This window comes from Phreatobacter sp., from assembly GCF_027532945.1.
Lineage (GTDB): Bacteria > Pseudomonadota > Alphaproteobacteria > Rhizobiales > Phreatobacteraceae > Phreatobacter.
The window spans coordinates 1-82,729 of record NZ_JAPZTZ010000023.1; the positions used below are offsets into that span (position 1 = coordinate 1).

At 69.3% G+C, this 82,729-nt stretch carries 82 protein-coding genes and 3 tRNA genes; 56 read left to right on the top strand and 29 right to left on the bottom strand.

Annotated features, from left to right (window positions below):
• Window positions 1-49: 49 nt before the first annotated feature.
• A complete protein-coding gene (locus O9344_RS16650) occupies window positions 50-295 on the top strand; it encodes a hypothetical protein (protein WP_298479852.1) in 246 nt (81 codons plus the stop codon).
• A 131-nt stretch (window positions 296-426) separates the two neighbouring features.
• Here O9344_RS16650 and O9344_RS16655 read toward each other — a convergent pair.
• The 4 genes from O9344_RS16655 to O9344_RS16670 all read right to left on the bottom strand — a co-directional run bounded on the left by O9344_RS16655 (window position 427) and on the right by O9344_RS16670 (window position 2,736).
• Window positions 427-503 (bottom strand) — tRNA-His (locus tag O9344_RS16655).
• A gap of 243 nt (window positions 504-746) precedes the next feature.
• Window positions 747-1,289: a phasin gene (locus O9344_RS16660; protein WP_298479855.1), complete on the bottom strand. Its 543-nt coding sequence runs from the start codon at window positions 1,287-1,289 to the stop codon at window positions 747-749.
• 160 nt (window positions 1,290-1,449) lie between these two features.
• A complete protein-coding gene (locus tag O9344_RS16665; protein ID WP_298479858.1) occupies window positions 1,450-1,830 on the bottom strand; it encodes a phasin in 381 nt (126 codons plus the stop codon).
• A gap of 84 nt (window positions 1,831-1,914) precedes the next feature.
• Window positions 1,915-2,736, bottom strand: a complete 822-nt coding sequence (locus O9344_RS16670; protein WP_363321948.1) for an ion transporter — start codon at window positions 2,734-2,736, stop codon at window positions 1,915-1,917.
• 271 nt (window positions 2,737-3,007) lie between these two features.
• Here O9344_RS16670 and O9344_RS16675 point away from each other — a divergent pair, with 271 nt between their 5' ends.
• Window positions 3,008-6,823, top strand: coding sequence for an ATP-binding protein (locus O9344_RS16675; protein WP_298479861.1), 3,816 nt, complete (start codon window positions 3,008-3,010; stop codon window positions 6,821-6,823).
• Window position 6,824: 1 nt separating this feature from the next.
• Here O9344_RS16675 and O9344_RS16680 read toward each other — a convergent pair whose 3' ends face one another.
• Together O9344_RS16680 and O9344_RS16685 are read right to left on the bottom strand one after the other, a co-directional pair.
• Window positions 6,825-7,226: a type II toxin-antitoxin system VapC family toxin gene (locus O9344_RS16680; protein ID WP_298479864.1), complete on the bottom strand. Its 402-nt coding sequence runs from the start codon at window positions 7,224-7,226 to the stop codon at window positions 6,825-6,827.
• Entirely contained in the window at window positions 7,223-7,471 is a 249-nt protein-coding gene (locus tag O9344_RS16685; protein WP_298479867.1) for an AbrB/MazE/SpoVT family DNA-binding domain-containing protein, read from the bottom strand. The genes O9344_RS16680 and O9344_RS16685 overlap by 4 nt, the downstream gene beginning before the upstream one ends.
• A gap of 173 nt (window positions 7,472-7,644) precedes the next feature.
• Here O9344_RS16685 and trpS point away from each other — a divergent pair, with 173 nt between their 5' ends.
• From trpS to O9344_RS16750, 13 genes are all read left to right on the top strand, one after another.
• Window positions 7,645-8,682 (top strand): tryptophan--tRNA ligase, encoded by a 1,038-nt coding sequence (gene trpS, locus O9344_RS16690; RefSeq protein WP_298479870.1) that lies wholly within the window; start codon window positions 7,645-7,647, stop codon window positions 8,680-8,682.
• A 125-nt stretch (window positions 8,683-8,807) separates the two neighbouring features.
• A complete protein-coding gene (locus O9344_RS16695) occupies window positions 8,808-9,845 on the top strand; it encodes an amino acid ABC transporter substrate-binding protein (protein ID WP_298479873.1) in 1,038 nt (345 codons plus the stop codon).
• Between the two features lie 91 nt (window positions 9,846-9,936).
• On the top strand, window positions 9,937-11,091 hold the full coding sequence (locus O9344_RS16700; RefSeq protein WP_298479876.1) for an ABC transporter permease subunit: 1,155 nt from the start codon (window positions 9,937-9,939) through the stop codon (window positions 11,089-11,091).
• Window positions 11,088-12,158, top strand: coding sequence for an amino acid ABC transporter permease (locus O9344_RS16705; protein ID WP_298479879.1), 1,071 nt, complete (start codon window positions 11,088-11,090; stop codon window positions 12,156-12,158). The genes O9344_RS16700 and O9344_RS16705 overlap by 4 nt, the downstream gene beginning before the upstream one ends.
• 97 nt (window positions 12,159-12,255) lie before the next feature.
• Window positions 12,256-13,473 (top strand): CoA transferase, encoded by a 1,218-nt coding sequence (locus O9344_RS16710; protein ID WP_298479882.1) that lies wholly within the window; start codon window positions 12,256-12,258, stop codon window positions 13,471-13,473.
• 68 nt (window positions 13,474-13,541) lie between these two features.
• A complete protein-coding gene (locus O9344_RS16715; RefSeq protein ID WP_298479885.1) occupies window positions 13,542-14,021 on the top strand; it encodes a nucleoside deaminase in 480 nt (159 codons plus the stop codon).
• The gene (locus tag O9344_RS16720) at window positions 14,021-15,526 is read left to right on the top strand and encodes an ABC transporter ATP-binding protein (RefSeq protein WP_298479888.1); all 1,506 of its coding nucleotides are present in this window, start codon (window positions 14,021-14,023) and stop codon (window positions 15,524-15,526) included. The genes O9344_RS16715 and O9344_RS16720 overlap by 1 nt, the downstream gene beginning before the upstream one ends.
• The gene (locus O9344_RS16725; protein WP_298479891.1) at window positions 15,523-16,599 is read left to right on the top strand and encodes an ABC transporter permease; all 1,077 of its coding nucleotides are present in this window, start codon (window positions 15,523-15,525) and stop codon (window positions 16,597-16,599) included. The genes O9344_RS16720 and O9344_RS16725 overlap by 4 nt, the downstream gene beginning before the upstream one ends.
• On the top strand, window positions 16,599-17,516 hold the full coding sequence (locus O9344_RS16730) for an ABC transporter permease (protein ID WP_298479893.1): 918 nt from the start codon (window positions 16,599-16,601) through the stop codon (window positions 17,514-17,516). Before O9344_RS16725 ends, O9344_RS16730 begins: the two co-directional genes overlap by 1 nt.
• A 225-nt stretch (window positions 17,517-17,741) precedes the next feature.
• Complete coding sequence (raiA, locus tag O9344_RS16735; RefSeq protein WP_298479896.1) at window positions 17,742-18,329, top strand: ribosome-associated translation inhibitor RaiA; 588 nt, start codon at window positions 17,742-17,744, stop codon at window positions 18,327-18,329.
• A gap of 91 nt (window positions 18,330-18,420) precedes the next feature.
• On the top strand, window positions 18,421-18,885 hold the full coding sequence (locus O9344_RS16740; protein ID WP_298479899.1) for a PTS sugar transporter subunit IIA: 465 nt from the start codon (window positions 18,421-18,423) through the stop codon (window positions 18,883-18,885).
• 114 nt (window positions 18,886-18,999) lie between these two features.
• Window positions 19,000-19,557, top strand: a complete 558-nt coding sequence (locus O9344_RS16745; RefSeq protein WP_298479901.1) for a hypothetical protein — start codon at window positions 19,000-19,002, stop codon at window positions 19,555-19,557.
• 65 nt (window positions 19,558-19,622) lie between these two features.
• Window positions 19,623-20,414: a hypothetical protein gene (locus tag O9344_RS16750; protein WP_298479903.1), complete on the top strand. Its 792-nt coding sequence runs from the start codon at window positions 19,623-19,625 to the stop codon at window positions 20,412-20,414.
• Here the strand turns inward: O9344_RS16750 and mutS are convergent.
• Together mutS and O9344_RS16760 are read right to left on the bottom strand one after the other, a co-directional pair.
• A complete protein-coding gene (gene mutS / locus O9344_RS16755; RefSeq protein WP_298479906.1) occupies window positions 20,383-23,106 on the bottom strand; it encodes a DNA mismatch repair protein MutS in 2,724 nt (907 codons plus the stop codon). The two genes, O9344_RS16750 and mutS, sit on opposite strands and share 32 nt — an antisense overlap.
• A gap of 73 nt (window positions 23,107-23,179) precedes the next feature.
• Window positions 23,180-23,914 (bottom strand): IclR family transcriptional regulator C-terminal domain-containing protein, encoded by a 735-nt coding sequence (locus O9344_RS16760; RefSeq protein WP_298479911.1) that lies wholly within the window; start codon window positions 23,912-23,914, stop codon window positions 23,180-23,182.
• Between the two features lie 169 nt (window positions 23,915-24,083).
• Here O9344_RS16760 and O9344_RS16765 point away from each other — a divergent pair, with 169 nt between their 5' ends.
• Together O9344_RS16765 and O9344_RS16770 are read left to right on the top strand one after the other, a co-directional pair.
• Entirely contained in the window at window positions 24,084-24,947 is an 864-nt protein-coding gene (locus O9344_RS16765) for a type 1 glutamine amidotransferase (RefSeq protein WP_298479913.1), read from the top strand.
• A 21-nt stretch (window positions 24,948-24,968) separates the two neighbouring features.
• Complete coding sequence (locus O9344_RS16770; RefSeq protein WP_298479916.1) at window positions 24,969-26,045, top strand: class I SAM-dependent methyltransferase; 1,077 nt, start codon at window positions 24,969-24,971, stop codon at window positions 26,043-26,045.
• A gap of 31 nt (window positions 26,046-26,076) precedes the next feature.
• Here O9344_RS16770 and lepA read toward each other — a convergent pair whose 3' ends face one another.
• Window positions 26,077-27,882: a translation elongation factor 4 gene (gene lepA, locus O9344_RS16775; protein ID WP_298479919.1), complete on the bottom strand. Its 1,806-nt coding sequence runs from the start codon at window positions 27,880-27,882 to the stop codon at window positions 26,077-26,079.
• 163 nt (window positions 27,883-28,045) lie between these two features.
• On the opposite strand from lepA, the gene O9344_RS16780 reads away from it, so the two are divergent.
• Entirely contained in the window at window positions 28,046-28,543 is a 498-nt protein-coding gene (locus tag O9344_RS16780; protein ID WP_298479922.1) for a universal stress protein, read from the top strand.
• Between the two features lie 6 nt (window positions 28,544-28,549).
• Here O9344_RS16780 and O9344_RS16785 read toward each other — a convergent pair whose 3' ends face one another.
• Complete coding sequence (locus O9344_RS16785) at window positions 28,550-29,893, bottom strand: hydrolase (protein ID WP_298479925.1); 1,344 nt, start codon at window positions 29,891-29,893, stop codon at window positions 28,550-28,552.
• A gap of 172 nt (window positions 29,894-30,065) precedes the next feature.
• Between O9344_RS16785 and O9344_RS16790 the strand changes: the two genes are divergently transcribed.
• The 9 genes from O9344_RS16790 (at window position 30,066) to O9344_RS16830 (ending at window position 38,352) form a co-directional block, all read left to right on the top strand.
• On the top strand, window positions 30,066-30,626 hold the full coding sequence (locus O9344_RS16790) for a NifU family protein (protein WP_298479928.1): 561 nt from the start codon (window positions 30,066-30,068) through the stop codon (window positions 30,624-30,626).
• 62 nt (window positions 30,627-30,688) lie between these two features.
• Entirely contained in the window at window positions 30,689-31,369 is a 681-nt protein-coding gene (gene tsaB, locus O9344_RS16795; protein WP_298479931.1) for a tRNA (adenosine(37)-N6)-threonylcarbamoyltransferase complex dimerization subunit type 1 TsaB, read from the top strand.
• Window positions 31,366-31,869, top strand: coding sequence for a GNAT family N-acetyltransferase (locus tag O9344_RS16800; protein ID WP_298479934.1), 504 nt, complete (start codon window positions 31,366-31,368; stop codon window positions 31,867-31,869). Before tsaB ends, O9344_RS16800 begins: the two co-directional genes overlap by 4 nt.
• 167 nt (window positions 31,870-32,036) lie before the next feature.
• A complete protein-coding gene (locus tag O9344_RS16805; RefSeq protein WP_298479937.1) occupies window positions 32,037-34,565 on the top strand; it encodes a PAS domain-containing sensor histidine kinase in 2,529 nt (842 codons plus the stop codon).
• A complete protein-coding gene (tsaE, locus tag O9344_RS16810; RefSeq protein ID WP_298479940.1) occupies window positions 34,562-36,070 on the top strand; it encodes a tRNA (adenosine(37)-N6)-threonylcarbamoyltransferase complex ATPase subunit type 1 TsaE in 1,509 nt (502 codons plus the stop codon). Before O9344_RS16805 ends, tsaE begins: the two co-directional genes overlap by 4 nt.
• Window positions 36,067-36,780, top strand: a complete 714-nt coding sequence (locus O9344_RS16815) for a nucleotidyltransferase family protein (RefSeq protein ID WP_363321949.1) — start codon at window positions 36,067-36,069, stop codon at window positions 36,778-36,780. The genes tsaE and O9344_RS16815 overlap by 4 nt, the downstream gene beginning before the upstream one ends.
• Before the next feature lie 85 nt (window positions 36,781-36,865).
• Window positions 36,866-37,276 carry a 30S ribosome-binding factor RbfA gene (rbfA, locus tag O9344_RS16820; protein ID WP_298479943.1) on the top strand — a complete coding sequence of 137 codons (411 nt, stop codon included), beginning with the start codon at window positions 36,866-36,868 and terminating at the stop codon, window positions 37,274-37,276.
• A complete protein-coding gene (truB, locus tag O9344_RS16825) occupies window positions 37,273-38,196 on the top strand; it encodes a tRNA pseudouridine(55) synthase TruB (protein ID WP_298479946.1) in 924 nt (307 codons plus the stop codon). The genes rbfA and truB overlap by 4 nt, the downstream gene beginning before the upstream one ends.
• A 71-nt stretch (window positions 38,197-38,267) precedes the next feature.
• Window positions 38,268-38,352: transfer RNA gene (locus O9344_RS16830), tRNA-Leu, on the top strand.
• 191 nt (window positions 38,353-38,543) lie between these two features.
• On the opposite strand, the gene O9344_RS16835 is transcribed toward O9344_RS16830, so the two are convergent.
• Window positions 38,544-38,846 (bottom strand): PilZ domain-containing protein, encoded by a 303-nt coding sequence (locus O9344_RS16835; protein ID WP_298479949.1) that lies wholly within the window; start codon window positions 38,844-38,846, stop codon window positions 38,544-38,546.
• A 217-nt stretch (window positions 38,847-39,063) separates the two neighbouring features.
• On the opposite strand from O9344_RS16835, the gene O9344_RS16840 reads away from it, so the two are divergent.
• The 5 genes from O9344_RS16840 to O9344_RS16860 all read left to right on the top strand — a co-directional run bounded on the left by O9344_RS16840 (window position 39,064) and on the right by O9344_RS16860 (window position 43,326).
• The gene (locus O9344_RS16840) at window positions 39,064-39,786 is read left to right on the top strand and encodes a Tim44/TimA family putative adaptor protein (protein ID WP_298479952.1); all 723 of its coding nucleotides are present in this window, start codon (window positions 39,064-39,066) and stop codon (window positions 39,784-39,786) included.
• Window positions 39,787-39,809: 23 nt separating this feature from the next.
• Window positions 39,810-41,279, top strand: a complete 1,470-nt coding sequence (locus O9344_RS16845) for an MltA domain-containing protein (protein ID WP_298479955.1) — start codon at window positions 39,810-39,812, stop codon at window positions 41,277-41,279.
• Window positions 41,276-41,854 (top strand): Smr/MutS family protein, encoded by a 579-nt coding sequence (locus O9344_RS16850; protein ID WP_298479958.1) that lies wholly within the window; start codon window positions 41,276-41,278, stop codon window positions 41,852-41,854. The genes O9344_RS16845 and O9344_RS16850 overlap by 4 nt, the downstream gene beginning before the upstream one ends.
• Window positions 41,855-41,960: 106 nt before the next feature.
• Window positions 41,961-42,500 carry a hypothetical protein gene (locus O9344_RS16855; protein WP_298479960.1) on the top strand — a complete coding sequence of 180 codons (540 nt, stop codon included), beginning with the start codon at window positions 41,961-41,963 and terminating at the stop codon, window positions 42,498-42,500.
• Between the two features lie 142 nt (window positions 42,501-42,642).
• Window positions 42,643-43,326: a ribonuclease T2 gene (locus tag O9344_RS16860; protein ID WP_298479963.1), complete on the top strand. Its 684-nt coding sequence runs from the start codon at window positions 42,643-42,645 to the stop codon at window positions 43,324-43,326.
• Between the two features lie 487 nt (window positions 43,327-43,813).
• On the opposite strand, the gene O9344_RS16865 is transcribed toward O9344_RS16860, so the two are convergent.
• Entirely contained in the window at window positions 43,814-46,249 is a 2,436-nt protein-coding gene (locus O9344_RS16865; protein WP_298479966.1) for a transketolase, read from the bottom strand.
• Window positions 46,250-46,350: 101 nt separating this feature from the next.
• On the opposite strand from O9344_RS16865, the gene O9344_RS16870 reads away from it, so the two are divergent.
• Window positions 46,351-46,812: an Lrp/AsnC family transcriptional regulator gene (locus tag O9344_RS16870; protein ID WP_298479969.1), complete on the top strand. Its 462-nt coding sequence runs from the start codon at window positions 46,351-46,353 to the stop codon at window positions 46,810-46,812.
• 20 nt (window positions 46,813-46,832) lie between these two features.
• Here O9344_RS16870 and O9344_RS16875 read toward each other — a convergent pair whose 3' ends face one another.
• Entirely contained in the window at window positions 46,833-47,261 is a 429-nt protein-coding gene (locus O9344_RS16875) for a hypothetical protein (protein ID WP_298479973.1), read from the bottom strand.
• A gap of 268 nt (window positions 47,262-47,529) precedes the next feature.
• On the opposite strand from O9344_RS16875, the gene O9344_RS16880 reads away from it, so the two are divergent.
• The 4 genes from O9344_RS16880 to O9344_RS16895 all read left to right on the top strand — a co-directional run bounded on the left by O9344_RS16880 (window position 47,530) and on the right by O9344_RS16895 (window position 52,163).
• Window positions 47,530-49,419 (top strand): extracellular solute-binding protein, encoded by a 1,890-nt coding sequence (locus O9344_RS16880; RefSeq protein WP_298479976.1) that lies wholly within the window; start codon window positions 47,530-47,532, stop codon window positions 49,417-49,419.
• Between the two features lie 63 nt (window positions 49,420-49,482).
• Window positions 49,483-49,737 carry a hypothetical protein gene (locus O9344_RS16885; RefSeq protein WP_298479978.1) on the top strand — a complete coding sequence of 85 codons (255 nt, stop codon included), beginning with the start codon at window positions 49,483-49,485 and terminating at the stop codon, window positions 49,735-49,737.
• 186 nt (window positions 49,738-49,923) lie between these two features.
• Entirely contained in the window at window positions 49,924-50,943 is a 1,020-nt protein-coding gene (locus O9344_RS16890; RefSeq protein WP_298479983.1) for a glycosyltransferase, read from the top strand.
• Window positions 50,940-52,163, top strand: coding sequence for a glycosyltransferase (locus O9344_RS16895; RefSeq protein ID WP_298479986.1), 1,224 nt, complete (start codon window positions 50,940-50,942; stop codon window positions 52,161-52,163). Before O9344_RS16890 ends, O9344_RS16895 begins: the two co-directional genes overlap by 4 nt.
• A 4-nt stretch (window positions 52,164-52,167) precedes the next feature.
• Here the strand turns inward: O9344_RS16895 and nhaA are convergent, their stop codons facing one another.
• Window positions 52,168-53,364, bottom strand: a complete 1,197-nt coding sequence (gene nhaA / locus O9344_RS16900) for a Na+/H+ antiporter NhaA (RefSeq protein WP_298479989.1) — start codon at window positions 53,362-53,364, stop codon at window positions 52,168-52,170.
• A gap of 1,200 nt (window positions 53,365-54,564) precedes the next feature.
• Between nhaA and O9344_RS16905 the strand changes: the two genes are divergently transcribed.
• From O9344_RS16905 to O9344_RS16915, 3 genes are read left to right on the top strand one after another with little or no spacing between them, the layout of a single operon-like run.
• Window positions 54,565-56,067, top strand: coding sequence for an NAD(P)/FAD-dependent oxidoreductase (locus O9344_RS16905; RefSeq protein ID WP_298479992.1), 1,503 nt, complete (start codon window positions 54,565-54,567; stop codon window positions 56,065-56,067).
• Window positions 55,997-56,506: a GtrA family protein gene (locus O9344_RS16910; protein WP_298479995.1), complete on the top strand. Its 510-nt coding sequence runs from the start codon at window positions 55,997-55,999 to the stop codon at window positions 56,504-56,506. Before O9344_RS16905 ends, O9344_RS16910 begins: the two co-directional genes overlap by 71 nt.
• Entirely contained in the window at window positions 56,503-57,939 is a 1,437-nt protein-coding gene (locus O9344_RS16915) for a hypothetical protein (RefSeq protein ID WP_298479998.1), read from the top strand. The genes O9344_RS16910 and O9344_RS16915 overlap by 4 nt, the downstream gene beginning before the upstream one ends.
• A gap of 37 nt (window positions 57,940-57,976) precedes the next feature.
• Here O9344_RS16915 and O9344_RS16920 read toward each other — a convergent pair.
• Window positions 57,977-58,051 (bottom strand) — tRNA-Thr (locus O9344_RS16920).
• A 161-nt stretch (window positions 58,052-58,212) separates the two neighbouring features.
• Between O9344_RS16920 and O9344_RS16925 the strand changes: the two genes are divergently transcribed.
• Together O9344_RS16925 and murA are read left to right on the top strand one after the other, a co-directional pair.
• The gene (locus tag O9344_RS16925; protein WP_298480001.1) at window positions 58,213-58,380 is read left to right on the top strand and encodes a hypothetical protein; all 168 of its coding nucleotides are present in this window, start codon (window positions 58,213-58,215) and stop codon (window positions 58,378-58,380) included.
• 183 nt (window positions 58,381-58,563) lie between these two features.
• Window positions 58,564-59,856 carry a UDP-N-acetylglucosamine 1-carboxyvinyltransferase gene (gene murA / locus O9344_RS16930; protein WP_298480004.1) on the top strand — a complete coding sequence of 431 codons (1,293 nt, stop codon included), beginning with the start codon at window positions 58,564-58,566 and terminating at the stop codon, window positions 59,854-59,856.
• An 81-nt stretch (window positions 59,857-59,937) separates the two neighbouring features.
• Here murA and O9344_RS16935 read toward each other — a convergent pair whose 3' ends face one another.
• From O9344_RS16935 to O9344_RS16945, 3 genes are all read right to left on the bottom strand, one after another.
• Window positions 59,938-60,813: an ABC transporter permease gene (locus O9344_RS16935; RefSeq protein WP_298480095.1), complete on the bottom strand. Its 876-nt coding sequence runs from the start codon at window positions 60,811-60,813 to the stop codon at window positions 59,938-59,940.
• Between the two features lie 2 nt (window positions 60,814-60,815).
• On the bottom strand, window positions 60,816-61,757 hold the full coding sequence (locus tag O9344_RS16940; RefSeq protein ID WP_298480007.1) for an ABC transporter permease: 942 nt from the start codon (window positions 61,755-61,757) through the stop codon (window positions 60,816-60,818).
• An 82-nt stretch (window positions 61,758-61,839) separates the two neighbouring features.
• Complete coding sequence (locus tag O9344_RS16945; protein WP_298480009.1) at window positions 61,840-63,441, bottom strand: ABC transporter substrate-binding protein; 1,602 nt, start codon at window positions 63,439-63,441, stop codon at window positions 61,840-61,842.
• 448 nt (window positions 63,442-63,889) lie between these two features.
• On the opposite strand from O9344_RS16945, the gene O9344_RS16950 reads away from it, so the two are divergent.
• From O9344_RS16950 to pcaG, 5 genes are all read left to right on the top strand, one after another.
• On the top strand, window positions 63,890-64,741 hold the full coding sequence (locus O9344_RS16950) for a CoA-transferase (RefSeq protein WP_298480012.1): 852 nt from the start codon (window positions 63,890-63,892) through the stop codon (window positions 64,739-64,741).
• A 14-nt stretch (window positions 64,742-64,755) separates the two neighbouring features.
• Entirely contained in the window at window positions 64,756-65,523 is a 768-nt protein-coding gene (locus O9344_RS16955) for a CoA-transferase subunit beta (RefSeq protein ID WP_298480015.1), read from the top strand.
• A gap of 54 nt (window positions 65,524-65,577) precedes the next feature.
• Window positions 65,578-66,783, top strand: a complete 1,206-nt coding sequence (gene pcaF, locus O9344_RS16960) for a 3-oxoadipyl-CoA thiolase (protein WP_298480018.1) — start codon at window positions 65,578-65,580, stop codon at window positions 66,781-66,783.
• Between the two features lie 123 nt (window positions 66,784-66,906).
• Window positions 66,907-67,617, top strand: coding sequence for a protocatechuate 3,4-dioxygenase subunit beta (gene pcaH, locus O9344_RS16965; protein ID WP_298480021.1), 711 nt, complete (start codon window positions 66,907-66,909; stop codon window positions 67,615-67,617).
• Window positions 67,607-68,209 carry a protocatechuate 3,4-dioxygenase subunit alpha gene (gene pcaG, locus O9344_RS16970; RefSeq protein WP_298480023.1) on the top strand — a complete coding sequence of 201 codons (603 nt, stop codon included), beginning with the start codon at window positions 67,607-67,609 and terminating at the stop codon, window positions 68,207-68,209. Before pcaH ends, pcaG begins: the two co-directional genes overlap by 11 nt.
• Window positions 68,210-68,237: 28 nt before the next feature.
• Here pcaG and O9344_RS16975 read toward each other — a convergent pair whose 3' ends face one another.
• From O9344_RS16975 to mutY, 3 genes are read right to left on the bottom strand one after another with little or no spacing between them, the layout of a single operon-like run.
• Complete coding sequence (locus O9344_RS16975; protein ID WP_298480026.1) at window positions 68,238-68,852, bottom strand: LysE family translocator; 615 nt, start codon at window positions 68,850-68,852, stop codon at window positions 68,238-68,240.
• 11 nt (window positions 68,853-68,863) lie between these two features.
• Window positions 68,864-69,526 carry a hemolysin III family protein gene (locus O9344_RS16980; RefSeq protein WP_298480029.1) on the bottom strand — a complete coding sequence of 221 codons (663 nt, stop codon included), beginning with the start codon at window positions 69,524-69,526 and terminating at the stop codon, window positions 68,864-68,866.
• A 49-nt stretch (window positions 69,527-69,575) separates the two neighbouring features.
• Window positions 69,576-70,652: an A/G-specific adenine glycosylase gene (gene mutY / locus O9344_RS16985; RefSeq protein ID WP_298480031.1), complete on the bottom strand. Its 1,077-nt coding sequence runs from the start codon at window positions 70,650-70,652 to the stop codon at window positions 69,576-69,578.
• Here mutY and O9344_RS16990 point away from each other — a divergent pair.
• Both O9344_RS16990 and O9344_RS16995 read left to right on the top strand, forming a co-directional pair.
• Window positions 70,651-71,139 (top strand): DciA family protein, encoded by a 489-nt coding sequence (locus tag O9344_RS16990; RefSeq protein ID WP_298480034.1) that lies wholly within the window; start codon window positions 70,651-70,653, stop codon window positions 71,137-71,139. The two genes, mutY and O9344_RS16990, sit on opposite strands and share 2 nt — an antisense overlap.
• Window positions 71,140-71,252: 113 nt before the next feature.
• On the top strand, window positions 71,253-71,531 hold the full coding sequence (locus O9344_RS16995; protein ID WP_298480037.1) for a hypothetical protein: 279 nt from the start codon (window positions 71,253-71,255) through the stop codon (window positions 71,529-71,531).
• A gap of 6 nt (window positions 71,532-71,537) precedes the next feature.
• Here the strand turns inward: O9344_RS16995 and O9344_RS17000 are convergent, their stop codons facing one another.
• Window positions 71,538-72,122: a histidine phosphatase family protein gene (locus tag O9344_RS17000; RefSeq protein ID WP_298480040.1), complete on the bottom strand. Its 585-nt coding sequence runs from the start codon at window positions 72,120-72,122 to the stop codon at window positions 71,538-71,540.
• A 127-nt stretch (window positions 72,123-72,249) separates the two neighbouring features.
• Here O9344_RS17000 and lspA point away from each other — a divergent pair, with 127 nt between their 5' ends.
• From lspA to O9344_RS17015, 3 genes are all read left to right on the top strand, one after another.
• Window positions 72,250-72,759 carry a signal peptidase II gene (gene lspA, locus O9344_RS17005; RefSeq protein WP_298480043.1) on the top strand — a complete coding sequence of 170 codons (510 nt, stop codon included), beginning with the start codon at window positions 72,250-72,252 and terminating at the stop codon, window positions 72,757-72,759.
• Between the two features lie 104 nt (window positions 72,760-72,863).
• Entirely contained in the window at window positions 72,864-73,541 is a 678-nt protein-coding gene (locus O9344_RS17010; protein WP_298480046.1) for a hypothetical protein, read from the top strand.
• A gap of 13 nt (window positions 73,542-73,554) precedes the next feature.
• Entirely contained in the window at window positions 73,555-73,800 is a 246-nt protein-coding gene (locus O9344_RS17015) for a DUF2093 domain-containing protein (RefSeq protein ID WP_298480049.1), read from the top strand.
• Window positions 73,801-73,844: 44 nt separating this feature from the next.
• Here O9344_RS17015 and O9344_RS17020 read toward each other — a convergent pair whose 3' ends face one another.
• Entirely contained in the window at window positions 73,845-74,255 is a 411-nt protein-coding gene (locus tag O9344_RS17020) for a rhodanese-like domain-containing protein (RefSeq protein WP_298480052.1), read from the bottom strand.
• 76 nt (window positions 74,256-74,331) lie between these two features.
• Here O9344_RS17020 and ftrA point away from each other — a divergent pair, with 76 nt between their 5' ends.
• Window positions 74,332-75,348: a transcriptional regulator FtrA gene (ftrA, locus tag O9344_RS17025; RefSeq protein WP_298480055.1), complete on the top strand. Its 1,017-nt coding sequence runs from the start codon at window positions 74,332-74,334 to the stop codon at window positions 75,346-75,348.
• On the opposite strand, the gene lpxK is transcribed toward ftrA, so the two are convergent.
• The 6 genes from lpxK to O9344_RS17055 are packed head-to-tail and all read right to left on the bottom strand — an operon-like array spanning window position 75,345 to window position 80,881.
• Window positions 75,345-76,325 (bottom strand): tetraacyldisaccharide 4'-kinase, encoded by a 981-nt coding sequence (lpxK, locus tag O9344_RS17030; protein ID WP_298480058.1) that lies wholly within the window; start codon window positions 76,323-76,325, stop codon window positions 75,345-75,347. The two genes, ftrA and lpxK, sit on opposite strands and share 4 nt — an antisense overlap.
• A 10-nt stretch (window positions 76,326-76,335) precedes the next feature.
• A complete protein-coding gene (locus O9344_RS17035; RefSeq protein WP_298480061.1) occupies window positions 76,336-77,640 on the bottom strand; it encodes a glycosyltransferase N-terminal domain-containing protein in 1,305 nt (434 codons plus the stop codon).
• Window positions 77,633-78,475, bottom strand: a complete 843-nt coding sequence (locus O9344_RS17040; RefSeq protein WP_363321950.1) for a lysophospholipid acyltransferase family protein — start codon at window positions 78,473-78,475, stop codon at window positions 77,633-77,635. Before O9344_RS17040 ends, O9344_RS17035 begins: the two co-directional genes overlap by 8 nt.
• Window positions 78,476-78,491: 16 nt before the next feature.
• Window positions 78,492-78,728 carry a DUF4170 domain-containing protein gene (locus tag O9344_RS17045; RefSeq protein ID WP_298480065.1) on the bottom strand — a complete coding sequence of 79 codons (237 nt, stop codon included), beginning with the start codon at window positions 78,726-78,728 and terminating at the stop codon, window positions 78,492-78,494.
• Between the two features lie 16 nt (window positions 78,729-78,744).
• Window positions 78,745-79,545, bottom strand: a complete 801-nt coding sequence (locus O9344_RS17050) for a 3'(2'),5'-bisphosphate nucleotidase CysQ (RefSeq protein ID WP_298480068.1) — start codon at window positions 79,543-79,545, stop codon at window positions 78,745-78,747.
• Window positions 79,532-80,881 (bottom strand): TldD/PmbA family protein, encoded by a 1,350-nt coding sequence (locus O9344_RS17055; RefSeq protein ID WP_298480071.1) that lies wholly within the window; start codon window positions 80,879-80,881, stop codon window positions 79,532-79,534. Before O9344_RS17055 ends, O9344_RS17050 begins: the two co-directional genes overlap by 14 nt.
• Here O9344_RS17055 and O9344_RS17060 point away from each other — a divergent pair.
• The 3 genes from O9344_RS17060 (at window position 80,880) to O9344_RS17070 (ending at window position 82,589) form a co-directional block, all read left to right on the top strand.
• Window positions 80,880-81,074, top strand: a complete 195-nt coding sequence (locus tag O9344_RS17060; protein WP_298480074.1) for a hypothetical protein — start codon at window positions 80,880-80,882, stop codon at window positions 81,072-81,074. The two genes, O9344_RS17055 and O9344_RS17060, sit on opposite strands and share 2 nt — an antisense overlap.
• A gap of 116 nt (window positions 81,075-81,190) precedes the next feature.
• Window positions 81,191-81,766, top strand: a complete 576-nt coding sequence (locus O9344_RS17065) for a DUF6101 family protein (protein ID WP_298480079.1) — start codon at window positions 81,191-81,193, stop codon at window positions 81,764-81,766.
• A 139-nt stretch (window positions 81,767-81,905) separates the two neighbouring features.
• A complete protein-coding gene (locus O9344_RS17070; protein ID WP_298480084.1) occupies window positions 81,906-82,589 on the top strand; it encodes a DsbA family protein in 684 nt (227 codons plus the stop codon).
• Window positions 82,590-82,729 lie beyond the last annotated feature (140 nt).

Below are 82,729 nucleotides of genomic sequence, written 5' to 3' on the forward strand. Positions count from 1 at the left end.
GACGCGTGTCCCGATATGCCGCCCGCGATCAACCGATCAGGAGATCATCATGAACTTCCGCACCCTGGCTCTCGCCACCCTCGCCATCGCTCCCCTCGCCACCGGCGCCCTCGCCGAGGACGTCTCCTCGTCCTTCGTCGGTACCCCGGAGCGCGACATCGTCAACACCGCCTCCCCCCGCGAGTTTACCGCCCCCCGCGTGACCTATCGCTCCGCCCAGCGCGCCCAGAACGACGCGGCTCGCGCCTATGACCGCAACGCCGTTCCCGACTCCGCCGGCTCCCTGGGCCAGTAATCGGCCGACACTCACAAGGCATGGAAAAGCCGGGGCTCGCGCCCCGGCTTTTTCGTGAGCCTGACGCAACGCCGCGCGGCGGCCGGTGATGATCGGCGCCGTGAGGCGGGGCGGAAGGAGAAGGGGAAGAATGGTACAGCCGCCCCGGATCGAACGGGGGACCTCCAGAGCCACAATCTGGCGCTCTAACCAACTGAGCTACGGCTGCACGGCCCGGAGGGTCAAGCCCTGCGAGCGGCGCGCAACCTAGTCCGAAGGGTTCGGCAATGCAAGGCGCGCGCGACGCATTTTCGGAAGGCCTTTGGAAATTCGCAAAGCCTTGAACGGCCACGCGGATTCAGCACCCACCAAGAAAAGGCCCGGGCCGAAGCCCGGGCTCAAGGTTCTGGCCGCGGCTGCAAGGACGCGGCCCGGGAGAAAGCGCCTCCTCGCGAGCGAGGAGGGGAATGGCTCAGGCGGTGGCGGTCTTGAGGACCTTGCCGACCTTCTCCTTGACCGGCTCGATGGTCTCGGTGGCGGTCTTCTGGGCGAGGGCGGTGAGATCCTTGCCCTGGGCCTGCATGGTCTCGAAGGCCTTGCGGACGAAGGCGGTCTGCAGCTCGATCACCTCGGCGACCGACTTGGCGCCCATCAGGTCGCGAGCATGGTCGAAGCTCGCGTTCATGTTGGTGCGGGCGGCCTCGATGCTCTTCAGGTGGAAGTCCTTCATGCCGGCGGAGGCGGTGACGTAGGTGTCCTCGACGAGGTCCGTGGTCTCCTCGGCAGCGGCCTTCATCTTGGCGTAGCCGTCCTTCATCTGTGCGACCGCCTTGTCGGCGGCCTCACGCATGGCGGCCGGGACCTCCATCTTGGAGAGGTCGAAGGCGGCGCCGTCGAACTTCGGCATTTCGAACTTGGGCATCTCGAACTTCGTCATGTCGAAGGTCGGGAAGGGGAAGACCTGGGCGGCGGTGGCCGGCTTCTCGGTCTTGGGGGCTTTGGCGGCCTGGCTCATAGTGGGCAATCCTCGCGGGGAGCCTTGGCTTTGTAGCCGCCGGACCACTTCCCCGCTGGAGCCGGGCCGGCGCCGGGACGCGCGCTGGCGCCATCCCAATGCCGGATGCTCTATCAAGTTTGGTTGTGCATTGCAACAAACTATTGCATCGCACAAATCATCAGACCGGTTCTGTAGGATCCGCCAACCCGCCCTTGGCGGCCTTGCCGAGTTCGCGCGCCTGTTCCTCCATGGTCTTCAGCTGTTCCTTTAGGAAACGCTGCTGAATTTCCATCACCTCGGCCATGTCGCGGGCCTGAACGAGGCGTTGGGCATGTTCGAAGCTGGCGGCGACATTGGTCTCGGCGAAGGAGATGGCCTTGCGCCCGACCTCCTGGGCACTGGCCTGTACCGTGCCGGCGGAGGTTTCCATGGCCGAGACAGTGCGCTGCGCCGCGCCGACAAAGCCATCGAAGGCCTTGCGCGCCTGTTCCACGCTCTTCTCGGCGAATTCCCGCATTTCCTGCGGAATTTCGTAGCCGCCAGGGGCCTTGCCGCTCATGCAAACCTCCCGAATCGCTCGCAGTCGCCTGCCGCAGGGGCATCCTAAGCCCCGGCCGGCAGCCGACGGAAGCCTCGGAAAGGACTACGCGCGGCCGGGACGTTCGGATGCAGGGGGCGACGAGGCCTGGCGCGCCAGCTCGGCCCTGAGTGCCGCAAGTTCCTCCATCACCGCGTCGAGGCGGCGAGCAACGTCCGTGGCGTCGCCCGATGCGGTTGCGGCGGCGGCCTTGTCCTGGGCGGCATCGGTATCGAGCGCCGTCACCACGACACCGATGAAGAGGTTCAGCGCCATGAAGGCGGAGATCACCATGAACAGGATGATGACGAACCAGCCGAAGGTGAATCCCTTCTCGGTGAGCGGCTTGACGATGCCGTTCGACCAGTCGTCGAAGGTCATGGCCTGGAACAGCGTGTAGGCCGAGGCGCCGAGCGAACCGAACTGGTCAGGCAGCGCATCGCCATAGAGCTTCGTCACCACCACGGCGAAGACGTAGAAGATGATGCCGAGCAGCAGACCGATGGAGCCCATGCCGGGCATGGCGGTGATGAGGCCGCCGACCACGCGCCTGAGCGAGGGGATGGCGGTGATCAGCCTCAGGACGCGCAGGACGCGCAGCGCCCGCAGCACTGACAGGCTGTCGGTCGCCGGCACCAGGGCGATGAGGACGACGAAGAGGTCGAACAGGCTCCAGGGATCGCGGAAGAAAGCACCGCGGCGCACCGCGATGCGGGCGACGAGTTCGGCCACGAAGATGCCGAGGATGACCGTGTCGATGGCAACCAGGACCGAGCCGAAGCGGCTCATCGCTGTCGGGCTCGTCTCCAGGCCCAAAGTGATCGCATTGACCACGATGAGGGCAATGATGACGCGCTCGAAGCGCGGGTTCTCGATGAGACGGCGCAACGTTTCGATCATGGCGCGGCGTATGGCTCGGGAGTTGTGGAGGGACGCAGGTGACCGGCTACCACGGACCCCTTGACTACCGCCACGGAACAGATGTCACAGGTCGCCATGGTCGCGCGCCAAGGTTAACCCTAATCGGCGGTTGACGCTTCGTGAGCCCCGCCGCGCCGTGGACCTTTCGGCTCTGTTCCGACACAATCCATCAACACATCCTTCACCAATGGGCCGCGCCGGTGGCGCCGGCCCATCTCCTGTCCACGGGATCGACCGCATGACGTCTTCGTTCCCCAGCCCGTCCACGATCCTGTCCGAGCCCGAGGTCGCGCGCCTCGTGGCCGAGCCGGGCCCGTGGTGGCTGTGGACGGCGGATGCCGCGCGTCTGGTGGCGGCCAACACCACCGGCGCCCGCGCCATGGGGGCGACCGGCGTCGGCCCGGCGCTGGAGCGCACCTACTCGACCAGCCACGCCTTCGCGGGCCAGGTGGCGCGGCTCGCTCCGAGCCTGCCGGCCGATGGCACGCCGCGTCAGGAGCGTCTGCGCATCGCTGGCCGCTTCGGGTCGGAAAGCGTCACCGCCGAGGCCTTTCGCATCCGTGCCGGGGAGGTCAGCCTCCTTGCCGTCCGCATCCCGGCCCTGCGCCGTGGCACGCCGCGCGAGGCGGTGCTCGGCTTCGTTGCCGACCTGCGCCTGCCGGCCCTCGCCTTCACGGCGGACGGCGCCCCCCTGGCGGCGAGCGATGCCTCCCATCCCCTGGCCGGTGCGGCACTTCGCGACCTCGTCGGCCCCGCCCATGACCAGTTGACCGCGCAGCTTGCGGCCCATGGCCGGGCCGTCGTCGATCTCGTCAACGGCCCCATGACCGTCATTGCGGTTCCCGGCACGGGCGTGCTCCTGGCGCTGCCCGCGCCCATCTCGGCCGATCAGGCGCCGACGGGCCTCAGGCTCGTCGCCGGAGCGCCAGAGGCACCGGCGCAGAAGATCACCCCGGCCGCAGACGCGCCGGTGGTGGAAGAGCCAGCCGCACCGCAGCCGGTCGTCGCCGAGACTGAAGCCACCGAGCCGGTCGTCGAAGAGCCCGTGATCGAGGCTACGGCCCCGGATGAAGCGCCGGCGGCTGCCTCGGAAGCGTCCGAGCCTGCGACCCCGCCCGTGGCTGAGCCGCCTGCCGCCGATACGATCGCCGACGAACCGGCCGTCGTGGCCGAAACCATCGCGAGCGCCGAGACTGCACCCACCGACACGGTCGTGGCCGATGTGCCTTCGGCCGATCTCAGTGTTGCCCCGGCCGCCGTGACGGAGGAGCCGGAGGAGGACACGTCGCTCGCGCCGCCTCAGCGCTTCGCCTGGAAGATGGATGGCGAGACCCGCTTCCACGGGATTTCCCCGGACGAGGTCGCCGGCCCCGCCGGGCTGACGCTCGACGAGGCCGTGGCCCGCTACGGCATGGACCCCGATGGTGCGCTCAGCCGCGCCGTGACCGCCCGCCGCCCCTTCAGCGGCGTGCCCGCGCTCTGGCCGCTCGGTCTCGGACGCCGTCGCCTTGCCGTGACGCTCGCGGCCTTCCCTGCCCTGCGCGACGGAAGCTTCCAGGGCTATGCCGGCTTCGGCCTCGTGGTCGAGGAAGCCGCGCCGGCGATTGCCGATGCAGCGTCAGAGACGGCCTCCGGGCAGACGCCCGTAACGGTCGTCGCGGACGAGGCTCCGGTGATCGACGAGACGATCACCCAGGAGCCGATCACCGAAGAGCCGATCACCGAAAAGCCTATCGATGACGAGGCCGCGACCACCGAGGTGGCGGTGGTGAGCGAGGCCCTGGCCGACGCGACGTTGCACGAGGCATCGGAAACGGTGGCCGAGCAGGCCCAAGAGGCCCTGCCCGAAACCGGGACCCCGGAGGCGATGCCTGTTGCGGGCGTTGCGGAGGCTGCTGCCGAGGAGGTCACGGCCGGCGAGGATTCGTCGCAGACTCCCGACCTGCCGTCCGCGCCGGACGCGGCGGTGGCTGAGGCCGACCATGCCGCCCTGGCGGTCGAGACGCCGGAGGTTACCTCCGAGACGTCCGACACCACCACCGAGGCTCCTGCTCCCGACGCTCCGACTGCCGAAACGGACGCCACGGCCGAGCCGCGCCCTGCCGGTGACGCAAGGCCGATGTTGACCGTCGTCACGACCCCGCCCAATGTCGTCGCCCTGCGCAGCACGGTCGGGCAGGACCCGAAGCGGCCCGGCCTGTCGCCAGGCGAGCGCAATGCGTTCCGCGAGATCGCGCGAGCGCTGGGCGTGCGCACCGAGGACGGCACCGCGGAGACCGGTCCCGCCGCTGCGGCGCCGCTGCCGCCGCCCGCGGAACAGGCGCGCGAACCGGTGGTCGCACCTCTCGCCCCGACCTCGTCGGATGTCCCCGCTCCTGCGGCCGACGAGGCCCGCCCGACCGAGATCGCAGACGCGCCTTCCGTCGCTCCGGCCGATGCCGAGGCGTCCGACCAGGAGGCGCCTGCCGAGGAGACGCCTGCCAAGGAGACGCCCGCCGAGGATGTCCCCGCCGCAGCGGCGCCCGTGGCCTATGTGGCATCCGGTACGCCGCACGGCCCTGTCCCCAGTGCCTTTGCCGGCGGCGGCGAGCCTTCACAGGATGCCGCTGCGCTGCTGGACAAGGTGCCGGCCGGCCTCGTCGTCCATCGCGGCAATGCCGTGCTCTTCGCCAACCGCACCCTGCTCGACTGGATCGGCTTCGCCTCGGCGACGGAGCTGGAGGATGCCGGCGGCGTGGCGCGCCTCTTCGCCGGTGGTCCTGACGACCATGCCGGCGCCGTGGCACTGACCACCCGGACCGGAGAGGCCGTCGCCGTCGACGCGCATCTCTCCCGCATCGCCTGGGGTGGCGAGGCCGCCTTTCTCTTCACGCTCACCCGCCACGTCGCCGACCCGCAGGCCGAGGCGGAGTCGACCACACTCACCGAGCTGCGCGGCCGCCTCGACGAGGTCGAGCAGATCCTCGACACGGCCACCGACGGCATCGTCATCGTCAATGCCGACGCCTCCATCGAGAGCATGAACCGCTCCGCCGAGGCGCTGTTCGGCTACGAGGCCGCCGAGGTGAAGGGCCGATCCATCACCGCGCTCTTCGCGCCCGAAAGCCACCGCTCGGCGCTCGACTATTGCGACGGGCTGCTCTCGAACGGCGTCGCCAGTGTGCTCAACGACGGCCGTCAGGTCATCGGCCGGGTGAAGCAGGGTGGCCTCATCCCGCTCTACATGACCATGGGCCGCACGGGACCTGCCGCACGACCGAAGCTCGCCGCCGTCTTCCGCGACATGACGCATTGGAAGAAAGCGGAGGAGGACCTCATCGCCGCCAAGCGCCAGGCCGAGCGGGCCTCGTCGCAGAAGTCGGATTTCCTCGCCAAGATCAGCCATGAGATCCGCACGCCGCTGAACGCGATCATCGGCTTCTCCGAGGTGATGATGGAGGAGCGCTTCGGCCCCATGGGCAACGAGCGCTACCGCGACTACCTCAAGGACATCCACGCCTCCGGCGGCCATGTCCTGTCGCTGATCAACGACCTGCTCGACCTCTCCAAGATCGAGGCCGGCAAGCTGGAGCTGTCCTTCACCAGCGTCGACCTCAACGACATGATCCAGTCGAGCGTGGCGATCATGCAGCCCCAGGCGAACCGCGAGCGCGTCATCATCCGCTCGTCGCTGCAGCCGCGCCTGCCGAACGTCGTCGCCGATTCCCGCTCGCTGCGGCAGATCGTGCTGAACCTCCTCTCCAATGCCGTGAAGTTCACCCCGGCCGGCGGCCAGATCATCGTCTCGACCGGTCTGTCGGACCTCGGCGAGGCGGTGCTGAGGGTGCGCGACACCGGCATCGGCATGACCGAAACCGAGCTGAAGGCCGCCATGGAGCCGTTCCGCCAGGTGCTCACCGCCAATCCGCGCGGCGCCAAGGGCACCGGCCTCGGCCTGCCGCTGACCAAGGCGCTGGTGGAGGCCAACCGCGCCTCCTTCGCCATCTCCTCGACCCCCAACCAGGGCACGCTGGTGGAGGTGGTCTTCCCGCCGACGCGGGTGCTGGCGGAATAGCTCAGTCCGGCGAGACCAGGGCGAGCGTCGGAAAATAGGTCCGATAGCGCGCCGGATCTCGGGTCAACAGGGGCCAGCCGCGAGCAACGGCGTGGGCACCGATGAAAAAGTCGGGCAGAACGCCAGTCCGGACACCACCCGCGCGCCGATAGGCCTGGAACGCTTTCCCCGCCACGAATAGGGCCTCGCGAGGTATCGGATCGACAACGAGGCCGACCTCTCCGATGGTCGCGTCGACCTCGTCGATCCCGGCAAAGCGCACCGACAGTTCGGCGTAAACCACATCGTTGATCGCAACGAGACCGTCGGTCAGCGAAAGCGCAAGGCGGGCCGCGCTCCAGGCTGCCCAGAGCGGATCGTCGGTGACGATGTCCAGCAGGACATTCGTATCGACGAGCATCATTCGACCGGATCACCGCGTGTCAAAGCCATGACTTCGTCAGTGCTCATGCCGGGACCGGCGATGCCGCGGATTCGGGCCACACGTTCGGCGGCGGTCCGGCGCGTGGCCGCGGGGGCCTTGCTCATGATGATTTCACCAGCCGAGCCGCTGGTGAATTCCACCTTGCTGCCGGGGACTATGCCGAGCGCGTCGCGAACCCGCTTGGGGATCGTCACCTGGCCCTTCTGCGTCACGGTCGTCGCCATGGCGAAGCTCCAGTCTTACCTGTCCTGACCGAAGTATTACCATGCCGGTGGACGTCTTGCCACGCGCCCCCGCAGGCCAGCGTGCCGCGAGCCTTGAATCCCCCTGCGCCTCATGCGAGGAAGCCCGCCTTCGGCGCGGCAGACGGCCGCCCCTGCTTTGGGATTCCACCACCATGGCGACCTTCAAGCCGCTCGTCTTCTCCGGCATGCAGCCGTCCGGCGACCTGCACCTCGGCAATTATCTCGGCGCGCTGGTGAACTGGGTCGCCATGCAGGAGACCCACGACTGCATCTATTGCGTCGTCGACCTGCACGCGATCACCGTCTGGCAGGACCCGAAGGCGCTGCAGAAGGCGATCCGCGAGGTCACCGCCGCCTATATCGCTGCCGGCATCGACCCCAAGCGCTCCATCCTGTTCAACCAGAGCCAGGTCCACGAGCATGCCGAGCTGGCCTGGGTGTTCAATTGCATTGCGCGCATGGGCTGGATGAACCGCATGACGCAGTTCAAGGAGAAGGCCGGCAAGGACAAGGAGAACGCCTCGCTCGGCCTCTTCGCCTATCCGAGCCTGATGGCCGCCGACATCCTCGCCTATCGCGCCACCCATGTGCCGGTCGGCGACGACCAGAAGCAGCACCTGGAGCTGACCCGCGACATCGCCATCAAGTTCAACAATGACTATGCCGAGCGCATCGCCGAGCTCGGCCATGGCGATGCCTTCTTCCCCGTCACCGAGCCGGTGATCATCGGCCCGGCGACGCGTGTCATGAGCCTGCGCGATGGCACCAAGAAGATGTCGAAGTCGGACCCCTCCGACTATTCTCGCATCGCCCTCACCGATGACGCCGACACCATCGCGCAGAAGATCCGCAAGGCGCGCACCGACCCGGAGGCGCTGCCGAGCGAGGAGGCGGGGCTGAAGGGCCGCGCCGAGGCCGACAACCTCGTCGGCATCTTCGCAGCGCTGGCCGGCCGCACCAAGGCCGACGTGCTGGCGGAGTTCGGTGGCGGCCAGTTCTCCACCTTCAAAGCGGCGCTCGCCGACCTGTCGGTGGCCAAGCTCTCGCCGATCACCGCCGAGATGAAGCGGCTCGTCGCCGACCCCGCCGAGATCGACCGCATCCTCGCCCAGGGCGCCGAGCGGGCACGGGCGGTGGCGCGTCCGGTGATGGATTCGGTCAAGGACATTGTCGGCTTCGTCCGCGGCTGACAGGCCGCACAGCACTCGTCCCCTGACCTGTCTGACAGGCAGTTGACTCTTTTCGCTCGCCTTCCGAGTGTGACGATGGATTTTCTCCGGCGGGCCTTCCGCCGGGGCCAGACGGAGCCTGTCCCATGACCCATCTCGCCCGCGGCGCCCTCGGCGCCGCCCTCCTCGCGTTCGGCGCCGACGCCGCCGGGGCCCAGCAGCTCGCTCCCTCGCCGACCCTCGATGCGATCCGCGCCCGCGGCCATGTCGAGTGCGGCGTGCATCTCGGCCTGCCCGGCTTCTCCTTTGCCAATGACAGGGGCGAGTGGACAGGCCTCGACGTCGACTTCTGCCGCGCCATCGCCGCCGCTGTCCTCGGCGACGCCAACAAGGTCCGCTACACGCCGACCTCCGTCCAGCAGCGCTGGCCGGTGCTGCAGTCGGGCCAGGTGGACCTGCTGTCGCGCAACACGACCATCACCTTCTCGCGCAATGTCACGCTCGGCGTGAACTTCCAGGGCATCAACTTCTACGAGGGCCAGTCCTTCATCGTGCGCACCTCCTCGGGCGCCAAGAAGCCGGCCGATCTCGAGAACGCCTCGATCTGCGTCGCCGCAGGCTCGACCGAGGAGCGCACCGCCGCCGACTTCTTCCGCGAGCGGAACATCAAGGTCACCATCATCAACTTCCAGAAGAACGACGACGCCATCGCCGCCTATGACGCCGGGCGCTGCGACAGCTACACCGCCGGCCTCGGCGCTCTCGCCGGCCAGCGCATCAAGCTGAAGACGCCGGCCGAGCATCTCATCATGACCGAGACCATCTCCAACGACCCGCAGGGTCCGGTGACCCGCTGGGGCGACGAGCGCTGGCAGGCCGTGGTGCGCTGGGTGCTCAACGGCATGATCGCCGCCGAATATCTCGGCGTGACCTCGAAGAACGTCGACGACATGCGCGCCAATTCGAAGAGCGCCGAGATCCGCCGCCTGCTCGGCGCCGATGGCGGCTTCGGCGCCATGCTCGGCCTGTCGAACGACTGGATGTTCAACGCGATCAAGCAGGTTGGCAATTACGGAGAGAGCTACGAGCGCACCGTCGGAAAGGGCTCGCCGCTCGGCCTCGAGCGCGGCCAGAACCAGCTTTGGACCCGCGGCGGCATCCTCTTCACCTCGCCGTTCCAGTGATCTTGCCTGAGATCCTGGCGCACCACGGCGCCTGACAACGGCCTCCCGCACCCCGCGGGAGGCCTTTCTCCTTCCCCATCCGGCGAGCCCAGTGACCCGCTATTTCTACGACAAGCGTGTGCGCGAGATCTTCTGGCAGGTCGCCCTGTTGGCCGGCCTTGCCGCGGCCATCGTGCTGATCGTCCGCAACGCCTCGCAGAACATGCTCAATGCTGGCATGGCCACCGGCTTCGACTTCCTGTGGCGCACCTCCGGCATCAACGTGCCCTTCGTGCTCACCAGCTACTCGCCGGATTCCAATATCCTCGCGCTGCTCTGGGTCGGCGTCACCAACACGCTCGTCATCACGCTCTTCTCGGTCATCGCCGCGACGCTGCTCGGCTTCGTCATCGGCATCGCCCGGCTGTCCGCCAACAAGCTGCTCTCGGGCCTTGCCGGGGCCTTCATCGAGTTCGTCCGCAACGTCCCGCTGCTGTTCTTCGTGCTGTTCTGGTATTTCGGCGTCATCGCCGCCCTGCCGGGCCCGCGCCAGTCCATCAGCCTGTTCTCGGTCGCCTTCCTCAACAATCGCGGCCTCATCGTACCGGTGGCGACCGACGGCTGGGCCTTCCGCATCGCCGCGCTGATCGTGGTCCTCGCTCTCGTCGCCCAGCTCGTCATCGCGGTCTGGGCCAAGCGCCGGCGCGACGCGACGGGCGCCATCTTCCCGGTCTGGGCGACCGGCCTTGCCCTGCTCGTCGCCGTGCCGATCATCGCCTTCTCCATCGCCGCGGCGCTGAGCGCATGGGATGTTCCGGCGCTGCGCGGCTTCAACTATCGCGGCGGCTTCGTGCTGGTACCGGAATTCGTCGCGCTCTTCGCGGCGCTCACCACCTACACGGCCGGCTTCATCGCCGAGATCGTCCGCGGCGGCATCCAGTCGGTGGTGAAGGGCCAGTGGGAGGCGGCCTATGCGCTGGGCCTTCGCCCCAACCGCGCGCTCAACCTCGTGGTCATTCCGCAGGCCATGCGGGTGATGATCCCGCCGCTGACCAGCCAGTATCTCAACGTTTTGAAAAACTCGTCCTTCGGCGCCGCCATTGCCTTTCCCGAGCTGGTTTCGGTCTTTGTCGGCTCGGCGCTGACGAATACCGGCCAGGCCATCGAGATCATCGCCATCACGCTGGCGATCTATCTCGTCATCGGCCTTGCCGTGTCGGGCTTCATGAACTGGTACAACGCCAAGACCAAGCTGGTGACGCGATGACCGCCGCCGCCATCCGCCCCGTCCGCCCCTCGCTGCTGCGCCGGCTGCGCACCGACTATTTCTCGACGCCGCTCGACGCCCTCGTCTCGCTCGCTTGCATCGCGGCCATCGTCGCCATCGCCCTGCCGCTGCTGCGCTGGGCGGTGATCAACGCCAACTTCTCCGGCACGACGCGTGCCGACTGCACGGCGGGCGGCGCCTGCTGGGTCTTCATCAAGGCCCGCTTCGGCCAGTTCATGTACGGCTTCTACCCGCCAGCCGAACGCTGGCGGGTCGACCTTGCCGCGCTGCTACTGATCGGCACGGTGGCGCTGTCCTTCTGGCGCGGCCTGCCGCGCCGGGCGCTCACCGTCCCGGCGCTCTGGGCGGTGCTGCTCGTCGTCGACGCCTGGCTGCTCGCCGGCGGCTTCGGCCTGCCGCGCGTCGAGACCCGCCAGTGGGGCGGGCTGATGCTCACCGTCTTCCTCTCGGTCTATGCCGGCGTGCTCGCCGTGCCGCTCGGCATCTTGCTGGCCCTCGGCCGCCAGTCCGAGCTGCCCGTCATCCGCCTCGTCGCCACCATCTTCATCGAGTTCTGGCGCGGCGTTCCGATCATCACGGTGATCTTCCTCGCCTCCCTGCTGCTGCCGCTGGTCATGCCGGCGGGCTGGGACATCGACCGCCTCGTGCGCGCCCTTGTCGGCCTTGCCTTCGTCATCGCCGCCTATATGGCGGAAGCCGTGCGCGGCGGCCTGCAGGCCATGCCCAAAGGCCAGGGCGAGGCAGCGGCGGCGAGCGGCCTCGGCTACTGGCAGACCACCGGCCTCATCGTCCTACCGCAGGCGCTGCGCATCTCCATGCCGGCCATGACCAACGAGTTCATCGCCCTGGTGAAGAACACCTCGCTGGTCTCCATCGTGTCGATCTTCGACCTGCTCGGCATCGCCCAGGCCTCGCTCGCCGATCCCAACTGGGTCGGCATGAACATGGAAGCCTATGCCTTCTCAGGCGCGGTCTACTGGCTGATCTGCTTCGGCCTGTCGCGCTGGTCGCGGCATCTCGAGACGTCGCGCAAGACAACGCACTGAACGACCAGAACCTGCGGCATCGGTGCCTTGCCGGCGTGTCATTGCCGCCCCCGCGCGGCACGGCTAGGTCTTGCCTCCGCATTGTGAGGACCCCGCCATGACCGCTCCCGCTCCGACGGCCACCGGCCCGCTCTCCGACATCAAGGTGATCGAGCTCGGCTCCTTCATCGCCGGGCCCTATGGCGGCCAGCTCCTCGCCGACATGGGCGCCGACCTCGTCAAATTCGAGGATCCCGGCAAGGGCGACCCGATGCGCCAGTGGGGTTTCGCCAAGAAGGACGGCGCCTCGGTCTGGTGGCCGGTCATCGGCCGCAACAAGAAGAGCGTCACCGTCGACCTGAGGAAGCCCAAGGGCCAGGAGATTTTGCGCCGGCTGCTCACGGATGCCGACGTTTTGCTGGAGAATTTCCGGCCCGGCACGCTGGAGAAATGGGGCCTTACCGTCGAGGCGCTGCATCAGCTGAACCCGAAGCTCGTCATCGCCCGCGTCTCCGGATACGGCCAGTACGGCCCCTATGCGGAGAAGGCGGGATTTGCCGCGGTCGCCGAGGCCATGGCGGGGATGCGCACCATCAACGGCTATCCGGACCGGCTCCCGACCCGCACGGGCCTGTCCATCGGCGACACGCTGGCCGGCATCTACACCGCCTTCGGCATCGTCTCGGCGTTGCACCAGCGCTCCCGCGACGGCAAGGGCCAGGTCATCGATGTCGGTCTCACCGATGCGATCCTCGCCTCGATCGAGGGGATCGTCGCGGAATATTCCGTGACGGGCCATGTGCGCGGCCGCACCGGCCTCACCTCGCCGGGCTTTGCGCCCTCCAACATCTATCCGACGCTGGACGGCCACCACATCGTCATCGGCGCCAATGCCGACACGATCTGCAAGCGGCTCTTCGCGGTGATGGGCATGGACTTCCTCAGCGAGGACCCGCGATTCGCCACCCATTCGGCCCGCGGCCAGCCGGACAACCAGGCGGAGATCGACCGGATCATCGCCGACTGGACGCGCACCAAGCCGCGCGATGCGCTCCTGAAGCTGCTCGACGGCGCGGCGGTGCCGGCCGGCGGCGTCAATGACGCTGAGGCCGTGGCGGCGGACCCGCATTTCCGCGCCCGCGACATGGTGGTGGAGGTCGAGACGGCCGAGTTCGGGCGGATGCTCATGCAGGGCGTCGTGCCGAAGCTCACCCGCACCCCCGGCGCCATCCGCTGGCCGGGCGCCAAGCTCGGCGAGCACACCGATGCGGTGTTGGCGGCGGCAGGCTTCTCGGCGGAGGAGATCGCGGCGATGCGGACCGGCGGGGTACTCTGAGGGGTCGCTGCATCCATCGCGCACCCACCCGAATTGACTTCCCCACCCGCCCCGCGTGAGATCGGCCCATGAGCACCGATCTCGACGCCCTGTTCATGGCCCACACCATCGCCTTGTCGCGCGAGCATATGCGCGCCGGCCATGGCGGGCCCTTCGGGGCGGTGGTCGTGGTGGACGGCAAGGTCGTGGCCGAGGGCTGGAACCAGGTCACCTCCACCAATGACCCGACGGCCCATGCCGAGGTCGTCGCCATCCGCCGCGCCTGTACCGCCCTCAACCGTTTCGACCTGCGCGGTGCGACGCTCTACACGAGCTGCGAGCCCTGCCCGATGTGCCTGTGCTCGGCGCTCTGGGCGCGGGTCGATCGCATCGTCTATGCCAACACCCGCGACGATGCCGCCGCCATCGGCTTCGACGATGCGCCCTTCTATGCCGAGATGGTGCGCGCCCCGGCCGTGACCATGGCGCGGATGGACCACACACCTTCCGACGAGGCCTGGGAGGTGTTCCGCGAATGGGCGGCCAAGCCCGACAAGGTCGAATATTGATGGCTCCGCTGCTGGAGGCCCGAGGCATCGTCAAGCGCTTCGGCGCCTTCACCGCCAACGACCATGTCGACCTCGTCATATCGGAGGCGGAAAGCCACGCCCTGCTCGGCGAGAACGGCGCCGGCAAGTCGACGCTGGTGAAGATGCTCTACGGCCTGCTCCAGCCGACCGCCGGCACCATCGCCTGGCAGGGTGCGCCGGTGACCATCGACAGCCCGGCGAGCGCGCGACAGCTCGGCATCGGCATGGTGTTTCAGCATTTCTCGCTGTTCGAGGCCCTGACTGTCGCCGAGAACGTCGCGCTGTCGCTGCCGGCGGGAACGGCCATGGCGCGGATCGAACAGGAGGTCGCGGACCTGTCGCGCGCCTATGGCCTGCCGCTGGAGCCGCGCCGCGAGGTCTGGCGCCTCTCGGTGGGCGAGCGCCAGCGTATCGAGATCGTCCGCGCCCTTCTCCAGAACCCGAAGCTGCTCATCCTCGACGAGCCGACCTCGGTCCTGACCCCGCAGGAGGCCGACCAGCTCTTTGCGACCCTCGACCGGCTGAAGGCGGAGGGGCGCAGCCTCCTCTACATCTCGCACAAGCTGGAGGAGGTGCGCCGGCTCTGCGAGCGCGCGACCATCCTGCGCCTCGGCAAGGTGGTGGCGAGCCTCGACCCGCGCACCGAGAGCGCCGGCGGCCTCGCCCGGCTGATGGTCGGCACCGAGGTGAAGCAGCTGCGCGCCGTGAGCCACGCCACCGGCGAGGATCGGCTCGTCGTGCGGGGCCTGTCGCTCCCCGCAGCCGACAGCCACGGGACGGCGCTAAAGGACATCGCTCTTGCAGCGCGGGCCGGCGAGATCGTCGGCATCGCGGGCATTGCCGGCAATGGCCAGGACGAGCTCTTCGCCGCGCTCTCCGGCGAACGAACGACGGCGGCCGGTGCGATCGCCATCGATGGCAAGGCTGTCGGCGCCCTCGGCATCACCGCCCGCCGCAGGCTCGGCGCTGCCTTCGTGCCGGAGGAGCGGCTCGGCCATGGCGCTGCGCCGCGCCTGCCGCTCAGCGAGAACGCGCTGCTCTCCGGCCACGCCACCAACGGCTTCGTGCGTGGCGGCTTCGTCGACACCAAGGCGCTCGCCGACTGGGTGAAACGTGTCATCGCCACCTTCGACGTGCGCACGGCGCGCCCCGACCCGGAGGCGCGGGCGCTGTCGGGCGGCAACCTGCAGAAATTCGTCGTCGGCCGCGAGCTGCTACGCGAGCCGCGGCTCCTGGTGGTGGCGCAGCCGACCTGGGGCGTCGATGCGGCGGCCGCCGCCACCATCCGCCAGGCGCTGGTCGACCTCGCGGCGCGGGGCGCCGCGGTGGTTGTCATCAGCCAGGACCTCGACGAGCTGTTCGAGCTCGCCGATCGCCTCGCGGTGATCTCCGAGGGGCGGCTCAGCGCGGCGCGGCCCACGGCCGAGCTCGACCGCGAAACGGTCGGACTGATGATGGGCGGCATCCACGGGGTCGCCGCATGAGGCTCATCCTCGAACGCCGCGACGATCGGCCCACCTGGCTGTCGCTTGCCTCGCCGCTCGCCGCGGTGGCGCTGACCCTTGTCGCCGGCGCGCTCCTCTTCCTCGCCATCGGCAAGGACCCTGTCGCTGCGCTGAAGGTGTTCTTTCTCGATCCGCTCTCCGACGGCTGGGCGCTGCAGGAGCTCGCCGTCAAGGCGACACCGCTCATCCTCATCGCGGTTGGCCTCACCCTCTGCTACCGCGCCAATGTCTGGAACATCGGCGCCGAGGGGCAGCTGGTCATGGGCGCGATCTTCGGCTCCTGGCTGGCGCTCGCCACCCATGGCTCGCCGGACGGGCGCTGGGTCCTCGTCGCCATGCTGGCGCTCGGCGCGCTCGGCGGCATGGTCTGGGCCCTGATCCCGGCCCTGCTCAAGGCGCGGCTCGGGGTCAACGAGATCCTGTCGAGCCTCATGCTGGTCTATGTGGCCGAACTCGCCCTCGACTATCTGGTACGCGGCCGCTGGCGCGACCCCAAGGGCTTCAACTTCCCGCAATCCGTCAATTTCGAGCCCGAAGCCACCATGCCGCTGCTCTTCGAGGCGGGGCGGCTGCATATCGGCTTCGTCCTCGCCGTGATCGTGGCGGTGGCGGCGGCGATCGTCCTCGGGCGCACCCTCAAGGGCTTCGAGATCCGCCTCGTGGGCGAGGCGCCGCGCGCCGCCCGCTTCGCCGGCTTCGACGACAGGCGCACCGTGCTCTTCGTCTTCGCGGTGTCCGGGGCGCTGGCGGGCCTTGCCGGGATCATCGAGGTGGCAGGGCCCATCGGCCAGCTCCAGCCCTCCATCTCGCCGGGCTACGGCTTCACCGCCATCATCGTCGCCTTCCTCGGCCGACTGAACCCGATCGGCGCGCTCATCGCCGCGCTGTTCCTGGCCCTCACCTTCATCGGCGGCGAGAACGCCCAGATCGCGCTGCGCATTCCCCTCGACGTGACGCGAGTCTTCCAGGGTCTGCTGCTCTTTTTCGTGCTGGGCTGCGACACGTTCCTGCTTTACCGGCTGCGCCTCGTCTCCCCTGCGAGGGCGGCCTGATGGGCATTTTCGAGGCGATCCTCCTCACCATCATCACCGCGGCGACGCCGCTCGCCATCGCCGCGCTTGGCGAGCTCGTCGTCGAACGCTCCGGCGTCCTCAATCTCGGCGTCGAGGGCATGATGATCATCGGCGCGGCGACAGGCTTTGCCGCCGCCATCGTCACCGGCTCGACACTCATCGGCTTTCTCGCCGGCATGGCGGCGGGCATGGTGCTGGCCGCCGTCTTTGCAGCGCTCGCCCTCGGCCTCGCCGCCAACCAGGTGGCGACGGGCCTTGCCCTCACCATCCTTGGCATCGGCCTGTCCGGCCTGATCGGCCGAGACTTCGTCGGCGCCCGCCGCGAGCCGCTGGCGAAGATCGTCATCCCCGGCCTCTCCGACCTGCCGATGGTCGGCAAGGTGTTCTTCGCCCAGGACCCGGTCGTCTACCTCTCGGTGGCGCTGGCCATCGGCGTCTGGTGGTTCCTGACGCGGAGCCGCAGCGGCCTCGTGCTGCGGGCGGTCGGCGAGAGCCATGCCTCCGCCCATGCGCTCGGCTATCCGGTGCTGCGCATCCGCTTCCTCGCCGTGCTGTTCGGTGGTGCCTGCTCGGGCATCGCCGGGGCCTATCTCTCGCTCGCCTACACGCCCTTCTGGTCGCCGGGCATGACCGCCGGGCGCGGCTGGATCGCGCTGGCCATCGTCGTCTTCGCCAGCTGGCTGCCGCTGCGGGCGATGCTCGGTGCCTATCTCTTCGGCGGTGTCACGGTCTTGCAGCTTCACGCCCAGGCGCGCGGCTGGGGCATTCCGAGCCAGGCCATGTCAGCCCTGCCCTACCTTGCCACCATCCTCGTCCTCGTCGTGATCAGCCTGGGGTGCCGCGGCGAGGCGCAGGGACCGGCATCCCTGGGGACGCCTTTCGTCCCGGACCGTTGATGCAGCGTCGCTGACGCTGCGGAAGGCCCTTTTGCGACCCTAGTTATTCCAGACACTTGCGTCGGTGCGACAACGGTTCCGCGCATCCGCGGACAGGCACGCGTGTCGGGCGGTCGCATTGACTTGTCCGGGGGTACTCCTTACGCCTTGGGGTCAATAAGCCGGCTTGGTGACGCTTCCGAAAAGGGGCGCCGACCCTGGATCAAGAAGCATCGGAGGAGCCCCATGGCTCTGCGCATTTCGGGGAAGAATCTCGACATCGGCGAGGCCCTGCGCGAGCGGATCGCCGGCCGCGTCGGCGATGCCGCCCAGCGCTACATTGACGGCCGCGTCAACGGCCATGTCACCGTCGAGAAGGAGGCCCACGGCTTCCGCACCGTCGCAGCGCTGCATCTTCCCACCGGAATGTCGTTGCAGGCCGAGGCCTTTGCCGCCGACCCCTATGCCGCCTGCGACCTCGGCGTAGAGCGCATCGAGAAGCGGCTGCGCCGCTATGCGCGCCGCCTCAAGGACCGCGCCGGCCATCACGCCGTGCCGGTCGGCGTCGAGACCCCCTATGTCGTCATCGAGACGCCGCGCGATGCTGCCCATGACGAGGCCGAGAGTGCCTTCGAGCCGGTCATCATCGCCGAGCAGACCACGTCGCTGCGCCGGCTGACGGTGGCCGATGCGGTGCTGGAACTCGACCTCACCGGCGCTTCGGCGCTGGTCTTCCTCCATGCGGTGCATGGACGCGTGAACGTGGTGTACCGACGCTCGGACGGCCATGTCGGCTGGATCGATCCGCCGGCCACCGCCAACGGGACCGCCTGACCCGCAACCGCGGTCGTCATGGCACCGTCATTGCATAGCGAGTAGTGCGTTTCCCGTAGAATCGCACCGCCCCTCTCGGAGAAGGCAGACAATGCCGCTTCCAGACATCATCGCCGATGGCGCGATCATCCCCTCGCTCCGCGCCGAGTCGAAGACCCATCTGCTCAAGGAACTGGCGACGCGAGCCGCGGCCCTCACCGGCCGCGCCGCCGACGAGATCTTCACCACCCTGTCCGAGCGCGAGAATCTCGGGTCGACCGGTGCCGGCGGCGGCATCGCCATCCCGCATGGCAAGCTGCCGAAGCTGCCGCGGGTCTTCGGCCTGTTCGCCCGGCTGGAGAGGCCGGTGGATTTCGATTCGATCGACGGCCAGCCCGTGGACCTGGTCTTCACCCTGCTCGCGCCCGAGGGGGCCGGCGCCGACCATCTGAAGGCGCTGTCCCGCATCGCGCGGCTCACCCGCGATCCCGCCAATGTGCAGAAGCTGCGCGCCGCCCGCGACGAAGCGACGCTGCGCGTGCTGCTCGCCCAGTCTCCGGCCACCCACGCGGCCTGACGGCCGCGTCGCTGTGATCCGCCGCGACACGTCTGCGTGAAAGCGCCTTGGCCCGCGGGGTCGGGCGGCCTAAACTCAGATCGGACTGGGAAACGGCGCAGCCCCGGAGTGAGCGTGTCCGACCGAATCGCCTTCGACGATTGCCTGCAGCTGGTGCTGAAGCTCGACGCCATGGTTCCGGCGCCGGCGCAGCCCAAGCGGCTCGATGCCCTGTTCCGCGACCTCGCGCGGTTCAAGCCGCACCAGCCGGCCTATGAGCTGCAGGACCTCATCTGGGCGGTGTGGACCAATCACGAGGACGAGTTCGCCGACCAGGCCATGGAGCAGGCGATCAACGCCATCGCGCTGAAGGACTATGACGTCGCCCAGCTCGTGCTGGATGCGCTGGTGGACGCCCGGCCCGAATGGTCGGAGGCCTGGAACAAGCGCGCGACGCTGCACTTCATCCGGGGCGACGACGCCTATGCGGTGCGTGACGTGATGGAGACGCTGAAGCGCGAACCGCGCCATTTCGGCGCCCTGTCCGGTTTCGCGCAGATCTGCCTGAAACATGCCCGCGAAGCCGAGGCTCTGGTGGCCTTCGAGGCGGCGCTTGCCATCAACCCGCATCTGGAGGGCGTCGCCGCCCTCGTCGCCGAGATGCACGCCAAGGGCGGACGCGTCCTGCACTGAGACGGCTGCCGCGTGGCCTCGCGGCGCGCTAGACCGGCTGCCCCACTCGCTGCGGCCGGTCTCCCTTGTTCCTCATCGCCCTCCTCACCAAGGCCCTGACGACCGCGGCCATCGTGCTCGCCGCCTCGTTTGTCGCGGAGCGGGCACGGCCCTTCCTCGCGGCGCTCGTTCTGGCCCTGCCGATCTCCACCGGCCCGGCCTATGTCATCCTCGCGCTGGACCACGATGCCGGATTCATTGCGGAAGCCGCGCTTTCCAGCCTTGCCGGCAATGTCGCCATCGCTCCCGCCGCCATCGCCTATGCGCTGCTGGCGCGGCGCGGCGGGGGGCTCATCGTCTCCTATGCGGCGATGATCACCGCCTGGCTCGCGGCGGCGCTGGCGGTGAAGGCCTTTGCCTGGGGCACGGTCTCAGCCGTCATCCTGAACCTCGTCGTCTTCGGGCTCGCCACGGCACTCACCTGGGGCTGGCGCGGCGGCGAGAAGCCGGCGCGGGTCGAACGCCGCTGGTATGATCTGCCGCTGCGGGCGGCGATCGTCGTCTCGGTGGTGGTGGCGGTGATCCTCGTCTCGGAGCGGCTCGGGCCGGGAGCGACCGGCATCGCCGCGCTGTTCCCGGCAAGCTTCTCGAGCTTCATCCTTCTGATGCATCGCCGCCTCGGCGGGCCGGCGGTGGCCTCCGCCTTCGTCAATGGCATGACGATGATCTTCGGCTTCACCGGCTTCCTGCTGGCGCTGCATCTCTTCGCGGCGCAGGGGGCGGTCTGGACGGGCCTTGCCGTCGGCCTCGCCATTCCCGTGGCCTGGTCGGCGCTGCTGCTGGTGCTCAGCCGGCGGGCCGCCCGCGCCGCGCCTTGAGCGCGTAGAGCGCCTCCTGCGCCTCACGCGGCGTCATGTCGTCGGGATCCATCGTGTCGAGCAGGTCGAGCGCGGGATCGGGCGGCGGCGCGGCGGGAGCCGGACGCGGCGCCACGGCGAAGAGCGGCAGGTCGTCGATCATGCGACGCGTCGGTGCCGTGCGGTCTGTCGCCTCGAGTTCGGCCAGCACCTGCCGGGCGCGCTCGACCACGGCGGGGGGAAGCCCCGCGAGCTTCGCCACCTGGATGCCGTAGGAGCGGTCGGCGGCGCCCTCGCCCACCTCGTGGAGGAAGATGACGTCGCCGCGCCATTCCTTCACCCGCATCGTGGCATTGGACAGCCGCGGCAGCCGCCGCGACAGCACGGTCAGCTCGTGGAAATGGGTGGCGAAGAGCGCCCGGCAACGGTTGGTCTCGTGCAGGTGCTCCACCGCTGCCCAGGCGATGGAGAGGCCGTCGAAGGTCGCCGTGCCGCGGCCGATCTCGTCGAGGATGACGAGAGCGCGGGGACCGGCCTGATTGAGGATGGCAGCGGTCTCGACCATCTCGACCATGAAGGTCGAGCGGCCGCGGGCAAGGTCGTCAGCGGCGCCGACACGCGAGAACAGCCGGTCGACGATGCCGAGATGGGCCGAGGCCGCCGGCACGAAGGAGCCCATCTGGGCGAGCACCGCGACCAGCGCGTTCTGGCGCAGGAAGGTCGACTTGCCCGCCATGTTCGGGCCGGTGATGAGCCAGATGCGGCCGGCGGGCGCCTCCGACCGGCCGTCATGGCCGGACAGGTCGCAGTCATTGGCCACAAACGGCGCCTTGCCGCGGATGGCCTGCTCGACCACGGGATGGCGGGCCTGCTTCACCGCGAAGGCGAGCGAGGTGTCGACCAGCGGCCGGTAATAGCTTTCCTCCGCCGCCAGCGTCGCCAGCGAGGCCGCAACGTCCAGCACCGCCACCGCCTCCGCCGCGGCGCGGATGTCATCGGCCATGGCGAGCACGGCGCGGGCGAGATCGGCGAAGACCTCCTGTTCGAGGCCGAGCGCCCGGTCGGCGGCTCCGGCGATCTTCGCCTCGAGCTGGCCGAGCTCGGTGGTGGAGAAGCGCATCGCCCCCGCCATGGTCTGGCGGTGGATGAAGGTCTCGTTGAGCGGGGCTTTCAGGAACGTCTCGCCGTGCTGCTGCGCCACCTCGACGAAATAGCCGAGCACGTTGTTGTGCTTGACCTTGAGGGTGCGGATGCCGGTCTCCTCGGCATAGCGCGCCTGGAGCGAGGCGATGACGCGGCGGCTCTCGTCGCGCAGCGCCCGGGTCTCGTCGAGGGCGGGCAGGTAACCGGCGCGGACGAAGCCGCCGTCGCGCTTGAGCAGCGGCAAGTCGACATCGAGCGCCTGGGCAAGCCTGTCGGCGAGGGTGGGCGAGGGACGGGCGAGGCCCTCGGCCGCAGCGCCCAGCTCGCCGGCGGCGACATCACCGAGCAGGGTCGCGAGGCTGACGGCGGCGACGAGTCCCTGGCCGATGGCGGCGAGGTCACGCGGGCCGCCGCGGTCCATGGCGATGCGGGTCAATGCCCGCGCCATGTCGGGGGCTTCCTCAAGGCGGGCGCGGATCTCGGCCCGCAAGGACGGCGCAGCGACGAGGGCCTCGACGGCGTCGAGCCGGGCGGTGATGGCAGCGGGGTCGGTCAGGGGGCTTGCGAGCCGCACCGCGAGGAGGCGCGCGCCGGCCGCGGTCACGGTGCGGTCGATGGCGGCAAGGAGCGAGCCCTGCCGCTCGCCGCCGAGGGTGCGGACGAGTTCGAGATTGGCCCGGGTCGCCGCGTCGATGAGCATGGCGGCGCCGGCTGCCTCGCGCACCGGAGGGGTGAGCGGCGCGCGAGTCGCGATCTGCGTGCGCTCGACATAGGTCACGACCGCGGCGGCGGCGGTGAGTTCGAGGCGCGAGAAAGCGCCGAAGCCGTCGAGCGTGCCGACGCCGAAATAGCCGGCAAGGCGGCGCTCGGCGGTGGCCCCGTCGAAGAGGTCGCGCGGCACCGGCGACACCGCACGGAAGGAGCGCCAGAAATCGGCAAGGCCGGTATCGGCATAGAGCGCGTCGGAAATGACGATTTCGCGCGGGTCGACGCGAGCGATGTCGGCGGCAAGACGCCCGCCATCGGTTTCGGCGACGCGGAACTCGCCGGTGGAGATGTCGACCCAGGCGAGGCCGAAACCCTCGCCAGCGATGGAGGAGGTGCGGGCGCGGGCGACAGTGAGGAGGAAGTTGCTGCGACGGGCGTCGAGGAGCGAGTCCTCTGTCAGCGTGCCGGGGGTGACGAGGCGGACGACGTCGCGCTTCACCACCGATTTCGAGCCGCGCTTCTTCGCTTCCGCCGGATCTTCGACCTGCTCGCAGACGGCGACCTTGAAGCCAAGCTGGATGAGGCGCTGGAGATAGTCGTCCGCCGCATGGACCGGCACGCCGGCCATGGGGATGTCCTCGCCGAGATGCTTGCCGCGCTTGGTCAGGGCGATGCCGAGGGCGCGGGAGGCGGCGACCGCATCGTCGAAGAACAGCTCGTAGAAATCGCCCATCCGGTAGAACAGCAGCGAATCCGGGTTCGCCGCCTTGATCTCGATGTACTGCTCCATCATCGGCGTGACGCGGCCCTCCGCCTCGGCGGGCGGGCTTGCGGCAGCGGGAGGGGGCGCGGGGTCGAGCATCGCCGGGACGCTCGCAGGTGAGGCGTGCGAATTCAACCGCGCCGCGCGCTCCGCCCACAGGGTTTGGGGGTCGTCAGACGATCCGGGCCAATTCCGCCTGCACGCGAAGCAGCTTCGGCAGGATCTCCGCCACGATCACGCCGGGCGGAAAGCGCGTCGCCTGCGTGCCGACATTGATCGCCGCCACCACCTTGCCCTCGCGGTCGATGACCGGCACGGCGATGGAGGTCAGGCCCACCTCCAGCTCCTGGTCGATGACCGCATAGCCGGCGGTGCGCGCCGCGGCGACGCGCGCCATGACCGCCTCGACCGACGTGGCGGTCGCCCGGGTCAGCGCCCGGCGGTCCGAGGCCTCGACCCGGCGGCGGGCCTCGTCCTCGGGCAGGGCGGCGAGCAGCACCCGGCCCATCGAGGTGCAATAGGCCGGCAGCCGCGAGCCAACCGACAGGCCCACCGACATGATTCGCTTGGTAGCGGCGCGGGCGACATAGACGATGTCGCGGCCATCGAGGAGCGAGGCCGAGGAGCTCTCGCCGATCTCCTCGCTGAGCCGCTCCAGCGCGTTCTGCAAGACCGCCGTCAGCGGCGTGGAGGAGAGATAGGCGTAGCCGAGCTGGAGCACGCGAGGGGTCAGCGCGAAGTGCCGGCCGTCGGTCTCGGCATAGCCGATGCGGGCGAGGGTGATGAGGCAGCGGCGCGCCGTGGCGCGGCTGAGGCCGGTCATACGGGCGACATCGGCAATGGTGAGGCGCGGATGGCCGGCATCGAAACAGGCGATCACGGCGAGGCCCTTCTCGAGGCCCAGCATGTGGTCGCGGTCGATCTGGCGGAAGGGGGCGGCGTCCAGGGTCGGCCTCAGGCGATTGTGCGGTCACCGCACGTCTTGCCGTTTTTGCGCGGATGGGGCAACGGAATTCCGTCCCTTGCTGCCATCAGGTCACGGGGCGTCTCGCAGACCGTCCTCCCGAAGGCCTCCCATGTCGCTCCGCCTCCTCGTCATCGAAGGCAACACCGCCGCCGATCGTGCCCGCCACGCCGCCGGCCGTGGTGCGACCCCCTCCGAGGCCTATGCGGAGGTGCTGCGCGAACTCGCGCCCGACGCCGTCTGCGACATCGCCTTTCCCGCCGATCCCGGCGCGAACCTGCCGGATGCCGGCGGCCTCGAGGGCTATGACGGCGTGGCGCTCACCGGTTCGTCGCTGAACCTCTACGACATGACCCCAGAGATCCGCTCGCAGATCGATCTCGCCCGTCAGGTGTTCGCTTCGGGAACACCGGTCTTCGGATCGTGCTGGGGCCTGCAGGTGCTCACCACCGCCGCCGGCGGTGTGGTGCGGAAGAACCCGAAGGGCCGCGAGATGGGCTTCGCCCGCAAGATCACCGCCAACGAGGCGGGCCGCACCCATCCGATGCTTGCCGGCCGGCCGATCGCCTTCGACGCTCCCGCCGTCCACCAGGACGAGGTGGAGACCATGGCACCGGGCACGACGCTGCTCGCCTCCAACGGCATGAGCGCGGTGCAGGCGGCGGAGATCCGCGTCGGCCAGGGCATCGCCTGGGCGGTGCAGTACCATCCGGAATTCTCCCTCGCCGAGGTCGCGGCCATTGGCGGCGCGCTCGGACCCCGCCTCGTCGATGAGGGCTTCTTCGAGGACATGGAGGCCCTTGCGCGCTGGCGTTCCGACCTCGATGCCCTTAATGTCGATCCGGCGAACACCCCCGTCGCCTGGCGCCATGGCCTGGATGTCGAGCTGCTCGACACCGGCCGTCGCAGAACCGAGATCGCCAATTGGCTGAGCGCCATGGTGAGACCGAAGAAGAGCTTACGCGGCCGCGCCTGAACAAGCGGCCAGGGGGGCCGCATGACTTCGTCGACGCCTGCGTCATCGCGACCCCAACTGGGACTGAGGCCCGCCTCTCTCGCCACACGCTGGACGCGGGTGCTCTATGAGGGCCTGGTCTACGGCGCCGCCTATGCCATCCCCACCTTCTTCGCGACGAGCCCGAAGCGGGTGGATCCCGAATGGATCTGGCACTTCTGCACCTGCGACCGGACCGCTATCGAGCAGGGCTTTGTCGATCACTGGCCGCCCGCGCCGTTCCGCCGGCGGATCATCAAGGGTTTCCTCGACCAGACCCATGCCGAGGGCATCGAGTATCACTACGACGTCTCGAACGCGTTCTACGCGCTGTTCCTCGACCGCGACTACATGTTCTACACCTGCGCCGACTTCAACGCCCCGACCGACACGATCGAGGATGCGCAGCGGAACAAGGCCAATCACATCCTGGGCCTGCTCGACCCGCGGCCCGGCGAGAAGATCATCGAACTCGGCTGCGGCTGGGGCGGGATGCTCAAGCATATCAGTGCGGCCATCGGCGACGGCAGCAACCTGTCGGGCCTGACCCTGTCACGCGACCAGGTGGACTACATCCGCACCCATCTCGGCTTTTCCGTCGCGCTCGCCGATCTCATCACCCATGATTACGGGACCGAGACCTACGACAAGATCTATGCGATCGGCGCCCTGGAACATGTGCGGCCGGACAGCATCCTGCCGCTGTTCCAGCGCCTCCATGCCGCGCTGAAGCCGGGCGGCCGCATGGTGCAGCACTTCTTCTCGCTCAACGGCACCGACCCCGTGCCGCCGTCGATGCTCGGAGCCCAGGCCTATTTCCCGGGATCGATCCTGTCGCTGCATAGCGACATCCGCGCCAAGGCGGAACGCGCCGGTTTCCGCATCGCCCACGATTCCGCGCATGACTACCGGCCAACCCTGCGCGCCTGGTTCGACCGGCTGGTCGAGAACCGCGACCAGGCCGAGGCCCTGGTCGGGCATCACGTGGTGAACAAGTATTTCGTCTATTTCGCCATGTCTTGGCGGTTCTTCGACCTCAAGCAGTCAACGCTGCACCGTCTCGTGCTGATGAAGGACTGAAGGGTCGGGCCGCCGCGACAGGCGACCCGCCTCACGCGTCCATCTTGAGCGCGGCGATGAAGGCTTCCTGCGGGATGTCGACCTTGCCGAACTGGCGCATCTTCTTCTTGCCCTCCTTCTGCTTGTCCAGAAGCTTGCGCTTGCGGGAGATGTCGCCGCCGTAGCACTTGGCGGTGACGTCCTTGCGCAGGGCCGAGATGGTCTCGCGGGCGATGACCTTGGCGCCGATCGAGGCCTGGATCGGGATCTTGAAGAGGTGCTGCGGGATGAGGTCCTTCAGCTTCTCGCACATGGCGCGGCCGCGGCTCTCGGCGCGGTTGCGGTGGACGAGCATGGAGAGGGCGTCGACCGGTTCGCCATTGACCAGGAGCGACATCTTCACGAGGTCGCCCTCGCGATAGTCGGTGATCTGGTAGTCGAAGGAGGCATAGCCCTTCGAGATCGACTTCAGCCGGTCGTAGAAGTCGAAGACCACCTCGTTGAGCGGCAGGTCATAGGTGACCATGGCGCGCGAGCCGACATAGGTCAGGTCGATCTGCACACCGCGGCGGTCCTGGCAGAGCTTCAGCACCGAGCCGAGATAGTCGTCCGGCGTCATAATCTTGGCGCGGATCCACGGCTCCGAGATGATCTCGATCTTCATCGGATCGGGCATGTCGGCCGGGTTGTGCAGCTCGATCAGCGTGCCGTCGCGCTGGAGGATCTGGTAGACGACCGAGGGCGCGGTGGCGATGAGGTCGAGGTTGAACTCGCGCTCCAGCCGCTCCTGGATGATCTCGAGGTGGAGGAGCCCGAGGAAGCCGCAGCGGAAGCCGAAGCCAAGCGCCGCCGAACTCTCCATCTCGAACGAGAAGCTGGCGTCGTTGAGGCGCAGCTTGCCCATGGCGGCACGCAGGTCCTCGAAATCGGCGGCGTCCTGGGGGAAGAGGCCGCAGAAGACCACGGGCTGGGCCGGCTTGAAACCCGGCAGGGCCGCGGCGGTCGGCTTCTTCTCGTCGGTGATCGTGTCGCCGACGCGGGTATCGGCGACCTCCTTGATGGACGCGGTGATGAAGCCGACCTCGCCGGGGCCAAGATCCGTCACGTCGCGCATCTTCGGCGTGAAGACGCCGATCTTGTCGATGTCGTAGACGGCGTCCGTGCCCATCATCTTGATGCGCTGGCCCTTCTTCATCGTGCCGTCGATGACGCGCACGAGGACGACGACGCCGAGATAGGGGTCGTACCAGCTATCGACCAGCATCGCCTTGAGCGGCGCGGCCTTGTCGCCCTTCGGCGCGGGCAGGCGCTGGACGATGGCCTCCAGCACGGCGGGAATGTTGAGGCCGGTCTTGGCCGAGACCTCGACGGCATCCGACGCGTCGAGGCCGATGACATCTTCGATCTGCTGCTTGACGCGCTCCGGCTCGGCGGCGGGCAGGTCGATCTTGTTCAGCACCGGCACGATCTCGTGGCCGGCATCGAGCGCCTGATAGACATTGGCCAGCGTCTGGGCCTCGACGCCCTGGGAGGCGTCGACGACGAGGATCGAGCCCTCGCAGGCGGCCAGCGAACGCGACACCTCATAGGCGAAGTCGACGTGGCCAGGCGTGTCCATGAGGTTCAGGACATAGGTCTTGCCATCGCTCGCGGTGTAGTCAAGGCGCACCGTCTGCGCCTTGATGGTGATGCCGCGCTCTTTCTCGATGTCCATGTTGTCGAGGACCTGTTCGGTCATCTCGCGTTCGGACAGGCCGCCGGTGACCTGGATGAGGCGGTCGGCGAGCGTCGATTTGCCGTGGTCGATATGGGCCACGATCGAGAAGTTGCGGATGAGGTCGAGCGGCGTGTCGGTCATGTGCTGGCACATAGCAGCCCACCCCCATCTTTCCAAGGATTGCGACGCGATGCCACCGCGTTGTGATGCCGGAACGCGCCATCGCCGCCCCGCGCCGGCCGCTTGCCAAGGCTGCGGCGGGGGTGCGACATAGCGCCGTTGCGGTGCGCAGGAGAGGCCCCGAATGACCCGCAAGCGCGAAGCCTACCAGTCCGGCCACACCCCGAAATTCATGGTGGTGGTGGACGAGACAGCCGAATGCGACCGCGCCATCGTGTTCGCCGCCCGCCGTGCCGCCCGCACCGGCCACCGTCTGCTCATGCTCGCCGTGATCGAGCCGAAGGTGGGCGACGGACAGGCGCTTTTCGGCGTCGCCGATGTGATGCGCGCTGAGGCCCACGCGGACGCACGCGCCAAGCTCGACGCCGCCGCCGACCGGACGATGACCCTGGTCGGCGTGGAGCCGGAACTCGTCGTCCGCGAGGGCAAGCTCAGCGAAGCGATCCTCGCCCAGATCGAGGAGGACCCGGACGTCGCCATCCTCGTGCTCGCTGCCGGCACGGGGAAGGACGGGCCGGGACCGCTGGTCTCCAGCCTCGCCCGCACCGCCGGCTCCTATCCGATCCCCGTCGCCATCGTGCCGGGCCAGCTCTCCGACGAAGAGATCGAGGCGCTCGCCTGATCGCCCTCACCAGGTCAGTTCGGCAATCGCAATGCGGTTTTCGGCCGTGCTCCAGGCCCGCGCCACGACGCGCTCCTCGTTGAACAGGCCGGCGACCGGCCGGCCGATCTCGGAGGCGGGCAGGCGCAGCGTCGTCGCCGCGTCGGTGGCGACGCCTTTGGTGACATCGCCCGGCTCGCGGCCGTCGAGCAGAACCACGTCGCGGGGAATGCCGAAATAGCCGCGCGGACGGGTCATCTGCACGACGGCGCCGGCGGCGCGGTCGGCATCGGTCAGCGGCCGGGCCGGGCGCAGGTGGACCACCGCCGACGAGCGCGGGAAGGGCGAGCGGTAGATGTGGGTGACGGGCGCGCCCGGCGCGGCAAGGACGAATTCCAGCGCATCGGTCGGGCGGACGATGGCCGGGCCCCAGCGGCCGTCGGCTGCTGTGGTCACGTCGAGGATCGCCTCGCCGCGGCGCTCACCGGTGGCCGAATCGACCCGGAAGACGGTGAGTTTCGCGCCCTCCACCCCGCGATTGGTCGGCACGCCGCCGGGATTGCCGGTGACGAGTCCGGAAAGCCGCACCTCCGCCTCGGCCGGCACGGCGAGTGTCTGCGGCTCGGTGCCGGCGATGAAGCGGTGGATCTCGCGGAAGGCGCGGGGGTGGAAGGCGACCTCGCGGTGGTCGAGCTGTCCGAGGGCGATGTTGGTCGCGCCCCGCAGGGTCGGTCCCTCCGCATCGATGCCGGTGGCAACCCCCGGCCGGCCGACGAAGCGGCCGTCGGCTTGCGCGAACTTGTCGTTGCCGTCGCTGCGGAGCGTCAGGAAGGCCGTACCCTCCACCACGTCGCTGTCGCGGCGGTTGAGCATGGTCAGGAAGGGGCCGCGGCCATTGAACTCGCTGCCGGGATTGGCGTCCCAGGCGAAGACGCCGCGGTTGGGCGTGCCACAGAGCACGGCATGGCTGACCTTGGGCGCGCCGCCAGCCTCGACGACGAAGTTGCGCACGGCATTGCCGCCGCGCGAGCTCGCCACCAGGGCGAGACGGGTCGCGCCGGTGCGGGCGAGCAGGGCATCGACCGCGGCGGTGAGTTCGCGCAGCTGATCGGCCGTGCCGGAGCGGCCGGCCTGGGCCACCGCATCGTCGTTGCGCGACAGCGGATCGGTGAAGTTGAGGGCGTGGAGGCGATCGGACGGCCAGCCATTCGCCTCGAAGCGCCAGAGCGTCGTCATCCAGAGCGCGGCATGGTCGCCATTGCCATGGACGAAGAGGATCGGCGTCGCCGGGCGCGGCTGGGCGCGCGCCGGCAGGATGGCGGCAGCGGCAAGGGTGGTCCCCGTCACGAGGATCTGGCGGCGTGTAGGCATGGTGTTTCTCCCGGGGGAATACAGACTGGTGGAGGCGGAGGTTTCGTCAACCCGGCCGTGCGGCCGCTTTGCAGTTGACGTGAGGCGCGCGGATCGCCACATCATTGAGAGGATCAGTTTTTTGAATCATTCCAATCGGCCCGGCCTTGAACCGGCGTACGGGGAGAGCAGCATGTTCATCCAGACCGAAGCCACGCCCAATCCCGCGACCCTGAAGTTCCTGCCCGGCCGCACGGTGCTGCCCGAGGGCACGCTGCACATGCCGAACCTGGATGCCGCGCGCCAGTCGCCGCTTGCCGAGAAGCTCTTCGCCATCGACGGCGTCGCGGGTGTCTTCTACGGCAATGATTTCATCACTGTGACGAAGGGCTCGGCCGAATGGCCGCACCTCAAGCCGGCGATCCTCGGCGCGATCATGGAGCATTTCATGTCGGGCCAGCCGCTGGTCCGCAGCGACAGCGCCCCGGCGGCCGAGGAAGATGCGGAGTTCTTCGATCCCGCCGACGCCGGCACGGTCGATACGATCAAGGAGCTGCTGGAGACCCGGGTGCGCCCGGCAGTGGCTGCCGACGGCGGCGACATCACCTTCCGCGGCTACAAGGACGGGATCGTCTATCTCGCCATGCAGGGCTCCTGCTCGGGCTGCCCGTCCTCGACCGCGACGCTGAAGCACGGCATCCAGAACCTGATGCGCCACTTCCTCCCCGACGTGCGCGAGGTCCAGGCCATCTGACGCAGCAGCTTCAGCCGCAAGTCGGCCTTCACCGGCGCGGCGCGAGGGTGTAGCACCGCCGCATGCTGGTCCTCGCCCTCGACACGGCCCTGGGAGCCTGTTCGGTCGCCGTTCTCGACGCCGACCGCGACGTGATCCTCGCCTCCGCCTCGGAGGCGATGGAGCGCGGCCATGCCGAGCGCCTGATCCCGCTCATTGCGGAGACCTGTGCGGCGGCGGGGATCGCGCCGCGCGACTGCCGTCGCTTCGTCGCCACCACCGGACCCGGCAGCTTCACCGGCCTGCGCGTCGCACTGTCCGCCGCCCGCGCCATGGCGCTGGCCGCCGGTGGTGAGGCGGTCGGACTATCGACCCTTGCCGTGCTGGCCGAGCCCCACCTGACCGCCCGCGAACAGCTCGCCGTGCTGGCCGCCATCGATGCCCGCCACAGCCATGTCTATGCGGCGCTCCTGGGCGCTGATCGCAGCATCCTGCAAGCGCCGGCCTATCTGCCGCGCGAGCAGGCGGCAGTGCTCGCCGCGGCGGCCGGCCCCGTGGCCCTCGTCGGCCCGGGCACGGAGGCGGTGATGGAGGCCTGGCCCGCAGATGCCGCTCCGCCCGCGCTGTGCGACAGCCGCGCCGCGCCCGACATCACCGTTCTCGCCCGGCTCGGCGCTGCGGTGGACCCGGCGCTCGCCCCCTGCCGGCCGCTCTACCTCAAGGCCGTCGACGCCAAGACCAGCGCGGAGGCGCGCCGCCCGTGACCTCGATCTACGATGTCGGCCTCTGGTGGTGGCCGCGCCCCGAACCGGTGGTGGGGCCGGCCGAGCGCGCCGATTGCGACGAGCTGGCGACCATCCACGCCGGCGCCTTCCATCGCGGCTGGGGCGCCGAGGACATCGCCGCCATGCTCATCGAGCGCAATGTCCTCGCCCATGTCATCCGGCGCCGGCCCACCGCGCCGCCGGCCGGCTTCATCCTCAGCCGCATCGCCGCCGACGAGGCGGAGATCCTCACCGTCGCGGTGTCGACGCGGCTGCGCGGGCGCGGCTACGGCGCCCGGCTGCTCAAGGCCCATATCCCCGACCTGATGCGCGCCGGGGTCCGCACCCTCTTCCTCGAGGTGGAGGTCGGCAACACCCCCGCCATCCGGCTCTACGAGCGTTCCGGCTTCGTCACGATCGGTCGCCGCAAGGGGTATTACCGCACCGAGGCGGGCACCACCGAGGCCATCACCATGCGGCGCGATCTGCCGGCGCTGTGACGCATCGGAAGAGCGCGCGCGATTTTCCTCGCGCCGTTCTCGTTCTGGACTCTTAAACGCAGAGTCATCGCGAGGGTATGGTGGACGTGATTCGCGGTGCGGGCGGCACCATCGCGGATCGCTCCCAAGGGCAAGAGGTGCCGAACCGCGGACGACAAGGACAGGCGATGCCGGGCCTCAGCAGGGTCGAGGACGCATCAGACCAGCCGGGATCATCGGACCGGCGCCTGCCGAAGGGGCTCGCGACGCTGTCCGCCGCCACCGCCGCACTCCTCGGCTCCACCGCGCTCGCCTCCGCCGAGATCGTGGGACCGGCCCTGTCGGAGGTTCTCGGCACCATCCGCGCCCATGAATGGGCGGCGTTCGGGCTCAATGTCGGCGTCGTCGTCTTCGGGGTGGTGACCGCCATCGGCCTGCTGCGCGCGCGGGCCAAAGCCGCCATGGACGCCCAGAGCGCCCGGAGCGAGATCAACGAGCTGCGCCTCGCCCTCGACCGCCTCACCGAGCTGCTCACCCTCGACCCCCATGTCATCGTCGTCTGGGGCGGCGACCGCGACGAGCCCGACATCACCGGCGACGTGACGCTGGTCACCGACCTGCCCTCGCCGCGGCGGGTGCTCGCCTTCGGCGCCTGGCTACCGCCGGAGCCCGCCGCCGAGCTGGAACGCGCCGTCGACGCCCTGCGCCAGTCCGGCACGCCCTTCACCCTCGATCTCGTCAGCCAGGGCGGCCAGCCCATCGAGGCGGAGGGCCGGCCCATCGCCGGACGCGCCGTGCTGCGGCTGCGCCATGTCGGCGGCGCGCGGGCCGAACTCGTGCGCCTGCGCGCCGAACACGATGCCCTGGTGCGCGAGACGGCAGCCGTCCGCTCCTTCCTCGGCAGCCTCGCCCTGCCCGTCTGGCTGCGCGATGCCGATGGGCGGCTCACCTGGGTCAATACCGCCTATGCCGCCGCAACCGATGCCGCCGACGGCGAACAGGCGGTGGCCTCGGGCGCCGAACTCCTCGCCGCCTCCGACCGCAACGAGGCCGCGATAGCCCGCAGCGCCCGCACGCCCTTCGCCCGCCGCGTTGCCGCCGTGGCGGCCGGACAGCGGCGCATCTTCGACGTGGTCGAACGGCCGGCGGGCCTCGGCTCGGCCGGCATGGCAGTGGACGTCACCGAGCTCGAGACCATCCGCTCCGAACTCTCGGTCGAGATGGAGACGCACAAGCGCACCCTCGACCAGCTCGCCACCGCCGTCGCCATTTTCGATGCCGGCAAGCGCCTCGTCTTCAACAACGAGGCCTTCCGCCAGCTCTGGGACCTCGAACCCGCCTTCCTCCACCAGGCACCGACCGACGGCGACATCCTTGACCGGCTGCGCGAGCGGCGGCTGCTCCCGGAGCAGTCGAACTTCCGCGAATGGATGCGGACGCTTCACCAGATCTACGAGGCGGTGGACACCGAGCCGCGCATCCTCGAATGGCCGCTGCCCGACGGGCGCTTCCTGCGCGTGGTGCAGAACCCCGACCCGGCCGGCGGCGTCACCTATGTCTTCGAGGACCTCACCCAGCGCCTGCAGCTGGAGACGCAGGTCCAGGCGCTCGGCCGCGTCCAGCGCGAGACCATCGACAATCTCGATGAGGCGGTGGCCGTGTTCGGCCCCGACGGACGGCTGTCGCTGTCGAACCGCGCCTTCGCGGCGCTCTGGGAGATCAAGGACACCATGCTCGAGGGCCGTCCGGCCATCGACCAGGTGGCGGCCCTCTGCCTGTCCTATGTTCGCGATGCCCGGGTCTGGATGGACATTCGCGGCGCGGTGACGGCCGTCGCCGACGAGCGTCAGCCGCGCTCGGTGCGCATTGAGCGCAACGACGGCTCGGTGATCGACACCCGCACGGCGCCGCTGCCGGGTGGCGCGACGCTGGTGACATTCCGCAACGTCACCGACATGGTCATGGTCGAGCGGGCGCTGACCGAGCGCAACGAGGCGCTGGAATCCGCGGCCAAGCTGCGCAACGACTTCGTCCACCACGTCTCCTACCAGCTGCGCACGCCGCTCACGACCATCATCGGCTTCGCGCAGGTGCTGGACGACCCGGCCATCGGCCCGCTCAACGACAAGCAGCGCGAATATCTCGGCTATATCGGCGCTTCCTCGGCCTCACTCCTGTCTATCATCGACGACGTGCTCGACCTCGCCACCATCGACGCGGGCGTCATGCAGCTCGAACTGTCCGAGGTCGATATCAGGACGGCGATCCAGGCGGCGGTGGACGCCGTGCGCGACCGCATCGCCGAGAACCAGATCCGCCTGGAGACCCGCATCGCCCGCGATATCGGCACATTCCAGGCCGACGCCCAGCGCATCCGCCAGGTGCTGTTCAACCTGCTGACCAATGCCATCGGCTTCTCCGACCGCGGCGGGCTGGTCGTGCTCGACGCGGCGCGCGAGGGCGAGGAGATCGTCTTCAAGGTGCGCGACCAGGGCCGCGGCATCGCTCCCGACATGGTCGGCCGGATGTTCGAGCGCTTCGAGACGCGGACCAGCGGCACCCGCCACCGCGGCGCCGGCCTCGGGCTGTCCATCGTCCAGAGCTTCGTCCACCTGCATCGCGGCCGGATCGAGGTTGAGAGTGCGCCGGGCGCGGGTACGCAGGTCAAGGTGGCGCTGCCCGCCCATCTCGAGGACCTCTCGAAAGCCGCCGAATGACAGACGCCTTCCGCCACGCCCGCATGCTCGCCAACGAGGCCGAGACGCGACAGCTCGCGATGGATCTCGCCATGGCGGTCCAGCCGAACGACGTGGTGACGCTGGAGGGCGATCTCGGCGCCGGCAAGTCCACCCTCGCCCGGGCGCTGATCCGCGCCATAGCCGAGGACGACATGCTGGAGGTGCCGAGCCCGACCTTCGCCATCGTCCAGCCCTACGACCTTGCCCGCCTGCCGGTGGTCCATGCCGACCTTTACCGCCTGACCTCCCCCGACGAGATCGCCGAGATTGGCTGGGACGAGGTCTCCGACCGGGCGCTGCTCATCGTCGAATGGCCCGACCGGCTGGACGGCGCGCTCTCCGGCGACCGCCTGGAGATCATCCTGACGCTGGCGCCGGGGCGTGGCCCCAATGCCCGCAACGCGGTTCTCGTCGGCCATGGCAGCTGGGGTCCGCGGCTGGAGCGCCTCATGGCGCTGCGCGGCTTCCTCGACAATGCCGGCTGGGGCGGCTCGCTGCGCCGCCACCTGCAGGGCGATGCCTCCTCGCGCTCCTACGAGCGCCTGCTCGACGGCCAGCGCCGCGCGGTGCTGATGAACGCGCCGAAGAAGCCCGACGGGCCGGTGGTGAAGAACGGCCTGCCCTACAGCCGCATCGCCCATCTCGCCGAAGACATGGTGCCCTTCGTCGCCATGGCCGAGGGCTTGCGCGACATCGGGCTGTCGACGCCGGAGATCGAGGCGGTGGACCTCGACCAGGGCTTCCTCGTCATCGAGGATCTCGGCCGCGACGGCGTCATCCGTGACGGTGCGCCGATCCCCGAGCGCTACATGGCCGCGGTCGACGTGCTGGCCCTCATCCATGCGCGCCCGCGCCCGGCGCAGCTGGCGACCCCCAAGGGCCCCTATGCCCTCCCCGCCTATGACCGCGACGCGCTGACCATCGAGGTGGAACTGCTCCTCGACTGGTATCTGCCGATGAAGGGCGCCCGCATTCCGGCGAGCGAGAAATATGTCTTCCTGCAGCGCTGGACAGAGCTGTTCGGCGAGGTCGAAAAGGCGCCGCAGACCTGGGTGCTGCGCGACTTCCATTCGCCGAACCTCATCTGGCTGGAGGGCCGCGAGGGCGTCGAACGCGTCGGCCTCATCGACTTCCAGGACGCGGTGATGGGCCCGGCGGCCTATGACGTCGCCTCGCTCCTTCAGGATGCGCGGATCACCGTGCCGGAGGAGCTGGAGCTCCAGCTCCTGTCGCGCTACGCGGCCGCCCGCCGTGCCGCCGATCCCAGCTTCGACATGGCCGCCTTCGCGCGGCTCTACGCCATCATGGGCGCGCAGCGCGCCACCAAGATCCTCGGCATCTTCGCCCGCCTCGACCAGCGCGACGGCAAGCCCCAGTACCTCGCCCACCTGCCGCGCATCTGGGCCTATCTGCAGCGCTGCCTCGCCCATCCCGCGCTGGAGCGGGTGAAGCGCTGGGTCGACGACCGCGTGACGCCGCCGTGACGACAATCGACAGCGCCATGGTGCTGGCCGCCGGTCTCGGCACGCGGATGCGGCCGATCACCGACCGCATCCCCAAGCCCCTCGTGGAGGTCGCCGGCAAGACGCTGCTCGACCATGTGCTGGATCCGCTGGCCGCGGCCGGCGTGACGCGCGCGGTGGTCAATGTCCACCACCTCGCCGACCAGATCGAGCGGGCGGTTCAGGGCCGGAGGCAGCCGGCGGTGACGATCTCCGACGAGCGGGCGCAGATCCTCGATTCCGGCGGCGGGGTGATGCAGGCGCTGGGCGAGCTCGGCGAGACCTTCCTCATCCGCAACGCCGATTCCTTCTGGCGCGACCGCGACAGCTCCAACATCGCCCGGCTGATGGCGGCCTTCGATCCGGCCGTCATGGACACGCTGCTTCTGCTCGCGCCGATGGAGGGTAGCGTCGGTTTCGACGGGCCGGGCGATTTCTTCCGCGACGAGGCCGGTCGGCTCACCCGGCGCGGCCAGGCGGCACGCGCGCCTTTCGCCTATGCCGGCGCAGCGGTGATGCGACGGGAGGATTTCGCCGGGCGAACCGCGGGCGAGATCTTCTCGCTTAACGCGCTGTGGAACGCCTCGCTGGCCAAGGGCCGGCTGTTCGGGCTGGTGCTCGACGGGCTCTGGCTGCATGTCGGCACGCCCGCAGCCATCGGCGAGGCGGAGCGGGCGCTCGCCGCCTTCTGACTTCCCTTTCCGCCCCTGCGGGTGTATGTGCCCGCCTCCCATCCGCTTCCACCCGGTCCGATCCCGGGCGAAGGACGTCACGACCATGGCCAAACGATTCGATACGGGCTCCGGCCCGTCCCAGCGGCAATTGCGCGTCGGCGAGCTCATGCGCCACGGCCTCGCCGAGATCCTGTCCCGCGGCGAGATCCAGGACCCGGTGCTCGAGACCACCATCGTCACGGTGCCGGAGGTCCGCATGTCGCCGGACCTGAAGATCGCCACTTGCTTCGTCATGCCGCTCGGCGGCCAGAACCAGGAGGCGGTGATCCAGGCGCTGGCCCGCAACAAGCGCTACCTGCGCGGCGAGCTCGCCCACCGCACGAACCTGAAATTCGCGCCCGACCTGCGCTTCCGCATCGACACCTCCTTCGAGGAGGGCTCGCGCATTGACCGCCTGCTCGACAGCGAGGCGGTGCAGCGCGACGTGCGCCGCGAGGGCGAGGACGAGGCATGAACCAGCCACGCTCCAAGAAGGTCGATGTCCACGGCTGGGTGGTGCTCGACAAGGATTTCGACATGACCTCGACCCATGCGGTGTCGCAGGTCCGCCGCCTGTTCAACGCCAAGAAGGGCGGCCATGCCGGCACGCTCGACCCGCGCGCCACGGGCCTGCTGCCCATCGCCCTAGGGGAAGCGACCAAGACCGTCCCCTTCGTCATGGACGGCCGCAAGACCTATCGCTTTACCGTCGCCTGGGGCGCCGAGACCGCCACCGACGACACCGAGGGCGAGGTGACGGCCCGTTCCGACACCCGGCCGACGCGCGAGGCGGTGGAAGCGGTGCTGCCGCGCTATACCGGCACGATCATGCAGGTGCCGCCGAAATTCTCCGCCATCAAGGTGGGCGGCGAACGCGCCTATGATCTCGCCCGCGACGGCGAGGAGGTGACGCTGGAGGCCCGTCCCATCACGGTCGAGAGCCTCAAGCTTGTCGCCTTCTCCGCCGAGAGCGCCGCCTTCGAGGCCGAATGCGGCAAGGGCACCTATGTCAGGGCGATTGCCCGCGACATCGGCCGCGACCTCGGCTGTCTCGGCCATGTCACCGAGCTGCGCCGCACCCGCGTCGGCCCCTTCGGCGAGGACGACACCGTGACGCTGGAGGAGCTGCGCGAGCTCGTCGAGGGGCAGATCGCCGACCAGACCCTGGAGGACGCCCTGCTGCCCGTCGAGGCGGCGCTCTCCGAGGTGCCGGAGGTCAAGGTGAACCGCGACGTGGCGGGCCGGCTGCTGCGCGGCCAGAGCTCGATCCTGCGCGGCCGCGATGCGCCGATCGAGGGAACGGTCTGGGCCTCCTGCGGCGGCGACCCCATCGCGCTCTGCGAGGTCGAGGCCGGCGAACTGGTGCCGCGCCGCGTCTTCGTCTTCGGCCCCTGACGGCCACGGGGCGCTTTCCCGACACAGGCACGTTGACGTGCCCCGCCGGGCTCGCTATGAGAGCCGCCTTCGCCCAGATGGCGGAATTGGTAGACGCACTGCTTTCAGGTAGCAGCGCCGCGAGGCGTGGAGGTTCGAGTCCTCTTCTGGGCACCAATTTCACAGCGCCCGCGTGCCACCCGCACGCGGGCGTTTGCTTTTTCAGGCACGTGAATACCAGCCGCGGCGCGGGGTTGAAGGGGTCGCTGAGGGCTCAGCGACGGCCCTGATGAGGCATCTCGCCCCCGGCGGTTTCGCCACCGCCCGTCTCGTCCCGGTCCCGACGACGACCGTCGCGATCGGCGGCGTCAGGGGCCCGGCTCCGGGGCAACGAGGAACCGGACGCCCATGGTGGCGCCGTCGCGCCAGACCACCTCGCAATGGCGCTGGGCCTGGCGGCCGACCGCGAGGCGCAGGAGGAACTCCTCGCCGATCTGATCGGGGTCGCGGGCAATGAGCCGGGCGCCGGTCTGCGAGACGTCCAGAATCGTGCAAGCCGTCTCGACACCGTCCGCGAGGTTCTCGATGCGGGCGCTGTACCGGAGATCCTGCCGCCGGCCGCCGCGCCGACGCTCGCTGATGCTCTGCTTTGCTATTGCGGGATGTCCCACCTCCCGACTGCAACCTAGCGTCATTCCGTTGCGAAAGGCTTTCCGACCCGCGGAAGGCGGCCCGGCGCCCCCGGCGCGGGCGTGCTGCGAGGCGGCATGCCGCAGTGGACTGGCGGGCTTCGAAAAAGACCTTATCTGAGAGCCACGATGCAGCTACACTGAAGGCCCCTCGCGGCGTGCTGCGGATCGGGACGAGCCTGTTTCTCTCAACGGCGACATGACCAACGTGTTCGACATCTACACGATCATCTTCCTCGCCCTCGCGGTGTTCATCTTCTTCCGGCTGCGGAGCGTGCTCGGCACGAAGACCGGCTCGGAGCAGGATCCCTTTCGGCCGCGTGACCTTCCCCCCGGTGCCCGGCCTCCGGGCGCGCCCGGCCCGCAGGGTGGCGAGGTGATCCCGCTGCCGAACCGCGGTCCCGCGCCGGCTCCGGTCGCCCTCGATCCGGCCGAGCCGCGCTGGGGCACCTTTGCCGCGCCCGGCACCCCGCTCGCCCACGGCTTCGACGGCATCGCCTCGCGCGACCCGTCCTTCGAGCCCGGCGGCTTCATCGGCGGCGCCAAGGCTGCCTATGAGATGATCGTCCTCGCCTTCGCCGCGGGGGATCGCCGCATGCTGCGCGACCTGCTCGCCAAGGACGTGTTCGACGGCTTCGAGGCGGCGATCCGCGAGCGCGAGACGCGCGGCGAGCAGGTGGAAACCCGCTTCGTCGGCATCGAGCGCGCCGAGATCGTCGACGCCCAAATGCGCGCAGACCAGGCTCAGGTGACGATGAAGTTCGTCTCGCAGCTCGTCACCGCCACCCGCGACCGCAGCGGCACGGTGGTGGAGGGCTCGCCGGACAAGGTCGTCGACGTGACGGATGTGTGGACCTTCGCCCGCAACGTCACCGACCGTGACCCGAACTGGCGCCTCATCGCCACCGAAGCCGGCGGCTGATCCTCTTCGCGCGGGGACGGCCCATGCGATCGCGATCGACACGGCTGTCCCTGATCCCGGCCCTGGCGGCTCTGCTCGCCGTCACGAGCCTGGGGAACCCGGCACAGGCCGGCTCAAGCGACCTCCTGCTCCTCCTGCCGGCGCCGGCCCCTGCCGTTGCGGCAGACCCTGCGCCGGCCGCTCCCGCGCCGGCGGCCCCGTCCGCAGCGGTGCAGCCGCCAGAGCCCACGGCGCCCGCGCAGCCCTCCGTTCCAGCCACACCTCCCACTACGGCCACCCCGCCCGCCACGGCTGCCCAGCCAGCGGAACCGGAGGCCGAGGCCGCCACGTCCCACGCCTCGGGCTTCCCCTTCGTCTATCCGGAGACCTGGAGCGAGGCGGCCCGCTTCGCGGACCTGCCCGGCTGGGCGGAAGACCGGCAGGATCTCGCCCTCAAGGCCTTCCGCATCTCCTGCCGCACGATCCTCGCCGCCTCCGGCCCGCCGCGCACCGCGCCGCGAATCTGGCAGGCCGTGCGCGAGATCTGCCCGCGCGCCATGGCCCTGCCCGATCCGGTCACGGCGGCGGCGGCGCGCGCCTTCTTCGAGGCCGAGTTCCGCCCGGTCCGTATCGCCCGCTTCGGCGAGCGCACCGAGGCTGACGGCTTCCTCACCGGCTATTACGAGCCAGAGGTGCTGGCCGCACGCGAGCGCAGCGACGCCTTTCCGGCCCCCTTTCACGCCAAGCCCGAGGATCTCGTCTCGGCCCGCGGCGGCGCCGGCTTCGATGCCCGTTCGGGTGCCGGGCGCTGGGTCAACGGCCGCTTCCTGCCCTATTTCGACCGCGGCGAGATCGAGGAGGGTGCGCTGGCCGGGCGGGGGCTGGAGATCGCCTATGCGCGCGATCCGGTCGACGTCATGTTCACGCAGATCCAGGGATCGGCGCGGCTGCGCTTTCCCGATGGCTCGACCCTGCGCATCGGCTATGCCGCCCATAACGGCCACCGCTACGTGCCGGTGGGCCGGGTGATGATCGAGCGCGGCATCGCGAACCGCGAGCAGATGTCGATGGATTTCATCCGCGCCTGGATGGCCGACAATCCGGAGCCCGCCCGCGACGTGCGCCGGCAGAACCGCTCCTATGTCTTCTTCCGGGTGAAGAGCGAGCTCTCGGCCGAGGACGGGCCGATCGGCGCCCAGGGCGTGCCGGTGACGGACTGGCGCACCATCGCCGTCGACCGCAACGTCCACGCCTATGGCACGCCGGTCTTCATCGAAGGCCTGATGCCGACCGGTATCGGCGAGACGGGCGAGCCCTTCCGGCGGCTCATGGTGATGCAGGACACCGGCTCCGCCATTGTCGGCCCCGCGCGCGGCGACCTCTATCTCGGCACCGGGCCCGAGGCGGGATCGGTGGCGGGCCGCATCCGCCACCGCGCCAACTGGTTCGTGCTGCTGCCGAAGAGCCTCTCGCCGGAGGCGGCGCAGGTGCCGGTGCCGGAGCCGCGGCCGTGAGCCGCCGCAAGAGGGACCTCTCGGCCGAGGACAAGCGCCTGTGGTCGCATGTGGCGCGGTCCGTCACGCCGCTCGACCCGGCGCGGGTGGCCCCGGAGCCCGAGCCCGAACCGGCGCCCCCCGTGGTCGAGGTGGCACCGGTGAAGCCCGCCCGCCGCACGGCGACCAAGGCCGTGCCGCCCGCGCCCCCAGCGCCGCCCCCACTCGCCGCCCTGGAGAAGGGCCTGAAGCGCCAGTTGCTGCGCGGCCGGCGGGATGCCGATGCGCGGATCGACCTGCACGGGCTCACCCAGGATGCGGCGCATCGCCGGCTCATCGCCTTCCTGCGCCGCGCCCAGGCCGAGGGCCACCAGTTGGTCATCGTCATCACCGGCAAGGGCGCGCCGAAGCGCCTGCGCGACATTGACGAGGACACGTTCCGCCCCGACCCCTATGCCTCGCGCGGCGTGCTCAGGCGAGTGGTGCCGGAATGGCTGTCGCTGCCGGAGATGCGGCCCCTCGTCATCGGCTTCGAGGAGGCGGCTCCCGGCCATGGCGGCGCCGGCGCGCTCTATGTGCGCATCCGCCGCCCCTGAGGCGCCGAACCCGTCGATTTCGCGCCGCTGTGGCCCGGGCGCCCTTGACCCGGCGGCATCGCCCGTGGATCGTCGCGGCAGCATTCGATCCGCAGTGAGACGCCCCATGCGCCCGCGCCTTCTTGCCCTCCTCGTCGCCCTTGCCGCCGGTCTGGCCCATGCGCCGGCCGAGGCGCAGACCGCCGGCCCCCGCGGGCTCAACGGCACGACCTGGACGACGAGCCGCGTGCCCGGCGACCTCGCCGGCCTCGGCGAGGATCTCAGGATGCGTGGCGTTGCCGGCGTGCTGCTGTTCCGCGATCCGCGCTATCAGAACCAGCTGCTGCCCTGCGATGACAGCGCCGCGCTGGAGAAGATCCAGCGGCGCTTTGCCGAGAAGGAGGAGCGGTTCTGGAACTCGCGCCTCACCATCCGCGGCTTCGACCATGTGCGGCTCGTCACCACCAATCCCTATAACCAGAACCTGATCCCGCGGCGCTTCTGCACGGCGCGGGCCGTGCTCTCCGACGGACGGGTGCGCCGCGTCGACTATGCGATCCTCGAGGACCAGGGGATCATCGGCGCCACCTACGGCGTGGAGTGGTGCGTCACCGGCCTCGACCGCGGCCGCAGCTTCGACCCGTCCTGCCGGATGGCCCGTCCCTGACGGCGGCCCGTGACGGCGCGGACCGCCATCCGGAAAACTCCGTTCTTGTTTCGTTCCTGAGAGACGGCGACACTGCCGGCAGCGTGGGAGGTGTTCCATGGTCGGTATGCGGCTGGTTCTCCGGGCAGTGCGTGGCGGCCGGATGGCCGTACTTTGTGCGGCGCTCCTCGCCGCGGGGCTGACGGCGGGGCTTGCCACCGCAACGCTGGCACGGGCGCAGGCCCAGCCGGGCGCCGCGCCGGGCTCCTTCGACTTCTTCGTGCTGGCCCTGTCCTGGTCGCCATCCTTCTGCGAGGCCAATGCCGAGCGCACCTCGCAGTCCATGCAATGCGCCGGTGACAGGCCCTTCGCCTTCGTCGTCCATGGCCTCTGGCCGCAGCGCACCCGCGGCTTCCCGGAATATTGCCAGGTGCCGCCGCCCTATCTCGACCGCTCCGTCATCAACGGCATGCTCGACATCATGCCGGCGCCGGGCCTGGTGCGACACCAGTGGGCCAAGCACGGCACCTGTTCCGACGCCCGCTCACCGCGCAGCTATTTCGAGCAGGTGCGCCAGGCCCGCGCCAAGATCCGCATTCCCCGGGAGTTCGAGGCCCTCGCCGAGCCGAAGACGGTGACGCCGGATGAGGTGGAGGAGGCTTTCGTCCGCGCCAATCCGGGGCTCGGCCGCGACATGGTCGCCGTCCAGTGCGACCAGCGCCGCTTGCGCGAGGTGCGCATCTGCATCGGCCGCGACATGAACTTCACCGCCTGCGAGGAGATCGACCGGCGCGCCTGCCGGGCGCAGCGCCTCGTCATGCCGCCGGTCAGGTCCGGCCGCAGCTGATCCCGTGGACGTCTGACGCGGCGCGTTAACCCTCGGACCGGGCGGTGAACGAATCCCGTCCGAATCACGGACATCGGTTGGATCGTGGTTCGTTCTGGCGGAATGGCGGGGGTTTCGGGCCGATCGCGGACGCGTGTCGCGCGGTGTGGTGCGCGGACGGGCGCTTAGGCCCATGGTGGAGATGACCGGCGCGTGCCGTTTCGGGGCAGGGCGCCGTCGCGCAGGTCCGAGGGACTGTGGGTCGCCTGAGCCCTTCAAGGTCGGACGGATGACGCCGCGACACCTGTCGCCGTTAACCCTTCGATCAGCCGGCGAACGAATCGCGTCCGAATCAGGAGAACAGCCGCGTTCCGGCTTTGCCCCCGGCCAAATCGGGCCGGACCGGGCCGCGCCGAGACCGTAGCGGGCCATCAGAAACCGTATGCCGTCGCGCGGGACACCGCCGCCAAGCCTGGCGGTTAACCCCGTCGTCCCGCCCCGGGACGGCTCAGGCGAGCTGGCGCAGGTAGCGGACGGGGCGGGCGCCCATCACCGCCTGGGCGGCATGGAGGATGGCATTGGCGTCGATGCCGTGGTGGCGGTAGAGATCGTCGATCGTGCCGGTCTGGCCGAAATGCTCGACACCGAGCGAGCGCACCCGATGGCCGTGGACGGCGCCGAGCCAGGCCAGCGTCGCCGGATGGCCGTCGATCACCGTCACCAGGCCGCAATCGCGCGACAGCCCGCCGAGCAGCCGCTCCACATGACTCGTCGCGCCGTGATGGCCGCGCTGACGGGCGCGTTCGACCGCCGTCCAGCCCGCATTGAGCCGGTCGGCGGAGGTAATCGCGAGGACCCCGACATCGCGGTGGGTCTCGGCGAGGAGCCCCGCCGCGGCGATGGCCTCGGGCGCCACGGCGCCCATATAGGCGATCACCACCGAGGCGTTCGGCCCGGGCCTGCGCATCCAGTAGGCGCCATTGATGACATCGGCGGACAGCGCCGCGTCCATGGCACGCTGCGGCTGGTCGATGGTGCGGGTCGACAGGCGCAGATAGACCGAGCCGCCGGTCTCGTCGCGCAGCCAGGTCTCCTCGTCCGGATCGCCCTCGCCGTCGCGCTGCATATAGTCGAAGCCGAAGCGCATGATGGCGGCGAGTTCGTCGACGAAGGCCGGCTCGAAGGCGGCGAGGCCGTCCTGCGCCATGCCGATCAGCGGGGTGGCGATCGACTGGTGGGCGCCGCCCTCGGGGGCCAGCGTCACGCCGGACGGCGTCGCCACCAGCATGAAGCGGGCATCCTGGTAGCAGGCATAGTTGAGGGCATCGAGGCCGCGCTGGATGAACGGGTCATAGAGCGTGCCGACGGGCAGCAGCCTCTCGCCGTGGATGGAATGGGTGAGGCCGAGGGCCGAGAGCAGGATGAAGAGGTTCATCTCGGCGATGCCGAGTTCGATATGCTGGCCCTTCGGCGAGAAATCCCAGGCGAAGGTCGAGGGGATGCGCTCCTGGCGGAACGTGTCCGCCAGCGCCTCGCGGGCGAAGAGGCCGCGGCGGTTGACGAAGGCGCCGAGATTGGTCGAGACGGTCACGTCCGGCGAGCAGGTGACGATGCGCTCGGCGAAGGGTTCGTTGCCCCGCGCGATCTCGTTGAGGATGAGACCGAAGCCCTGCTGGGTCGACATCGAGGCTTGAGCCGGCACGGCGAGACGCTCGGGGATCGGCAGCTTGCCGGCAGTGTAGCGGCGGCGGCCGCGCGCCGCGAAGGGCACGCGCTTCAGGAAGGTCTTGAGGTCGGCCTCTGGCACTGACAGGCCCTCGAAGGGCTCCCATTCGCGCCCCGGCGTCACGTTCATGGCGGCGCGGAAGGCCTCCATCTGCGTCGGCGTCATCAGCCCCGCATGGTTGTCCTTGTGGCCCTGGAAGGGCAGGCCGAAGCCCTTGATCGTATAGGCGATGAAACAGACCGGCCGGTCGTGGTCGATGCTCTCGAAGGCTTCGAGCAGCGAGGGCATGTCGTGGCCGGCAAGGTTCGTCATCAGCCGGGCGAGTTCCGCATCGGAGCGCCGATCGAGGAGCGCCGTCACCGCGCCCTGGTCGCCGATATCGTCCTGCAGGCGCTTCCGCCAGGCCGCGCCGCCCTGGTAGCAGAGCGCCGCATAGAGCTGGTTCGGGCAGGTGTCGATCCACTGGCGCAGCCGCTCGCCGCCGGGCTCGGCAAAGGCGGCTTCCAGCAGCTTGCCATATTTCAGGATCACCACGTCCCAGCCGAAATTGCGGAACATGGCCTCGAAGCGCTCCCACAGGCCCTCGCGCACCACAGCGTCGAGGCTCTGGCGGTTGTAGTCGACCACCCACCAGGTGTTCCTGAGGCCGTGCTTCCAGCCCTCGATGAGCGCCTCGTAGATATTGCCCTCATCCATCTCGGCATCGCCGATCAGCGCGACCATGCGGCCCTCGGGCCGGTCCGTGCCCCAGCCATGGGCGCGCACATAGTCCTGGGCGAGCGAGGAGAACAGCGTCTGGGCGACGCCAAGCCCGACCGAGCCGGTGGAGAAATCGACGTCGTCGCCGTCCTTGGTGCGGGAGGGGTAGCTCTGCGCGCCCTTGTAGCCGCGGAAATTCTCCAGCTTCTCACGCGTCTGGTTCCCCAGCAGATACTGGATGGCGTGGAAGTTCGGGCTCGCATGCGGCTTCACCGCCACCCGGTCCTCGGGCCGCAGCACGGCGAAATAGAGTGCCGTCATGATGGTGGCGAGCGAGGCGGAGGAGGCCTGGTGGCCGCCGACCTTCAGGCAGTCGCGGTTGTCGCGCAGATGGTTGGCATTGTGGATCGTCCAGGAGGCGAGCCAGAGGATCTTCTGCTCAAGCGCGGCGAGGGCCTTCAGGCGGTCGGTCACGGCGGTCTCCGGGCGGCGGCGGGGAGAAGAAAGACGCGCGATCATGCCAACAGGAGCCGGAGCATTCACACCAAAGATCATCTGACAGATGGGACACAATCAGCAGATCCTGCTAATTCTTCGCCTCTCAAGAGTGGAAGATCGCCATGACGCTCGATGCCATCGACCGCCGCATCCTCGCCGAGCTGCAGCGCGACGGGCGCATCACCAACCAGGCCCTGGCGGAAAAGGTGGGGCTCTCCGCGACGCCCTGCCTGCGCCGGGTGAAGCGGCTGGAGGAGGCCGGCATCCTGCGCGGCTATGTGGCCGTGGTCGACCAGAAGGCGGTGGACCTCCCCGTGAGCATCTTCATCTCGATCAAGCTGGAGCGCCAGCGCGAGGAGGACCTCGACCGCTTCGCCGAGGCCGTGTCGCGCTGGCCGGAGGTGATGGAGTGCTACCTGATGACCGGCCAGCGCGATTATCTCATGCGCGTCGTCTGCGCCGACCTGCCGGCCTATGAGCGTTTCCTGAAGGCCCGGCTCACACGCCTCGACGGCATCGCCTCGATCGAGAGCTCCTTCGCCCTTGCCCAGGTGAAGCACACCAACGTGCTGCCGATCGGGTAAGGGCCCTGGGCCGTGGGACATCAGTCGTTGGGGTGGGTCCCCTCGAAGCGGAAGCCGTCCGCCTTCTTCGTGAAGCTGAACAGCATGTCGCCGCAGGTCAGGACATAGTAGCCGTCGCTGCCGGGCGGCTTGTCGTAAACAGGGCGCGCCGTCTGCAGGCAGCTGCGGTTTCGCTGCGTGAACATCTGCCGATAGATCCGGCTCTCGAAATAGGCCCGGTCGCGGTGGGCGTCGTCATAGTAGATCGGCATGCGGGTGAGCGAGGCCACGGCGCTCGGGTCGTTGGCGCGCAGTGCGGTGCGGAACTCGGCGATGAAGGTGCGGAATTCGGCCTGGACGGCCGGCGGGGCGGGCGGGTCGCGCTGGGCGAGGGCGTTGCTGCCCGACAGGACGGTGACGGCCAACCCGAAGGCGGCGGCGGAGGCAGAGAAGCGACGCGTGAATGACATGATCGAGGATCCTTCCGGGTGAGGGTGTCCGAGGTCCCCGGCGGTCGCCTCCGTCGCCGCGTGCGGGTCGAAGGCCGCATCGGCCATGGAGGCCACCGCCCCTCTGACGCCTTGGCTATGGCAGCGCGACGCTGAGCTTCCGTGCCGGTACGGAAGAGGCTGTGTTTCCAATGAGACAGGCTGCGTTTCGGCGCCGCAGGGCCTCGCCTTTGACAGCGCGCCTTCAGGCTCTACCCTCTCGCCCACCGCATCAGGAGGCCGAGCGACCATGCAGCGACCCATCCTTCCGCGCCGAACCCCGCGCCCGTCTCGCCGCACCGTCCTGACCCTCGCCGCCGGCGCGGCCAGCGCCGGACTCCTCCTGACGCGTGGCGCGCTGGCGCAGGCCGAGACCGAAAGCCATGGCCTCTCCTCCTTCGGCGACCTCAAATATCCCGCCGACTTCCGCCATTACGACTATGTGAATCCGCAAGCGCCCAAGGGTGGCACTTTCGTCCATACGGCGGCGAGCTGGGCGTTCAACCAGAACCCCACCACCTTCAACACGATGAACACGCTGGTCCTGCGCGGCGACGCGCCGCCCGGCCTCGACGGCATTTTCGCCAGCCTGATGACCGGCTCCGGCGACGAGCCGGATTCCATGTATGGCCTCGTCGCCGAGCGCGTCCGCATGAGCGCCGACGGGCTCACCTATCGCTTCACCATCCGCGATGCCGCGCGGTTCCACGACGGCACGCCGATCACCGCCGAGGATGTCGCCTGGTCGTTCCTGACGCTGAAGGAGAAGGGGCATCCGCTGCTGCGCGTCGTGTTGCGCGACCTCGCGGGCGCCGAGGCGGAGAGCGCCAAGGTCGTCGTCATCCGCTTCGCACCCGGTCGATCGCGCTCGCTGCCGCTCACCATCGCCGGCCTGCCGATCCTGTCGAAGGCCTGGTACGCCAACCGCGATTTCGAGGCCTCCACCATGGACGTGCCGCTCGGCTCGGCCGCCTACAAGGTCGGCCGCTTCGAGGCGGGCCGCTTCATCGAATATGACCGTGTCAGGGACTGGTGGGGCGAGAAGCTGCCCGTCGCGCTCGGCCAGAACAATTTCGACACGATCCGCCTCGAATTCTTCCGCGACCGCGACGTCGCCTTCGAGGCCTTCAAGAGCCGTACCTACACGTTCCGCGAGGAGTTCACCTCGCGCGCCTGGGCGACGCAGTACGACTTCCCCGCCGCCAAGGATGGCCGGGTCGTGCGCCGCGAGATTTCCGACGAGACGCCGTCGGGCGCGCAGGGCTGGTTCATCAACACCCGCCGCGAGAAGTTCGCCCATCCGAAGCTGCGCGAGGCGCTCGGCCTCGCCTTCGATTTCGAATGGACGAACAAGAACGTCATGTTCGACAGCTACCGGCGCACCCATTCCTTCTTCCAGAACTCGCCGCTCATGGCGACCGGCGCGCCGTCTGCCGAAGAGCTCGCCGTGCTCGAGCCCTTCCCGGGCCGGACGCCTGACGAGGTCTTTGGCGAGCCCTATGTGCCGCCCGTGTCCAACGGCTCGGGCCAGGACCGCAATCTTCTCCGCCTGGCGACGCAGCTGCTGCGCGAGGCGGGTTTCACGTTGAGGGACAACCGTCTCCTCGACCCGGCGGGCCGGGCCATGACGGTGGAGTTCCTCGACTTCGACAATTCGCTGGAGCGCCACACCCAGCCCTTCGTGGCGAATCTCCGCCGCCTCGGCATCGAGGCCAACATCCGCAGGGTGGATTCGGCCCAGTACCAGGCGCGGCTGAAGGACTATGACTTCGACCTGACGATCCGCCGCTATTCGCTGTCGCTCACGCCCGGCGAATCGCTGCGCACCTTCTTCGGCTCGCAGAGCGGCCGCCAGCCGGGCTCGCAGAACCTTGCCGGCATCGCCGATCCGGTCATCGACGCGCTGATCGACAAGATCCTCGCCGCCAACAGCCGCGCCGAGCTGACCGTGCTCTGCCGCTGCCTCGACCGGGTGCTGCGCGCCGGGCGCTACTGGGTGCCCAACTGGTACAAGCCGTCGAGCTGGCTGGCCTATTGGGACATGTTCGGCTTCCCCGAGACCAAGCCGCGCTATGCCAAGGGCGTGCCATCCACCTGGTGGTTCGACCCGGCCAAGGCGGCGCGGATCGAGCGGAGCTGACCTGTGCATCTCGCCTCAGGGTTGCAAGGGGGCGTGTTTTTGGACTAACGACGCGACATGGGAATGGGGCATGCCACAGGCGTGATCGGGCTCTTGCGACACCATTTGCGGCGGGGGCGGCGGTGGCTGCGGCGGCGGCGCGCGCTGTCGCTCCGGGTGGCGCGCCTGGAGGCCGAGGTCGAGCACCTGCGCCACGGCCTCGACGCCACCAGCGCCCTCTATGAACGCAGGCTCGATCAGCTCACCGCACGGCTCGTGGAGATGGAGGCCGCCGCGACACCGGGCGCCGGCAGCCAGGACCGTCCGGGCGGGCGATGACGGCGCCACGGGTCGTCCAGCTGGTGAACTTTCCGCTCCGGGAGATTGTCACCGGCGGACAGATCCGTACCGACCGCCTCGGCCGCCTCATCGAGCGGCTAGGCGGCGATCGCCGGCCGCTCTGCGTGACGCCGCGACGATGGCGGGCCGGATGACATCGCCCTCGATACCGAATCCGACCGCTGGGTGACGGCCGATCCTCACGCCTTCGAACTGCGTCTCGCCGATGCCGTCCGGCGCGACCCGGCCTTGCGTCACCGCCTCGCGGCCCGCCTGGAGATGCTGGCACCGGACGTCATCTGGTGCGAGCAGCCCTTTCTCTGGCCGCTGGTGGCGCCGCTGGCCGAAAGCAAAGCGATCACCGTTGTCTATAGTGGCCACAATGTCGAATGGCGCGCCCGTCGGGAGCTCCTCGCCCGCCTCGGCCGCACGGCCCCGGCCATCGTCGAGCGGCTCGCCACGCTGGAGCGCGCCCTCATCGCCCGCGCCGACCTGGTCATTGGCTGCAGCGAGGCCGATGCGGCGGGATATCGGGCCATGGGCGCAACCAGCGTCGCGCTCGTGCCGAACGGCGCCGACCCGCCGGTCGCGGGCGACAACAGCGATGCCGCGGCGCTGGCGCGGTTGCAGGCCCGCCTTGACCCCGGCCTGCCGGTCCTCGCCTTCATCGGCGCCGATTACCTGCCCAACTGGATCGGCCTGCGCGATCTCGTGGTCACGTCCATGGCGCCGGGCGGAGCCCTCGCCGGCTTTCAGCTCCTGCTCATGGGCGAGGTCTGCCGACCCTATGCGGACTGGCTGCGGCAGCGGGGCGGGGCCATGCCGCAGATCCACGCCCTCGGGCGCGTCGACGCAGCGACGCGGAGCGCCGCATTCCGCCTCGCGGATGTGGCGATCCTGCCGCTGACGACCGGCGGCGGAACCAGTCTGAAGACCGCCGAGGCGCTGCTCGGCATGAGCGAGGTGGTGGGCACGCCCATCGCCTTCCGCGGCCATAAGGAGCGGACGGGGGCACCCGGGGTTCATTGCGTCGCGCCGGATGCCTTTGCCGCAGGGCTGGCGGCGCTCGACCTCACCGACCGCGATGCGATCCGCGCCCGGGCCGGGGCGCGCAGGCCTGAGGTGGCGGGCTGCAGCTGGGACGCCGTGCTCGCTGCGGCCGCCGCCGATCCGGCGATCGGCGCGGTGCTGCGGGTCGCTCGATGAGGCTGCACCTGCTCTCCCCCGTGCCGCCAGCGCCCACGGGCACGGCCGACTACCTGCGCCAGCTCGTCGACGATCTGATCACCGCCCGCGGACCGGAGGTCGTCTCCCGACTCGTGCTGTGGGACGAGGTCGGCCCGGACCATCCGGGGCTCATGACCCGCGCCGGACAGCTGCCGGTGCGGCCCGCCGCGGGCCTCAACGCGCAGGCCATGGCACCGGGCGACCTCGCCGTGGTTTTCCTCGCCGCCAATACGTTTCACGGCTGGATCTGGGGGGCCCTGGCCCGCGGCCTGCCCGTGCCTGTCATCGCCGTCATCCACGACCTCAGCACCTATCCGCTGATCCGCAGCCTTGCCCGCAAGAGGCTCTACGGACTTGGCCCCGCCGAGGAGAAGGCGGCCCTGGTGGACGAGCATGGGGCCGGAACCGCGCGGCTCATCGCCGGCTTCGACGACCTGCCGGAGACCGGGCGCTATTTCATCCTCGGTCTCGGCCTCGCCACGCGGCAGGCCTCGGGCCTCATCGTTCATTCGCATTATGCGCGGCTGCGACTGATGACGGAGCGGATCGCCGGCGCGCCCCTGTCGCCGGTGCGCGTGGCGCGGCACCCGGCGCCCTTTGGGCCATCGCCGCCGCCGGTTCCACCGCGCGAGGCCGGAGCCCCGTTCACCGTGGGATCCGTCGGCTTCTTCAATCCGACCAAGCGGAACCACGTGCTGATCGACGCCTTCGCGGCCTTCCTGCGCGGCCTTCCGGCGGAGGACCAGGCCGCGACGCAGCTGGTCTTTGTCGGCGCCATCGACGCGGAGCAACGCCGCGCCGCCGCGGCCCGGGCCGCCGACGCCGGCATCGGCGACCGGGTGACATTCACCGGCTATGTCGACGAGGAGACGCTCACCGCCTGGCAACAGCGCCTCGACCTGCAGGTGAACCTGCGGTTTCCGTCCTGCGGGGAGACCTCCGGCACGCTCGCCCGCGCCCAGGCGCTCGGCATTCCCGTCGTGGTCTCGGACTTCGCGGCCTTCCGGGAGGAGGCGGCGCTGGCGCATCTGCCTGTGGATCCGCCGGAGGAGTTCGAGGCGCTGCTGGCGGTGATCCGCGCCCGCCATGCCGACTGGCGCGCCGGCCGGCCGGCACCGGCGCCGCGACGGGCCTCGACCGCGCCGGAACCAGAGAGTTTCGACGCCGTGCTCGCCGCCTTCGAGCGCGACCTTGGGTGAGCCGTCAGCGGCTCGGGGTGGGGACCGCCTCGCGCTTGGCCACCAGCAGCACCAGCGTGCCGACAACCGCCGACAGGATCGACCCGGCGAGCACGCCGACCTTCACCTGGTCCTGCAGCACCGCGCTGGACGGGAAGGCGAGCAGGCCGATGAACAGGCTCATGGTGAAGCCGATGCCGCAAAGCAGGGCGACGCCATAGACCTGCGGCCAGGTGGCATCCTCCGGCCGGTCGGCCCAGCCGAGGCGCACGGCGAGGAAGGTCGTGCCGAAGACGCCGACCTGCTTGCCGACGAAGAGTCCGGCGGCGATGCCGAGCGGCAGCGGCGCCAGCAGCGAGGCGAGCGAGAAACCGGCCAGCGACACGCCGGCATTGGCGAAGCCGAAGATCGGCACGATGGCGAAGGCGACCCAGGGCTGGATGGCGTGTTCCAGCACGTGCAGCGGCGAGTGATCGTCGCCGCGGCCATCGGCGCCGCGGAGCGGGATGGTGAGGGCCAGCGCGACGCCGGCCAGCGTCGCGTGGACGCCGGATTTCAGCACCAGAACCCAGAGGACGGCGCCGAGCAGGAGATAGGGCGCGAGCGAGCGCACATTCATGCGGTTGAGGACGGCGAGGACGGCCAGCACGCCAAAGGCGCCGGCGAGCCAGGCGAGCGACAGATTGGCCGTGTAGAAGGCGGCGATGATGATGACCGCGCCGAGATCGTCGATGATGGCGAGGGCCGTGAGGAAGATCTTGAGCGAGACCGGCACGCGGGGCCCGAGAAGGGCCAGCACGCCGAGGGCGAAGGCGATGTCGGTGGCAGTCGGGATGGCCCAGCCGCGCAGCGTCTCGCCCGAGGCGGCGTTGAACGCGACGAAGACGAGGCCGGGGGCCACCATGCCGCCCGCGGCGGCGATGCCGGGCAGCACGCGGCGCGGCCATGTCGCGAGCTGGCCGTCGAGGAACTCGCGCTTGATCTCGAGGCCGACCAGCAGGAAGAACACCGCCATCAAGAGGTCGTTGATCCAGTGGAGCAGGTTCAAGGGGCCGATATAGGCCTTGAGCGCGGCGAAATAGGCGGGCGCGAGCGGGGAATTCGCCACGACCATGGCCAGCGCCGCGGCGACCATGAGCACGATGCCGCCGGCGGCCGAGCTCTCGAAGAAGGCGCGCAGCACCGATCGGGCGCGGGGCGAGGGGGCGTGATGGGCGGACAAGGCTGCGCTCCTCGGAACGGTTCGGTCCAGGTCTCCGTTTCGGGCTGATCCCGGCGCACGCAGCACACGCCTCGGGGCCAAGACCTACGGTTTCCGCCACGGCGGATCAACCCGTGACGGCGGGTGAGGGATCGGCGGCAGGGTGTCGCGCTTCCAACAGCGATGCTGCTAAGTTTGATTATTGTCTGTCTCGACCATTTGGAGATCGCGGGCGACGTCCCGGGATTGCCGCGCCGCCGTGGAGGTAGTTTTTTGGAAAGCACAGACTGGGTCCAGCGTGAGGGGCAAGCGAACGCGGCCAGAAGGATGGCGCAGCAAGGGATAGGTTTTCATATTGCGGCGTTGCGCGCGCTAGAGGGGCGCGCTGATCGAAACGGCGAAGTGGAGTGGCTCCCCATTCCTGCAGTTACGAACCTAGCCTTTGCTTGCGAGCTCTACCTGAAGTCACTTTTGTTTTTTGAGAAAGGAACTACTACCCGCGAACATCGTCTTTCTGTAATTTTCTCTCAGCTTAGCGACGACGTGCAGCAAGATGCGGCCACTCATTTTGGGGCAGGGGACCTCCGCGGCCGCCTTGCGGAATTTTCAAACGCATTCGTAGAATGGCGTTACATATTTGAGCAATTATCGGCTTCACTAAATAACAGAGAGTTATTAGACGTTGCGGGAACACTTCTAGACGTCGTCACGAAACACATCGGACTCGGAGCGGATTACGCTCGGAAGATAAAGGCGCAGCGAGACTGGAGTCGGATCTAGGGCGCGTCTCAACCGCAACGTGAACAGGATTTGAGCAGGGAAACCTGAGAAAATGGTGCTGCGATAGAGGATTGAACTCGTACACAAACACCAACCTTCGCCAAGCCGAAGCAAGGAGCGTCATCCCGAGCACTCCGCCCAAAAACGCAACCGCCGCTGGGAAGACATGTCGCCGCCGCCTGCATCGTCGATTGTAGCTGCAGGCCTTGAGACTGCCCCTGAATCGCCGGTCTCAGGTCAAGACGTCATCGCCATTCGAAAAAGCCTTCAACGGCTTTGCTATGGAAAAAGCCACGGGGTCGGAACCAGCTGACGAGACCCGATACCGCCATTTCCACCCTTGCATCAACGTACCTCTGGGCTTGCTAAACGGTTGTGCGTAGAACGCTTGAGCATTATCGACGCGCCGAGCGAGAGGTTGATTCTTTGACGATGGAAACCATGACCAAGGCGGATACGGTCATTATAGGTGCCGGTCCGGCCGGTCTCACAGCCGCATATTTGCTGACACAGCATGGACGGTCGGTGACCATCATCGAAGCCGACCCCCACTACGTCGGCGGCATCAGCCGCACCGTCAATTACAAGGGCTTTCTGTTTGATATCGGAGGCCATCGCTTCTTTTCGAAGTCGGCCGAAATCGTCGCACTCTGGCGGGAAATTCTCCCCGACGATTTCATCCGTCGGCCAAGGCTCAGCCGCATCTACTACGGTGGAAAATACTATTCCTATCCGCTGCGCGCAGGGGAAGCTCTTGGCAATCTCGGTCTGGTCGAGGCGGGCCTGTGCGTCCTCTCCTATTTGAAAGCCAGGCTATTTCCACGCCGGGATGTCAAAACCTTTCACCAATGGGTCTCGAACCAGTTCGGCGAGCGGCTCTATCGCATGTTCTTCAAGACTTACACGGAAAAGGTCTGGGGCATGTCCTGCGACGAGATTTCCGCGGATTGGGCCGCCCAGCGGATCAAGGGGCTCAACCTCCTTGAAGCGGCCACGGCGGCTCTGCGCAAGTCGCTGTGGCCAGACGCGGTGGCCATCGGCAAGGATGGCAGGCCGATCAAGACCTTGATCGAACAGTTCGACTACCCTCGCCTTGGCCCCGGCATGATGTGGGAAGCCGCGGCCGCCAGTGTCGTCGCCCGCGGCGGCGTGCTCCATATGGGACAAGCGCTCGGTGGGATTACGCGCGACAGCGACAGCGGCCGCTACATTGTGTCGGCCACCGATCAGCTCGGCCGGCAGCACCGCTATGAGGCGGACCATGTCATATCGTCAGCGCCCCTTCGCGACCTGGCCGATGCAATCGAGCCCCAACTGGCCTCCCGTTCGGCCGCCGACGGGCTGCGCTATCGCGACTTCATCACCGTCGCGCTGATCGTCGACCAGCCTGATCTGTTCGACGACAACTGGATCTACATCCACGATCCTGCGGTGAAGGTCGGCCGCATCCAGAATTTCCGGTCCTGGTCTCCGGACATGGTGCCCGATCCCAAGCTTGCCTGCCTGGGTCTCGAATACTTCTGTTTCGAGGGCGACACGCTCTGGACCAGCAGCGACGAGGAGCTCATCGCGCTCGCCCGGCGCGAACTCGCGACGATCGGGCTCGCATCGGAGGCCGACTGCATCGACGGCTGTGTGGTACGCCAGCAAAAGGCCTATCCGGTCTACGACGAAACCTACAAGACCCATGTCGAAGCGATCCGCGGTGAACTCGCCGAACGGATGCCGAACTTGCACCTCGTGGGCCGGAACGGCATGCACAAGTACAACAATCAGGATCATGCGATGATGACGGCCATGTTGGCGGTCGAGAACATCGTGGCGGGACGGCAGGTCTATGACGTCTGGAACGTCAATGAGGATGCTGAGTACCATGAGGCCGGCGAAGGTGGCCGGGTCGCGGCCCTCGCGAGCCTTCGCGCGGTCCCGCAGCGTGTCCGCTGACGCCTCCTCGCCCACCGGCGGGCCGGCGCCGTCACGACGGACCGGAGGCGTATGGTGGCGACAGGTCGTCGCCTATGGCCTGGTCAGCACCCTGGCCTTGGCCATCGATACCGGGCTGTTTCTCGCATTGATGAGCTGGAACTTTGCGAGCGTCATCGCAGCTTCCCTGGGCTATCTGGCCGGGCTGCTGCTTCATTTCGCTTTGTCCAGCCGCTTCGTTTTTGACGGCGTCGCGACCGGCAAGCCACAGGCACGGTTGTTGACTGAGTTCGCCGCGAGCGGCCTCGCAGGCCTCGCCGTGACGGCGGCGACGGTCGCTGTCGCCGTCGACGTCGCAGGGCTGGAACCGCCTGTTGCAAAGCTTGGCGCCATCGCTCTGAGCTTCGGCATTGTCTTCCTGCTACGCCGGCACCTGGTCTTCTCGGTGCGTCGCCGATGACGCGCCCGCCGCCGGCAGTTGCCATGCAAACTGCGCCGTGGCTTTGGCCGACCATCTTGGTCGTCGCCTTCGTTGTGCTCGCTACCGCCGGCGCAGTTCACCATACGATGTGGCGCGACGAGATTCAGGCGTGGCTGATCGCACGTGACAGCAACGGTCTCCGCGATCTGATCTGGAACCTGCGCTATGAGGGGCATCCGCCGCTCTGGCATCTCGTCCTGATGCCACTGACGCGATTTGCCGCCGATCCCCGGCTCATGCATGTGCCGGTCATTCTGTGCATGACCGCCGTGGTTGCACTGGTGCTGTGGCGTGCGCCAATGACCCGCGTCGAGAAGATCCTCTTCCCCTTTGGCTATTTCGTGCTGTTCGAGTACGGCGTGAAGAGCCGCAGCTATGCCATTGGCGCCCTCCTTCTGATTGTCTTCTGCTGCCTTTGGCAGCAACGGCGACGGCACCCGTTCCTCCTGGCGGCAACGCTGGTCCTGCTAGCGCAGGTTCATATCCTCTGCGCCATTCTGGCCGCCGCCGCATTTCTGGCGATTGTAGCCGCCCGGCTGTGGGAGGATGGCGATGACTCGCTACCCGGCCGCGCCGAAGCCCTGGCCACCTTAATCTTCGCCCTCGGCTGGCTCGCGGCCGTCGCCCTTCCGGCCCATGCGGCCATCACTGGCGGTGCCACAACCTTGCCGCGGGCGCTGTGGTCCCGCCTCGGTGAGATCGCCAGCGTCTCGGCCCTGCTCGGGCCCTCCCACAATGCCCTGACCGCCGTTCCGGCTCTGGCGATCATTGTGGCCACGCTCGTGGCGCTGCGTCACCGACCCGCCGCTTTGGTTTTTCTCGTCGTCGCCCTGACTGGGACGATTGGCGTCTTCTTCGCGGTCTATGGCAGCAATACCTGGCACCGCGGGCTGCTTTTTCTTGCCTTTATCGTCGCCACTTGGCTGGCCCGCATACAGGATCCGGCGCCGACTGGGCCCGGGCGACGCCTGCTCTCGGGTCTCGTGTTGTCAGTCCTGTGCGCTCAAGCCCTGACAGGCCCCGCGGCCCTCTGGACCACGGCCCGCGAGCCGCTGTCGCGGGCCCGCGATACCGCCGCATTCATTCGAACCATGGGCTGGGAGGGCGACCCCCTGGTCGGTATGGCGGACGATACTACAAGCGCTGTGGTGGGCCACCTTGGTGTCGCTCGAGCCTTTTATGCCAATGCCGGTCGCTGGGGGTCCTTTGTGCTTTGGGATCGCAGACGGCTGGTCCCTCGATCTCCAGCGGAATTGCTGGCGGAGCTCGCCGCCGTGCCGACGCCGCATACACTGGTTGCCCGGCCGGATTTTGCGTCGGATCTGATTGCTGCCGCCGGCTATCGCGAAATGGCGCGCTTCACTGGCGCCACCGATCCTCTCGAAAACTACGTCGTCTGGCGCAAACCGTGAGGCTAACGTCTCAAGCGCCCTTCAGTCGAGAAGGAGATGGTGCTGCGAGAGAGGATTGAACTCTCGACCTCTCCCTTACCAAGGGAGTGCTCTACCACTGAGCTACCGCAGCGAGGCCCGACGCGCGTCCAAGCGGTGCGCGGTGCGAACGAGGCGCGTTCCTGCCACAGGGTGCGGCGGGATGCAAGGGCGGCGGGGCGAATTGGTGGAGAGGACGTTGCGGGGGCGTCCGGCGGGCGGCAGGATCGCGCGGAGAGCAGCGGGATGGCGGGCATGGCGGAGAAGGATGCGGACGCGGCGGGCGGGGCGCTGGCTGCCGGCGAGACGGGAAAACCGCGCGATCCCCGCGCCGAGCGGCTCGCGGCGCAGCTGCGCGCCAACCTGAAGCGCCGCAAGGAGCAGGCGAAAGCCCGGGCCTCCGGCGAGGACGAGGCCGGCTGAACCTTGCCGCCCTCCCGGGCGGTGGCCTGGCACCGGCCCGATTTGCGCCGCAGAGCCTTCCTTGTTTCGCCCCCCTTGGTCGGCTAGACGATGGCTCGGCCGCGGCGGCATGCTCCAGAAACCCCGCCGGGCGATTCGACGGCGGGCGCCGCGACGGCGAGCCCTCCCTCCGAGGAGTTCCGCATGGACCGCATCCGCATCACGGGTGGACGCCCGCTTCACGGCACGATTCCGATTTCCGGGGCGAAGAACGCCGCCCTGCCGCTGATGATCGCCTCGCTGCTCACCGAGGACGAGCTGACGCTGGCCAATGTGCCGCGCCTCTCCGACGTGTCGAACCTCGCCCGCATCCTCGGCAATCACGGCGTTGACGTGACCATCGCCGGCAAGCGCAACGGCGACGAGGTGCTGACCGGCCAGACCGTGCGTCTCAATGCCCGCTCCATCGTCGACACGACGGCGCCCTATGAGCTGGTCTCCACGATGCGCGCCAGCTTCTGGGTGATCGCGCCGCTGCTCGCCCGCATGGGCCGGGCCAAGGTGTCTCTGCCGGGCGGCTGCGCCATCGGTACGCGGCCGGTGGACCTGCTGCTCATGGCGCTGGAGCGCCTCGGCGCGACCATCGACATCGATGCCGGATATGCTGTCGTCTCGGCCGAGAAGGGCCTGAGGGGCGCCGAGATCGATTTCCCGAAGGTGACGGTCGGCGGCACGCATGTGGCGCTGATGGCCGCCTCCCTCGCCGAGGGCACGACGGTGATCCACAATGCCGCGCGCGAGCCGGAGATCGTGGATCTGGCCGACTGCCTCATCAAGATGGGCGCACGCATCAAGGGCCATGGCAGCCCGACCATCGAGGTGACGGGCGTGACGCGCCTGCGCGGCGCGCACCACGCCGTGGTGGCCGACCGCATCGAGACCGGAACCTATGCCATGTGCGTCGCCATGGCCGGCGGCGACGTGCTGCTGGAGGGTGCGCGGCCCGAGCTGCTTCAGTCGGCGCTCGACGTGCTGGTCGAGGCCGGCGCCGAGATCTCCTCGACCAACGCGGGCATCCGGGTGAAGCGCAACGGCCACGGCCTTTCGCCTGTGTCGGTGACGACCGATCCCTATCCGGGTTTCCCGACCGACCTCCAGGCCCAGCTCATGGGCCTCATGACCCGCGCCAAGGGTACCTCGCGCATCACCGAGACGATCTTCGAGAACCGCTTCATGCATGTGCAGGAGCTGGCCCGCCTCGGCGCTCATATCCATCTCGACGGCCAGACCGCCACCATCGAGGGCGTCGACACGCTGAAGGGCGCACCGGTCATGGCGACCGACCTGCGCGCCTCGGTGTCGCTCGTCATCGCCGCGCTGGCCGCGCAGGGCGAGACCATGGTCAACCGCGTCTATCACCTCGACCGCGGCTTCGAGCGGCTGGAGACCAAGCTCTCGGCGGTCGGCGCCGATGTGGAGCGCATCTCCGGCGGCTGAGGCCTGTCCCATCCTTCCAAAAGCGAACGGCGCGGGAGCAATCCCGCGCCGTTCGTGTTTTCAGGACGCTTGCCCTGAGACTCAGATCGTCTTGGCCAGCCGCGGATCGAGCGCGTCGCGCAAGCCGTCGCCGAGGAGGTTCACGGCGAGCACGGTGACCGACAGGAAGAGCGCCGGGAAGAGCACGATGTAGAACTTCACCTGCCAGAGTGCCCGGCCCTCGGCCATGATGTTGCCCCAGGACGGGATGATCGGCGGGGTGCCGGCGCCGATGAAGGACAGGATCGCCTCGGTGATCATGGCGGCGGCGCAGATATAGGTCGCCTGGACGATGATCGGCGCCAGCGTGTTCGGCAGGATATGCTTGACGATGATGACCGGCGTCGAGGTGCCGGCGGCCACCGCCGCATCCACATAGGGCTGCTCGCGCAGGCTCAGCACCACGCCGCGGACGAGGCGCGAGACGCGCGGGATCTCGGCAATGGTGATGGCGAGGATGACGTTGCCGACCGAGCCGCGGGTCAGCGCCATCAGCGCGATGGCGAGCAGGATGGAGGGGATCGACATGATGCCGTCCATCACCCGCATGATGATGGCGTCCGCCTTGCGGATGAAACCGGCGATGAGGCCAATGGTCAGACCGATCACTGAGGCAAGGATGGCGACCGAGAAGCCGACCACCAGCGAGACGCGGGCGCCGTAGAGCACGCGGGAATAGATGTCGCGGCCGAGCATGTCGGTGCCGAACCAGAACTGCGCCGAGGGCTCGCGGGTGCGCATGCGCGTCGAGATCGCCGTCGGGTCAACGGTGCCGAGGAAGGGCGCGAAGATGGCGACGAGGATGATCGAGACGAGGATGGTCGAGCCGATCGCGATGGTCGGATAGCGGCGCACAAGGCGCCACAGGCCGACGCGCTTCGGCGCCTCGTCGGCGGGAACGGTGGTGGGGCTCTGCACTGTCAATAGCGGATCCTCGGATCGACGAGCGTGTAGACGAGGTCAACGGCGAGGTTGACGAGGACGTAGATGAAGGAGAACAGCAGGACGAGGCCCTGGATGACCGGATAGTCGCGCCTCAGGATCGCATCGACGGTGAGGCGGCCGAGGCCGGGAATGGCGAAGACGCTCTCGGTGACCACCGCGCCGCCGATGAGCAGCGCGACGCCGATGCCGATGACGGTGATGACCGGCACGGCGGCGTTCTTAAGCGCGTGGAGGAAAAGCACCGTGCGCTGGGACAGGCCTTTGGCGCGGGCCGTGCGGATGTAGTCCTGCTGGAGGACCTCCATCATCGTGGCGCGGGTGATGCGGGCGATGAGCGCGATATAGACCATGCCCAGCGCGATGGAGGGCAGGATCAGGTTCTCCAGCCATGGCCAGAAGCCGCGGGAGATCGGCGTGTAGCCCTGGACGGGCAGCCAGTCGAGCTCGAGGGCGAAGACATAGGCGAGGATATAGCCGACCACGAAGACCGGCACGGAAAAGCCGAAGACGGCGAAGCCCATGATGGTGCGGTCGATGATCGTACCGGCTTTCCAGGCGGCCAGGACGCCGAGCGGAACGGCGATGCTCACCGCGATGATCAGCGTCACCACCATCAGTGACAGCGTCGGCTCGAGGCGCTGGGCGATGAGCTGGGTCACCGGCAGGCCGGTGAAGATGGAGGTGCCGAGGTCGAAACGGGCGATCTGCCAGACCCATTCGCCGAAGCGGATGACGAAGGGCCGGTCGAGGCCGAGCGAGCGGCGGATCTTCTCAACATCCTCCGGCGTCGCCTGGTCGCCGGCGATCACCGCCGCGGGGTCGCCGGGGGCAATGTAGAGCAACGAGAAGACGAAGAGTGCCACCACGGCCATGACCGGGATCGTCGCGAGGATGCGGCGGACGACATAGACGAACATCGGCGGGGAATCTCACATGTGGGGCCGGGGGCGGCGGACCGCCCCCGGCAGGAGGAGTGTCAGGGGATGCGCGGCCCTGCCGTCAGGCCTTGGCGACGTCCCAGAAGAAGGGCAGCGGGCCCTTCGTGATGCCGGTCACATTGCTGCGCCAGGCGGTGTAGGTGAGGAAGAAGCCCGGCGGCACGAAGACGACGTTCTCCACCGCGGCCTTGTTGAGGGCACGGATGGCGGCCTTCTCCTCGTCCAGGTTCTTGGCGTCGAACCAGGCGGTGACCTGCCTCTCAACCTCCGGGATGTCCGGCCAGCCGAACCAGGCACGGTCGCCATTGGCGCGGATGGCCGTGTAGCCGGCCGGGTTGGTGCAGTCGGCGCCGGCATGCCAGGAGAAGAAGATGTTCCAGCCGCCCTGGGCCGGAGGCGTCTTCAGCGCGCGGCGCTGGCCGGTCGTGCCCCAGTCGGTGGCGACGAAGTCGACATTCATGCCGATGCGCTTCAGGAGCTGGTGGGCGACGTCGCCCTGCGCCTTGGTCACCGGCTGGTCCTGCGCCACCACCATGGTCACCGGCTCGCCCTTGTAGCCGCTCTCGGCGAGCAGGCGCTTGGCCAGCTCGATGTTGCGCGGACCCTTGAGGATGTCGCCGCCTTCCTCGGTGTAGAGCGGCGTGCCCGGAGTGAAGAAGCCCGGCAGCGGCTTCCACAGGCTGTCGTCGGAGCCGACGATGGCCCGCATGAACTCCTCCTGGTCGAGCGCGGCGAGGATCGCCCGGCGGGCGCGCACGTCGTTGAAGGGCGGATGCAGGTGGTTGAGACGGAAGGCGCCGATATTGCCGAGCGGATCGCCGATATCGACACGGATGTTGCGGTTGCGGCGGAGCACCGGCACGAGGTCGGCGATCGGGTTCTCCCACCAGTCGACCTCGCCGTTCTGCAGCGCCGCCGAGGCGGTCGCCGGATCCGGCATGATCACCCACTCGATGCGGTCGACCAGCATGCGCTTGCCGCCGGCGAGCCAGGAGGCCTTCTCCGAGCGCGGCACATAGTCGGCAAACTTCTCGAACACCGCGCGGGCGCCCGGCACCCAGTCGCCGCGGACGAACCTCATTGGACCGGAGCCGATATACTCGGTGATCTGCTGGAACGGGTCGGTACGTGCGATGCGCTCCGGCATGATGAAGGAGCATGGCGCGTTGTTCTTCGCCAGTGCCAGCAGCATCTTCGGATAGGGTGCCGAGAGCACCCACTTGAAGGTGCGGTCGTCGACGGCGACGAGCTCTTTCTGCAGGGCCTTGATCATCAGGCCCATGGGATCGCGGGCCGACCAGCGGATGAGGGAGGCGACGCAGTCCTTGGCGAGGACCGGCGTGCCGTCATGGAACTTCAGGCCCGAGCGCAGCTTGAAGGTCCAGGTGAGGCCATCGGAGGAGACCTCCTCCGACTCGACCATCTGCCGCTGCGGCGTGAGGGTTTCGTCGACGCCGTAGAGCGTGTCCCAGACGAGGGCCGCGGCATTGCGGACCACGTACTGGGTCCCCCAGATCGGGTCGAAATTGGCAAGGTTCGCCTGCGGCACGAAGCGCAGCGTCTTGGCGGCGGCCCCTTGCGACAGGGCGGGTGCGGCGAGGCCGGCCGTGCCGGCCACCAGCCCGGCGCCCGCGCCGGCCTTGATGAATGTTCTGCGGTCCATCGTCGTGGTTCTCCCTCGGAAACCGATCCCCGCCCGTTCCTGCCGATGCCGGCAAGCCGGCACCGGCGGCCTGGATTGTTGTCCGGGGCCCGGCGGGGGCAGCCTAGCCTTTGGCAAGGGGCGTGCCATAGGGTCTTTTCCCAAGACGCGTGCCGCGCTGCGGGCCGGATGATCCGGAGTTCTTCTGATTCCTGCATAATTTAGCGCCAGGCCCGGCTTTTCGGCATGAAGGCCATGCAAGAGGCGGCCACGGATTTTTTCTTCGCGAGCCCGCGGCCAGAGATTCTTTTGGGCGGTCCCGCACGGACATGCCCAACAAACGCGCCTTGCCGCCGCATGGACGCATGTTGTGCGTTTAACGCACTATCGTCCGCATATCGCACTTGACAGGCGCGCGGCCCGGCGCGAGGAGTCGCGCCACAGAGGAAACGACGAGGAGACGGACCGCATGGCCGCGTTCATGTCCCTGCACGACGCCATCGCCGCGAACCTTCGCGCCGGCGACAGCGTGGCGATGGAAGGGTTCACCCATCTCATCCCCTATGCCGCCGGTCACGAGGTGATCCGCCAGGGCCAGAAGGACCTGACGCTGATCCGCATGACCCCGGACATCATCTATGACCAGATCGTCGGCATGGGGCAGGCGAAGAAGCTCGTCTTCTCCTGGGCCGGCAATCCAGGCGTCGGCTCGCTGCACCGGGTGCGCGAGGAGATCGAGGCGGGGCGCCTCGCCATCGAGGAGCATTCCCACGCCGCCATGGCCAATGCCTTCGAGGCGGGCGCGGCGAACCTGCCCTTCGCCGTCTTCCGCGGCTACAAGGGCGTCGACCTGCCGAAGGTCAATCCGAACATCCGCTCGGTCACCTGCCCCTATACGGGCGAGGTACTGGCCACCGTCCCGGCGGTGCGCCCGGACGTTGCCATCATCCATGCGCTGAAGGCCGACCGCGAGGGCAATGTCATGCTCGAGGGCATCGTCGGCGTGCAGAAGGAGGCGGTGCTGGCCTCCAAGCGCTCGGTCGTCACCGTCGAGGAGGTGGTCGAGGAATTCGGCCCGCGCAACGCCAATGCGGTGATCCTGCCATCCTGGACCGTCACCGCCATCGCGGTGGTGCCGGGCGGCGCCCATCCCTCCTACGCGCAGGGCTATTACAAGCGCGACAACGCCTTCTACATCGGCTGGGACAAGATCGCCCGCGACAAGGCGGTCTTCCTCACATGGATGGAAGAGAACGTGCTGTCCAAGGGGCCGGAGGCCTTCGCGGCCCATGCCCGCCGCGTCGCCATGGCAGCGGAATGAGCGAGGAGCGGATCATGAGCGCCTATACGCCCAACGAGATCATGACCATCGCCGCGGCGCGGCTCCTGTCGAATGACGACGTCTGCTTCGTCGGCATCGGCGCGCCCTCGGCGGCCTGCAACCTCGCGCGCCTCACCCACGCGCCGAAGATCACGCTGATCTACGAAAGCGGCACGCTGTCGACGCGCCCCACCGTGCTGCCGCTCTCCATCGGCGACGGCGAGCTCTGCGACACGGCACTGACCACCGTCTCGGTGCCGGAGATGTTCCGCTACTGGCTGCAGGGCGGGCGCATCACCATCGGCTTCCTCGGCGGCGCGCAGATCGACCGTTTTGGCAATCTCAACACCACCGTGGTGGGCCCCTATGACGCCCCCAAGGTGCGCCTGCCGGGTGGCGGCGGTGCGCCGGAGATCGCCATCAATTGCGGCCAGATCTTCATCATCATGGCCATGGGCCAGCGCGCCTTCATGGACAAGCTGCCCTTCATCACCTCGCTCGGCCATGGCACGGGCAAGGGCTCGCGCGAGGCGCTGGGGGTGAAGACCCGCGGCCCGACGCAGCTCATCACCGACCTCTGCATCTTCGAGCCCGATCCGGAGACGAGCGAGCTCACCGTCACCTCCATCCATCCGGGCGTGACGCGCGAGCAGATCCAGGAGAATTGCGGCTGGCCGGTGAAGTTCGCGGCTGAAGTGCGCGAGACGCCAGCTCCCGACGAGACGGAGCTCTCGGTCCTGCGCGACCTCCATACCCGCACCAAGGCCGCCCACGCGGCCTGAGGCCGCAGAAGCACCGACAAGAGCGGCAGCCAAGGCCGCGACAGGGAGACGACCATGGCTGACGCCTTCATCTGCGACGCCGTCCGCACCCCCATCGGCCGCTATGGCGGGGCGCTCGCCAAGGTGCGCGCCGACGACCTCGCGGCGGTGCCGCTGAAGGCGCTGCTCGCCCGCCATCCGCAGATCGCCAGCGCCATCGACGAGATCGTCTTCGGCTGCGCCAACCAGGCCGGCGAGGACAACCGCAACGTCGCCCGCATGGCGGCGCTGCTGTCGGGCCTGCCGGACAGCGTGCCGGCCATGACCGTCAACCGGCTCTGCGCCTCCGGCCTCGATGCGGTGGGCGCCGCCGCCCGCGCCATCCGCGCTGGCGAGATCGACCTCGCCATTGCCGGCGGCGTCGAGAGCATGACCCGCGCGCCCTTCGTCATGGGCAAGGCGACCGAGGCCTTCTCGCGCGCGGCCGATATCTTCGACACGACCATCGGCTGGCGCTTCATCAACCCGCTGATGAAGGCGCAGTACGGCGTCGATTCCATGCCGGAGACCGGCGAGAACGTCGCCGAGGAGTTCCAGGTGTCGCGCGACGACCAGGACGCCTTCGCCCTGCGCTCGCAGCAGCGGGCGGGGCGCGCCATGGCCTCGGGCTATTTCGCCGAAGAGATCGTCCCCGTGGAGATCCCCGGCGGCAAGGCCGGACCGATCATCGTCGACAAGGACGAGCATCCGCGTCCCGAGACCACGGCGGAAGGCCTCGCCAAGCTCAAGGCCTTCGTCCGCCAGCCCGGCACGGTCACCGCCGGCAATGCCTCGGGCGTCAATGACGGCGCCGCCGCGATGATCATCGCCTCGGCGGAAGCCGTGAAGAAGTATGGCCTCACCCCCCGCGCCCGCATCCTCGGCGCCGCCTCGGCCGGCGTGCCGCCGCGCATCATGGGCATCGGCCCGGTGCCGGCGGTGAAGAAGCTGGTCGAGCGGCTTGGCATCAAGGTGTCGGACTTCGACGTGATCGAACTCAACGAAGCCTTTGCCAGCCAGGGCATCGCCGTGCTGCGCGGCATCGGCGTGCCCGAGGACGCGGACCACGTGAACCCCAATGGCGGCGCCATCGCGCTCGGCCATCCGCTGGGCATGTCGGGCGCGCGCATCGCCGCCACCGCCGTGCATCAGCTGGAGAAGACCGGCGGCCGCTACGGCCTTGCCACCATGTGCGTCGGCGTCGGCCAGGGCGTGGCCCTCGCCGTCGAGCGCATCTCCTGAACCGCGGCGGGCGGTGATGCCGCCCGCGCCCGTCGATCCCCCGTCGGCCACATCCTGAACGAGACCTGCGCACAGCAGGCGCGACGATCCCGAGAGGAATCCTGCCCGAGAGGAGCCCTGACGATGGCCCTGATCCTGCCGACCGACTCCACGGCCGCCCATCCGCCGAGCCTGCACCCCGCCTATACCAGCACCGTACTGCGCGCCCCGCAGCAGCCACTGATCCTCGTGCCGCACACGCTCACCGAGCTGACCGGGCCGGTCTATGGCCATGGCAAGGTGCGCGACACCGATGCCGACCTCACCGTGCAGCATGCCGGCGAGCCGCTCGGCGAGCGCATCATCATCACCGGCCGCGTGCTGGACGAGGATGGCCGCCCGGTGCCCCATGCCCTGGTCGAGCTGTGGCAGGCGAATGCCGCAGGCCGCTATGTCCATGTGCGCGACCAGCACCCTGCCCCGCTCGACCCCAACTTCACCGGCGCCGGCCGCTATCTCACGGGTGAAGACGGGCGCTACCGCTTCACCACCATCCGCCCGGGCGCCTATCCCTGGCGGAACCACCACAATGCCTGGCGTCCGGCGCATATCCATTTCTCGGTCTTCGGTCCGAGCTTCCTGTCGCGCCTCGTCACGCAGATGTACTTCCCCGGCGACCCGCTCTTCCCCTTCGACCCGATCTTCAACGGCATTCCGGACGAGCGGGCGCGCGAGCGGCTGATCGCCCGCTTCGACCTCGAGACGACCCAGCCGGAATGGGCGCTCGGCTACCAGTTCGACATCGTCCTGCGCGGCCGCGAGGCGACCCCCATGGAGGAGCCGCATGAGCACTGACAGCACGCGCCCCGAGGGCATCACCCCGTCGCAGACGGTCGGGCCCTTCTTCCACTACGGCCTCACCCCCGGCACCGCCTACCCGCATGTGCCGGTCTCGGCGGACGGCCATGTCGCGGCTGCCGGCACGCCGGGCGAACGCATCGTGCTGACCGGCCGCGTCTTCGACGGCGCCGGCGAGCCGGTGCCGGACGCCATGCTGGAGATCTGGCAGGCCGATTCCGACGGCCGTTATGCCCATCCCGGCGATGGAAGGGCGCGGCAGAGCAACAGCTTCATGGGATTCGGCCGCTCCGACACCCGCGCCGACGGCACCTATCGCTTCGAGACGGTGAAGCCCGGCAAGGTGCCCGGCCCCGGCGGGCGCGAGCAGGCGCCGCATATCCTCGTCGCGGTGTTCGGGCGGGGCATGCTGAAGCAGCTCTTCACCCGCGCCTATTTCGAGGATGAGGCGGCCAATGCCTCCGACCCGATCCTGGCGCTGGTGCCGGAGGCGCGCCGCGGCACGCTCATCGCGAAACGCCACGGCGACACCTACACGCTCGACATCCGCCTGCAGGGCGAGGGCGAGACGGTGTTCTTCGCGGTGTGAGGGGCAAGCGCCTGTCGGCGCGCGGGGACTACCCGCGCGTCGCGACCGCCACGGCGGCGCCCGCCATCACCGCGCCGGTGCCGCGGTTGACGAGGCGCATGGCCCCGGGGCTCTGGATGAAGCGGCGGGCGCGGGCGGCGGCGAGCGCGTAGGTCCACATGGCGACGGACAGGATCACCGCCATGACCACGGCGATCTCCACCGCCAGCAGCGGCGTCAGGCTGGCGAGATCCACCACCAGCGGCAGGATCGAGACGAAGAAGACCATCACCTTGGCGTTGCCCATGGTGAGGGCGAGGCCGCCGAGATAGAGCTTCCAGCCCTCGCCGCGCGCTTCCGGCGCCTCGGAGGGCGGCACGGCCGGCGCCGTCCAGAGCTTCCAGGCGAGATAGAGCAGATAGGCGACGCCGGCATAGTTGATGGCGAGAAAGAGCGGCTGGAAGGCCTGGGCGAGGGCGGCAAGGCCCAGCGCCACGAGGGCGAACCAGACGAGGTCGCCAGTGACGATGCCGAGGATGAAGGGCGCGGTCCGGCGCAGCCCGACAGCGAGCGTCCGGGCAATGATGGCGGCCACCGCCGGACCCGGCGAGAAGGTCGCCATGGCATAGACGCCGCAGAAGACGAGAAAGCCGGACAGGGTCATGGGACGCCTCCTCAGGCGACGAGCAGGACGCCGTTCAGGATGGCGGCGTATTGGAAGCCGGCGGCAACCAGCACGAAGCCGTGCCAGATGGCGTTCTGAAAGCGCAGCGACTCCCACAAGTGGAAGACGACGCCGGCCGTATAGATGAGGCCGCCAGTGACCAGCAGCGCGATGGCGGCGCTGGACAGGCTCACGAAGACCTGATGGGCCACCACGACGCCGCTCCAGGCGATGGCGAGATAGCCGAGTACGGCGAGGCGGTCGAAGCGACCGGGCGCGAGGATCTTGAAGGCCGCGCCGGCAAGACCCGCCACCCAGACGAAGGCGAGCACGCCATAGGCCAGCGGCGTGCCGACATGGACCATCAACGGCGTATAGGTGCCGGCGATGAGCAGGAAGATCGCCGCGTGGTCGAAGCGGCGCAGGATCCACTTGGTCCGCGACACCGGCCACATATTGTAGAGCGCCGAGCAGCCGATGACCGCGATCAGGGTAGCGGCGTAGACGGAGAGCGCGGTGACGGTGGGCAATTCGGCGGTGTAGAGCGCGAGACCGACCAGGGCGCCGGCAGCGAAGACGGCCGCCACCGCGCCGAGGACATGGACGATGCCATCGGCGACCAATTCGGACCGGTCATAGCGCCAGGTGAGGCCAGGGGGTCGGCCGTCGGTCATGCACGTCTCCGTCAAAGGTGCGGGAGACTCGCGCCGACGGGCGGCAAGGTCAAGTCGGCAGCGCGTGGGCGATGACCTTGCGGAAGACGGTCGGAAAGGCCTCGCCCTCAATCTCCGCCGCCGCGATCCAGCGATAGCCGTCCGGCGCAGCCAGTCCTTGCGGTGCCCCGGCGCGGAAAACCGTCAGCTCCAGCGGGAAATGGGTGAAGACGTGGCTGACCATGCCGGGGAGCCGCGTGAAGGCCAGCGCGACGGGCGGCGCGGGATCGCGCCCCGGTCCCTCCGCCGTCCAGTCCGTGCCGGGGATCTCGGTCATGCCGCCGAGCAGGCCCTTCGGCGGGCGGGTGCGCACCAGCAGCGCCCCGTCGGCGCGGCGCACGACGAAGGCGGCGCCGCGACGCAGCACGCCGCCGCGCTTCGCCGCCTTCACCGGATAGGCCTCCTGGGTGCCCGCGGCGGCCGCCGCGCAGAAGGGCCGCACGGGGCAGAGCGCGCAGGCCGGCTTCTTCGGCGTGCAGATGGTGGCGCCGAGATCCATGGTCGCCTGGGCGAAATCGCCGGGGCGAGCGGGATCGAGCAGGGCGGCAACGCGGGCGCGAATCGCCGGCTTCGCCCCCGGCAGGGGTGCGTCGATGACCTCGAGCCGTGTCACGACGCGCTCGACATTGCCGTCGACCACGGCGGCGGGGATGTCGAAGGCGATGGAGGCGATGGCGGCGGCGGTGTAGTCGCCGACACCCGGCAGGGCGCGGAGCCCCGCAAGGTCCGCGGGAAATCGCCCGCCATGGCGCTCCACCACGGCAATGGCGCAGGCGTGGAGATTGCGGGCGCGGGAATAATAGCCAAGCCCGGCCCAGGCCTTCATCACCTCCTCCACCGGGCTCGCCGCGAGGTCCTCGACGCTCGGCCAGCGGGCGAGGAAGGCGGCGAAATAGGGGGCAACGGCCTTCACCGTCGTCTGCTGCAGCATGATCTCGGAGAGCCAGACCCTGTAGGGATCGGCGGTCTCGCCCGGCAGCGCGCGCCAGGGCAGGCGGCGGCGGTGACGGTCATACCAGGCGAGCAGCGCCGCCGCAGGCGACCCCTCCGCCTGGGGTCCGGACCGTGCTAGGCTGGCAACCGTCATGAAGAGCCCGTCCTTCCGACCCCGCGGTCCCCGCCCGCTTGCCGACATCGCCGCCGCCCCGATCGGCGAGGCGTTGAAGCAGGCCGGCTTCGCCGCGACCGAGGTGGTGACGCGGTGGGACGAGATTGTCGGGGAGGATCTGGCGCGCCGCTCCGCCCCGGTCAAGATCGCCTGGCCGCGCCGGCCGGCCGACCATGCCGAGCCGGAGCCCGGCACGTTGCATGTGCGGGTCGAGGCGCCCTTCGCGCTGGAGATCCAGCACCTGACCCCAGTCATCGTCGAGCGGGTCAACGCCTTCATGGGCTGGCGCTGCGTCGCCGCCGTGCGACTGACCCAGATCCCGCTGCAGGCCAAGCGCAAGCCGAAGGCGGAGCCGCGGCAGCCCGCCGACGAGGCGCGGCTCGGGGCGGTCGCCGCGGGCTTCGAGGACCCGGCGCTCAAGGAGGTCATCCTGCGCTTCGGCCGGGCGGTGGGGGGCGCGCGCTGACCATCGGTGACCGAACCGCCGCAATGACGCCATGGACGTCGCGTGAAATGATCGGCGTTGTCATCGGGGCGGTGCGTTGCGCACCGTGTCACCCGTGGTCTTCAGGATCCGCTATGACCCGCATTGCCGTTCTCGCCCTGTCGCTTCTCGCCGCCTCCGCCGCGGTTCTGCCCGCCAACGCCCAGAGTTTCGAAGACGAGACGCGCGACCGGGTTCTGCTCATCCACCAGAGCCGCGGCACGCTGGCACCCGGCAACCGGCCGAAATGCTTCCCCAGCCGTATGGACGAGACGGTGGCCTCCAGCCAGTGGCAGTGCCCCTGGGACCGGCCGAATGGCCAGCCGCGGCTGCCGACGGCGCGCAGTTTCTGGGGCCTCGTCGGCAGCAACTGAGCGGCGTCACCCCTCGACCGTGAAACGGTCGCCGTCGAAGACATAGACGACGCCCTGGCGGACGAAGACCTCGGCGGCCTTCGTCCGGTCCATCGTGCCGCGCAGGGCCATGAGCGTGCGTCCCACCCCGCCATGGGAAACGATGACCGTCGGCCGATCGATGAGCGCCAGGAAGGCGGAGAGCCGCGCCGCCACGTCCTCGTAATTCTCCCCTTCCGGCGGCTTGGTGTGCCACTTGTCGGCAAGACGCGAGGCGGCGAGCGATGGCGAGTGGGCCTCCACCTCGGGCCAGGTGAGGCCTTCCCAGGCGCCGAAGGACAGTTCCTTCAACCGGTCGTCCATGCGGTAGGCGGGCGGATGGAGCCCGATGCGGTCGCGCAGCCGCTCCATGGTCTCGCGGGTGCGCGACAAAGGGCTCGACCAATAGGCGAGGTCCGCATGGTCAGGCGCGAGGCGGGCGAGGATGGCGCCGACCTCCTCGGCCTGGACGCGGCCGACATCGTTGAGCGGAATGTCGCGCTGGCCCTGCAGCCGGCCTTCGGCATTCCAGTCGGTCTCGCCATGGCGGACGAAGTAGAGCTTGTGGGTCATGGCGGCACGACAGACGAGGGGCGTGACGTCCCTATGGCGACTGGATCGGGGCTTGTCGAGGGCACAGAGCTTGACCCGCAGCGCAGGACGGGCCACCTCGGCTCTGGCAACTGAACAGGCGGCGCCCGTGACCCCTTCGCAGCACCTGAAGCTCGGCCTCATCGCGCTGGTGGCGACCCTCGTCGTCGACCAGGCCTTCAAGGTCTTCATGCTGCAGGTGGTGCAGATCGTGCCCGGCCAGGTGATCACCGTGCTGCCGGTTCTCGACCTCGTCATGGCCTGGAACTACGGCGTCTCCTTCGGCATGTTCCAGCAGGACGGCATGGCCGGCCAATGGGCGCTCGTCGCGTTCAAGGTGGCGGCGGTGGTGCTCATTGCCTGGTGGCTGTGGCGCGCCGAGACCGGCATGACTGCGCTCGGGCTCGGCCTGATCGCCGGCGGCGCCATCGGCAATGGGCTCGATCGCGTGCTCTATGGCGGCGTCGCCGACTTCTTCGCCTTCCACATCACAACCGCCTCCTGGCAGTTCCAGTGGTATGTCTTCAACCTCGCGGATGTCGGCATCGTTGCGGGGGTCGCGCTGCTTCTGTATGAGTCCCTCCTCGGTAGTCGGCCCGATGCCTCGAAATCGGCATGATCCTGAGGGATGAGGGTCGCGAGCGGCCTGCGCCCGGCGCGGCCCCCGAAACGAGACTGCGAGAGGGCGCGCCCGGCGTCGCCCCGAGACGAGGAAAGACGGAGATGATGCGTATCCGCACCGCGCTGCTCGCCACGGTCCTCATCGCCGCGGGCTCCAATGCCCAGGCCCAAGAGCAGAGCTTCGAGCGCCAGATGCTGGGTGGCCTGCTCAGCGGCCTCGGGCTGGTCGATCGTCAGCGCCCGCCCATCGACTATCGCGAGCGTGCCCCGCTGGTGCTGCCGCGCAACAACGCCCTGCCGCCGCCGCAGGACTCGGCCGCCGCCCGGAACAGCAACTGGCCGAACGATCCGGATGTGGCCCGCGCCCGCGCCGCAGGCCTTGCAGACAGCGCGCCGATCGTGCGCGACGACCAGGGGCGGACCCTCACCAATTCCGAGATGCGCGCCCGCCAGGGCGGCGGCTGGTTCGGCGGCGGCGTCGTCGACACGACCCGCGATCGATCGCAGGCGCAGATCGCAGGTCCGGCCACCGCCGATGAGATGCAGGTTTCACCGATCTGGTCGCAGGTGGGCTCTCTCTTCGGGGGCTCTCGCGACAATCAGGTCGTACCCTTTCCCGGCGAGCCGCCGCGACGTCGCCTGATCGAACCGCCGCCCGGCTATCGGACGGCGTCTCCCGATGCGCCCTATGGGCCGCTAGGCCGCCGTCCCGACGATCCGCAGGCCCCGAACGCCCGCCGCGACAGCGGCCAGGATCCGGCCGCCGGCTCGGGCCGCTGATCAGGGTGGCACCATGCTGAATCGCCTGTCCCCCGGCCGGCCGAGTGATGGTGAGGCAGAAGTCCGCTATCTCGACGCCGACATCCGCATCCTCCGACCCGGCACCTTCGTGCGCTGTGCCGTGACCGGCGAGGCCATCCCGCTCGACGACCTGAAATATTGGAGCGTCGCAAGGCAGGAGGCCTATTCCGGGCCGCCGCAGGTGCTGCGGCGCCTCCATGCCGAGCGCTACAAGGCCCTGCTCGCGCGAGTGACCTGACGGCCCGTTCGGCTCCCGGGGCGCCTGTCGACCCCGGGCCGACCTCACGCTGTCGCCATGGCCGGTCCCGCCTCCAGGGCGAACCCCTCGTCGAGCCAGCCGGTGATCCCCCCGGCCATGATCTTCACGGGACAACCGAGCCGCGCCAGCCGCAGGGCTCCGCGCGCGGCGCCGTTGCAGTGGGGCCCTGCGCAGTAGGTGACGAAGAGCGTGCCCTGCGGCCATTGGGCCATCCGGGAGGCGATGATCTTGCCGTGGGGCAGATTGATCGCGCCGGGAACGTGGCCGCGCTCGAAAAGAGCCGGCCCGCGCACGTCGAGCAGCACGAAGTCGGCGCCCTTGCCAAGGGCGTCGTGAACGTCCCAGCAATCGGTCTCGAAGGTGAATTCGGCGGCGAAATGGGCCTCGGCTTCGGCTGCGGAAGCGGCGGGGATCTGGGTTACGGCGCTGGGCATGGTCATCCTCCTCGGCTGGTGCGTGGCCTGTTTTTCGGCTTTTCATCGCCCGGTGCGAGTGGCACGATTGCCATTCATGCTGAAGATCGCGCCAGATTCCTCCGCCAGCCGCGCGGCTCCGGCCACCACGGGACCGCTCGTCGTGGCCATCGCCTATGACGGGCTCTGCACCTTTGAATTCGCCATCGCCGCGGAGGTGTTCGGCCTCGCCCGCCCGGAAATGGGCGCCAGCTGGTATCGCTTCGCCACGGCTGCGGCCGATCCCGGTCCGCTGCGGGCGCATGGCGGCCTGCGCGTCGAGGTCGACGGTGACCTGGCGCTCCTGGGCGAAGCCGACCTGATCGTCATGCCGGGATGGAAGGGCATGGACATCCCCGTGCCGGACCGCCTGCGCGACGCCCTGCTGGCGGCGCATGCGCGCGGGGCGCGGCTCGCCTCCATCTGTTCGGGGGCCTTCGTTCTCGCCGCCACGGGACTTCTCGACGGCAAGCGTGCCGCGACGCACTGGCGCTACGCGGATGCGCTGCGGCGAACCCGGCCGCATGTCACGGTGGATGCCTCGGTGCTCTATGTCGAGGAGGGGCGTGTGCTCACCTCAGCCGGATCGGCGGCCGGTATCGACCTGATGCTGCACATCGTGCGCAGCGATTTCGGCGCCGAGGCCGCCAACAGCGTCGCGCGTCGCCTGGTCATGCCGGCCCATCGCAGCGGCGGACAGGCGCAGTTCGTGGAACGGCCGGTGCCGAAGCGGCGCGACAGCCGGCTGGCGCCGCTGCTGGACCGGATGCGCGGGGAGCTCCAGCGCCGGTGGACGATCCGCGACATGGCGCGGGAGGCGGCCCTCAGCGAGCGCAGCTTCCTGCGGCGATTCGCGGAGGCGACGGGGACATCGCCCGGGGAGTGGCTGGCGGGGGCACGGGTGGACGAAGCGCGGCGCCTGCTGGAAGCGACAACGCTTCCGGTCGAGGACGTGGCACGGCTGTCGGGTTTCGGCAGCACTGCGGCGCTCCGGCATCACTTCAGCCGCGCCACCGCCCTGAGCCCGCGGGACTACCGCGAAAGGTTCGGCCACCAGGCCGCCGGCGCCCGCTAGAACCCGGCGCGGCGGGCCTCGGCCTCGTCGACGACGAGGGTCACGGCGACGACGGTCGCGGCGGCGGCGAGCCGATCGCGCGCTGGCGAGCCCTTCAGCTTCACCGCATCCTTCTCGGTCATGACCAGCGGCAGGCCGGTGGCCTTGGCCTCGGCGAGCAGGCGCTCGGCATCGGCATCGGTATAGGCGTGATGGTCGGGGAAGGGCCGGAGCACGGCATTGCGCACGCCCGCCGCCCCCAGCGTCTCCGCGAACTTGGCGGGGCGGCCGATGCCGCAGAAGGCGAGGACGTCGCGGTCCTGAAGCCAGGCACGGGCCTTTGCCTCTACCACCAGGCTGCCGCGCATCACCGGCCGGCCGCAACGCACCGCCAGCGCCGCGAGCTCGTCGCCCGCCTCGCCGGGGCCGATGACGAGGAGCGCGTCGGCACGGGCGAGCTGGGGCGCCAGCGGCGCGCGCAGCGGCCCCGCCGGCAGGACGCGGCCATTGCCGACGCCATGGGCACCATCGACGACGAGCAGGCTGCGGGTCTTGGCGAGGGACGGGTTCTGGAAGCCGTCATCCATGACGATGACGGTGGCGCCCCTGGCCACTGCCAGCGCCGCGCCGGCGGGCCGGTCGCGCGCCACGATGGTGAGAGCGTGGCGGGCATGGAGCAGCGGCTCGTCGCCGACCTCGGCAGGTCCATGGACGGCCGGATCGACCACGAGAGGGCCGGCGAGGCTGCCGCCATAGCCGCGGGCAAGGATGGCGGGGCGCTGGCCGCTCGCGGCGAGCCGGGCGGCGAGCCATTGGGCAGCGGGCGTCTTGCCGGCGCCGCCCACCGTGGGATTGCCGACGCAGAGGACCGGCACGGCGGCGCGAGCCCCATCACGACCCATCTTCGCCAGGGTCACGGCACCGACGAGCGCGCCGAGCGGCGCCAGCAACCGGCCGGCCAGGGCCTCGGGGTCCGACCAGAAGCCGGGCGCCCTCACCGGCCCGCCATCATCGGTTGCCCCGCATGGCGAGGGTGAGGAAATAGGGCTCGAGGGCGGCCAGCGTGCGGTCGAGGGCGCCGCCGAGGGCGGCCACGGCCGCGCCCGCCGCATCGCGCTGCCGCTGGCGCTCCCGCTTGTCGGTGAGGAGGGTCAGGGCTGCGGCCGCGAGGGTTTCGGCATCGGTGATCTCGACCGCGCCCTTCGCCTCATGGAGCGCGGCATAGACGGCCGCAAAATTGTGGACATGGGGGCCATGGACCACCGCAGCGCCGAGCTTTGCCGGCTCGATCGGGTTCTGCCCGCCGTGGCGGATCAACGAGCCGCCGAGGAAGGCGACAGGGGCGGCGCGATAGAACAGGCCCATCTCGCCGAGCGTGTCGGCGACATAGATGGCATGGCGCAGGCGCGGCAGGTCGCCGCGCGAACGCTGGCAGGCGGGAAGGTCCACCCGCTCGGCGAGGGTGGCGATGGCGTCGCCGCGTTCGGGATGGCGGGGCGCGATGATGGTGAGCAGGTTGGCGAGCCGCGGCGCCATGAGGCGATGCGCCTCCAGCACCACCTCGTCCTCGCCCTCGTGGGTGGAGGCGGCGAGAAAGACAGGCCGCATGCCGATGGACTGGGCGAGGATCATCGCCGCCTCGGGCTCGGCCTCCGGCGCCGGCACGTCGAATTTGAGGTTGCCCGTGGTGGAGACGCGCGGCGCGCCGAGCTCCTCGACCCGCCGGGCATCGTCCACCGTCTGCATCAGGCAGAGCTCGAAACGGGAGAGCAGCGCCGCGATGGAGCGCGGCACCCGGCGCCAGCCGCGGAAGGAGCGCTCAGACATGCGGCCGTTCACCTGGATGAGCGGGGTGCCGCGGGCGGTCGTGCGCAGGATCAGGTTCGGCCAGAGTTCGGATTCGGCAAAGACCGCGAGGTCGGGCTGCCAATGGTCGAGGAAGCGATCGACAAAGGCCGGCACGTCCCAGGGCATGAACTGGTGGATGGCGCCCTCGGGCAGGCGGCGGGCGGCGAGGGCTGCGGCGGTGCGGGTCACCGTCGTCACCAGGACGGCGACGCCGCGCTCGCGCAGCCGGCCGATCAGCGGAATGATGGAGAGGAGTTCGCCGACGCTCGCCCCGTGCAGCCAGATGAGGCGGCCGGGTGGCCGGTCGACGGTCGCCTCGCCGCGGCGCTCCTGGATGCGCTCGGGATCCTCCTTGCCGTGGGCAAGGCGGCGGCGGGCGAGGATGCGCGTCGCCGGCCCCATGAGGGCAGTGACGCCGACATAGGCGCGCAGCGTCGCCGGCATGCGCGCGGGACGGCTAGCCATGGGCCTTGTCCTGCGGGGCGTCCTGCGCCGGATCATCCGGCTCAGCATCCGCGCCGGTAGCACCACGCGACCGCGCGGACTCGGCGGCGGCCTTGCGCACCTCAAGGGCAGCGATAACCTCAGCCGGCCAGAGCGCGGGCTCGGCGCGGCCCTCCGCGATGGCATAGGCGCGCTCGGTGGCGGCGTTCATGGCCGCCTCGACCTCCTGCCGATAGGCCTCCATGGCTACGGCGTTGGCATCGGCCGGCACCCAGATCGGCGGCCCGGCGACGGCGGCGCCGCGGGAGAAGGGCAGATTGACGCTCGCCTTGTCCCAGGACTTCAGATCGATGCGCCGCTCGGTCGCGACCGCGATCGGCAGGATCGGCCGGCCGCTCTGCTTGGCCAGCATGACGATGCCAAGCCCGGCGCGGCGGGCAATCTTCGGCACATCGGCGGTGAGTGCCACGGTCTCGCCGTCGGCGAGCGCCTCGACCATCTGGAAATAGGCGCTCACCCCGCCCTTCCGGGCGAACTGGCCCTTGTGATCACCGGAGCCGCGGATGGTGCGGATGCCGAGCTTCTCGGCGGCGATGGCGTTCATCTCGCCATCCGCCGAGCGCGAGATCAGCACGACGGCGCGGTATTCCGGCCGCCGGACGAAGGGCGAGAGAAAATGCTGGCCGTGCCACATGGCGAAAATCACCGGCAGGTTGGCGTCAGCATAGTCGTAGATGTTGGGCGGATCGAGGCGGAAGCGCCCGGTGCGCCAGACAAGGCGCAGGTAGCCGGCGAGCAGCGAGCCCGCGGCAGAGCGCACCCTTTCGGAGCGCGCCAGGCGCTTGAGGAGGGACACCGGCGGCGGCCGTCCGTCAGGCCGCGTCGGGGTCGAGCAGGCGGTGCAGGTGGACGATGAAATAGCGCATATGCGCATTGTCCACGGTCTGCTGGGCCTTGCCCTTCCAGGCGGCATGCGCGGTCGCATAGTTCGGATAGATGCCGACAATGTCGAGCTTCGACAGGTCGCGGAACTCGGTCCCGTCGAGACTCGTCAGCTCGCCGCCGAAGACGAGATGGGGCAGCTGTTTGGCGGGTGCCGTGTCGGTCATGGCGATGGTATTCCCCTCAGGTCGTGACGCCGCGGCGGCGATCCTCGGCGGTAGCGCGCCGAAGAAGCTCATGCAGCGGAAAACCGGCACAAACGAGCGGAAAATGCGTCGGAACCGGCCTGTTGTAGCAGGGAGCGGTCCCGTCGAGGCCGGTGAGTGATGCACCCGCTTCGTGCACCAAAAGATCGGCCGCCGCAAGGTCCCAATCATGGCTTTGGCCGCCGGCGAAGCCGCCATCGATCTCGCCCGCCGCCACCTTGGCGAAACGCAGCGCCAGCGAATGGATCCTCGGCAGGGCCACGGCCCCATGGCGCTCCACCTTGACCGTCATCGGCTTCGGCCCGGCGACGACGGCGCCGTCGATGCTGTCGCGACCTTTCACGGCCAGCGTCCTGCCGGCAACGCTGGCGCCATGGCCGCGGGCGGCAATGAAGGTGCGGCCGGCCACAGGCTCGGCGAGCGCCGCGGCCACCGGGCGGCCATCGCGCACCGCGGCCACGGAGATGGTCCAGTCCGGCAGGCCAGCGGCGAAGGCGCGGGTGCCGTCGATCGGATCGACGATGAAGAGCTCGCGGCGGTCGAGCCGCGCCGGATTGTCGGCGGTCTCCTCCGACAGCCAGCCGAAATGCGGCCTGGCCGCGCCGAGCCGCTCCTTCAGGAAACGATCCACGGCGATGTCGGCCTCGGTGACCGGCGAGGCGCCGGCCTTGGTCCAGGTGCGCATGCCGCGCCGCTGGAAATCGAGGGCGATGGCGCCGGCCTCGTCGGCGAGGCTGGCCAGGAGATCGCGCAGGACGAGGTCGTCAGCGTCCGGCAACGGTGAGCCCCTCCACCAGAACGGTCGGCGCATCGACGCCATGGTGCAGGACGAGATCGTCGGCCGGGGTCAGGTTGGCGAACATGTCGACGAGGTTGCCGGCGATGGTGATCTCCGCGACGGGATAGGCGAGTTCGCCATTTTCGATCCAGTAGCCCGAGCAGCCGCGGGAATAGTCGCCCGTCACCATGTTCACGCCCGAGCCGATCATGTCGGTGACGTAGAGCCCTGATGTGATGGCGCCGATCATGTCCTTCGGGCTGACCGTGCCGGCGGCGAGATGGAGGTTGGTCGCACCCGGCGAGGGCGGCCCGCCGGTGCCGCGGCTGGCATGGCCGGTGGTCCGGAGCCCGAGCTCGGCAGCGGTGGCGCTGTCGAGGAGCCAGCTTGTCAGCACGCCGTCCTCGATGAGGACGAGGGGCCTGGTCGCCACGCCCTCGCCGTCAAAGGGGCGCGACCGCAGGCCGCGCGGGCGATGCGGATCATCGACGATGGAGACACCGGCCTTGAAGATGCGCTGTCCCAGCCTTTCGCGCAGGAACGACGTCTTGCGCGCCACCGACTGACCATTCGCGGCGGAGGCGAGATAGGAGGGGAAGCTGGCGGCGGTGCGGGGATCGAAGATCACCGGCACCCTGGTCGTGTCGACCTTGCGGGGATTGAGGCGACGCACGGCGCGCTCGCCCGCTCTCGCGCCCACCAGCTCGGCGGCGTCGAGGTCAGCGCGGTGACGGGTGGCGCTGTAGTCATAGTCGCGCTCCATGCCCGTGCCCTCGCCGGCAATGGCGGTGACGGAGAAGGAGGTCGAGGAGCCGAGCGAGGCGCCCTCGAAGCCGGTGGAGGTGACGAGCGCAAAGCCGCCAATGCCGGCACCGGCGCTGGCGCCGCCCGACTTGCTGACGCCCTTGACCGCGAGAGCGGCCTCTTCCGCCCGGCGGGCGAGGGCCTCGAGATCGGCCACCGCCATCATCACCGGGTCGATGAGGTCGAGGTCAGCCCAGCTTGTCGCGAGATCGGCGGGATCTGCGAGGCGGGCGTAAGGATCCTCCGGTGCGACGCGGGCAATGGCGACGGCCCGTTCGGCCAGGGCCGCCGCGTCCTCGCGCGGGTCATTGGAGGAGACCGAGGCGGAGCGGCGGCCGACAAAGACGCGCAGGCCGAGATCGTCGCCCTCGGAGCGCTCGGAACTCTCCACCTGGCCCTCGCGCATCTGCACGCCGACCGAGACGCCGCGCAGGGCCATGACATCGGCGGCATCGGCGCCGGCCTTGCGGGCCGCGTCGACGAGGCGGCGCGCCCGCTCGAGAAGGGCGCCGGTATCGAGAAGATCGGACATGAACCTGCCTTGGAAGGTCGGCCTAAGGGCTGAACCCGGTGTAGGCATCGCGGCCGGCGGTTTCAAGGCGCAGGGCGCGCGAGGAAGCCGGCTTCACGAAGCGTTCAGCCTGCCGCGCAAGACGGCGGAAAGCACGTCGCCCAAGGCTTTCTCAAGCATGGCGGAAGGTCTCGTCTTTCTCCGATCGGATTGAGGTCCGCTTAACCGTCCAACTTAAGCGGTCCGACAAGAAATGCTGCGACGATCCTCCCATCGAAGGGACGAGAGCGGGCGCAAAGCCTGCCGAAGATCCCTCAGGGAGCATGCAACGTGTCGCGTCAAACAGAGCCCGGCGTCCTCGCCGCCGGGATCGGGGCCCTGCGCCTCGATCCCGCCCAGCTACCCGCCCGCTACGCCGCCCCGGACCGGGGCGCCGATGGCGGCCAGCGCTCCATCGACCTCTTCGCCGACCGGGTCGTCATTCGCCGCACGGCGAGCGGCGCCCGGATGAAGCTGCAGCTGCCCGTCTCGGCCTATCGCGGCGTGGTGGTGCGGCTGGCCGACGAGACCGCGCCGGGCGACGCGGTGGAGGTGGTGATGGTCCATCGCGATCCCGCCCTCAGCGTGCCGCTATTCGCGGCCGATGGCGGAGATGACGTGGTGGCCGACTGGCAGCGCTGGGGCCAGGCGCTCGGCCTGCCGCTGCTGGTGGAAGAGGCCGACGGCTCCATGCGCGAGGCCTTCCCGCGCCTCGGCGCCGTCATGCTCGGCACGCCCGGGCCGCGCCGCCGCCGCCGCTCCACCCTCAAGGACCGCCGCCCCTCCGCGCTGATGCGCCGCCGGGCGACCAACGGCATTGCCGGCCAGCCGGTGCATCAGGAGCGCGAGATCATCGCCCGTAACTGACGACCCTCGCGCTGATGTGATGCGTCTCGCGGGGCTGTGACCGCGGCGAGCCCAGGGCGGTATGGCCCTGATGTTGCCACTCGCGCCTGCCACGTCTATGGCCTGTTCCATGTCCATGGCCCCAGACGAGGTCCCACCCATGCTGTCCCGCCGCCATATCATCGAGGGCGCCGCTGCCCTCGGCCTGGTTGCCGCCTTCCCGGGCCTCGCCCTCGCCCAGCGCCGCGCCGCGTCCGAGACCGTCGACGTCGCCCAGCTGATGCAGCCCGGCCCGCTCGGTGATGTGTCCATCGGCAAGGCCGATGCGCCGGTCACCATCGTCGAGTACGCCTCGCTGACCTGCGGCCATTGCGCCACCTTCCACACGGCGATCCTGCCCGAGCTGAAGAAGAAGTACGTGGAGACCGGCAAGGTCCGCCTCGTCTTCCGCGAATTCGCGCTGAACCAGCTCGATGCGGCGGTCTACATGCTCACCCGCTGCATGCTCGGCGCCGACGGCAAGGCCGGCGAGGGCATCGACCAGAGCCGCTATTTCGCGCTGATCGAGGTGTTCTTCCAGCAGCAGCGGACCTGGGCCTTCGGCGGCAACCCGCTCGAGGCCGTCACCGCCATCACCCGCCAGGCCGGCATGACGCAGGCGCAGTTCGAGGCCTGCCTCAACAACCAGGCGATCCTCGACGCGCTCAACACGATCCGCGAACGCGCCTCCTCGGCCTTTGGTGTGGAGTCGACCCCGACCTTCTTCATCAACGGCCGCCGCTTCCTCGGCGCGCAGCCGGTGGCCGAGTTCTCCAAGGTCATCGATCCGCTGCTGCCGGCCTGAGGCTTGCGGAGCGAGGGCATACAGAAGCCGCCGGGCGACCGGCGGCTTTTTTGTTCGACAACTGCGCGAGACGGGGGCGCTGAGAAGAGAGGCTCGGTCCGCTTCCGGTCTTTGGTGCCCTGCATTGCGCAAGTGCGTCC

Bases quoted from the DNA above. Each gene is read 5' to 3' on its own strand.
- O9344_RS16725 (WP_298479891.1), top strand. From the start codon at position 15,523: ATGAGGCTCATCCTCGAACGCCGCGACGATCGGCCCACCTGGCTGTCG.
- tsaE (WP_298479940.1), top strand. From the start codon at position 34,562: ATGACAGACGCCTTCCGCCACGCCCGCATGCTCGCCAACGAGGCCGAG.
- O9344_RS16650 (WP_298479852.1), top strand. From the start codon at position 50: ATGAACTTCCGCACCCTGGCTCTCGCCACCCTCGCCATCGCTCCCCTC.
- raiA (WP_298479896.1), top strand. From the start codon at position 17,742: ATGGCTCTGCGCATTTCGGGGAAGAATCTCGACATCGGCGAGGCCCTG.
- ftrA (WP_298480055.1), top strand. From the start codon at position 74,332: ATGCTGAAGATCGCGCCAGATTCCTCCGCCAGCCGCGCGGCTCCGGCC.
- O9344_RS16925 (WP_298480001.1), top strand. From the start codon at position 58,213: ATGGCGGAGAAGGATGCGGACGCGGCGGGCGGGGCGCTGGCTGCCGGC.
- O9344_RS16685 (WP_298479867.1), bottom strand. From the start codon at position 7,471: ATGGCGACGACCGTGACGCAGAAGGGCCAGGTGACGATCCCCAAGCGG.
- O9344_RS16990 (WP_298480034.1), top strand. From the start codon at position 70,651: ATGAAGAGCCCGTCCTTCCGACCCCGCGGTCCCCGCCCGCTTGCCGAC.
- O9344_RS16790 (WP_298479928.1), top strand. From the start codon at position 30,066: ATGTTCATCCAGACCGAAGCCACGCCCAATCCCGCGACCCTGAAGTTC.
- O9344_RS16865 (WP_298479966.1), bottom strand. From the start codon at position 46,249: ATGATCGCGCGTCTTTCTTCTCCCCGCCGCCGCCCGGAGACCGCCGTG.
- O9344_RS17070 (WP_298480084.1), top strand. From the start codon at position 81,906: ATGCTGTCCCGCCGCCATATCATCGAGGGCGCCGCTGCCCTCGGCCTG.
- truB (WP_298479946.1), top strand. From the start codon at position 37,273: ATGAACCAGCCACGCTCCAAGAAGGTCGATGTCCACGGCTGGGTGGTG.
- O9344_RS17055 (WP_298480071.1), bottom strand. From the start codon at position 80,881: ATGTCCGATCTTCTCGATACCGGCGCCCTTCTCGAGCGGGCGCGCCGC.
- O9344_RS16765 (WP_298479913.1), top strand. From the start codon at position 24,084: ATGTCGCTCCGCCTCCTCGTCATCGAAGGCAACACCGCCGCCGATCGT.
- O9344_RS16740 (WP_298479899.1), top strand. From the start codon at position 18,421: ATGCCGCTTCCAGACATCATCGCCGATGGCGCGATCATCCCCTCGCTC.
- O9344_RS16675 (WP_298479861.1), top strand. From the start codon at position 3,008: ATGACGTCTTCGTTCCCCAGCCCGTCCACGATCCTGTCCGAGCCCGAG.
- O9344_RS17060 (WP_298480074.1), top strand. From the start codon at position 80,880: ATGAACCTGCCTTGGAAGGTCGGCCTAAGGGCTGAACCCGGTGTAGGC.
- O9344_RS16915 (WP_298479998.1), top strand. From the start codon at position 56,503: ATGACGCGCCCGCCGCCGGCAGTTGCCATGCAAACTGCGCCGTGGCTT.
- O9344_RS16885 (WP_298479978.1), top strand. From the start codon at position 49,483: ATGGGGCATGCCACAGGCGTGATCGGGCTCTTGCGACACCATTTGCGG.
- O9344_RS16705 (WP_298479879.1), top strand. From the start codon at position 11,088: ATGACCGCCGCCGCCATCCGCCCCGTCCGCCCCTCGCTGCTGCGCCGG.
- O9344_RS16880 (WP_298479976.1), top strand. From the start codon at position 47,530: ATGCAGCGACCCATCCTTCCGCGCCGAACCCCGCGCCCGTCTCGCCGC.
- O9344_RS17015 (WP_298480049.1), top strand. From the start codon at position 73,555: ATGCTGAATCGCCTGTCCCCCGGCCGGCCGAGTGATGGTGAGGCAGAA.
- O9344_RS16870 (WP_298479969.1), top strand. From the start codon at position 46,351: ATGACGCTCGATGCCATCGACCGCCGCATCCTCGCCGAGCTGCAGCGC.
- O9344_RS16995 (WP_298480037.1), top strand. From the start codon at position 71,253: ATGACCCGCATTGCCGTTCTCGCCCTGTCGCTTCTCGCCGCCTCCGCC.
- O9344_RS17045 (WP_298480065.1), bottom strand. From the start codon at position 78,728: ATGACCGACACGGCACCCGCCAAACAGCTGCCCCATCTCGTCTTCGGC.
- O9344_RS16715 (WP_298479885.1), top strand. From the start codon at position 13,542: ATGAGCACCGATCTCGACGCCCTGTTCATGGCCCACACCATCGCCTTG.
- murA (WP_298480004.1), top strand. From the start codon at position 58,564: ATGGACCGCATCCGCATCACGGGTGGACGCCCGCTTCACGGCACGATT.
- O9344_RS17000 (WP_298480040.1), bottom strand. From the start codon at position 72,122: ATGACCCACAAGCTCTACTTCGTCCGCCATGGCGAGACCGACTGGAAT.
- mutS (WP_298479906.1), bottom strand. From the start codon at position 23,106: ATGCTCGACCCCGCGCCCCCTCCCGCTGCCGCAAGCCCGCCCGCCGAG.
- O9344_RS16805 (WP_298479937.1), top strand. From the start codon at position 32,037: ATGCCGGGCCTCAGCAGGGTCGAGGACGCATCAGACCAGCCGGGATCA.
- O9344_RS16950 (WP_298480012.1), top strand. From the start codon at position 63,890: ATGGCCGCGTTCATGTCCCTGCACGACGCCATCGCCGCGAACCTTCGC.
- O9344_RS16760 (WP_298479911.1), bottom strand. From the start codon at position 23,914: ATGCTGGGCCTCGAGAAGGGCCTCGCCGTGATCGCCTGTTTCGATGCC.
- O9344_RS16905 (WP_298479992.1), top strand. From the start codon at position 54,565: ATGACCAAGGCGGATACGGTCATTATAGGTGCCGGTCCGGCCGGTCTC.
- O9344_RS16855 (WP_298479960.1), top strand. From the start codon at position 41,961: ATGCGCCCGCGCCTTCTTGCCCTCCTCGTCGCCCTTGCCGCCGGTCTG.
- O9344_RS17010 (WP_298480046.1), top strand. From the start codon at position 72,864: ATGATGCGTATCCGCACCGCGCTGCTCGCCACGGTCCTCATCGCCGCG.
- O9344_RS16895 (WP_298479986.1), top strand. From the start codon at position 50,940: ATGAGGCTGCACCTGCTCTCCCCCGTGCCGCCAGCGCCCACGGGCACG.
- O9344_RS16940 (WP_298480007.1), bottom strand. From the start codon at position 61,757: ATGTTCGTCTATGTCGTCCGCCGCATCCTCGCGACGATCCCGGTCATG.
- O9344_RS16845 (WP_298479955.1), top strand. From the start codon at position 39,810: ATGCGATCGCGATCGACACGGCTGTCCCTGATCCCGGCCCTGGCGGCT.
- O9344_RS16875 (WP_298479973.1), bottom strand. From the start codon at position 47,261: ATGTCATTCACGCGTCGCTTCTCTGCCTCCGCCGCCGCCTTCGGGTTG.
- tsaB (WP_298479931.1), top strand. From the start codon at position 30,689: ATGCTGGTCCTCGCCCTCGACACGGCCCTGGGAGCCTGTTCGGTCGCC.
- rbfA (WP_298479943.1), top strand. From the start codon at position 36,866: ATGGCCAAACGATTCGATACGGGCTCCGGCCCGTCCCAGCGGCAATTG.
- pcaH (WP_298480021.1), top strand. From the start codon at position 66,907: ATGGCCCTGATCCTGCCGACCGACTCCACGGCCGCCCATCCGCCGAGC.
- pcaF (WP_298480018.1), top strand. From the start codon at position 65,578: ATGGCTGACGCCTTCATCTGCGACGCCGTCCGCACCCCCATCGGCCGC.
- O9344_RS16665 (WP_298479858.1), bottom strand. From the start codon at position 1,830: ATGAGCGGCAAGGCCCCTGGCGGCTACGAAATTCCGCAGGAAATGCGG.
- O9344_RS16955 (WP_298480015.1), top strand. From the start codon at position 64,756: ATGAGCGCCTATACGCCCAACGAGATCATGACCATCGCCGCGGCGCGG.
- O9344_RS17035 (WP_298480061.1), bottom strand. From the start codon at position 77,640: ATGGCTAGCCGTCCCGCGCGCATGCCGGCGACGCTGCGCGCCTATGTC.
- O9344_RS16840 (WP_298479952.1), top strand. From the start codon at position 39,064: ATGACCAACGTGTTCGACATCTACACGATCATCTTCCTCGCCCTCGCG.
- O9344_RS16780 (WP_298479922.1), top strand. From the start codon at position 28,046: ATGACCCGCAAGCGCGAAGCCTACCAGTCCGGCCACACCCCGAAATTC.
- mutY (WP_298480031.1), bottom strand. From the start codon at position 70,652: ATGACGGTTGCCAGCCTAGCACGGTCCGGACCCCAGGCGGAGGGGTCG.
- O9344_RS16980 (WP_298480029.1), bottom strand. From the start codon at position 69,526: ATGACCGACGGCCGACCCCCTGGCCTCACCTGGCGCTATGACCGGTCC.
- O9344_RS16720 (WP_298479888.1), top strand. From the start codon at position 14,021: ATGGCTCCGCTGCTGGAGGCCCGAGGCATCGTCAAGCGCTTCGGCGCC.
- O9344_RS16785 (WP_298479925.1), bottom strand. From the start codon at position 29,893: ATGCCTACACGCCGCCAGATCCTCGTGACGGGGACCACCCTTGCCGCT.
- trpS (WP_298479870.1), top strand. From the start codon at position 7,645: ATGGCGACCTTCAAGCCGCTCGTCTTCTCCGGCATGCAGCCGTCCGGC.
- pcaG (WP_298480023.1), top strand. From the start codon at position 67,607: ATGAGCACTGACAGCACGCGCCCCGAGGGCATCACCCCGTCGCAGACG.
- O9344_RS16680 (WP_298479864.1), bottom strand. From the start codon at position 7,226: ATGATGCTCGTCGATACGAATGTCCTGCTGGACATCGTCACCGACGAT.
- O9344_RS16770 (WP_298479916.1), top strand. From the start codon at position 24,969: ATGACTTCGTCGACGCCTGCGTCATCGCGACCCCAACTGGGACTGAGG.
- lepA (WP_298479919.1), bottom strand. From the start codon at position 27,882: ATGACCGACACGCCGCTCGACCTCATCCGCAACTTCTCGATCGTGGCC.
- O9344_RS16945 (WP_298480009.1), bottom strand. From the start codon at position 63,441: ATGGACCGCAGAACATTCATCAAGGCCGGCGCGGGCGCCGGGCTGGTG.
- O9344_RS16975 (WP_298480026.1), bottom strand. From the start codon at position 68,852: ATGACCCTGTCCGGCTTTCTCGTCTTCTGCGGCGTCTATGCCATGGCG.
- O9344_RS16695 (WP_298479873.1), top strand. From the start codon at position 8,808: ATGACCCATCTCGCCCGCGGCGCCCTCGGCGCCGCCCTCCTCGCGTTC.
- O9344_RS16910 (WP_298479995.1), top strand. From the start codon at position 55,997: ATGAGGCCGGCGAAGGTGGCCGGGTCGCGGCCCTCGCGAGCCTTCGCG.
- O9344_RS16710 (WP_298479882.1), top strand. From the start codon at position 12,256: ATGACCGCTCCCGCTCCGACGGCCACCGGCCCGCTCTCCGACATCAAG.
- O9344_RS16660 (WP_298479855.1), bottom strand. From the start codon at position 1,289: ATGAGCCAGGCCGCCAAAGCCCCCAAGACCGAGAAGCCGGCCACCGCC.
- O9344_RS17020 (WP_298480052.1), bottom strand. From the start codon at position 74,255: ATGCCCAGCGCCGTAACCCAGATCCCCGCCGCTTCCGCAGCCGAAGCC.
- O9344_RS16860 (WP_298479963.1), top strand. From the start codon at position 42,643: ATGGCCGTACTTTGTGCGGCGCTCCTCGCCGCGGGGCTGACGGCGGGG.
- O9344_RS16730 (WP_298479893.1), top strand. From the start codon at position 16,599: ATGGGCATTTTCGAGGCGATCCTCCTCACCATCATCACCGCGGCGACG.